Origin of the sequence: Pseudomonas sp. MWU12-3088, assembly GCF_023242405.1 — a bacterium.
Classification (GTDB): Bacteria; Pseudomonadota; Gammaproteobacteria; order Pseudomonadales; family Pseudomonadaceae; genus Aquipseudomonas; species Aquipseudomonas kribbensis.
Genome location: NZ_JALJEA010000004.1, coordinates 1 through 112,921, shown reverse-complemented (window position 1 = coordinate 112,921; position 112,921 = coordinate 1). Strand labels below are relative to the sequence as shown.

At 61.5% G+C, this 112,921-nt stretch carries 112 protein-coding genes (1 of these 112 cut by a window edge); 58 read left to right on the top strand and 54 right to left on the bottom strand.

Annotated features, from left to right (window positions below):
• The 7 genes from M5B98_RS12055 to M5B98_RS12025 all read right to left on the bottom strand — a co-directional run.
• Positions 1-74: the 5' end (the start) of a KGG domain-containing protein gene (locus M5B98_RS12055; protein ID WP_082302357.1), read on the bottom strand. The gene continues 82 nt to the left of window position 1, outside the view; the window shows 74 of its 156 coding nt (coding positions 1-74); the start codon lies at positions 72-74; its stop codon lies beyond the left edge, outside the window.
• 117 nt (positions 75-191) lie between these two features.
• Positions 192-1,541 (bottom strand): bifunctional diguanylate cyclase/phosphodiesterase, encoded by a 1,350-nt coding sequence (locus tag M5B98_RS12050; RefSeq protein ID WP_248742817.1) that lies wholly within the window; start codon positions 1,539-1,541, stop codon positions 192-194.
• A 77-nt stretch (positions 1,542-1,618) separates the two neighbouring features.
• Positions 1,619-2,257, bottom strand: coding sequence for a LysE family translocator (locus M5B98_RS12045; RefSeq protein ID WP_248742816.1), 639 nt, complete (start codon positions 2,255-2,257; stop codon positions 1,619-1,621).
• Positions 2,258-2,317: 60 nt separating this feature from the next.
• The gene (gene fos, locus M5B98_RS12040) at positions 2,318-2,734 is read right to left on the bottom strand and encodes a fosfomycin resistance glutathione transferase (protein ID WP_192553032.1); all 417 of its coding nucleotides are present in this window, start codon (positions 2,732-2,734) and stop codon (positions 2,318-2,320) included.
• A gap of 3 nt (positions 2,735-2,737) precedes the next feature.
• Positions 2,738-3,460, bottom strand: coding sequence for a hypothetical protein (locus M5B98_RS12035; protein WP_248742815.1), 723 nt, complete (start codon positions 3,458-3,460; stop codon positions 2,738-2,740).
• 35 nt (positions 3,461-3,495) lie between these two features.
• On the bottom strand, positions 3,496-4,233 hold the full coding sequence (locus M5B98_RS12030) for a hypothetical protein (protein WP_248742814.1): 738 nt from the start codon (positions 4,231-4,233) through the stop codon (positions 3,496-3,498).
• Between the two features lie 18 nt (positions 4,234-4,251).
• Complete coding sequence (locus M5B98_RS12025; protein WP_248742813.1) at positions 4,252-5,163, bottom strand: LysR family transcriptional regulator; 912 nt, start codon at positions 5,161-5,163, stop codon at positions 4,252-4,254.
• A 79-nt stretch (positions 5,164-5,242) separates the two neighbouring features.
• On the opposite strand from M5B98_RS12025, the gene M5B98_RS12020 reads away from it, so the two are divergent.
• The 3 genes from M5B98_RS12020 (at position 5,243) to M5B98_RS12010 (ending at position 8,362) form a co-directional block, all read left to right on the top strand.
• Positions 5,243-5,731: a DMT family transporter gene (locus tag M5B98_RS12020; protein WP_248742812.1), complete on the top strand. Its 489-nt coding sequence runs from the start codon at positions 5,243-5,245 to the stop codon at positions 5,729-5,731.
• 217 nt (positions 5,732-5,948) lie between these two features.
• Positions 5,949-7,178 carry an aminotransferase class I/II-fold pyridoxal phosphate-dependent enzyme gene (locus tag M5B98_RS12015; RefSeq protein ID WP_412548539.1) on the top strand — a complete coding sequence of 410 codons (1,230 nt, stop codon included), beginning with the start codon at positions 5,949-5,951 and terminating at the stop codon, positions 7,176-7,178.
• Between the two features lie 17 nt (positions 7,179-7,195).
• Positions 7,196-8,362 (top strand): multidrug effflux MFS transporter, encoded by a 1,167-nt coding sequence (locus tag M5B98_RS12010; protein ID WP_248742810.1) that lies wholly within the window; start codon positions 7,196-7,198, stop codon positions 8,360-8,362.
• Here M5B98_RS12010 and yiaY read toward each other — a convergent pair.
• Positions 8,359-9,507, bottom strand: a complete 1,149-nt coding sequence (gene yiaY / locus M5B98_RS12005) for an L-threonine dehydrogenase (RefSeq protein ID WP_248742809.1) — start codon at positions 9,505-9,507, stop codon at positions 8,359-8,361. The two genes, M5B98_RS12010 and yiaY, sit on opposite strands and share 4 nt — an antisense overlap.
• 154 nt (positions 9,508-9,661) lie before the next feature.
• On the opposite strand from yiaY, the gene M5B98_RS12000 reads away from it, so the two are divergent.
• A complete protein-coding gene (locus M5B98_RS12000) occupies positions 9,662-10,681 on the top strand; it encodes a DUF4917 family protein (protein WP_248742808.1) in 1,020 nt (339 codons plus the stop codon).
• A 102-nt stretch (positions 10,682-10,783) separates the two neighbouring features.
• Here the strand turns inward: M5B98_RS12000 and M5B98_RS11995 are convergent, their stop codons facing one another.
• Positions 10,784-11,326 (bottom strand): helix-turn-helix domain-containing protein, encoded by a 543-nt coding sequence (locus M5B98_RS11995; RefSeq protein WP_085729963.1) that lies wholly within the window; start codon positions 11,324-11,326, stop codon positions 10,784-10,786.
• 108 nt (positions 11,327-11,434) lie between these two features.
• Between M5B98_RS11995 and M5B98_RS11990 the strand changes: the two genes are divergently transcribed.
• Positions 11,435-12,217: an aldolase gene (locus tag M5B98_RS11990; protein WP_134825758.1), complete on the top strand. Its 783-nt coding sequence runs from the start codon at positions 11,435-11,437 to the stop codon at positions 12,215-12,217.
• Between the two features lie 26 nt (positions 12,218-12,243).
• Positions 12,244-13,125: a dihydrodipicolinate synthase family protein gene (locus M5B98_RS11985; protein WP_248742807.1), complete on the top strand. Its 882-nt coding sequence runs from the start codon at positions 12,244-12,246 to the stop codon at positions 13,123-13,125.
• A gap of 61 nt (positions 13,126-13,186) precedes the next feature.
• Here M5B98_RS11985 and M5B98_RS11980 read toward each other — a convergent pair whose 3' ends face one another.
• Together M5B98_RS11980 and M5B98_RS11975 are read right to left on the bottom strand one after the other, a co-directional pair.
• Positions 13,187-13,531 (bottom strand): YegP family protein, encoded by a 345-nt coding sequence (locus M5B98_RS11980; protein WP_248742806.1) that lies wholly within the window; start codon positions 13,529-13,531, stop codon positions 13,187-13,189.
• Positions 13,532-13,553: 22 nt separating this feature from the next.
• Entirely contained in the window at positions 13,554-14,135 is a 582-nt protein-coding gene (locus M5B98_RS11975) for a DJ-1/PfpI family protein (RefSeq protein ID WP_007957909.1), read from the bottom strand.
• 169 nt (positions 14,136-14,304) lie between these two features.
• On the opposite strand from M5B98_RS11975, the gene M5B98_RS11970 reads away from it, so the two are divergent.
• The gene (locus tag M5B98_RS11970; RefSeq protein ID WP_248742805.1) at positions 14,305-15,219 is read left to right on the top strand and encodes a DMT family transporter; all 915 of its coding nucleotides are present in this window, start codon (positions 14,305-14,307) and stop codon (positions 15,217-15,219) included.
• On the opposite strand, the gene M5B98_RS11965 is transcribed toward M5B98_RS11970, so the two are convergent.
• The 4 genes from M5B98_RS11965 to M5B98_RS11950 all read right to left on the bottom strand — a co-directional run bounded on the left by M5B98_RS11965 (position 15,209) and on the right by M5B98_RS11950 (position 18,533).
• Positions 15,209-16,426, bottom strand: a complete 1,218-nt coding sequence (locus M5B98_RS11965) for a class I SAM-dependent methyltransferase (RefSeq protein WP_248742804.1) — start codon at positions 16,424-16,426, stop codon at positions 15,209-15,211. The genes M5B98_RS11970 and M5B98_RS11965 overlap by 11 nt on opposite strands.
• A gap of 89 nt (positions 16,427-16,515) precedes the next feature.
• Entirely contained in the window at positions 16,516-17,133 is a 618-nt protein-coding gene (locus M5B98_RS11960; RefSeq protein ID WP_248742803.1) for a TPM domain-containing protein, read from the bottom strand.
• A gap of 28 nt (positions 17,134-17,161) precedes the next feature.
• Positions 17,162-17,911 (bottom strand): TPM domain-containing protein, encoded by a 750-nt coding sequence (locus M5B98_RS11955; RefSeq protein WP_248742802.1) that lies wholly within the window; start codon positions 17,909-17,911, stop codon positions 17,162-17,164.
• Between the two features lie 13 nt (positions 17,912-17,924).
• Positions 17,925-18,533, bottom strand: a complete 609-nt coding sequence (locus M5B98_RS11950) for a LemA family protein (protein WP_085712991.1) — start codon at positions 18,531-18,533, stop codon at positions 17,925-17,927.
• 260 nt (positions 18,534-18,793) lie between these two features.
• On the opposite strand from M5B98_RS11950, the gene bglX reads away from it, so the two are divergent.
• Positions 18,794-21,085, top strand: a complete 2,292-nt coding sequence (gene bglX, locus M5B98_RS11945; protein WP_248738071.1) for a beta-glucosidase BglX — start codon at positions 18,794-18,796, stop codon at positions 21,083-21,085.
• A gap of 53 nt (positions 21,086-21,138) precedes the next feature.
• On the opposite strand, the gene M5B98_RS11940 is transcribed toward bglX, so the two are convergent.
• The 5 genes from M5B98_RS11940 to M5B98_RS11920 form a co-directional block, all read right to left on the bottom strand.
• The gene (locus M5B98_RS11940; RefSeq protein WP_248742801.1) at positions 21,139-22,296 is read right to left on the bottom strand and encodes a phospholipase D-like domain-containing protein; all 1,158 of its coding nucleotides are present in this window, start codon (positions 22,294-22,296) and stop codon (positions 21,139-21,141) included.
• A gap of 1 nt (position 22,297) precedes the next feature.
• The gene (locus tag M5B98_RS11935) at positions 22,298-22,888 is read right to left on the bottom strand and encodes a YceI family protein (protein ID WP_134825748.1); all 591 of its coding nucleotides are present in this window, start codon (positions 22,886-22,888) and stop codon (positions 22,298-22,300) included.
• An 81-nt stretch (positions 22,889-22,969) separates the two neighbouring features.
• Positions 22,970-23,272 (bottom strand): amidase, encoded by a 303-nt coding sequence (locus M5B98_RS11930; RefSeq protein ID WP_248742800.1) that lies wholly within the window; start codon positions 23,270-23,272, stop codon positions 22,970-22,972.
• Positions 23,269-24,348 carry a serine hydrolase domain-containing protein gene (locus M5B98_RS11925; RefSeq protein WP_248742799.1) on the bottom strand — a complete coding sequence of 360 codons (1,080 nt, stop codon included), beginning with the start codon at positions 24,346-24,348 and terminating at the stop codon, positions 23,269-23,271. The genes M5B98_RS11930 and M5B98_RS11925 overlap by 4 nt, the downstream gene beginning before the upstream one ends.
• A gap of 31 nt (positions 24,349-24,379) precedes the next feature.
• Positions 24,380-25,285 carry an acyl-CoA dehydrogenase family protein gene (locus tag M5B98_RS11920; protein ID WP_248742798.1) on the bottom strand — a complete coding sequence of 302 codons (906 nt, stop codon included), beginning with the start codon at positions 25,283-25,285 and terminating at the stop codon, positions 24,380-24,382.
• Between the two features lie 153 nt (positions 25,286-25,438).
• Between M5B98_RS11920 and olsB the strand changes: the two genes are divergently transcribed.
• A complete protein-coding gene (gene olsB / locus M5B98_RS11915) occupies positions 25,439-26,194 on the top strand; it encodes an L-ornithine N(alpha)-acyltransferase (RefSeq protein WP_085712985.1) in 756 nt (251 codons plus the stop codon).
• A complete protein-coding gene (locus tag M5B98_RS11910) occupies positions 26,194-26,988 on the top strand; it encodes a lysophospholipid acyltransferase family protein (RefSeq protein WP_248742797.1) in 795 nt (264 codons plus the stop codon). The genes olsB and M5B98_RS11910 overlap by 1 nt, the downstream gene beginning before the upstream one ends.
• Before the next feature lie 14 nt (positions 26,989-27,002).
• Here M5B98_RS11910 and M5B98_RS11905 read toward each other — a convergent pair whose 3' ends face one another.
• Positions 27,003-27,575, bottom strand: a complete 573-nt coding sequence (locus M5B98_RS11905; protein ID WP_248742796.1) for an ACP phosphodiesterase — start codon at positions 27,573-27,575, stop codon at positions 27,003-27,005.
• A 171-nt stretch (positions 27,576-27,746) separates the two neighbouring features.
• Here M5B98_RS11905 and M5B98_RS11900 point away from each other — a divergent pair, with 171 nt between their 5' ends.
• The 3 genes from M5B98_RS11900 to M5B98_RS11890 are packed head-to-tail and all read left to right on the top strand — an operon-like array spanning position 27,747 to position 30,329.
• A complete protein-coding gene (locus M5B98_RS11900; RefSeq protein WP_007957866.1) occupies positions 27,747-28,049 on the top strand; it encodes an ArsR/SmtB family transcription factor in 303 nt (100 codons plus the stop codon).
• Positions 28,050-28,083: 34 nt separating this feature from the next.
• Positions 28,084-29,247 (top strand): MFS transporter, encoded by a 1,164-nt coding sequence (locus M5B98_RS11895; RefSeq protein ID WP_085712982.1) that lies wholly within the window; start codon positions 28,084-28,086, stop codon positions 29,245-29,247.
• 32 nt (positions 29,248-29,279) lie between these two features.
• Positions 29,280-30,329 carry an alkene reductase gene (locus M5B98_RS11890; protein ID WP_248742795.1) on the top strand — a complete coding sequence of 350 codons (1,050 nt, stop codon included), beginning with the start codon at positions 29,280-29,282 and terminating at the stop codon, positions 30,327-30,329.
• A 240-nt stretch (positions 30,330-30,569) separates the two neighbouring features.
• Here the strand turns inward: M5B98_RS11890 and emhR are convergent, their stop codons facing one another.
• The gene (gene emhR, locus M5B98_RS11885; RefSeq protein ID WP_248742794.1) at positions 30,570-31,202 is read right to left on the bottom strand and encodes an efflux system transcriptional repressor EmhR; all 633 of its coding nucleotides are present in this window, start codon (positions 31,200-31,202) and stop codon (positions 30,570-30,572) included.
• A gap of 267 nt (positions 31,203-31,469) precedes the next feature.
• Here emhR and emhA point away from each other — a divergent pair, with 267 nt between their 5' ends.
• From emhA to M5B98_RS11860, 5 genes are all read left to right on the top strand, one after another.
• Positions 31,470-32,627, top strand: a complete 1,158-nt coding sequence (emhA, locus tag M5B98_RS11880) for an efflux RND transporter periplasmic adaptor subunit EmhA (protein ID WP_248742793.1) — start codon at positions 31,470-31,472, stop codon at positions 32,625-32,627.
• A 3-nt stretch (positions 32,628-32,630) separates the two neighbouring features.
• Positions 32,631-35,795: an efflux RND transporter permease subunit EmhB gene (gene emhB / locus M5B98_RS11875; RefSeq protein WP_134825741.1), complete on the top strand. Its 3,165-nt coding sequence runs from the start codon at positions 32,631-32,633 to the stop codon at positions 35,793-35,795.
• Entirely contained in the window at positions 35,792-37,252 is a 1,461-nt protein-coding gene (gene emhC / locus M5B98_RS11870) for an efflux RND transporter outer membrane subunit EmhC (protein ID WP_085712977.1), read from the top strand. The genes emhB and emhC overlap by 4 nt, the downstream gene beginning before the upstream one ends.
• A 291-nt stretch (positions 37,253-37,543) precedes the next feature.
• Entirely contained in the window at positions 37,544-38,803 is a 1,260-nt protein-coding gene (locus M5B98_RS11865; RefSeq protein WP_248742792.1) for an OprD family porin, read from the top strand.
• A gap of 177 nt (positions 38,804-38,980) precedes the next feature.
• Positions 38,981-39,787, top strand: coding sequence for a methyltransferase domain-containing protein (locus M5B98_RS11860; RefSeq protein ID WP_248742791.1), 807 nt, complete (start codon positions 38,981-38,983; stop codon positions 39,785-39,787).
• Positions 39,788-39,838: 51 nt separating this feature from the next.
• Here M5B98_RS11860 and pcaC read toward each other — a convergent pair whose 3' ends face one another.
• The 11 genes from pcaC to pcaR all read right to left on the bottom strand — a co-directional run bounded on the left by pcaC (position 39,839) and on the right by pcaR (position 50,763).
• Positions 39,839-40,231 carry a 4-carboxymuconolactone decarboxylase gene (gene pcaC, locus M5B98_RS11855; protein ID WP_011332825.1) on the bottom strand — a complete coding sequence of 131 codons (393 nt, stop codon included), beginning with the start codon at positions 40,229-40,231 and terminating at the stop codon, positions 39,839-39,841.
• Positions 40,232-40,241: 10 nt separating this feature from the next.
• Positions 40,242-41,033, bottom strand: coding sequence for a 3-oxoadipate enol-lactonase (gene pcaD, locus M5B98_RS11850; RefSeq protein WP_248742790.1), 792 nt, complete (start codon positions 41,031-41,033; stop codon positions 40,242-40,244).
• A gap of 12 nt (positions 41,034-41,045) precedes the next feature.
• Positions 41,046-42,410: a 3-carboxy-cis,cis-muconate cycloisomerase gene (locus M5B98_RS11845; RefSeq protein ID WP_248742789.1), complete on the bottom strand. Its 1,365-nt coding sequence runs from the start codon at positions 42,408-42,410 to the stop codon at positions 41,046-41,048.
• Between the two features lie 46 nt (positions 42,411-42,456).
• Positions 42,457-43,752, bottom strand: a complete 1,296-nt coding sequence (locus M5B98_RS11840; RefSeq protein WP_114881728.1) for an MFS family transporter — start codon at positions 43,750-43,752, stop codon at positions 42,457-42,459.
• 192 nt (positions 43,753-43,944) lie between these two features.
• Positions 43,945-44,511: a protocatechuate 3,4-dioxygenase subunit alpha gene (gene pcaG, locus M5B98_RS11835; RefSeq protein WP_248742788.1), complete on the bottom strand. Its 567-nt coding sequence runs from the start codon at positions 44,509-44,511 to the stop codon at positions 43,945-43,947.
• 1 nt (position 44,512) lies between these two features.
• Positions 44,513-45,217: a protocatechuate 3,4-dioxygenase subunit beta gene (pcaH, locus tag M5B98_RS11830; protein WP_007957831.1), complete on the bottom strand. Its 705-nt coding sequence runs from the start codon at positions 45,215-45,217 to the stop codon at positions 44,513-44,515.
• 36 nt (positions 45,218-45,253) lie between these two features.
• Positions 45,254-46,459, bottom strand: a complete 1,206-nt coding sequence (gene pcaF / locus M5B98_RS11825; protein WP_248742787.1) for a 3-oxoadipyl-CoA thiolase — start codon at positions 46,457-46,459, stop codon at positions 45,254-45,256.
• Complete coding sequence (locus M5B98_RS11820; RefSeq protein ID WP_248742786.1) at positions 46,456-47,235, bottom strand: CoA-transferase subunit beta; 780 nt, start codon at positions 47,233-47,235, stop codon at positions 46,456-46,458. The genes pcaF and M5B98_RS11820 overlap by 4 nt, the downstream gene beginning before the upstream one ends.
• On the bottom strand, positions 47,235-48,092 hold the full coding sequence (locus M5B98_RS11815) for a CoA transferase subunit A (protein ID WP_003222404.1): 858 nt from the start codon (positions 48,090-48,092) through the stop codon (positions 47,235-47,237). Before M5B98_RS11815 ends, M5B98_RS11820 begins: the two co-directional genes overlap by 1 nt.
• Before the next feature lie 187 nt (positions 48,093-48,279).
• Complete coding sequence (locus tag M5B98_RS11810; protein ID WP_085712968.1) at positions 48,280-49,626, bottom strand: MFS transporter; 1,347 nt, start codon at positions 49,624-49,626, stop codon at positions 48,280-48,282.
• Positions 49,627-49,920: 294 nt separating this feature from the next.
• Positions 49,921-50,763 (bottom strand): pca regulon transcriptional regulator PcaR, encoded by an 843-nt coding sequence (pcaR, locus tag M5B98_RS11805; RefSeq protein ID WP_007963153.1) that lies wholly within the window; start codon positions 50,761-50,763, stop codon positions 49,921-49,923.
• A 644-nt stretch (positions 50,764-51,407) separates the two neighbouring features.
• Here pcaR and M5B98_RS11800 point away from each other — a divergent pair.
• Together M5B98_RS11800 and M5B98_RS11795 are read left to right on the top strand one after the other, a co-directional pair.
• A complete protein-coding gene (locus M5B98_RS11800; RefSeq protein WP_007957826.1) occupies positions 51,408-51,608 on the top strand; it encodes a hypothetical protein in 201 nt (66 codons plus the stop codon).
• A gap of 375 nt (positions 51,609-51,983) precedes the next feature.
• A complete protein-coding gene (locus tag M5B98_RS11795) occupies positions 51,984-53,459 on the top strand; it encodes an inorganic phosphate transporter (RefSeq protein ID WP_085712967.1) in 1,476 nt (491 codons plus the stop codon).
• A 554-nt stretch (positions 53,460-54,013) separates the two neighbouring features.
• Here the strand turns inward: M5B98_RS11795 and ccoM are convergent.
• The 3 genes from ccoM to M5B98_RS11785 form a co-directional block, all read right to left on the bottom strand.
• Positions 54,014-54,130 (bottom strand): cytochrome c oxidase subunit CcoM, encoded by a 117-nt coding sequence (ccoM, locus tag M5B98_RS28740; protein ID WP_007959205.1) that lies wholly within the window; start codon positions 54,128-54,130, stop codon positions 54,014-54,016.
• A 146-nt stretch (positions 54,131-54,276) separates the two neighbouring features.
• Positions 54,277-54,438 carry a hypothetical protein gene (locus M5B98_RS11790; RefSeq protein WP_167443762.1) on the bottom strand — a complete coding sequence of 54 codons (162 nt, stop codon included), beginning with the start codon at positions 54,436-54,438 and terminating at the stop codon, positions 54,277-54,279.
• A gap of 141 nt (positions 54,439-54,579) precedes the next feature.
• Positions 54,580-54,921 carry an aspartate-semialdehyde dehydrogenase gene (locus M5B98_RS11785; RefSeq protein ID WP_085712966.1) on the bottom strand — a complete coding sequence of 114 codons (342 nt, stop codon included), beginning with the start codon at positions 54,919-54,921 and terminating at the stop codon, positions 54,580-54,582.
• Positions 54,922-55,162: 241 nt separating this feature from the next.
• Here M5B98_RS11785 and rapA point away from each other — a divergent pair, with 241 nt between their 5' ends.
• Positions 55,163-58,009 carry an RNA polymerase-associated protein RapA gene (rapA, locus tag M5B98_RS11780; protein ID WP_114881723.1) on the top strand — a complete coding sequence of 949 codons (2,847 nt, stop codon included), beginning with the start codon at positions 55,163-55,165 and terminating at the stop codon, positions 58,007-58,009.
• 67 nt (positions 58,010-58,076) lie between these two features.
• Here the strand turns inward: rapA and M5B98_RS11775 are convergent, their stop codons facing one another.
• On the bottom strand, positions 58,077-59,426 hold the full coding sequence (locus tag M5B98_RS11775; RefSeq protein ID WP_119427253.1) for a spinster family MFS transporter: 1,350 nt from the start codon (positions 59,424-59,426) through the stop codon (positions 58,077-58,079).
• Positions 59,427-59,728: 302 nt separating this feature from the next.
• Between M5B98_RS11775 and M5B98_RS11770 the strand changes: the two genes are divergently transcribed.
• Positions 59,729-60,082 (top strand): YkgJ family cysteine cluster protein, encoded by a 354-nt coding sequence (locus M5B98_RS11770; protein ID WP_119427285.1) that lies wholly within the window; start codon positions 59,729-59,731, stop codon positions 60,080-60,082.
• Positions 60,083-60,230: 148 nt separating this feature from the next.
• A complete protein-coding gene (locus M5B98_RS11765; RefSeq protein ID WP_248742785.1) occupies positions 60,231-62,513 on the top strand; it encodes a putative bifunctional diguanylate cyclase/phosphodiesterase in 2,283 nt (760 codons plus the stop codon).
• On the opposite strand, the gene M5B98_RS11760 is transcribed toward M5B98_RS11765, so the two are convergent.
• Positions 62,404-63,300 (bottom strand): NAD(P)-dependent oxidoreductase, encoded by an 897-nt coding sequence (locus M5B98_RS11760; protein ID WP_248742784.1) that lies wholly within the window; start codon positions 63,298-63,300, stop codon positions 62,404-62,406. The two genes, M5B98_RS11765 and M5B98_RS11760, sit on opposite strands and share 110 nt — an antisense overlap.
• Before the next feature lie 197 nt (positions 63,301-63,497).
• On the opposite strand from M5B98_RS11760, the gene M5B98_RS11755 reads away from it, so the two are divergent.
• Positions 63,498-65,699 carry a hypothetical protein gene (locus M5B98_RS11755; RefSeq protein ID WP_248742783.1) on the top strand — a complete coding sequence of 734 codons (2,202 nt, stop codon included), beginning with the start codon at positions 63,498-63,500 and terminating at the stop codon, positions 65,697-65,699.
• A 302-nt stretch (positions 65,700-66,001) separates the two neighbouring features.
• Here the strand turns inward: M5B98_RS11755 and M5B98_RS11750 are convergent, their stop codons facing one another.
• Positions 66,002-66,307, bottom strand: a complete 306-nt coding sequence (locus M5B98_RS11750; RefSeq protein ID WP_096819503.1) for a DUF2288 domain-containing protein — start codon at positions 66,305-66,307, stop codon at positions 66,002-66,004.
• Positions 66,308-66,659: 352 nt separating this feature from the next.
• Here M5B98_RS11750 and M5B98_RS11745 point away from each other — a divergent pair, with 352 nt between their 5' ends.
• The 9 genes from M5B98_RS11745 (at position 66,660) to M5B98_RS11705 (ending at position 74,262) form a co-directional block, all read left to right on the top strand.
• The gene (locus M5B98_RS11745) at positions 66,660-67,787 is read left to right on the top strand and encodes a branched-chain amino acid ABC transporter substrate-binding protein (protein ID WP_085712959.1); all 1,128 of its coding nucleotides are present in this window, start codon (positions 66,660-66,662) and stop codon (positions 67,785-67,787) included.
• Between the two features lie 231 nt (positions 67,788-68,018).
• Positions 68,019-68,942 carry a high-affinity branched-chain amino acid ABC transporter permease LivH gene (gene livH, locus M5B98_RS11740; protein ID WP_085712958.1) on the top strand — a complete coding sequence of 308 codons (924 nt, stop codon included), beginning with the start codon at positions 68,019-68,021 and terminating at the stop codon, positions 68,940-68,942.
• Entirely contained in the window at positions 68,939-70,195 is a 1,257-nt protein-coding gene (locus M5B98_RS11735) for a high-affinity branched-chain amino acid ABC transporter permease LivM (protein ID WP_114881719.1), read from the top strand. Before livH ends, M5B98_RS11735 begins: the two co-directional genes overlap by 4 nt.
• Positions 70,192-70,959: a high-affinity branched-chain amino acid ABC transporter ATP-binding protein LivG gene (gene livG / locus M5B98_RS11730; protein ID WP_085712956.1), complete on the top strand. Its 768-nt coding sequence runs from the start codon at positions 70,192-70,194 to the stop codon at positions 70,957-70,959. The genes M5B98_RS11735 and livG overlap by 4 nt, the downstream gene beginning before the upstream one ends.
• Complete coding sequence (locus tag M5B98_RS11725) at positions 70,960-71,661, top strand: ABC transporter ATP-binding protein (RefSeq protein ID WP_003222380.1); 702 nt, start codon at positions 70,960-70,962, stop codon at positions 71,659-71,661. It abuts the gene before it with no gap.
• Positions 71,662-71,818: 157 nt separating this feature from the next.
• On the top strand, positions 71,819-72,127 hold the full coding sequence (locus tag M5B98_RS11720; RefSeq protein ID WP_085729915.1) for a DUF2282 domain-containing protein: 309 nt from the start codon (positions 71,819-71,821) through the stop codon (positions 72,125-72,127).
• Between the two features lie 25 nt (positions 72,128-72,152).
• A complete protein-coding gene (locus M5B98_RS11715; protein WP_248742782.1) occupies positions 72,153-73,040 on the top strand; it encodes a DUF692 domain-containing protein in 888 nt (295 codons plus the stop codon).
• Positions 73,037-73,792, top strand: coding sequence for a DUF2063 domain-containing protein (locus M5B98_RS11710; protein WP_248742781.1), 756 nt, complete (start codon positions 73,037-73,039; stop codon positions 73,790-73,792). The genes M5B98_RS11715 and M5B98_RS11710 overlap by 4 nt, the downstream gene beginning before the upstream one ends.
• Positions 73,789-74,262: a DoxX family protein gene (locus M5B98_RS11705; protein WP_248742780.1), complete on the top strand. Its 474-nt coding sequence runs from the start codon at positions 73,789-73,791 to the stop codon at positions 74,260-74,262. Before M5B98_RS11710 ends, M5B98_RS11705 begins: the two co-directional genes overlap by 4 nt.
• Here M5B98_RS11705 and M5B98_RS11700 read toward each other — a convergent pair.
• A complete protein-coding gene (locus tag M5B98_RS11700) occupies positions 74,253-75,167 on the bottom strand; it encodes a LysR family transcriptional regulator (protein ID WP_119427244.1) in 915 nt (304 codons plus the stop codon). The two genes, M5B98_RS11705 and M5B98_RS11700, sit on opposite strands and share 10 nt — an antisense overlap.
• A 103-nt stretch (positions 75,168-75,270) precedes the next feature.
• Here M5B98_RS11700 and M5B98_RS11695 point away from each other — a divergent pair, with 103 nt between their 5' ends.
• The 3 genes from M5B98_RS11695 (at position 75,271) to M5B98_RS11685 (ending at position 78,292) form a co-directional block, all read left to right on the top strand.
• Positions 75,271-75,870, top strand: a complete 600-nt coding sequence (locus M5B98_RS11695; RefSeq protein ID WP_085712951.1) for a short chain dehydrogenase — start codon at positions 75,271-75,273, stop codon at positions 75,868-75,870.
• A 59-nt stretch (positions 75,871-75,929) separates the two neighbouring features.
• Positions 75,930-76,583, top strand: a complete 654-nt coding sequence (locus M5B98_RS11690; RefSeq protein WP_119427242.1) for a COG3650 family protein — start codon at positions 75,930-75,932, stop codon at positions 76,581-76,583.
• A gap of 95 nt (positions 76,584-76,678) precedes the next feature.
• Positions 76,679-78,292 carry an NAD(P)/FAD-dependent oxidoreductase gene (locus M5B98_RS11685; protein ID WP_085729908.1) on the top strand — a complete coding sequence of 538 codons (1,614 nt, stop codon included), beginning with the start codon at positions 76,679-76,681 and terminating at the stop codon, positions 78,290-78,292.
• 138 nt (positions 78,293-78,430) lie between these two features.
• On the opposite strand, the gene M5B98_RS11680 is transcribed toward M5B98_RS11685, so the two are convergent.
• Positions 78,431-79,525, bottom strand: coding sequence for a PLP-dependent cysteine synthase family protein (locus M5B98_RS11680; RefSeq protein ID WP_248742779.1), 1,095 nt, complete (start codon positions 79,523-79,525; stop codon positions 78,431-78,433).
• A gap of 246 nt (positions 79,526-79,771) precedes the next feature.
• Between M5B98_RS11680 and nhaA the strand changes: the two genes are divergently transcribed.
• The 4 genes from nhaA to M5B98_RS11660 all read left to right on the top strand — a co-directional run bounded on the left by nhaA (position 79,772) and on the right by M5B98_RS11660 (position 82,839).
• Positions 79,772-80,959 carry a Na+/H+ antiporter NhaA gene (gene nhaA, locus M5B98_RS11675; RefSeq protein ID WP_085729906.1) on the top strand — a complete coding sequence of 396 codons (1,188 nt, stop codon included), beginning with the start codon at positions 79,772-79,774 and terminating at the stop codon, positions 80,957-80,959.
• Between the two features lie 121 nt (positions 80,960-81,080).
• Entirely contained in the window at positions 81,081-82,307 is a 1,227-nt protein-coding gene (locus M5B98_RS11670; protein WP_248742778.1) for an S-type pyocin domain-containing protein, read from the top strand.
• Positions 82,308-82,314: 7 nt separating this feature from the next.
• Positions 82,315-82,560 carry a colicin E3-like toxin immunity protein gene (locus M5B98_RS11665; protein ID WP_248738102.1) on the top strand — a complete coding sequence of 82 codons (246 nt, stop codon included), beginning with the start codon at positions 82,315-82,317 and terminating at the stop codon, positions 82,558-82,560.
• 27 nt (positions 82,561-82,587) lie between these two features.
• Complete coding sequence (locus M5B98_RS11660) at positions 82,588-82,839, top strand: pyocin S6 family toxin immunity protein (RefSeq protein ID WP_248742777.1); 252 nt, start codon at positions 82,588-82,590, stop codon at positions 82,837-82,839.
• Positions 82,840-82,913: 74 nt separating this feature from the next.
• Here the strand turns inward: M5B98_RS11660 and M5B98_RS11655 are convergent, their stop codons facing one another.
• Positions 82,914-83,378 carry a glycine zipper 2TM domain-containing protein gene (locus M5B98_RS11655; protein WP_065261914.1) on the bottom strand — a complete coding sequence of 155 codons (465 nt, stop codon included), beginning with the start codon at positions 83,376-83,378 and terminating at the stop codon, positions 82,914-82,916.
• A 168-nt stretch (positions 83,379-83,546) separates the two neighbouring features.
• Between M5B98_RS11655 and M5B98_RS11650 the strand changes: the two genes are divergently transcribed.
• The gene (locus M5B98_RS11650; protein ID WP_085712943.1) at positions 83,547-83,783 is read left to right on the top strand and encodes a hypothetical protein; all 237 of its coding nucleotides are present in this window, start codon (positions 83,547-83,549) and stop codon (positions 83,781-83,783) included.
• A 5-nt stretch (positions 83,784-83,788) separates the two neighbouring features.
• Here the strand turns inward: M5B98_RS11650 and pdxH are convergent, their stop codons facing one another.
• The 5 genes from pdxH to dinG all read right to left on the bottom strand — a co-directional run bounded on the left by pdxH (position 83,789) and on the right by dinG (position 91,509).
• A complete protein-coding gene (pdxH, locus tag M5B98_RS11645; RefSeq protein ID WP_114881709.1) occupies positions 83,789-84,436 on the bottom strand; it encodes a pyridoxamine 5'-phosphate oxidase in 648 nt (215 codons plus the stop codon).
• 24 nt (positions 84,437-84,460) lie between these two features.
• A complete protein-coding gene (locus M5B98_RS11640; protein ID WP_248742776.1) occupies positions 84,461-85,558 on the bottom strand; it encodes an OmpA family protein in 1,098 nt (365 codons plus the stop codon).
• Between the two features lie 113 nt (positions 85,559-85,671).
• Entirely contained in the window at positions 85,672-86,817 is a 1,146-nt protein-coding gene (locus M5B98_RS11635) for a serine hydrolase domain-containing protein (protein ID WP_085712940.1), read from the bottom strand.
• Between the two features lie 94 nt (positions 86,818-86,911).
• Positions 86,912-89,269: a beta-galactosidase gene (locus M5B98_RS11630; RefSeq protein WP_248742775.1), complete on the bottom strand. Its 2,358-nt coding sequence runs from the start codon at positions 89,267-89,269 to the stop codon at positions 86,912-86,914.
• A gap of 95 nt (positions 89,270-89,364) precedes the next feature.
• The gene (gene dinG / locus M5B98_RS11625) at positions 89,365-91,509 is read right to left on the bottom strand and encodes an ATP-dependent DNA helicase DinG (RefSeq protein WP_085712938.1); all 2,145 of its coding nucleotides are present in this window, start codon (positions 91,507-91,509) and stop codon (positions 89,365-89,367) included.
• Positions 91,510-91,607: 98 nt separating this feature from the next.
• Here dinG and M5B98_RS11620 point away from each other — a divergent pair, with 98 nt between their 5' ends.
• A complete protein-coding gene (locus M5B98_RS11620) occupies positions 91,608-92,072 on the top strand; it encodes a CopD family protein (RefSeq protein ID WP_114881705.1) in 465 nt (154 codons plus the stop codon).
• Positions 92,073-92,122: 50 nt separating this feature from the next.
• Here M5B98_RS11620 and M5B98_RS11615 read toward each other — a convergent pair whose 3' ends face one another.
• From M5B98_RS11615 to M5B98_RS11600, 4 genes are all read right to left on the bottom strand, one after another.
• Positions 92,123-92,881 carry a collagen-like protein gene (locus M5B98_RS11615; protein ID WP_248742774.1) on the bottom strand — a complete coding sequence of 253 codons (759 nt, stop codon included), beginning with the start codon at positions 92,879-92,881 and terminating at the stop codon, positions 92,123-92,125.
• Positions 92,874-93,152, bottom strand: coding sequence for a DUF1145 domain-containing protein (locus M5B98_RS11610; RefSeq protein WP_248742773.1), 279 nt, complete (start codon positions 93,150-93,152; stop codon positions 92,874-92,876). Before M5B98_RS11610 ends, M5B98_RS11615 begins: the two co-directional genes overlap by 8 nt.
• Positions 93,153-93,315: 163 nt before the next feature.
• Positions 93,316-94,038, bottom strand: coding sequence for an OmpA family protein (locus tag M5B98_RS11605; protein WP_248738110.1), 723 nt, complete (start codon positions 94,036-94,038; stop codon positions 93,316-93,318).
• An 88-nt stretch (positions 94,039-94,126) separates the two neighbouring features.
• Positions 94,127-94,822, bottom strand: coding sequence for an OmpA family protein (locus M5B98_RS11600; RefSeq protein ID WP_085712933.1), 696 nt, complete (start codon positions 94,820-94,822; stop codon positions 94,127-94,129).
• A gap of 199 nt (positions 94,823-95,021) precedes the next feature.
• On the opposite strand from M5B98_RS11600, the gene M5B98_RS11595 reads away from it, so the two are divergent.
• The 4 genes from M5B98_RS11595 to M5B98_RS11580 are packed head-to-tail and all read left to right on the top strand — an operon-like array spanning position 95,022 to position 96,736.
• Positions 95,022-95,519 carry a DUF6231 family protein gene (locus tag M5B98_RS11595; RefSeq protein ID WP_065261926.1) on the top strand — a complete coding sequence of 166 codons (498 nt, stop codon included), beginning with the start codon at positions 95,022-95,024 and terminating at the stop codon, positions 95,517-95,519.
• 4 nt (positions 95,520-95,523) lie between these two features.
• Positions 95,524-96,000, top strand: a complete 477-nt coding sequence (locus tag M5B98_RS11590; protein ID WP_085712932.1) for a YchJ family protein — start codon at positions 95,524-95,526, stop codon at positions 95,998-96,000.
• A 41-nt stretch (positions 96,001-96,041) separates the two neighbouring features.
• Positions 96,042-96,527 (top strand): LEA type 2 family protein, encoded by a 486-nt coding sequence (locus tag M5B98_RS11585; protein ID WP_085712931.1) that lies wholly within the window; start codon positions 96,042-96,044, stop codon positions 96,525-96,527.
• Positions 96,528-96,532: 5 nt separating this feature from the next.
• Complete coding sequence (locus M5B98_RS11580) at positions 96,533-96,736, top strand: SEC-C metal-binding domain-containing protein (RefSeq protein ID WP_003198420.1); 204 nt, start codon at positions 96,533-96,535, stop codon at positions 96,734-96,736.
• A 78-nt stretch (positions 96,737-96,814) separates the two neighbouring features.
• Here M5B98_RS11580 and M5B98_RS11575 read toward each other — a convergent pair whose 3' ends face one another.
• Positions 96,815-97,372: a cysteine hydrolase family protein gene (locus M5B98_RS11575; RefSeq protein WP_248742973.1), complete on the bottom strand. Its 558-nt coding sequence runs from the start codon at positions 97,370-97,372 to the stop codon at positions 96,815-96,817.
• A 139-nt stretch (positions 97,373-97,511) separates the two neighbouring features.
• Here M5B98_RS11575 and M5B98_RS11570 point away from each other — a divergent pair, with 139 nt between their 5' ends.
• From M5B98_RS11570 to pdeM, 11 genes are all read left to right on the top strand, one after another.
• The gene (locus M5B98_RS11570) at positions 97,512-98,156 is read left to right on the top strand and encodes a glutathione binding-like protein (protein WP_248742772.1); all 645 of its coding nucleotides are present in this window, start codon (positions 97,512-97,514) and stop codon (positions 98,154-98,156) included.
• 144 nt (positions 98,157-98,300) lie between these two features.
• Positions 98,301-100,751 carry a penicillin acylase family protein gene (locus M5B98_RS11565; protein WP_248742771.1) on the top strand — a complete coding sequence of 817 codons (2,451 nt, stop codon included), beginning with the start codon at positions 98,301-98,303 and terminating at the stop codon, positions 100,749-100,751.
• 303 nt (positions 100,752-101,054) lie between these two features.
• On the top strand, positions 101,055-102,089 hold the full coding sequence (locus M5B98_RS11560) for a ligase-associated DNA damage response exonuclease (RefSeq protein ID WP_248742770.1): 1,035 nt from the start codon (positions 101,055-101,057) through the stop codon (positions 102,087-102,089).
• Complete coding sequence (locus M5B98_RS11555; RefSeq protein ID WP_248742769.1) at positions 102,086-103,771, top strand: ATP-dependent DNA ligase; 1,686 nt, start codon at positions 102,086-102,088, stop codon at positions 103,769-103,771. Before M5B98_RS11560 ends, M5B98_RS11555 begins: the two co-directional genes overlap by 4 nt.
• 219 nt (positions 103,772-103,990) lie before the next feature.
• A complete protein-coding gene (locus tag M5B98_RS11550) occupies positions 103,991-104,773 on the top strand; it encodes a transporter substrate-binding domain-containing protein (RefSeq protein ID WP_065259277.1) in 783 nt (260 codons plus the stop codon).
• Between the two features lie 57 nt (positions 104,774-104,830).
• Entirely contained in the window at positions 104,831-105,559 is a 729-nt protein-coding gene (locus tag M5B98_RS11545; protein WP_065259276.1) for an ABC transporter permease, read from the top strand.
• Complete coding sequence (locus M5B98_RS11540) at positions 105,556-106,266, top strand: ABC transporter permease (protein ID WP_085712925.1); 711 nt, start codon at positions 105,556-105,558, stop codon at positions 106,264-106,266. Before M5B98_RS11545 ends, M5B98_RS11540 begins: the two co-directional genes overlap by 4 nt.
• A 12-nt stretch (positions 106,267-106,278) precedes the next feature.
• The gene (locus M5B98_RS11535; RefSeq protein ID WP_248742768.1) at positions 106,279-107,397 is read left to right on the top strand and encodes a succinylglutamate desuccinylase/aspartoacylase family protein; all 1,119 of its coding nucleotides are present in this window, start codon (positions 106,279-106,281) and stop codon (positions 107,395-107,397) included.
• Positions 107,398-107,410: 13 nt separating this feature from the next.
• Positions 107,411-108,175, top strand: a complete 765-nt coding sequence (locus M5B98_RS11530; RefSeq protein ID WP_085712923.1) for an ABC transporter ATP-binding protein — start codon at positions 107,411-107,413, stop codon at positions 108,173-108,175.
• Positions 108,176-108,234: 59 nt separating this feature from the next.
• Positions 108,235-110,721: a ligase-associated DNA damage response DEXH box helicase gene (locus M5B98_RS11525; RefSeq protein ID WP_248742767.1), complete on the top strand. Its 2,487-nt coding sequence runs from the start codon at positions 108,235-108,237 to the stop codon at positions 110,719-110,721.
• Positions 110,721-111,377 (top strand): ligase-associated DNA damage response endonuclease PdeM, encoded by a 657-nt coding sequence (pdeM, locus tag M5B98_RS11520; RefSeq protein WP_248742766.1) that lies wholly within the window; start codon positions 110,721-110,723, stop codon positions 111,375-111,377. Before M5B98_RS11525 ends, pdeM begins: the two co-directional genes overlap by 1 nt.
• Before the next feature lie 39 nt (positions 111,378-111,416).
• On the opposite strand, the gene M5B98_RS11515 is transcribed toward pdeM, so the two are convergent.
• Together M5B98_RS11515 and dcd are read right to left on the bottom strand one after the other, a co-directional pair.
• A complete protein-coding gene (locus M5B98_RS11515) occupies positions 111,417-111,626 on the bottom strand; it encodes a hypothetical protein (protein WP_065259270.1) in 210 nt (69 codons plus the stop codon).
• A gap of 106 nt (positions 111,627-111,732) precedes the next feature.
• The gene (dcd, locus tag M5B98_RS11510; RefSeq protein WP_007954988.1) at positions 111,733-112,299 is read right to left on the bottom strand and encodes a dCTP deaminase; all 567 of its coding nucleotides are present in this window, start codon (positions 112,297-112,299) and stop codon (positions 111,733-111,735) included.
• Positions 112,300-112,653: 354 nt separating this feature from the next.
• Between dcd and M5B98_RS11505 the strand changes: the two genes are divergently transcribed.
• Positions 112,654-112,863 carry a cold-shock protein gene (locus M5B98_RS11505; RefSeq protein WP_002554837.1) on the top strand — a complete coding sequence of 70 codons (210 nt, stop codon included), beginning with the start codon at positions 112,654-112,656 and terminating at the stop codon, positions 112,861-112,863.
• The last annotated feature ends 58 nt before the right edge of the window (positions 112,864-112,921 follow it).

Below are 112,921 nucleotides of genomic sequence, written 5' to 3'. Positions count from 1 at the left end.
TTGCGACCGGCTTCAGAGGCCTTCGTTCGATCGTTGGCAAAGTTTCCCGAGTTCGAGTTTCTTGAGTTAGGCATGATTCTCTTCCTCTTGGTATTGATCGTCAGCGAGCAGATGCCCGCCTGGATTGAGAATTCGCCAGCCCCCAAAGGTTTAGAAAAGTTGCCGTTGCCGCGACGAACGGCGGCCGCCAGTCAGATATCCCGCGCCCGATGATTTTCCCGTTTGGCGGCGTACATGGCCTGATCGGCGTGGCGAAACAGTTGCTGCTCGTGATGACCATGTTCGGGAAAGCGTGCGACGCCGATGCTCGGCTCAATGTGCAGGTTGTGCCCGTCCAGGCGCATGGGTTGCACCAGCACCTGTCGGATTTTCTCCGCCACGCTGTCGGCATCGTCGGGGGCGTGGACGCTGTGCAGCAGCACCACGAACTCGTCGCCGCCGATCCGCGCCACGGTGTCGGTCTCGCGCACGCAGCCCTTGAGGCGGTTGGCCACGGTCTGCAGGAGCATGTCGCCGACGCCGTGGCCGAAGGTGTCGTTGACCTGCTTGAAGCGATCCAGATCGACATACAGCAGCGCCATGTGCCCCGAGGTTTCCCGAGCGCTGGCCAGCGCAGCCTTCAGTCGATCACGCAACAATTCGCGATTGGGCAATTGGGTCAGTTGATCGTATTGCGCCATGCGCCGCAGGCGGGCGTGCAATTGCTGGCGTTCAATGGCGGTGGCGACCTGGGCGCAGACGTATTGCAGCAGTTCCTTGTCGCGCTCGGTGTAGCGCTCGCCGCCGGGCAGGCTTTTGACGATCAGGGCGCCGATGGTGCCGTTTTTTGAATTCAGCGGCACACCGAGCCAGCACGGTGATTGCTGCCCCGCCACCAAGGCTTCGAAGCCTGCCGGGGCCTGCGGGCAATCCGGGGTCAGCAGGATCGGCTGGCCGCTGCGGATGACCTCGGCGCACAGCCGACCGGTCACGGTGCCGGGTTGCTCCGGTTGCAACTCGTCATCGTCGACGTGGTAGGGGAAATTCAGTTTTGCGCAGTGTTCGTCGTACAGCGCCACGGAGAAATTCAGCGCCGGCAGCCACTCGCCGATGATCAGGTGGATGCGTTTGAACAGCGCCAGCAGATCCTCCGCCGCATGGGCCGCTTCGGAAATCGCATACAACGCGGCCTGACGGGACTCGGCGAGTTTGCGCTCGGTGATGTCCCGGGCCACGGCGATGCGCAGTTGATCGACTTCCGACCAGCGTGCGGACCAGAGGATGTGCACAAGACTGCCGTCCTTGCGCACGTAGCGGTTTTCGAAGTTGTGCTTGGGCTCGCCGCCCATGATGTCGCTGGCGGCGGCCAGGGTGCGTTCACGGTCGGCGGGATAGACGTAGTCGATCATCGACTGGCCGATCAGCTCGTCAGGGGTGTAGCCGAGAATCCGCTCGCAGGCTGCGCTGACAAAAACGAAGCGACCTTGTTTGTCGACCGCGCAAACGGCGTCCAGCAACAGATCGATGTAACTCGCCAAGGGCGCAGAATTTCGGCTTTCCATGGTTCAGCGTGGGTGTCCGGGCAATGCAGCACTGATCAACCGTCCCTGACCTCGACCTCGCATCCCAGCGATTTTTTTCAAGTCTTACTCGGCATCAGCCCCGGCAACGCGTGCACCAGAGCATTGATGGCGAAACCGATGAACATTACCCCGCACAACCGGGTGATGGCCAGTTCATGGCGCTGATACAGCGTACGCACCTGACGGGCGCCGACAACGCCAATGAGAATAGCGTAGGCGAGCAATCCGCCCAGGAAGCTCAAGGCGATCAGCATCGGCAGCATCGACCAGTTGAGCAGTTCGGCGCGGCTCGACAGCAGCGCGGTGAACGTCGCCACCGCCACCGGGTAGGCCTTGGGGTTGGTCAGGCCGAACAGGATGCCGTGCCAGAACGGCTGACGCGCCGCACCCTCGGGCTGATCACCGTTGCTGCGCTTGGCCCGCACCGCGCGCCAGCCGAGCCAGAACAGGTACAGGCCGCTGAGTACGCCGAGCACATCGAACGCGGTGCTGCCGATTTCCCGGGCGCCGACAATCGCGATCAGCGCGGTGCTGCACCAGATCACATCGCCCAGCAGATGCCCGCACAGGAAACCCGCCCCGGCCCGACGACCGCGCGCGGCACCGATGCCGAACACCGCCAGCACACCCGGCCCCGGCGTGATGCCGTAGATAAAACCCGAGGCCAGCACGGCCATAAGCAACGATGGAGTCATGGAATACCTGCAAGCGCCGGAAAACGTGGCCGCCAGTCTATCCCAGCGGTTTGTGAATATTCACGACTCGTTGAAAAAACGCATCCCCGCGTAGGGCTTTTGCCGACACGCGGCCAGTCGCGAGGCCAGATCGCCGACATGGGCTTCGAGCTTGTGACCGTCCGGGTCGAGAAAGTAGAACGACGCACCTTCGCTGCGGTTGTCGCGCCACTCCTGCACGTTCGCGGCACGAAGCTGCTGCACGAACAGCGGGAAATCCGCAGCGCCGAGGCTGAAGGCGTAGTGGGTGTAGTCGGCGGCGGGCTCGGGTTGGCGTTGCGCATCGAGGGACAGACACAACCACAGGCCCGGGAGCGACAGGTAGGCACCGGCGTCCCACGTGGCCTCGACTCGCAGCTTGAGGACGTCGCGGTAGAACGCGAGGCTGCGATCCAGGTCGCTGACGGCGAGGGTCAGGTGGTTGAGGCCGGTGAGCATCGGTCAGTAACCTCGGAGGTCTTCGGGGATGGTGTATTGCTTGCCGTCGTAGGTCAGGGTGATTTGGGTTTTCTTCAGCGGGGAATCCTGGGAAACGCATTCCTTGCCGGATTTGAAGGTTTTCATTGCTGTGCCGCTTGAGGTGATGATCAGGTCGGAATAACCGTTGTGGCTGGTCGGGCCGATTTCCACGGTGCGGCGAATTTGCTGACCTTCACCCACACAGTTTTCCAGCCACTCACCGTTATTCTTGTAGACCACCAGGCCATCCAGTACCGGGCGCAGTTTATTACCCTCGCGTACATAAAGTGTGAGGTCGGTTTTTTCGTAGGGGATGGCACTTGAACTGTGCGAGAACTTTGACCGCAGCCCGAACGCGCGAACATCCGGGGCCAGTCGATAGCGAGCGGTATCGACCAACAAATCGGTGAAACGAATGGCATCGGAGTTGTAGGCACCGGGCTTCGCGTACGTCGCCAGCGTCTTCCAGTTGCTGGTATCGATGATCGCCAAATCCAGATCAAACAAACCGGCATCGTCACTACCAGTATCCGGCACGTAGGTGGATTTGAGGGCAATCGCCTGATTCTTGAACGCTGGCCATGTTTTGCAGCGCGCCATTGACTGGTCGTCGAAATCCTTGGTGACGCAGGAAACCTGAGCCTGAGCTGAAGCGGTGACGGCCAGAAAGCCGAGGGCGATGAAAAGTCGGGTTGGGGTGAGCATTGTTCTTCCTTGATAAAAGTCGCGTTGGATCTGTATCACTCGATGGCCTGGAAACCTTTAGGCAATACGTAGGATTTTCCGTCGTAGCGAAGGGTTGTCAGTTCAGGGCTGCTGACACTGGTTTTATCTTCGCAGGCATCCCCTTCTCCCACACTGGTCGTATTTGTTTGCTGGGTTCTGACGATCAAATCCGCATAACCATGGGAGCTGGTTTTAGCGATTTCGACTGTCCTCGAAATTTCAAAGCGCTGGCTGTCGCAATTGCCATCCCATTCGCCGCCATATTCAGAAACAACCAACTGGCGCAGGACCGGGCGTAGTTTTTCGCCTTCTCTCACGTAGAGCGAAAGCTGAGTTTCATCCACCGGAGTAAGGCGAGATCCGTTTGAAAGCCGCACTCGGACACCAAACGCTCGAAGGTCGGAAGTGAGCTTGTAACGGGCAGTATCAAGAGTCAGCTCATACACCGCCACACCATTCTGCTCAAACGCAGCGGCTTGGTGATAGGTAGCAAGTGGCTCTGTTTTGCTGTCCTGAAAAACTGACAAGTCGAAGTCATAGATGCCGTTCGAGTCGACATCACCCGGCGTAGGTTTGCGCTTAAACAGAGCCTTGGCGCCAATAGTCAGCCCCGGATACGCCGGCCACTCCTTGCACACGGAATAGTCCAGTTCCCCCGTCACAGGCTCAGGCACACAATCAGCCAAAACCTGCCCCGCCATCAACGCCCCACACAGCGCCAGACACCCCATCACTCCAGACTTCACTGTCACGCCCCGCTCCTTAAAGTTTCAGCCGCGCACTATCCCCTCCCCGATCCGCCGATTCAACCAGTTCAACGCCTGATCCCCACCCCGCCGCTTGTGCCACGCCGAGACAAAGGTAAATGGTGCGATCTCGAACGGCGGCGGCACGACGATCAGCGAGTCGTCATCCACATCCTTCAACGCCCGCGAAGCCACCGTAAGGATCAGATCCGTGCCACTGATGAACTGCGGCGCGACGCTCCAGTGCGGCAGGCTGACGGCGACTCGGCGGCGTTCGCGCAGGGCGGTCAGGGTACGTTCGATTTCCGGGGTGCCGCTGCCGCGCATTTCCAGCAGGACGTGGGGACGGGAAAGGTAAGTTTGCAGGTCAAGAACACCATCGGCGGGCAGACCCTGGCGATCCAGCAGGCAGACGTAGCGCTCTTCGAACAGCGGCGTGCTGCACAACTCGCCGGGCAATTCCGGGAGCACACCGGCAGCAAGATCAATGTCGCCGTTGAGCAGCCCTTCGACCATGCCCTCGCGGCTGGCGTGGCTGATTTGCAGATCAATGCCCGGAGCTTCCGCGCGCAACGTACGAATCAAACCAGGCAGGATGATCGCCGCCCCGTAATCCGACATCGCAAGCCGAAAGGTCCGGCGGGCGCTGGCCGGGTCGAAGGTGTTCGGCGCCAGCAGCGATTGCACCTGAGCCAGGGCCTCGGCCAGAGGTGCAACCAGTTCCAACGCTCGGGCGGTAGGCACCAGCCCCGAACCGGCCCGCACCAGCAGCGGATCACCGAGCAAGTCGCGCAATCGGGCCAACGCATGACTGACTGCCGGTTGACTCAAGTGCAGACGCTCGGCCGCACGGGTGACGTGCTGCTCGCTGAGCAGGGCGTCGAGGATCACCAGCAGGTTGAGATCGATGCGCCGAAGATCATTCATCTGATGCATGTTCCGCATGACAAAACAGAATTTAAATCTGCGCGACGAATACCCTAGAGTCCAGCAAAACCTTTGCTGGAGAACAATCATGAGTACGTTGCAGTGGGCCGGCCTGTTGTTGCTGGCTGCAGTGGCCGGGGCCGTCGTACCGTTTCAAAGTGCGATCAACACCAACCTGGCCCGGGGGCTGGGCCATCCGTTGTGGGCGACATTGGCGTCATTGCTGGTCAGCGTGCTGGTGTTGTTGCCGGTGATTGCCGCACTGCGCTTGCCGCTGCCGTCACTCGCGTTCATCGGCAAGGCGCCGCTGTGGATGTGGGCCGGTGGCGCGTTCGGGGTGTGTTTTGTGGCACTGGCGGTGGTGCTGGTGCCGAAACTCGGGGCATCGGGTTTTGTCGCGCTGGCACTGGCCGGACAGGTGCTGGCTTCAATGGTGCTGGATCACTTCGGGATGTTCGGGCTGCTGGAGAAGCAACTCACGTTGCCCCGGGTATTCGGCGCGGTGTTGCTGATGGCGGGCGTGGTGTTGATCCAGTTCTCCCCGGCGCTGGAAAAGAGCGCCACCGCCGCTGGATAACAGGGCAAAGGTAAGCCCTTCACTGTCAGGGTTGTCGGGCATTTCACCGCCTTACAACCCGGCGAGGTTTCGCCCTACAAGCAAATCTCCAACAGCCCTCAGCGCTATCGGATATGGCCGATTCTGACCCCGCATCGCTCTCTGTAAAGTCTGGCAACACACACAAATTGCAACACCCCATGGATTGCCATGCTCAAGGAGAGCTGCTTTGAACCATCTGCCCGATACCACCGCCCACACCTTCTCCAACTACCGCAAAGTCATCGCGCTGGCCGACCACGATTGGGAGGCTGCCGAAGCCGGAAAAATCGCCGCCCTCAACGTTGAAGTCAAAGGCTGCAACCACTTGCTCGATCAGCACGGGCGCCAGTTCCATCACTTCTGCACCACGTCCTATCTGGGCCTCGACCATCACCCGGCCCTGCTTGAAGGTGCCATATCGGCCCTGCGGGAAACCGGCACACTGCGCGTTGCCAACTCGAAAAACCGCTGCAAGCTGGCGCTGCTCGATCAATACGAAAGCGAGCTGTCGCAATTGTTTGGCGCGGTGTGTCTGAGCACTCTGTCCTGCAGCGCCGCGAGCGCCGGGATCCTGCCGCTGTTGGCCAGTGGTGTGTTTACCCAGGGCCGTCCACCGGTGATGGTGTTCGATCGTCTGGCTCACTATTCGATGAATCACCTGAAGGCCAGTTGCGCCGACGAAACCCAGGTATTGACCTGCCCCCACAACGACATGGATTTTCTCGAATCGGTGTGCCAGCGCCACACAACGGTCGCCTATATCGCCGACGGTGCCTACAGCATGGGCGGCGTGGCCAATCTGGACGGTCTGCTGTACCTGAAAGAACGTTACGGCCTGTTTCTTTATCTCGATGACTCCCACGCGCTGTCGGCGGTTGGCAGCAACGGCGCGGGTCTTGTACGGCCAAGAATGCCGGCGCTGGAAGAGGATTGTCTGATCGTCGCGTCACTGGCCAAATCGTTCGGGGCCAGCGGTGGTCTGGTGATGCTCGGCAATGAGCGGCAGCGGAAATTGATCCAGCGTTACGGCGGGCCGAGCAACTGGTCGCAAAGCCTCAATTGCGCGGCCATCGGTGCAGGCCTTGCCTCGATCCAGCTGCATCGCAGTGCAGAGCTGCGCGCGTTGCAGATTCAGCTCCAGGCCAATATTCGCCTGTTCGACAGTCTGGTGAGCACCGAACAGCACGGCAGTCCCATGGCCATCCGTTTGATCAACTGCGGCGAGGCCGCCCTGGCCACTCGAATCGCCATTGAACTGGCCGAACACGGTTTTTTCACCAGCGCCGTGTTTTTCCCGGTGGTGGCTCAAGGTAAAGCCGCGATCCGCGTGACCCTGCGCGCCGACATGGAATCGACACTGATCCACCATTTCTGTGATTTGATCACCGGACTGTTACTGACTCACGGCGGCCATCGCGACCGCTGAACCTTCACGGACGACTCATGAATCCCGGACTCATCCTGCTCATCACCTGCTCCACCGTGTTCCTCGCCCAACTGGGCATGAGCATTTACCTGCCGGCGCTGCCGCAGATCGCCGGGCATTTGCAAGTCGATGCAACGCAGGTGGCCTGGGGCTTGTCGCTGTACCTGATCGGCATGGCATTGCCGATGTTGCTCTGGGGCAGCCTTGCACAACGCATCGGGCGCAAACCGGTGTTGCTGGCGGCGCTGGGGATTTATGGGCTGGCGAACCTGGCGTTGCCGCTCGGTTCGACACTGGAGTCGTTCCTGCTGATGCGACTGCTTCAGGGGATTGGCGCCAGCGGCATTTCGGTGATGGCGCGGGTGCTGATCCGTGACAGTTTCCAGGGCGATTTGCTGGCGAAGGCGTTGTCGTGGATTTCGATTTCGTTCGTCGTCGCGCTCGGGATCGGGCAATACGCCGGCTCGCTGATTCAGGTGACGCTGGGCTGGCAGGCGATCTTCTATCTGCTGGGTGCGGTCAGCCTGTTGATGGCCGCGATTGTTTCGCGCCTGAATTTTCCGAAACTCGTCGAAGCACCCGCAACCGCGTCGCCCTGGGCGGTCTACGGAAAGATCCTGACCCACCGGGCGTTTATTCTGCCGGCGCTCGCGGGTGGTCTGGGTTATGGCGTGATCATCGCGTTCAACAGCGCTGCGCCGTTGATTCTGCAAGGCCCGTTCGGTTGGTCGACGACCGAATACGGGCTGCTGGGCTGGCCGATCAGTGCGGCGTATTTTCTGGGGGCGCTGGCGGTCAATCGCTTTGTGCTGCGTACCGGTCAGCATCGGTTGATGGCGTTGGGTGTGGGCCTGGTGATGGCCGGCAGCGGGGTGATGCTGGCTGGCAGCCTGTTGGCCAGCTCCGTTGCCTGGCTGCTTTGGTTGCCTTACTGCTTCGCCGTGTTCGGTCAGTCGCTGAACTATCCGATCAGCCTGTCACGGGCCAACGATGGAGCGCCGATTGCGGGCGCTTACGCGATGGCCCTGAGCGGTTTCATCCACCAATTGATGGCCGCGTTGATCGGCGCGGTGGCCAGCCTGCTGGCCGGTCCACACGCGTGGCCGCTGTCGCTGTTGTGTTGCGTTCTGGCGGCGGGCGCGGTGCTCTGCACGAGGTTCACGCCCGATCGTCAGTCCGCTTAAAACGCGCTGCGGAAAATTTCCTCGATCTGCCGCTGATCCGCCGCCCGTGGATTGGTGAAACCGCAGGCATCTTTCAGGGCATTGGCGGCAAGAATAGGGATGTCGGTGCATTTGGCGCCGAGGTCACGCAAGCCGCCGGGGATGTCGACGTCTTTGGCCAGGCAACGGATTGCGTCAATTGCGGCTTTTGCGCCCTCCTCCGGGCTGAAACCACGGATGTCGGCGCCCATGGCGTGAGCCACATCGGTGAGGCGATCGGCGCAGACCAGCGCGTTGAACGTCTGCACATGGGGCAGCAACACCGCGTTGCACACTCCGTGAGGCAGGTCGTAGAAGCCGCCCAACTGGTGCGCCATCGCATGCACGTAGCCAAGGGACGCATTGTTGAACGCCATGCCGGCGAGAAACTGCGCGTACGCCATGTTTTCCCGCGCCGCCAGATCGCAGCCATCACGAACCGCCAGACGCAGGTTGTTGCTGATCAGGGTCATCGCTTTCAGCGCGCAGGCGTCGGTGATCGGGTTGGCGGCGGTGGACACGTAGGCTTCGATGGCATGGGTCAGCGCGTCCATGCCGGTGGCGGCGGTCAGGCTTTTCGGCATGGCGACCATCAGCGCCGGGTCGTTGACCGACAGCAGCGGCGTGACGTTGCGGTCGACGATGGCCATTTTCACGTGGCGGGTTTCGTCGGTGATGATGCAGAACCGGGTCATCTCACTGGCGGTGCCGGCCGTGGTGTTGATGGCGATCAGCGGCAGTTGCGGCCTGGCCGATTGATCGACGCCTTCGTAGTCACGGATCTGCCCGCCGTTGGTCGCGCACAGGGCGATGCCCTTGGCGCAGTCGTGGGGCGAGCCGCCGCCGAGTGACACGACGAAATCACAGCGGCTGTCCTTGAGCAGCGCCAGCCCGGCCTCGACATTGGCGATGCTCGGGTTGGGTTTGGCGCCGTCGAAGATCACCGAATCGATGTCCTGCATCGCCAGTTTCTCGGCGATCATGGTCGCCACGCCAGCCTTGGCCAACCCGGCGTCGGTAACGATCAGCGCCTTGCGAAAACCGTAGTTGCGGATGGCATTCATGGCTTCGTCAAGGCAGCCGCTGCCCATGATGTTTACGGCGGGAATGAAAAAGGTGCTGCTCATGGCGCGTCTCCTGACAGGGGCCGGATCGACTCCTGCGATCCGGCGGATGCATACAGGATCGACCGATCGGTCACGGCGGATGTTGATCTGGCTCAATGCCCGCTCGTGATAAAGTCGCCGCCCATCTGCCCCTTGTTTTGAGACGTGCCTTGCAATGACCGATTTTCTGGATGTCGACGCCACCCTCGAAGACTGGAACGCGTTACGCGCCACCACCGACTTTCGCGGTTTGCTGGTGGGCAACGGCGCCAGCCGCGCGGTGTGGGACGATTTCGGCTACGACTCGCTGTTCGAAAACGCCCGCACGGTGGAAGAAAAGCCGCTGAGCCCGTCGGAACTGAGCGTGTTCGACGCGATGCAGACGCGCAGTTTCGAGCAGGTGCTCGGCGCGCTGAAAACCACCAGTCGGGTCAACAAGGCTTTGGCCGTCAGCTCCGCCGCGCCGCGCAATCGCTACTACGCGATCAAGGAGGCGCTGATCAACGCCGTCCACGATTTGCACATTCCGTGGCGACTGGTCGAAGCGTCGACCCTGACGATCCTGAACCGCGAACTGGCCAGTTATCGCACGGTGTTCACCACCAATTACGACCTGCTCAACTACTGGGCCCTGCAACACCAGGGCGAGGCCATCGACGACCTGTTCAACGGCCCGGACGCCAGCTTCGAACTGTGCGAAAGCCACACTGAAAAACCGCGTCTGCTGTACCTGCACGGCGGCCTGCATCTGGTCCGCAACCAGGACGGCAGCGCCCGCAAACTGACCGCCACCGAAGGCACGCTGCTCGGCAGTTTCGCGATCAACAACACGCTCAAGACCCTCGACGACGTGCCGCTGTTCGTCAACGAAGGGCCAAGCGCGGACAAGCTCAAGACCATCCGCAGCTCCGATTATCTGTCGTTCTGCTACGACCAGTTACTGGAGCATGGCGACAGCCTGTGCATCTTCGGCCACGCCCTGGGCGAGCAGGACAGCCACATCGTGCGTGCCCTGCGGCTGGCGAAACCGAAGACCGTGGCGATCTCGATCTACCCGCGCAGCGCGGCGTTCATCCAGCACCAGAAGCGGCATTACGCGAAGGTGTTCGAGGGCACGGGCGCCGAATTGCAGTTCTTTGATTCCAAGAGCCATGCGCTGGGGAATCCGAAGCTTTCGGTCCCCGTCGAAGTCTAGTGGTTACGCTTATGGCGTCATCGCTAGCAGGCTAGCTCCCACAGCTGGAATGCACTTCCCGGTGGGAGCTAGCCTGCTAGCGATGGCGTCCGTCCAATCAACTCAGTCTTCGCTGCTGTGCACCACCACCAACAGTTGCGCCTGCTCCTCGCCCACCGAGCGGATCCGGTGCGGTTTCTGCGCATTGAAGTGCAGCGCGTCACCCCGCTCCAGCAGTACCCGTTCGTTCATGAAGTCCACTTCGACCCGGCCTTCATGGACGAACAGGAATTCCTCGCCCAGATGTTCCTTGAAGGTCTTGTCGGTGAATTCAGTCGGCGGATAGATGATGAACGGCAGCAGGCTGCGCTCGCTGACCTGATGGGCCAGCACCGCATAACCCGGGCTGTGATCGTTGGCCGCCAGTGACTGGCGTTCGTGGCTGCGCACCAGGCTGTAGCTGTCGAGGCTGACGTTGTCTTCGGAGAACAGCTCCTCGACCTTCACATTCAGCGCTTTGGCCAGTTTCAACGCAGCGGCAATCGAAGGCGTGTTCAACCCGCGCTCGACTTTCGACAGATAACTCTTGGTCATGCCGGATTTCTCGGCCAGCGCCTCAAGGGTTACGCCAAGTTTTTTTCTCAATAATTTCAAACGGATAGACATGCGAAGCGATTATTCCAGCAAAGGAAAGACGATTTGTCCTTGCCAATGACACAAAGTGTCATATAGCCTCTTAAGTGTCATCCATGGCAACCACCACAGGACACGGATATGGCGAAGACATTAGCACTACCCAAAGACCAACTGGTCAAGCAAGCACTGACCCAGATGCAAAAAAGCCTGGCGGATAATACGTGGACGGACCGGCAAAAGCTGGCCCTGACCTGCCGGATTCTCTTCGAGAACGGCCACGATTCGGGCCTTGCCGGGCAGATTACCGCCCGTGGCCCGCAGCCGGGCACTTACTACACCCAGCAACTGGGGCTGGGGTTCGATGAAATCACCGCGAGCAATCTGCTGCTGGTCAACGAAGACCTGGAAGTGCTCGAAGGTCACGGCATGGCCAACCCGGCCAACCGTTTCCACAGTTGGGTGTACCGCGCCCGGCCGGATGTGAACTGCATCATCCACACCCACCCGACGCACATTGCCGCGCTGTCGATGCTGGAAGTACCGTTGCAGATTTCCCACATGGACTTGTGCCCGCTGTACGACGACTGCGCGTTCCTTGAAGGCTGGCCGGGTGTACCGGTGGGTAACGAAGAAGGCGAGTTGATTGCCGGGGCACTGGGCGACAAACGGGCGATCCTGCTTTCCCACCACGGTCAGCTGTCGACCGGGACTACCATCGAGGAAGCCTGTGTCATCGCGCAATTGATCGAGCGCGCCGCGAAACTGCAGTTGCTGGCCATGGCCGCCGGGACGATCAAACCGATCATTCCCGAACTGGGTCGCGAGGCCCATGACTGGGTGTCGAAGCCCAAACGCCACGCCGCAGCCTTCAACTACTACGCCCGGCAGAACCTGCGCCAGCACGCCGATTGCCTGAACTGAATATCTCATCCTTGCGGAGCACTCTCATGACCAACATTCACGGCATCATCGGCTACACCATCACCCCGTTTGGCGCCAACGGCGAAGGTCTTGACCTGCCGGCCCTCGGCCGTTCGATCGACCGGCTGATCGCCGGCGGCGTCCACGCCATCGCGCCACTGGGCAGCACCGGAGAAGGCGCCTACCTGAGCGACGCGGAGTGGGATCAGGTCGCCGAATTCAGCATCAAGCACGTGGCCAAACGGGTGCCGACCGTGGTCAGCGTCTCCGACCTGACCACCGCCAACGCAGTGCGTCGCGCACGCTTCGCCGAAGCTCACGGCGCCGACGTGGTGATGGTGCTGCCGGCGTCCTACTGGAAGCTGACCGAAGCAGAAATCCTCGCCCATTACCGCGCCATCGGCGACAGCATCGGCGTGCCGATCATGCTCTACAACAACCCGGCCACCAGCGGCACCGACATGTCGGTGGAGCTGATCCTGCGCATCGTCAACGGCGTGGAAAACGTGACCATGGTCAAGGAGAGCACCGGCGACATCCAGCGCATGCACAAGCTGCAACTGCTCGGCGAAGGCCGGGTGCCGTTCTACAACGGCTGCAACCCGCTGGCGCTGGAAGCCTTCGCGGCCGGCGCCAAGGGCTGGTGCACGGCGGCGCCGAACCTGATTCCGCAGCTCAACCTGGATCTTTACGAAGCCTCGCTGGCGGGGGACCTGGGCAAGGCGCGGGAACTGTTCTACCGCCAGTTGCCGCTGCTGGACTTCATCCTCAAGGGTGGTTTGCCGGCGACGATCAAGGCCGGGCTGCGTGACACCGGGCTGGAAGTCGGCGATCCACGCTTGCCGGTGTTCCCGTTGAGCGAGGCGGGGCGCAATCAGTTGCAGGCCATTCTCAAAACCCTGCGCTGATTTCACGCAACACAAAAAAACCTGTGGGACCCAGCTCGCTCCCACAGGTTTTGTGCTGGATTCAAAGTACCGGCAGGGTTTTGTCCTTGACCACCTTCGTCGGCCCGTTGCTCTTCACGGCAGCAATGCCTTTGGCGCACGCCGCCTCCGACGAATAGGACTCGCTGCTACCGATGATCTGGTGATTGGCCGCTTTCAGGTTGAAGTAAGGATGGCCGTCCTTCGTCGTTTTCTTCTCGTAGCGCTCATCCAGCGGACTGTTGCTCTGCACCGCAGCGATACCGTTTTCGGCGGCACTGTGAGAGGTGTACAACTCGCTGGTCAGAATGGTTTCGGCATTCGCCGCTTTCAGCACAAACCTGAACTGGCCGTTGCTGCTTTTGCTCAACTCATACCATCCGGACATGCTGCGTCTCCTTATCGATGGGTCACAGGGTGATTTTAGTCCCGAGCAACCCCAGGAACCCGGCCAGCCATTTCGGATGCGCCGGCCAGGCAGGCGCGGTGGCCAGATTGCCCTGGACATGACCGTCCGTGACCGGGATATCGATGTAAGTGCCGCCGGCCAGCCGTACTTCCGGGGCACAGGCCGGATAGGCGCTGCATTCGCGTCCTTCGAGAATCCCCGCCGCCGCCAGCAGTTGCGCGCCGTGACAGACGGCAGCAATCGGCTTGCCGGCCTTGTCGAAAGCCCTCACCAGTTCCAGGACTTTTTCATTCAGCCGCAGGTATTCCGGCGCACGACCACCGGGCACCAGTAGCGCGTCGTAGTCCTTGGCGTCGACCTTGGCAAAGTCGAAGTTCAGGGCGAACTGGTGACCGGGCTTCTCGCTGTAGGTCTGGTCGCCTTCGAAATCATGGATCGCGGTGCGCACGGTCTTGCCGGCGGCTTTGTCGGGGCACACGGCGTGCACGGTGTGCCCGACCATTTGCAGGGCCTGGAACGGAACCATCACTTCGTAGTCTTCGACGTAATCGCCAACCAGCATCAGAATCTTTTTCGCGGCCATGGACAGGACTCCTCTGGTAAATGCACAGGAGTATTCAAAGTAGTCCAAGGACCGCGATGGCGTTCGCAAACTGTATGGATAACTCTGCGCCCAGCTGTAACAGCCCGGTTGCCGTGGTTTGTGGCTAGATGAATGCACCTCCCTGCCACTTTCGAATCTGGTTGCCATCATGTCTTCGCGCGAAAACACCGGCATGGCCCTCGGCCTGCTCGGCGTGGTGATTTTCAGCCTTACCCTGCCCTTCACCCGCATCGTGGTGCAGGAACTGCACCCGCTGCTCAATGGCCTGGGCCGTGCGTTGTTCGCGGCGATTCCAGCGGCATTACTGCTGTTGTGGCGACGGGAAAAGTGGCCGACCTGGCAGCAGGTCAAAGGCCTGAGCCTGGTGATCGCCGGGGTGATTCTCGGTTTCCCGGTGCTGTCGGCGTGGGCCATGCAGACCTTGCCGGCATCCCACGGCGCGCTGGTCAACGGTTTGCAGCCACTGTGCGTGGCGCTGTACGCCGCGTGGCTATCCCATGAACGGCCGTCGAAAGCCTTCTGGGCCTGCGCCGCGTTGGGCAGTGCGCTGGTGCTGGGTTATGCGTTGTACACCGGCGCCGGCAGCATTCAGGCCGGTGATTTGCTGATGCTCGGGGCGATTGCGGTAGGCGGTCTGGGTTATGCCGAGGGCGGACGCCTGGCACGGGAAATGGGCGGTTGGCAGGTGATCTGCTGGGCGCTGGTGCTGTCGACGCCGTTGCTGATCGGCCCGGTGCTGTACCTGGCGTTGCAGCATCAAGGCGCCGTGTCGACGAAAACCTGGTGGGCCTTCGGTTACGTCGCGCTGTTTTCGCAGTTCCTGGGGTTCTTCGCGTGGTATGCCGGGCTGGCCATGGGCGGCATTGCCCGGGTCAGTCAGATCCAGCTGTTGCAGATCTTCTTCACCATCGCGTTTTCCGCGCTGTTCTTTGGCGAACACGTGGAACCGATCACCTGGCTGTTCGCCTGCGGGGTGATCGCGACGGTGATGCTCGGGCGCAAGACCGCAGTGCGCCCGGCTCAACCGGGCACGTTACCGGCCGGGGTTCAGCTCAAGCCCTGAGCGGCAGCAGGCCATCGGCGAGCAGCAGCGTTTCCAGGCAGTGCTCGCTGATGTGGTAGAACGCCTTGAGTTCCTGAATCTTCACCAGCAGCTGAGTCGGGTCCACCGGCTCGGCGCGCTTCACGGCGAGGATCATCTTGTTTTTGTTGGTGTGTTCCAGCGAGATGAACTCGAACACTTTGGTCTCGTAACCGCAGGCTTCGAGGAACAGAGCACGAAGACTGTCGGTGACCATTTCCGCCTGCTGGCCCAGATGCAAACCGTATTGCAGCATCGGCTTGAGCAGCGCCGGGCTCTGGATCTGCAGGCGAATCTGTTTGTGGCAGCACGGTGAGCACATGATGATCGCTGCGCCAGAGCGGATGCCGGTGTGGATCGCGTAGTCGGTGGCGATATCGCAGGCATGCAGGGCAATCATCACTTCCAGCTCGCTAGGCGCCACGCTGCGCACATCACCGCATTTGAACACCAGTCCCGGGTGTTCGAGTTTCTGCGCGGCGGTGTTGCACAGGTTGACCATCTCTTCGCGCAACTCGACGCCGGTGACTTCACCCTCGGCCTTCAACGTGTTGCGCAAATAGTCATGGATGGCGAACGTCAGGTAACCCTTGCCCGAACCGAAATCCGCCACCCGCACCGGTTTGTCCAGGGCCAGCGGCGACGACGTCAGCGCGTGGCTGAAGACTTCGATGAACTTGTTGATCTGCTTCCACTTGCGCGACATCGCCGGGATCAGCTCGTGTTGCGCATTGGTCACGCCCAGATCCTTGAGGAACGGTCGGTTCAAATCGAGGAAACGGTTTTTCTCGCGGTTATGCTCGGCGGACGGCACTTCACGCAATTGCTGGGGTTTGCTCATGAACAGCGAGCTCTTGCCCTTTTTGCTGTATTCGAGCTGGGCTTCGTCGGTCAACGTGAGCAAATGCGCATTCTTGAACGCCGTCGGCAGCAACTCGGCAATCATCGCCACCGCCTCGTCCAGCGGCAGGTTCTTGGTGATGTCACGGGTCTTGTAGCGATACACGAACGACAGATTCGGCTGCGCCTTGACCGTCACCGGTTTGATGATGATCCGCTGCAGGTCCGCTTCTTCGCCGACGTACTTGGCCAGCACCAGTTTGATGAAGCCGTTCTGTTCGAGGCTGGTTTGCAGCAGCTCGATGAACCGGGCGTGGTGATCGGGGGTGGAAACGGCGGTGGCAGACATGCAGAAAACGGCCTCGGACGGGCAAATCGGGAATGGCCGCTAGTTTAGGGGGGAAGGCGTTCGAGGGCACGGCTAATTTCCCGAACGGCTTATCCCAACACCACCAACCGATTCGGCAACTCATTCCTCACCTGCGTCACCGGCACATGCACCTTGAGCAACTCGCCGCACGCCTCGATGCAGGTCACGAACCCCTGCAACGTCTGGCCCTGGCGCACCTGCTCGGTAAACGCCGCGACAATCGCGTCCCAGCTCTTGTCGTCCAGCCGTCTGGAAATCCCTTCGTCCACCAGAATCTCCACGTACCGCTCTGCCTCGCAGACAAAAATCAACATGCCGGTGCTGCCCACCGTGTGATGCAGGTTCTGTTCGAGAAACTGCCGCCGCGCCAGGTTCGAAGCGCGCCAGTGCCGGACATGACGCGGGATCAAATGAGTGGTGACTTTGGGCAGACGAAACACCAGGCACAGCACGACAAAACTGACCCATTGCACCAGCAACAGACTGTGCATCGTCAGCCAGCCGGTCAGGTAGTGCAGGACTCCCGGCACCACCAGCGCCAGCAGGCTGGCCCACAGCAACGGAATGTACGCGTAGTCATCGGCGCGGGCCGCGAGCACCGTCACCAGTTCGGCGTCGGTGTCGCGCTCGACCCGGGCGATGGCCTCGGCGACCTTGCGTTGTTCGTGTTCAGTCAGTAATGCCATGTCGTGAAGTGCCTGCTCATTATTGTTATCACCAGCCGCCGGAGGAACCGCCCCCGCCGAAACTGCCACCGCCGCCGCTGAAGCCCCCGCCACCGCCGCCGCCAAAACCACCGCCACCGAAGCCGCCCCCTCCTCCGGAACCACCACGGCCGGCGGGAAGGATACCGAGCATCTGGCAGACAAAAACAGTCAGGATGAACAACATCACCAGAAATACGAAAATTCCCGGATGCCGCGAGACAAAGTCGTCCGAAGGATCGCCGGACGATTCGTACACCGTGGAAGGTTCGTCCAGCGGATTGCCGCCCAGCACCACCAGCATCGCCGCCACGCCATCGCTGATGCCCTTGCTGTAATTGCCGGCTTTGAAAGCAGGTGTGATGACCTGATGGATGATCACCGAACTCTGGGCATCGGTCAGGCGATCCTCCAGCCCATAGCCGACTTCGATGCGCAACTTGCGCTCGTCCCGGGCGACGATCAGCAAGGCGCCGTTGTCCTTGTCCTTCTGGCCGATGCCCCAGTGCCGGCCGAGTTCGACGCCGTAGTCCTCGATGGTGGCGCCTTGAAGGTTCGGCAGCGTCACGACCACAAGCTGCTCGCCGGTCGCCTGCTCGTGGGCCTGCAACTGCTGGCTCAACTGCGCGCGCACCGCCGGCTCAATCATCTGCGCATCGTCCACCACCCGCCCGGTCAGCGCCGGAAAGGTCAACTCGGCCCGGGCGCTGACGGCGAACAGCCACAGCATCAGCACCAGGCCCATCTTCAACACACGCATGGGCATCACCGGCTCAGAACTTCACTTCCGGGGCCTTGTCCGCGCCGGGGCTGGTGGCTTCGAAGGTTTCGCGGATCGGCAGGTCGCTGTACATCACGCTGTGCCACAGGCGACCAGGGAAGGTGCGGATCTCGGTGTTGTACTTCTGCACCGCCAGAATGAAATCCCGGCGAGCCACAGCGATGCGGTTTTCCGTGCCTTCAAGTTGCGACTGCAGGGCGAGGAAGTTCTGGTTGGCCTTGAGGTCCGGATATCGTTCGGACACCACCATCAACCGGCTCAAGGCACCGGTCAGCTGATCCTGGGCCTGCTGGAACTGTTTGAGTTTTTCCGGGTTGTCGAGGGTGCTGGCATCGACCTGGATCGACGTTGCCTTGGCCCGGGCCTCGACCACCGCCGTCAGCGTGGCCTCCTCATGTTTGGCATAACCCTTCACGGTTTCCACCAGGTTGGGGATCAGGTCGGCACGCCGCTGGTACTGGTTCTGCACCTGGCCCCAGGCGGCCTTGGCCTGTTCGTCGAGAGTGGGAATGTTGTTGATGCCGCAGGCGGTCAGCAACGCGGCCAGCACCAGCAAGGTGGCGACCTGCAAACGCGAGCGGTAGACAGGACTGACATTCATCGTTCGGGAGCTCCCTTGCACATTTCATGAATGATCGAGCGTGAAACCTTCTGGACCGGCTCTTGGGGCATAATCGCCCGCGCCACTGGATTGCAGCGGGCCGATGGGCTAAAAAGAGGCCCTGCGCGATCACGTCGCCGAAACTGTCGACGTACATTCGGCTGTCGTTTTTTGAATCAGCACCCGAACAACAATAGTCGCTCCCTAAATTTTGGCTGGCCGGCGTTGTAACGCCGTTTAGGCCCTTGAGAAAACTATTCATGAAGAAGCTGTGTTTGCTGGGCCTGTTCGTCAGCCTGGCCAGTCATCAAGTACTGGCCGCCACGACCCCGGTACCCCTGGAAAACAAGGACGCGTTCATCAGTAACCTGATGAAACAAATGACCCTCGACGAGAAGATCGGCCAGTTGCGCCTGATCAGCATCGGCCCGGAAATGCCCCGCGAGCTGATCCGCAAAGAGATCGCCGCCGGCAACATCGGTGGCACGTTCAACTCGATCACCCGCCCGGAAAACCGTCCGATGCAGGACGCTGCCATGCGCAGCCGCCTGAAGATCCCGATGTTTTTCGCGTACGACGTGATCCACGGTCACCGTACGATTTTCCCGATTCCGCTGGCTTTGGCGTCGAGCTGGGACATGGACGCCATCGGCCAGTCCGGGCGCATCGCCGCCAAAGAGGCGGCCTCCGACAGCCTCGACATCACCTTCGCACCGATGGTCGACATCTCCCGCGACCCGCGCTGGGGCCGCAGCTCCGAAGGTTTCGGTGAAGACACCTACCTGACTTCGCGTATCGCCAAAGTCATGGTCAAGGCCTATCAGGGCGACACGCCGAGCGCGGCCGACAGCATCATGGCCAGCGTCAAGCACTTCGCCCTGTACGGCGCGGTCGAGGGTGGTCGCGACTACAACACCGTGGACATGAGCCCGGTGAAGATGTACCAGGACTACCTGCCGCCGTACCGCGCCGCGATCGATGCCGGCGCCGGTGGCGTGATGGTCGCACTGAACTCGATCAACGGCATCCCGGCCACCGCCAACACCTGGCTGATGAACGACCTGTTGCGCAAGGAATGGGGCTTCAAGGGCCTGGCGGTCAGCGACCACGGCGCGATCTTCGAACTGATCAAGCACGGCGTCGCCGCCGACGGTCGCGAAGCGGCGAAGCTGGCGATCAAGGCCGGCATCGACATGAGCATGAACGACACCCTGTACGGCAAAGAGCTGCCGGGGCTGCTCAAGTCCGGCGAGATCGAACAGAAAGACATCGACAACGCCGTGCGTGAAGTCCTCGCCGCCAAGTACGACATGGGCCTGTTCAAGGATCCGTACCTGCGCATCGGCAAGGCTGAAGACGATCCGGCCGACACCTACGCCGACAGCCGACTGCACCGTGCCGACGCCCGCGAAGTGGCGCGTCGCAGCCTGGTGCTGCTGAAGAATCAGAACGAAACCCTGCCGCTGAAGAAAACCGCGAAAGTCGCCCTGGTCGGCCCGCTGGCTAAGGCCCCGATCGACATGATGGGCAGTTGGGCCGCCGCCGGTCGTCCGGCGCAATCGGTGACACTGTTTGACGGCATGAGCAACGTGATCGGCGACAAGGCGAACCTGATCTACGCCCGTGGCGCCAACATCACCAGCGACAAGAAGGTCCTCGACTACCTGAACTTCCTCAACTTCGACGCACCGGAAGTGGTCGATGACCCGCGTCCGGCCAACGTGCTGATCGACGAGGCGGTGAAAGCCGCGAAGGACGCTGACGTGGTGGTTGCGGCCGTGGGCGAGTCCCGTGGCATGTCCCACGAATCGTCGAGCCGTACCGACCTGAACATCCCGGAAAACCAGCGTGAGCTGATCCGCGCCCTGAAAGCCACAGGCAAGCCGTTGGTGCTGGTGCTGATGAACGGCCGTCCGCTGACGATCCTTCAGGAAAAAGAACAGGCTGACGCGATCCTGGAAACCTGGTTCAGCGGCACCGAGGGCGGCAACGCCATCGCCGACGTGCTGTTCGGCGACTACAACCCGTCGGGCAAACTGCCGGTGACCTTCCCGCGTTCCGTGGGCCAGATCCCGACCTACTACAACCACCTGAGCATTGGCCGGCCGTTCACGCCGGGCAAGCCGGGCAACTACACCTCGCAGTATTTCGATGACACCACCGGGCCGTTGTTCCCGTTCGGTTTCGGCCTGAGCTACACCGATTTCGCCTTGAGCGACATGGCGCTGTCGTCGACCACCCTGAACGCCACCGGCAAGCTCGACGCCAGTGTCACGGTGAAAAACACCGGCAAGCGTGACGGCGAAACCGTGGTGCAGCTGTACATTCAGGACGTCACCGGTTCGATGATCCGTCCGGTCAAGGAGCTGAAGAACTTCCAGAAGATCATGCTCAAGGCCGGCGAACAGAAGGTCGTGCACTTCACCATCAGCGAAGATGACCTGAAGTTCTACAACGCCCAGCTCAAGTACGCGGCCGAGCCTGGCAAGTTCAACGTGCAGATCGGCCTGGATTCCCAGGACGTGACGCAGCAGAGTTTTGAATTGCTGTAATCCCTCGCCCTGATCGTTCCCACGCTCTGCGTGGGAACGATCAAAAGCTGCGACTAGCCCCGGCGATCGAGCAGGTTGACTACCACCCGATCCACCCACCCCCAGATCCGCTGCTTCACCCGCCGCCACAACGGCCGGCGCTGCCACTCTTCCAGACTCACCTGCTGACTCAGGCCGAAGTCCTTCTCGAAACTTGCCACCACCGCTGCCGTCAGTGACGGATCCAGCGCCTCCAGATTCGCCTCAAGATTGAAGCGCAGATTCCAGTGGTCGAAGTTGCACGACCCGATGCTCACCCAATCGTCCACCAGCACCATTTTCAGGTGCAGGAAACACGGCTGGTATTCGAAGATCTTCACTCCGGCCTTGAGCAGGCGCGGGTAGTAGCGATGTCCGGCGTATCGCACCGACGGGTGATCGGTGCGTGGCCCGGTCAGCAGCAGGCGCACATCGAGGCCACGGGCGGCGGCCTTGCGCAGGGAACGGCGAATTTTCCAGGTCGGCAGGAAGTACGGCGTGGCCAGCCAGACGCGTTTCTGACCGCTGTTCAGGGCACGGAACAGTGATTGCAGAATGTCGCGATGCTGGCGGGCATCGGCATAGGCCACGCGGCCCATGCCCTCGCCCGTGTCGGGTACGCGCGGCAATCGCGGCAGGCCGAAATTCGCGTGAGGCTTCCAGGCGCGACGATGGCGGTTGGCGATCCATTGACGGTCGAACAGCAATTGCCAGTCGAGCACCAGGGGGCCGGTGATGTGCACCATCACTTCGTGCCATTCGCTGGTGTCGTGGCCCGGCCGCCAGAACTCGTCGGTGAGCCCGGTGCCGCCGACCACCGCCAGACGCTGGTCGACCAGCAGCAGTTTGCGGTGATCGCGATAGAAATTGCCGACCCAGCGCCGCCAGCTCAAGCGATTGTAGAAACGCAGCTCGACCCCGGCAAGGGTCAGGCGCTGACGCAGGGTCAGAGTGAGCGCGAGGCTGCCGTAATCATCGAACAGGCAACGCACCCGCACGCCCCGCTCGGCCGCCAGCACCAGCGCCTGAATCACGGTTTCGGCACAGGCGCCGGCCTCCACCAGATACAGCTCCAGTTCGATCTGCTCACGGGCGCTGGCGATTTCCTCCAGCATGCGCGGGAAGAATTGCGGACCGTCGATCAACAGTTCGAAGCGATTGCCGTCCCGCCACGGGAACACTGCGCCGCGCACGTCAGCGCGCCGTGAAGATCAGCACCGCACCCACCGGCACCGACAGACTGATGGCCGACAGGCCGGCCATTTTGCGCAGGTTTTCCAGGCCCGGCAGCAGATCGAAATCCTCGGCGCTGATCACCAGCGGCTCCAGGGTCACCACTTGAAAGCGTCGGTCATCGAGGCGCGTGGCGAGCAGTTCGGCAGGATACTCATGCTGTTTGCCGTGCAGGTTGACGGTCAGCGGCAAGCGCAATTCAAGCTGCGCGCCGGGGGCCAGATCGTTGATCGGGCGCAGGTCGATCTGCGTGGTGATGGTCGCTTCGGGGAATTGCTCGATCTGGAACAGTTCCTTGCGCATGCGCTCGTCGCGCAGCGGGATGCCGCTGTTGATCGAGTCCAGCTCGACTTCGACTTCGGCGCGGCCATCGGGATCGACCTTGCCGTGCAACACCAGAAAGCGCTGCACCTCGGAAATATTGGCGTTTTTCGTGCTGACGAACGACAGCCGCGACGACTCGCCGTCCAGATACCAGTTGGCCTGGGCCGGCAGCGCAGCGGCGCCCAGCAGCAGGCCGGCGAAGGCGTTGCACAGAGAACGGTTGAACATTGAAGACTCGTGGGGCCGATAAACCTGCACGAACCTTAACTGCCTGAAGCCGGGATGCAAACCGGTAGTTGATTTTGCCGATCAGGGCTTGAGGCGACAGCCCTGACGTTCGCCCTGCCATTGGGCGCTGTTGCTACGGCCCATGCCACTGGCGCTGACGAGTTTTTGTGCGCTGTCATCGCTCAATTCGCTGGGCAACCACTGTTTGACGTAGCCCCGACAGTATTCGGCGTCATTGTTCATCACGTAGCGGCACGAGCAGTATTCCTTCGCGGTATAGGCACTGATGATGTCGGGGAACGCCCACAGGTTTTCCCGTTCATGCCAGCCCCAGCCCAGCAGCACTACAAGCAACACCAGCAGGATGCGTCTGAACAGTTTCATGGCCGCACCGCCCCGAGCACGCGCTTGAGCAATTCGTTGTGGCGATAGCTGCCGTCGCGGTCATCGCCGTAGCGCACGATCACCAGTTTTTCGCTCGGGATCACGTACAGCGCCTGGCCCCAGTGGCCGAGGGCGGCGAAGGTGTCGGGCGGTGCATCGGGCCACGGCGAGGCAGCGCCGTCCGCCGGGCGATTGAGCCACCACTGGCCGCCGGGAACAGCTTCGTCCTGATGAGCCTTGTAGCCGGTGAAGGGCTGGCGGTTGAACGCGACCCAATCCTTGGGCAGCAATTGCCGGTCGTTCCAGCGCCCGTCCCGTTCCATCAGCAGGCCGATTCGCGCCAGATCCCGGGCCGTCAGGTAGGCATAGGAAGACGCGACGAAGGTGCCTGTGGCATCGGTTTCCCAGGTGGCGTGATGAATGCCCAACGGATCGAAAAGCGCTGTCCATGGATAATCCGGATAGCGCTGCGGGCCGACGATGGTTTTCAGCGCGGCGGCCAACAGATTGCTGTCGCCGCTGGAATAGCGGAACGCCTGACCCGCTGGCGCGTAGCTGTCGTGATCGGCAGTGAAGGCGGCCATGTCGCGATGACCACGGGTGTAGAGCATCGCCACCACCGAGGATTTCAGCGGGGCATATTCGTAGTCTTCCTGCCAGTCGATGCCCGAGGCCCAATGCAGCAGATCCTGGATTTTGATGGCCGGGTGTTTTTCCAGCACCGGATAATATTTTGCGGCCGGGTCATCGAGTTTGAACAAACCTTCACCGTAGGCCACGCCGAGTACCGTAGCCATCAGGCTTTTGCTGATCGACCAGGTCAGGTGCGGCGTGTCGGCGGTGGTCGCGGCGGCGTAGCGTTCGTAGATGAGCTGGCCGTCGCGGATCACCAGCAAGGCATCGGTGCGGATGCCTTTGCGGGTGTTGTCGTCGCGGGCCGGGAAGGCATAGGCCTCCAGTGCTTCGACGGCCGGACCGGCGATTTTCGGACCGGTCGGCCACTGCTCCCCCGGCCATTGCTCGGCCTGAACCGTGAAGCTGATCAACAGCAGAAACAGCGACAGGCCTTTGAACATGGTGTGGGCTCTGGGGATGAACCTGCCAAGCCTAGCCGGCGTTCATGACAGATGTGTTTTGGCTTGCTGCCAGCGCCTTGGCCAGTCGTTTGGCCCGTGCGCCTGCTGCCAGTTGCATCAGTGCCTGGTCGCGCTGCCACATCGCCGCCCACTCCGGATGACTGTCGCGCAAGGCCTGATCGACCTCCGGTTTAAGCCCGTCGAACTGGGCAAACAAGCCACCGAGCAACACATGCCCGGCGGGATTGTTCGGCGGCTGGCGACTGACTTCCGCACAACCGGCCAATAGCGCCAGCAAGCGCAATTGCAGCGGCTGCGGCCAACCGCTGTCCTGACCGACGCCGTACAGCCATGCAGTCATTGCGCTCAACACGTAAACGTCTTCAAGGGTGCGGAACGGTTTGACGTAAGCGTCCCAACCATCCCCGGCGAGCAGTTCGCACAGGGCGTCGTCGAGGTGCAAGCGACCATGGCTGATGTCCGGCATCAACGGCAGCGCAGGGAGTTTTTCCACACGCACACCGGATTCGCCGGGATACACCACCGCCAGGCTCAGGCGCGGTGATTCACCGGGTTGCTCACTGCGGGCCGCGATCAACAGCCAGTCCGCCGCATCGCCGGCCGTGACGAAATCCTTCTGCCCGTTCAGGCGCAAATCCGTGAGCCGGGTCTGCATGTCCGCCGGGCGCAGGCTGCGCTGTTCGGTCGCACACAACGCACCGAGGCTCGGCGGCGCGCTCGGCCAGAGCATGCGCAACGCCGCCTGATAGCCCACCAGAAATGCCAGCCCCGGCGTCGCCATCCGCCGCCCTCCCGCCACCGCCAGTTCGAACGGCGTGACGCTGCCCAGTTGATGCAGCAGCGTGGCGAAACCCTCCGCCAGATCGGCAACGGCGGGCAGGCGTTCGCGACATTCAAGCAGGGTCGACCAGGTCATCAGAGGCTCCTTGTGGGCTGTCATATAAGCATCACCAAACATTCATGGCGATGACACCGGGGCTACATAGCCTGACTTTGCACAACACAGCTGCATAAAGAAAGTCGATCGGCTGTAACCCACGACGGGTTAAAGGCCCGTACGGAGATTCAAATGACTCAGATCGCCCGCATCAGCGACACCGGCAATGAACGCCGCCTGCAAGCCGAACGCCTGATCGGCGCCGAGGCCTTGCAGCAAGCCCAGGCCTTGCGTTTCAACGTGTTCAGCGGCGAGTTCAACGCCAAGCTGAAAGGCGCGGAACTGGGTCTGGACATGGATGACTATGATGTTCACTGCAGCCACATCGGCGTGCGTGACCTGAACACCGGCCGCCTGGTGGCGACCACCCGCTTGCTCGATCACACCGCCGCCAGCAGCCTGGGCAAGTTCTACAGCGAAGAAGAATTCAGCCTGCACGGCCTCGCCGGTCTGCAAGGCCCTATTCTGGAAATCGGCCGCACCTGCGTCGACCCGGCCTACCGCAACGGCGGCACCATCGCCGTACTCTGGGGCGAACTGGCCGAAGTCCTCAATCAGGGTGGCTACAGCTACCTGATGGGTTGCGCGAGCATCCCGATGCAGGACGGCGGCGTACAGGCCCACGCGATCATGCAGCGCCTGCGCGAACGTTATCTGTGCACCGAACACCTGCGCGCCGAACCGAAGAATCCGCTGCCAACGCTGGATCTTCCTTCGAACGTGATCGCTGAAATGCCACCGCTGCTCAAGGCCTACATGCGCCTGGGCGCGAAGATCTGCGGCGAGCCGTGCTGGGACGAAGACTTCCAGGTCGCCGACGTGTTCATCCTGCTCAAGCGCGACGAACTCTGCCCGCGCTATGCCAAGCACTTCAAGGCGGCCGTGTGATGAGCCGGCTGCGGGTGTACGCGCGGATCGCGCGGGTGCTGCTGGTGGTGACACTGGGTTTGAGCATGGCCAGTGTCTTCGGGGTTTTCGAGCGATTGGGGCTGGCTCATTCGATGCAACGCCGGCAGCGCTGGTCGCGTTTTTTCATGGCGCGCCTGAGCAATGCCCTGCCCTTTCGCGTAACCGTCCATGGCGAGTTGCCGAAGCAGCCGATGCTGTGGGTCAGCAACCATGTGTCGTGGACTGACATTCCATTGCTCGGGATGCTCACGCCGCTGTCGTTTCTGTCCAAGGCTGAAGTGCGCACCTGGCCGGTGGCCGGCTGGCTGGCGGCGAAGGCCGGCAGCCTGTTCATCCGTCGCGGCTCGGGCGACAGTCAGTTGATCCGCAAGCAGATGACCCGTCACCTGCAAACCGATCATCCGCTGCTGATGTTCCCGGAAGGCACCACCACCGACGGCCGCTCGCTGCGTACCTTCCATGGTCGCCTGCTGTCGGCGGCGATTGATTCGGAAGTGATGCTGCAACCGGTGGCGATCCGTTATCTGCGCGACGGCGAGATCGATTCGCTGGCACCGTTCATTGGTGACGATGATCTGCTGTCGCACCTGATGCGTCTGTTCAGCAACGACTGCGGCAATGTGGAAGTTCACTTGCTCAAGCCGATTGCCTGTCAGGGTCGGGAACGCGCGGCGCTGGCGTACGAAGCCCAGCAGGCGGTGCAGAAAGCGTTGTTCGGCGAGGTGGCCAAACCGGCCGAGCCGCGTCGTACAGGCGAGCTGATCGCTGCCTGATCGTCATCCTCTGCCTACAACTGCCGGCCTGCGAAGTCCTGCAGTTGTGGGTAGAACAAGCGAAAGTCATCACTGAGCGGTTCATACAACCGCCGCAATTCCTGCATCGCCCCCGCCAGTTCTTCAGGCTTGCTCAGGCGCCGGGAAATCCCGCGCAGCACCTGTTCCAGCACTTCGAATTCCTGATACGAACCCAACCAGTCATTGGCCACCATGTGCGGGGCGATCTTCGCCAGGCGCTCGGGCAATTGCCGCTCGCTGGACAGCACGCGATAAACGTCCGTGGTGAACTGCCCCAGCGGCCGGTCGGCGTACAACGCCCAATCGCGGGCCAGGCAATGGTCGAAAAACACATCGAGAACGATGCCGGCGTAACGGCGGCGGGTCGTGGAGAACCGCGCCAGTGAAGCGTCCACCAACGGATGGCGATCGGTGAACACATCAATTTGCCGATGCAGGGCAATCGCCGCTTCGATCTCCGGATCGAACTGCCCTTGCAGCCGCCCTTTGACGAAATCGCCATACAGACTGCCGAGCAGTTGACCGGGGCGCTGGCCACCGAGGTGCAAATGTGCGAGATAGTTCATGGGCGCAGCTTAGCACCGCGCCCGAGTTTGTTTACACCTCACATATCGTTATAACCCGATATACCGATTTATGCGGTCGTCAGATCGAATTCATATTGGTATATCGCGAAATACCGATTTAAAGTTCGCTTCATCGCGATATAGCGCTACACACATCACGAGCAACCAGCCATGAACATTGACCTCGACGAAATAATAAAAGCCCTGGCACACCCAGTACGGCGAGACATCCTCAACTGGCTGAAAGACCCGAAAGCCCAGTTTCCGGAACAGATCCACAACCACGAGTACGGCATCTGCGCCGGACAGATCGACCAACGCTGCGGCCTGTCGCAATCGACCGTCTCCGCCCACCTGGCCACCCTGCAACGGGCCGGGCTGATCAGCAGCCAGAAGGCCGGTCAGTGGCACTTTTTCAAACGCAACGAGGACGTGATCCAGGCGTTCCTCAGCACCCTCAGTAAAGAGCTCTGACCCTTAACGTCAGCCAGCCGAAAAGGACTAAATGATGCCCCTCTCGCTCCTCATACTCGCCCTGAGCGCCTTCGCCATCGGCACCACGGAATTCGTCATCATGGGCCTGTTGCCCGATGTGGCGGCGGATCTCGGCGTGTCGATCCCCGGCGCCGGCTGGCTGGTGACCGGTTACGCTCTGGGCGTGGCCATCGGTGCACCGTTCATGGCGATGGCCACCGCCAAACTGCCGCGCAAGGCTGCACTGGTGGCGTTGATGGGCATCTTCATTATCGGCAACCTGCTCTGCGCTATCGCCACTGACTACGAGGTGCTGATGTTCGCCCGAGTGGTCACCGCCCTGTGCCACGGTGCGTTCTTCGGCATCGGCTCGGTGGTGGCGGCCAATCTGGTGGCGCCGAACAAACGTGCTTCGGCCGTGGCCCTGATGTTCACCGGCCTGACCCTGGCCAACGTGCTGGGCGTACCGCTGGGCACCGCCCTCGGTCAGGAAGCCGGCTGGCGCTCGACCTTCTGGGCAGTGACGGTGATCGGTGTGATAGCGCTGATCGGCCTGATCCGCTTCCTGCCGGCCAAGCGTGACGAAGAAAAACTCGACATGCGCGCCGAACTCGCCGCGCTCAAGGGCGCCGGGATCTGGCTGTCGCTGAGCATGACTGCACTGTTCGCTGCGTCGGTATTCACCCTGTTCACCTATGTCGCGCCGCTGCTGGGTGATGTCACCGGAGTTTCGCCTCGTGGCGTGACCTGGACCCTGATGTTGATCGGCCTGGGCCTGACCGTCGGCAACATCATCGGCGGCAAGATGGCCGACAAAGGCCTGGCCGCGACGCTGATCGGCGTATTCATCGCCATGGCCGTGACCTCCACCGTCCTGACCTGGACCAGTGTCGCGCTGATCCCCACCGAAATCACCCTGTTCCTCTGGGCCACCGCGTGTTTCGCCGCCGTGCCCGCCCTGCAAGTGAACGTCGTGACCTACGGCCAGGCCGCACCGAACCTGGTGTCGACGCTGAACATCGGCGCCTTCAACGTCGGCAACGCCCTGGGTGCCTGGGTCGGCGGCAGCGTCATCGCCCACGGCTACGGCCTGACCAGCGTGCCCCTTGCCGCTGCCGCGCTGGCGATCCTGGCCCTGCTGGTAACCCTGATCACATTCCGCCGGAACGGTAATCCCGAGCTGGCCACCGCTAACTGATTCACTCACTTACTTCACGAGGGTTGTATCTCATGGCAACAATTTTCGATCCGATCAAACTGGGCGACCTCGAGCTGTCCAACCGCATCATCATGGCGCCGCTGACCCGCTGCCGCGCCGACGAAGGCCGCGTACCGAACGCGCTGATGGCCGAGTACTACGTACAACGCGCCTCCGCCGGCCTGATCCTCAGCGAAGCCACTTCGGTGACCCCGATGGGCGTCGGTTACCCGGACACCCCGGGCATCTGGTCCAACGATCAGGTGCGTGGCTGGACCAACGTGACAAAGGCCGTACACGCCGCCGGCGGCAAGATCGTCCTGCAACTGTGGCACGTGGGCCGGATTTCCCACCCGTCGTACCTGAACGGCGAAACCCCGGTCGCCCCAAGCGCCATCCAGCCTGAAGGCCACGTCAGCCTGGTTCGCCCACTGGCCGACTTCCCGACGCCACGCGCCCTGGAAACCGCTGAAATCGCCGACATCGTCGACGCCTACCGTGTCGGTGCGGAAAACGCCAAGGCCGCCGGTTTTGACGGCGTGGAAATCCACGGCGCCAACGGCTACCTGCTCGACCAGTTCCTGCAAAGCAGCACCAACCAGCGCACCGACAACTACGGCGGTTCCCTGGAAAACCGTGCCCGCCTGCTGCTGGAAGTGACCGACGCCGCCATCGAAGTCTGGGGCGCCGGCCGTGTCGGCGTACACCTGGCACCACGCGCCGACTCCCATGACATGGGCGACGACAACCTGGCCGAAACCTTCACCTACGTTGCCCGCGAACTGGGCAAGCGTGGCATCGCCTTCATCTGCTCCCGCGAAAAAGAAGGCGCCGACAGCCTCGGCCCTCAACTGAAAGAAGCCTTCGGCGGCGCCTACATCGCCAACGAACGCTTCACCAAGGACAGCGCCAACGCCTGGCTGGCCGAAGGCAAGGCTGACGCCGTAGCGTTCGGCATCCCGTTCATTGCCAACCCGGACCTGCCGGCCCGTTTGAAGGCCGACGCGCCGCTGAACCAACCGCACCCGGAAACCTTCTACGGCAAAGGCGCGGTCGGTTACCTCGACTACCCGACGCTGTAAGTCGCACCGCAGAAACGCAAAAAGCCCCCGACTCGTGAGAGCCGGGGGCTTTTTACTGGGCGCGGGGTTCGCGATTCGCTCACAGGTTTGACACAAAATCCCTACAAAATACGTAGTTCGCTACGTATCAACTCGATGGGTTGAGGTATATAAAAGCAATCCACTGCGGCGAGGCGAACGAACAGGGATCTTCATCCGCCTCCTTCATTGACATAACCTGATCCAATTACGCATTTTGTTTCATTTGCGCAGGCTGGGGCTCCAGCGCAGCATGTCCAGCCCTGTATCGACCCAGCGCTCGGCTTCGGCGTACAGCTCGAAGCTGTCCGGGGCCAGCAGCCACTGATACAGGATGCCATCGATAAAGGCGTGAATGCTGATGGCAGCGCGGGCGGTGTCGAGGTCCGCCGGCAGTTGCCCACGATTGACCGCATTACTCAATGTCAGCGCGATATGCACATTGCAATCGAGGCTGGCGGTCCGGCGCTGCTGGCGCAGATCGCACATTTCATCGGTGAATTCGCACTTATGAAACAGAATTTCGTTGATACGCCGGGTTTTAGGGTCCAGCGCAATCTGATGAAACAAATGAATCAACAGCTTGCGCATGCAGCCCAGCGGATCGGGTTCGTCCTCGCTTTCGCTGGCCTTGGCCAGTTCATCCAGCGGTTCCTTCAGCGTATCGAGCATCGCCTGCAACAGATCGGCCTTGTTGCTGAAGTGCCAGTAGATGGCTCCGCGCGTTACACCCGCAAGGCTCGCAATGTCGGACAGCGTCGTACGGGCCACACCCCTTTCATAGAAAGCTTTCTCGGCGGCTTCCAGAATCTGGCTTCGCGTTTCCTGAGCTTCCTCTTTGGTACGACGAACCATGGCAGTAAAACCTCAAACAGGATGTTTCAGGGATGGCTGAATATCCGCTGAATAAAAAGGGGTGGATCTCTCGCGGATCGACTCCCCCGGCCTACAATTTCAGACCTTGCCACGACCTTTGTAACCGGTTGGGTACGCAGCCAAGGTGTTTACAAACAACCATGAACGTAAGTATATTCCTTAGCAAGCTACTTATCCACCCGGCACCCATTTTTTACCCTTCCACACTTCTTGTGCGCTTTTCGCGCGCCTGACCCGAGGATCTTCATGCAATTCAAGCCAGCTGTTACCGCTCTGGTCACTGCCGTCGCCCTGGCATCGCTGCTCAGCGGATGTAAAAAGGAAGAGGCGGCTCCCGCCGCACCACCTCCTCAGGTCGGCGTCGTCACCCTGCAACCACAAGCCTTTACCCTGACGTCGGAACTTCCGGGCCGCACCAGTGCGTTCCGCATCGCTGAAGTCCGTCCGCAGGTCAACGGCATCATTCTCAAACGTCTGTTCAAGGAAGGCGGCGATGTCAAAGCCGGCCAGCAGCTGTATCAGATCGATCCGTCGGTCTATGAAGCGACCCTGAAAAGCGCCGAAGCCAACCTGCGTTCGACCAAGTCGATCTCCGACCGCTACAAGCAACTGGTCGACGAGCAGGCCGTGAGCCGTCAGGAATACGACACCGCCGTGGCCAACCGCCTGCAATCGGAAGCATCGTTGCAGACCGCTCAGATCAACGTGCGCTATACCAAGGTCTACGCGCCGATCTCCGGGCGTATCGGTCGTTCTTCGGTCACCGAAGGCGCGCTGGTCAGCAACGGCCAGACCGATGCGATGGCGACCATCCAGCAACTGGACCCGATCTACGTCGACGTGACGCAGTCCTCGGTCGAACTGCTGGAACTGCGCCGTGAACTGGAAAGCGGCCGTCTGCAGAAGGCCGGTGACAACGCCGCTGCGGTCAAGCTGACCCTGGAAGACGGCAGCCAGTACAAGCTCGACGGTAAGCTGGAATTCTCCGAAGTGTCGGTCGATCAGACCACCGGTTCCGTGACCCTGCGCGCCGTGTTCCCGAACCCGGATCACACCCTGTTGCCGGGCATGTTCGTCCACGCGCAGTTGCAGGCCGGTGTGAACAGTGCCGCGATCCTCGCACCGCAGCAAGGCGTGACCCGCGACCTCAAAGGCACCCCGACCGCGCTGGTCGTCGGCCCGGACAACAAGGTCGAACTGCGTCAGCTCAAGGCCAGCCGCACCGTCGGCAGCCAGTGGCTGATCGAAGACGGTCTGAAAGCCGGCGATCGTCTGATCACCGAAGGGCTGCAATTCGTCAAACCGGGTGTTGAGGTCAAACCGACCGAAGCGACCAATGTCGGCAAGAAGAACCCGGCCCCCGCTCAGGCAGCTGACAAAGCCGCCGGCGGCAAAGGGGAGTAATCCATGTCAAAATTTTTCATCGACCGTCCGATTTTCGCCTGGGTAATTGCCCTGGTGATCATGCTGGTCGGGGCACTTTCGATCCTGAAACTGCCGATCAACCAGTACCCGAGCATTGCGCCACCGGCCATTGCGATCTCCGTGACCTATCCGGGTGCTTCGGCACAGACGGTCCAGGACACCGTGGTGCAGGTGATCGAGCAACAGCTCAACGGTATCGACAACCTGCGTTATGTGTCCTCGGAAAGTAACTCCGACGGCAGCATGACCATCACCGCGACCTTCGAGCAAGGCACCAACTCCGACACCGCGCAGGTCCAGGTCCAGAACAAGCTGAACCTGGCCACCCCGCTGTTGCCGCAGGAAGTGCAGCAACAGGGTATCCGCGTGACCAAGGCAGTGAAGAACTTCCTGCTGGTGATCGGCGTGGTATCGCGTGACGGCAGCATGAGCAAGGACGACCTGTCCAACTACATCGTGTCGAACATGCAGGACCCGATTTCGCGGACCGCCGGTGTCGGTGACTTCCAGGTCTTCGGTGCCCAGTACGCGATGCGCATCTGGCTCGACCCGGCCAAGTTGAACAACTTCAACCTGACCCCGGTCGACGTGAAAACCGCGATCGCTGCGCAGAACGTCCAGGTTTCGTCCGGTCAGCTCGGCGGCCTGCCAGCCGTACAGGGCCAGCAACTGAACGCCACGATCATCGGCAAGACCCGCCTGCAGACCGCCGAGCAGTTCAAAGAGATTCTGCTCAAGGTCAACAAGGACGGCTCGCAGGTTCGCTTGAAAGACGTCGCCGACGTCGGCCTCGGTGGCGAAAACTACGCCATCAGTGCCCAGTTCAACGGCAGCCCGGCTTCCGGTCTGGCGGTGAAACTGGCCAACGGCGCCAACGCCCTCGACACTGCAAAAGCGCTGCGCAACACCATCGACAGCCTCAAGCCATTCTTCCCGCAAGGGATGGAAGTGGTGTTCCCGTACGACACCACCCCGGTGGTGACCGAGTCGATCAAGGGTGTGGTTGAAACCCTGGTCGAAGCGATCGTGCTGGTGTTCCTGGTGATGTTCCTGTTCCTGCAGAACTTCCGCGCCACTGTCATCACCACGATGACCGTGCCGGTGGTATTGCTCGGTACGTTCGGCATCCTCGCGGCCGCCGGTTTCAGCATCAACACCCTGACCATGTTCGGCATGGTGCTGGCCATCGGCTTGCTGGTGGACGACGCCATCGTCGTGGTGGAAAACGTCGAGCGGGTAATGAGCGAAGAAGGCTTGTCACCCAAGGAAGCTACCAAGAAGTCCATGGGGCAAATCCAGGGCGCCCTGGTCGGTATCGCCCTGGTGCTGTCGGCGGTGCTGCTGCCTATGGCGTTTTTCGGCGGCTCCACCGGTGTGATCTACAAGCAGTTCTCGATCACCATCGTGTCGGCCATGGCGCTGTCGGTACTGGTTGCGCTGATTTTCACCCCGGCGCTGTGCGCCACCATGCTCAAGGCGATTCCGCACGGCGAACACGGCACCCCGAAAAAAGGTTTCTTTGGCTGGTTCAACCGTGGTTTCGACCGCAGCGTCAAAAGCTATGAGCGTGGCGTTGGCAACATCCTGCGTCACAAGGCCCCGTACCTGTTGGCTTACCTGATCATCGTCGTCGGCATGATCTGGCTGTTCCTGCGTATTCCATCTTCCTTCCTGCCGGAAGAAGACCAGGGCGTACTGTTCGCCCAGGTGCAGACCCCGGCCGGTTCCAGTGCCCAGCGCACTCAGGTGGTCGTGGATGAAATGCGCGAGTTCCTGCTGCGTCCGACCAAGGATGGCGGTGAAGGTGATGCCGTAGCGTCGGTGTTCACCGTAACCGGCTTCAACTTTGCCGGCCGTGGCCAGAGCTCGGGTATGGCGTTCATCATGCTCAAGCCGTGGCACGAACGGAACGCCGACAACAGCGTGTTCAAACTCGCCGCCCGCGCCCAGCAGCACTTCTTTACCTTCCGCGATGCGATGGTGTTTGCCTTCGCTCCGCCAGCGGTACTGGAGCTGGGCAACGCCACCGGTTTCGACGTGTTCCTGCAAGACCGTGCCGGTATCGGTCACGATCAGCTGATGGCCGCGCGCAACCAGTTCCTTGGCATGGCGGCGCAGAGCAAGGTGCTGTCGCAGGTGCGTCCGAACGGTCTGAACGACGAGCCGCAGTTCCAGCTGGAAATCGATGACGAGAAGGCCAGTGCCCTGGGCATTACCATCGCCGACATCAACAACACCCTGTCGATTGCGTTGGGCAGTAGCTACGTCAACGACTTCATCGACCGCGGTCGGGTGAAGAAGGTGTACGTGCAGGGCCAGCCGGACTCGCGTATGAGCCCGGAGGACCTGAAGAAGTGGTACGTACGCAATGCCGCCGGCACCATGGTTCCGTTCTCCGCGTTTGCCAAGGGCGAGTGGATCTACGGTTCGCCGAAGCTGTCGCGTTACAACGGTGTGGAAGCAATCGAGATCCTCGGCGCCCCTGCGCCTGGCTACTCCACCGGTGAAGCCATGGCCGAGGTCGAGGCGATTGCCGCCAAGCTGCCGAAGGGTGTCGGTATTTCCTGGACCGGTCTGTCGTATGAAGAACGTCTGGCAGGCTCGCAAGCGCCAGCACTGTTCGCGCTGTCGCTGTTGATGGTGTTCCTGTGCCTGGCGGCTCTCTACGAGAGCTGGTCGATTCCGATCGCCGTCGTGCTCGTCGTACCGCTGGGGATCATCGGGGCATTGCTGGCGACCAGCCTGCGCGGTCTGTCCAACGACGTGTACTTCCTGGTAGGTCTGTTGACGACCATCGGTCTGGCGGCGAAAAACGCCATTCTGATCGTCGAATTCGCCAAGGAACTGCACGAACAGGGCAGCAGCCTGCGCGATGCCGCCATCGAAGCTTGCCGCATGCGTCTGCGTCCGATCATCATGACGTCCCTGGCGTTCATCCTCGGCGTGGTGCCTCTGGCGATTTCCACCGGGGCAGGCTCGGGTAGCCAGCACGCAATCGGCACCGTGGTGATTGGCGGTATGATCACGGCCACGATCCTGGCGATCTTCTGGGTCCCACTGTTCTTCGTCACTGTGTCGTCCATGGGTCAGCGCAAAATCGCTGGCGAGGATGACACCAAAGAAACTCCTAAAGAGGCTGGCCAATGAGCAAGTCGCTACTCTCCATCGCAGTCGCCGCCTTCGTGCTGAGCGGTTGCTCGCTGATACCGGATTATCAGCAGCCTGAAGCACCGGTGGCCGCGCAATTCCCGCAAGGGCCTGCGTACTCGCCGGCCCAGGCACCGGCGCAGGCCGCTGCCGAGCAGGGCTGGAAGCAGTTTTTCCATGACCCTGCCCTGCAACAGCTGATCCAGGTTGCCCTGGAAAACAACCGCGACCTGCGTGTCGCGGCGCTGAACATCGACGCCTACGCGGCTCAATACCGCATCCAGCGTGCCGACCTGTTCCCGGCGGTTTCCGCCAATGCCAGCGGCAGCCGTCAGCGGGTTCCGGCCCGTGCGTCGCAGACCGGTGAAGCGAACATCACCAGTTCCTACACCGCCACCGTCGGCATCAGCGCCTACGAGCTCGACCTGTTCGGTCGGGTTCGCAGCCTGAGCGAACAAGCGCTGCAACAATACTTCGCCACCGAAGAAGCGCGCCGCAGCACCCAGATCAGCCTGGTGGCCAGCGTGGCCAACGCCTACCTGACCTGGCAGGCCGACAAGGAACTGCTGAAGCTGACTCAAGACACCCTCGGTGCCTTCGAGGAAAGCTACAAGCTGACCAGCCGCAGCAACGAAGTCGGTGTGGCCTCGGCGCTGGACCTGGCGCAGTCGCGTACCTCGGTCGAGAACGCCCGTGCCCAACTGGCGCGTTACACCCGCCAGGTGGCCCAGGACGAAAACAGCCTGACCCTGCTGCTCGGCACCGGCGTGCCGGCCAACCTGCAAGCGGCCAAACCGCTGTCGGATGACCTGCTCAGCGATGTGCCGGCCGGTCTGCCGTCGGATCTGCTGCAACGTCGTCCGGACATCCTTCAGGCCGAATACAACCTGAAGGCCGCCAACGCCAACATCGGCGCGGCCCGTGCAGCGTTCTTCCCGAGCATCAGCCTGACCGCCAATGCGGGCAGCCTGAGCCCGGACCTGTCCGGCCTGTTCAAGGGCGGTTCGGGCACGTGGCTGTTCCAGCCGCAGATCAACCTGCCGATCTTCAACGCCGGCAGCCTGCGCGCCAGCCTCGACTACGCCAAGATCCAGAAGGACATCGGCGTGGCGAATTACGAGAAGTCCATTCAAACGGCCTTCCAGGAAGTCGCCGACGGCCTGGCCGCCCGCCAGACCTACACCGAGCAGTTGCAGGCGCAGCGTGATTTCGTCGCCGCGAACCAGGACTACTACCGTCTGGCCGAGCGTCGCTATCGCATCGGCGTCGACAGCAACCTGACCTTCCTCGATGCCCAGCGTCAGCTGTTCAGCGCCCAGCAGGCCCTGATCACCGACCGCCTCGCGCAGCTGACCAGTGCGGTCAACCTGTACAAGGCACTGGGTGGCGGCTGGAATGCGCAAACCGCGCAGAACGAGCCGCTGAAAGAAGAAGCGCCGAAGATGAAGTTGTTCTGATCATCCGGTGAACACAAGAAGCCCGCCCCACTGGCGGGCTTTTTGTTGCCCGCTCATCTTGCGTTCGATAATCGCCCGGAACCCGCTTTCAGCGATTGAACCGCGCCACTCACGCCCCGCACCATTCGAGCCACAAAACCAATAACAACAGGTTCGACACCATGTACCCGCGCCCTGCCCCGTCCGGCTGACACCAGCCGAAATCTCCCGATGTTGCAACCTCGTGTCAGCCCCTGAAGCGGCTGCAACGGATCCCGTTCGTCTTCAAAAAAATAAAAAAGAGACCCTGCGATGACCCACCCCTCTGCGCCATACGCCTTCCCCGGCCTGATTGCCCTGGCTCTGCTCGGCACCGCCCTGCCCGCGACCGCTGAAGAAGCAGGCTTCATCGACGGTGCCAAGGCTGACCTGAACCTGCGCAACTTCTACATCAACCGCAACTTCACCAACCCGACCAAGGCCCAGGGCATGGCGCAGGAATGGACGCAGAGCTTCATCCTCGACGCCAAATCCGGTTTCACTCAGGGAACGGTCGGTTTCGGCATGGACGTATTGGGGTTGTACTCGGTGAAACTCGATGGCGGCAAAGGCACGGGGGGCACGCAACTGTTGCCGCTGGATCATGACGGTCGCCCGGCGGACAATTTCGGCCGCACCAACGTGGCGTTCAAGGCCAGACTGTCGCAGACCGAAATCAAGGTCGGCGAGTGGATGCCGGTGCTGCCGATCCTGCGCTCGGACGACGGTCGCTCGCTGCCGCAGACCTTTCGTGGCGGGCAGATCACCTCGAAGGACATCGACGGCCTGACCCTGTATGGCGGCCAGTTCCGCGCCAACAGCCCGCGCGACGACAGCAGCATGAGCGACATGTCGATGTTCGGCAAAGCGGCGTTCACTTCGGATCGCTTCAACTTTCAGGGCGGTGAATACGCGTTCAACGGCAAGCGCACGCAGATCGGCCTGTGGAACGCCGAGCTCAAGGACATCTACAGCCAGCAATACGTCAACCTGATCCACAGCCAGCCACTCGGCGACTGGACCCTGGGCGCCAACCTCGGCTTCTTCTACGGCAAGGACGACGGCAGCGCCCGGGCCGGCAAGCTCGACAACAAGACCTGGTCGGGGCTGTTCTCCGCGCGCTACGGCGGCAACACCTTCTACGTCGGCCTGCAAAAACTCACCGGTGACAGCAACTGGATGCGGGTCAACGGTACCAGCGGCGGGACCTTGGCCAACGACAGCTACAACTCAAGCTATGACAACGCTCAGGAACGCTCCTGGCAAATCCGCCACGACTACAATTTCGCCGCCCTCGGTATCCCCGGCCTGACCCTGATGAACCGCTACCTCAGCGGCGACAACGTGCACACCGGCACCATCACCGACGGCAAGGAATGGGGCCGCGAATCGGAACTGGGTTACACCGTGCAGAGCGGCACGCTGAAGAACCTGAATGTGCGGTGGCGCAACTCGACCATGCGCCGTGACTACAGCAATAACGAGTTCGACGAGAACCGGGTGATCGTCAGCTACCCGATCAACCTGCTCTAGCGGGCTGCGCCATCCGTCCGGATTCATGGATCGTCACCCATCGTTGAGTACAGTGGATGCACCTGAAGGACTCAGGCGCTCCACCCTTCCCGCTTCCGTTATCTGTTGATGTTGGTCCCCCGGGACTTGAGCCAGGCTGTCACCGGAAGACACTGCCGATCATCGGAGGACCACCTCATGATCACTCGAGTCAAACCGGCTCCCGATTGGGATGCCCGGGCGTATCAGCAGTTTTCCCGTCTCAGGCAACAACCGGTCGATGAACTGCTCGGCCGCGTCGATCTGCACAATCCTCAACGCATCTACGACCTTGGTTGCGGCACCGGCATTGCCACGAAGGTTCTGGCAGATCGCTGGCCCCGGGCAGATCTCAAGGGCATCGACAGTTCGCAAGACATGCTTCAGGTCGCCCGCTGTCTGCCGATCAAGGCGCGCTGGCAACACGCCGAGCTGCAACACTGGAAACCCCGCAAGCCGGCCGACCTGCTGTTCGCCGCTGCCGTGCTGCATTTCATCGATGACCATCAAACGCTGTTGCCAGGATTGCTCCGCCACCTCAACCCCGGCGGATGCCTGGCCGCCCATATGCCCGACTGGCGCGATGCGCTGTGGTATCGCCTGATGCTCGATACCCTCGAGGATGCCGGCCCCGGTGGCCAACCGCTGGGCAGCCCGCAACTGCGCCAGCGCATGGCCGCGCGGCCGTTGTTGTCGCTGGAGGATTACTACCGTTTGCTCGCACCGCTGACCCGGTCGCTGGATATCTGGGAAACCGAGCAATTGCAGGTGGTCGACGGCAAGTCGCCGGTTTATGACTGGGTGAAAGTGTCGGCGCTGCGGCCGGTGATGCAGGGACTGACGCCGGAGGAACAGGCGCGCTTCATCTATCACTACCTGATGCGGGTGCATGCGCATTATCCGCAGGAGGACGACGGGCATACGTTGTTTCCGTTCAAGCGGATTTTCATTGTGGCCAGGATATGAAACTCAAAGGATCGCAGCCTTCCACAGGCTGCGATCCCTCGAATTCGGCGATCACTCGCGTGATTCGGTACCCAACTCATCCCACACCGATTCGGCCAGATGAAACGTCGCATTCGCCGCGGGAATCCCGCAGTAGATCGCGCTCTGCATGATCACTTCCTTGATCTCGCCACGGCTCACGCCATTGTTGGCCGCCGCCCGCAGGTGCAACTTGAGTTCACCCTCGCGGTTCATGCCGATCAGCATGGCGATGGTGATCAGGCTGCGGGTGTGGCGCGGCAGGCCCGGACGGGTCCAGATGTCGCCCCAGGCGTGCCGGGTGATCATCTCCTGGAACTCCGAATTGAACTCGGTCAGCGTGGTCAGGCTGCGGTCGACATGGGCATCGCCGAGCACCGCGCGGCGCACTTGCATGCCGTCGTCGTAACGTTGTTTCTCGTCCACAAAAATCCCCTCAAGCGGCCAGCAGGAATGTCAGCACGCGGTCGCTGAACGCGTCACCGGCCTGAACGTTGGAAAGGTGTGCGGCATGGAACTCGGCGTATTCGGCGCCGCGCACATGTTCCTGAATGAAATGCCCGCCGGACGGTGGCGTCACCGCATCTTCGGTACCGGCGATCACCAGCAACGGAGCCGTGATCGACGCCAGTTGATCGCGGAAATCCGCATCGCGCACCGCCGCGCAGTTGGCGGCGTAACCTTCAGGATTAGTGGCCGCGAGCATGTCGGTGATCTGCTTGGCCGCTGCCGGATTGGCCGCCGAAAAATCGGGCGTAAACCAGCGGGCAATCGACGCATCGCGCAACGCGACCATCGCCGCCGGGCCGTCGCGCAGAACGGTTTCGATGCGCGGATTCCACACCGAAGGGTCGCCGATTTTCGCGGCGGTATTGCAGACGATCAGCTTGTTCAGACGCTGGCTGGCATTGATCCCCAGCCACTGCCCGATCAAGCCGCCCATGGACAGACCGCAGAAATGCGCACGCTCGATGTGCAGCGCATCCAGCAGCGCCAGCACGTCGCGGCCCAGTTGCTCGATGCTGTAAGGGCCCGGCGTCACCAGCGACTGGCCATGACCACGGGTGTCGAAACGCAGCACGCGAAAGTGCTCGGTGAACGCCGGCATCTGGGCGTCCCACATGTGCAGGTCGGTGCCCAGCGAGTTGGACAGCACCAGCACCGGCGCATCGACCGGGCCTTCCAATGAGTAATGCAGTTCGCCATCGGCGAGTTGAACGAAAGCCACAGCCCTCTCCTTTCAATCAGACAATGCGTTGTGTTCGGCCAGCGCCCGCTCGACCCAGACCCGCGCCTGACCGAGGTAACGGGCGGGATCGAGCAGGTGATCCAGTTCGGTTGCGCTGAGCTCGGCGGTCACTTGCGGCTCGTCACCGAGCACCGCACGCAGATGACGTTGTTCGGCGACCGCCCGTTTGCAGCATTGTTCGAGCAGATGATGTGCGGCGTCGCGGCCGACCCGTTGCGCGAGCACGATGCTCACTGCTTCGGCCAGCACCAGACCTTGAGTCAGTTCCAGGTTGCGGGCCATGCGCGCGGCATCGACTTCCAGACCATCAGCCAGCAATCGCGCCTGTTGCAGCGCGCCCGACACCAGGCAGCAGATGTCCGGCAGGGTTTCCCATTCGGCGTGCCACAAACCGAGGCTGCGTTCGTGTTCCTGAGGCATGGCGCTGAACAGCGTCGAGACCAGACCCGGTACACGGGTCGCCGCGCCGATCAGCACCGCTGCACCTACCGGGTTGCGCTTGTGCGGCATAGTCGAGGAGCCGCCCTTGCCCGGCGCCGACGGTTCGAACACTTCCGCCGCTTCGGTCTGCATCAACAGGCTGATGTCGCGGCCGAGTTTGCCGAGGCTGCCGGCGATCAGACCGAGCACCGCGCCGAATTCGACGATGCGATCACGCTGGGTGTGCCAGGGTTGTTCCGGCAGGGTCAGTTGCAGTTCTTCGGCCAGTGCACGGGCAATCGGCAACGCCTGTTCGCCCAGCGCCGCCAGGGTGCCGGACGCACCGCCGAATTGCAGCACCAGCAGCCGTGGCTTGAGTTCGCGCAGACGTTGGCGGCTGCGGGTCACGGCGCCGAGCCAGCCGGCGATCTTCATACCGAGAGTGACCGGCGTTGCGTGTTGCAGCCAGGTACGTCCGGCCAGCGGCGTCGCGGCGTGGCGCTGAGCCTGAGTGGCGAGGGCGTCGGCCAGTTGCGCCAGTTCCCCTTCGATCAGCACCAACGCCTGACGCAATTGCAGTACCAGCCCGGAATCCATCACGTCCTGACTGGTGGCGCCCAGATGCACATAGCGTTCGGCTTCAGCATCGGATGCCGCGATCCGCTTGCCCAATGCCTTGACCAGCGGAATCGCCGAATTGCCCGCCGTGGCGATGACTTCACCCAACGCTGCGAAATCAAACAACTCGGCGCGGCAGGCGTTTTCGATGGATGCCACAGCGCTCGCCGGAATTACCCCGACCCGCGCTTCGGCCCGAGCCAGCGCGGCTTCGAAGTCGAGCATCGCCTGCACCCGGCCCTGATCGCAGAACACCTCGCGCATTTCGCGGGCAGTGAAGTAGGCATCGAACAATTGATTGCCCGGTCGCTGAGTCATAAACAGTCCTTGCCGGCGCGGGCCATCGCGGCCCGCGCACTTCGGTTTAGAGATCGTGGTGCAAATACGCGGCCTGTTTCGGCAGGCGCAGGCTGAACAGGAACGCCACCGCCATCATCACCGTGACGTACCAATAGAAGGCGTTTTCCATGCCCCCGGCCTTGAGGCTCAGAGCCACATATTCCGCCGAACCGCCGAAGATCGCGTTGGCCACCGCATAGGCCAGGCCGACGCCAAGGGCGCGCACTTCCGGCGGGAACATTTCGGCTTTCACCAGGCCGCTGATCGAGGTGTAGAAACTGACGATCGCCAGCGCCACGGTGATCAGCACAAAGGCCAGGAACGGGCTGCTGACGCTTTTCAGGCTCAGCAGGATCGGCACGGTGAACAGCGTACCGAGGGCGCCGAACCAGAGCATCGAATTACGCCGGCCGATCTTGTCGGCGAGCATGCCGAACAGTGGCTGCATGCACATATATAAGAAGAGCGCGCCGGTCATGATGAAGCTGGCGGTCTTGGCGTGCATGCCGGCGGTGTTCACCAGGTACTTCTGCATGTACGTGGTGAAGGTGTAGAAAATCAGCGAGCCGCCGGCGGTGTAACCCAGCACGGTGATAAACGCGGCTTTGTGATCGCGGAACAGCGCAGCGATGCTGCCGGCGTCCTTGTGTTCACGGGTTTCCTTGTTGGTGGTTTCTTTCAGGGTGCGACGCAGGAACAACGAAATCAGCGCCGCCACCGCCCCGACCACGAACGGAATCCGCCAGCCGTAGGCCCGCAGTTCGTCTTCAGAAAGAAACTGCTGCAGGATCACCACCACCAGCACCGCCAGCAGTTGCCCGCCGATCAGGGTCACGTACTGGAACGAGGCGAAGAATCCGCGCTGGCCCTTGAGCGCGACTTCGCTCATGTAGGTCGCCGTGGCGCCGTACTCACCGCCCACCGACAAGCCTTGCAGCAGACGCGCGAACAGCAACAGCACCGGTGCCCAGACGCCGATGCTGTTGTAGGTCGGCAGACAGGCGATGAGCAACGAGCCGAAACACATCATCAGAATCGAGATCAGCATCGAATTCTTGCGCCCGTGCTTGTCCGCCACCCGGCCGAAGATCCAGCCGCCGATCGGTCGCATCAGGAACCCGGCGGCGAACACGCCTGCCGTGTTTACAAGCTGCACCGTGGGGTTATCGGAAGGGAAAAACGCCGGGGCGAAATAGATCGCGCAAAAGGCGTAGACATAGAAGTCGAACCATTCGACGAGGTTGCCGGACGAGGCGCCGACAATCGCGAAGATACGCTTGCTGCGCTCTTCGCCGGTGTAATGAGAGGTGGTGGTTGTCATTGTTTTTCACTCGATAAGGACAGTGAGAGTCTAGACACACTTCGCAACAGTCCCGTTCCACAGATACTCAAGCGCTGCAAATCCCTGTGGGAGCGGGCTTGCCCGCGAAAGCGGTGGGTCAACCAACTCAATGGCGACTGACACACCCTCTTCGCGAGCAAGCCCGCTCCCACAAGGGATGTGTGGTGATCTTCAGTAATCGAAGAACACGGTTTCCGCGTCAGTGCCCTGCAGGATCACATTCCACTGATAGACACCCTCTGCATCCGGCTTCGCCAGCAATGTGCTGCGGCGCTCGGCCGGTACACATTCGAGCAGCGGATCATTGACGTTCGCCGGATCGCCCTCGAAATAAATCCGCGTCAGCAAGTGCTTCACCAGACCGCGCGCGAACACCAGCACCACCAGATGCGGCGCCTGGGTCGTGCCTTTCAGGCCTTCGACCGTGCCCGGTTTGATCGTGGTGAAACGGAAACGCCCTTCGGCATCCACCGGCACCCGGCCGAAACCTTCGAAATTCGGGTCCAGCGGTTTGGCCTGCTCGTCTTCCGGGTGATCGTATTTGCCGGCGGCGTTGGCCTGCCAGACTTCGAGCATGGCGTCGTTGACGACATCGCCGTTGCCGTCCACCACTTGCCCGATGATCGCCACGCGCTGGCCGAGGGTCAACTCGTTGGCGAGGTTCTCGCGATTCAGCCAGGTCAGGCCAATGTGGTAATACGGCCCGACGGTGTGGGATGTGGTCGCAGTCAGGGTCATCTCATTTCTCCATCGGCGTGGCTTCGCGGCCGCGCAGCACGATGTCCCAGCGATAAGCGAGGGCGTAGGACGGAATGGTTTTTTCCAGATCGAAAGCGGCGATCAGGCGTTCCTTGGCCGAAGTGTCCGGCACGCAGTTATAGATCGGGTCGTAGGGCAACAGCGGGTCGCCCGGAAAATACATCTGCGTGACCAGACGCGTCAGGATGCTCGGCCCGAACAGCGAGAAATGCACGTGGGCCGGGCGCCAGGCGTTGTGGTGGTTGCCCCATGGGTAGGCGCCGGGCTTGATGGTCTGGAACTGATACCAGCCGTCGGCGTCGGTCACGGTGCGGCCGGTGCCGGTGAAATTCGGGTCCAGCGGCGCATCGTGCAGGTCGCGGGCGTGGTTGTAGCGGCCGGCGGCGTTGGCCTGCCAGATCTCCACCAGAATCCCCGGCACCGGCAGACCGTCTTCGTCGAGCACACGCCCGTGGATGATGATCCGCTCGCCGAGGGGTTCACCCTGATGTTGGGCGGTCAGATCGTTGTCGGTGTCGGCCACTCGCTCGGCACCGATGGTCGGGCCGGTGATTTCCGACAGCGAGTGAGGCAGAAACACCAACGGCTTGGACGGTGAGCGCAGATTGGTGGATTGATAATTCGGGTGCAGGTACGGCGGCTGGGTGCCTTCCTGTGGGCGGCGGTAACCAGGCTTGTCAGTCATTTCGCTTTCCTCTGTTCTTGTTCGTCACGGCTTGCGTCAGACGCGTTCGATGGCCAATGCCAGACCCTGGCCGACACCGACGCACATGGTCGCCAGACCTTTCTTGCCACCGGTCTTTTCCAGTTGATGCAGGGCAGTCAGCACCAGACGGGCGCCGCTCATGCCCAACGGATGGCCGAGGGCAATCGCCCCGCCGTTCGGGTTGACCTGGGCCGCGTCATCCGCCAGCCCCAGCTCGCGCAGCACCGCCAGACCCTGGCTGGCAAACGCTTCGTTGAGTTCGATCACATCGAAATCGCTGACCGCCACGCCGAGGCGTTCGGTGAGTTTGCGCACCGCCGGCACCGGGCCGATGCCCATCACCCGTGGCGCAACCCCGGCGCTGGCCATGCCCAGCACTTTGGCGCGGGCAGTCAGACCGTGTTTTTTTACAGCTTCGGCCGAGGCCAGAATCAGCGCGGCGGCACCGTCATTCACACCCGACGCGTTGCCGGCGGTGACGGTCTTGTCCGGACCATTGACCGGTTTCAGTCTTGTCAGGGCTTCAAGGGTGGTGTCGGCCCGAGGATGTTCGTCCTGGCTGACCACGGTTTCGCCTTTCTTGTGGGCGATCCGCACTTCGACGATTTCCTCGGCGAAGTAGCCGGCAGCCTGGGCGGCGGCCGTCCGTTGCTGACTGCGCAGGGCGAAAGCGTCCTGATCTTCGCGGGAAATTTCGTAATCGTCGGCGACGTTGTCAGCGGTCTGCGGCATTGCGTCGACGCCGTACTGCGCCTTCATCAACGGATTGATGAAACGCCAGCCGATGGTGGTGTCTTCCAGCTTCATGTTGCGCGAAAACGCCGCATCAGCCTTGCCCATCACGAACGGCGCGCGGGACATCGACTCGACGCCGCCGGCAATCGCCAGCTCCATTTCACCGCTGGCGATGGCGCGGAACGCCGTGCCGATGGCGTCCATGCCCGATGCGCAGAGGCGATTGAGGGTGACGCCGGGCACGCTATCCGGCAGACCGGCCAGCAACAGCGCCATGCGCGCCACGTTGCGGTTGTCTTCGCCGGCCTGGTTGGCGCAGCCGAGGAACACTTCGTCGATCGCGCTCCAGTCCACCGAAGGGTTGCGCTCCATCAGGGCCTTGATCGGCACGGCGGCCAGGTCGTCGGCGCGAACAGCCGCCAGACCGCCACCGAAACGACCGATGGGGGTACGAATCGCATCGCAGATATAAACGTCGCGCATCATGCTTCTCCCGGTGCCTGGCCGTGGGCCGCTGCGGTACGGGCTTCGAGATCGCGCAAAGCGCTCAGCTCGACCTCGGTCGGTTCGGCGGTGGTGGCCACGCTGTCGGCAAAACGGATGGCCCAGCCGGTGGCGGCGACCACCTGCTCGCGGGTCACGCCCGGGTGCAGTGCGGTGACCACGAATTCGTGAGTGCCCTCTTCCGGTTCCATGATGCACAGGTCAGTGATGATGCCGACGGGACCTGCACCTGGCAGACCCAGACGTTTGCGCGAATCACCGCCCTCGCCATGACCGACCGAGGTGATGAAATCGAGCTTGTCGACAAACGAACGCGCCGACTGCTTGAGGATGATCAGCACACTTTTCGCGGAACCGGCGATCTCCGGCGCGCCACCGGCACCAGGCAGTCGAACTTTCGGCTGATGGTAATCGCCGACCACCGTGGTGTTGATGTTGCCGAAACGGTCGACCTGCGCCGCACCGAGGAAACCGACGTCGATGCGCCCGCCCTGCAGCCAGTAGCGAAAAATCTCACCGGTCGGGACGACGGTGTCGGCGGTTTCCGCCAGTTCGCCGTCACCGATCGACAATGGCAATACGCTGGGCTTCGCGCCAATCGGGCCCGACTCGTAGATCAGCACGACGTCCGGCGAAGAGGTCAGCCGCGCCAGGTTGGCGGCTTTTGACGGCAGGCCGATGCCGACGAAGCACACCGAACCGTTCTTCAGGCGACGGGCCGCTGCAACGGTCATCATTTCATTGGTGGTGTAAGTCATTACTTGGCCTCCGAAGCAGCGGCCAACTTGGCCTGGAACTCGCTGAAGTCAGCGCAGCCATGGATGTATTCGTTGATCCACGCGGTAAACGTCTCACGGTCGCGGGCGATCGGGTCCCACGCCTGGTAGAAACGATTGTCACGCTCGGTGTAACCGTGGGCATAGGACGGATGCGCGCCACCGGGCACATGGCACACCGCGCTCAAGGCCCAGGTCGGCAGCACGCAGGCGTTCATCGGCGCATTGAGGTTGTCGACAATTTCTTCGACGGTGACGATGCAGCGCTTGGCGGCCAGTGCGGCTTCTTTCTGCACACCGAGGATGCCCCACAGCAGCACGTTGCCCTGACGGTCGGCTTTCTGGGCGTGGATCACGGTCACGTCCGGGCGCACCGACGGCACCGCCGCCAGCACTTCACCAGTGAACGGGCAAGTCACGGATTTGATCAGCGGGTTGACCTTCGGCAGGTCGGAACCGGCGTAGGCCCGCAGTACAGCGAATGGCAGGCCGGAGGCGCCGGCGACGTAGGCATTGGCCAGGTCGGCGTGGCTGTGTTCTTCGATTTCCAGGGCGTGTGGCCATTGTTTCTCGACCGCGTCGCGCAGACGGTGCAGCGAACCCACACCCGGGTTGCCACCCCAGGAGAAGATCAGCTTGCGTGCACAGCCGGCGCCGATCAGTTGGTCGTAGATCAGGTCAGGCGTCATCCGCACCAGAGTCAGATCTTTCTTGCCCTGACGAATGATTTCATGACCCGCCGCCGTAGGGATCAGGTGAGTGAAGCCTTCGAGCGCGACGGTGTCGCCGTCATTGACGAATTGCTTCACCGCGTCGTGCAGCGAAAGGATCTCAGCCATGGAGCGGGCTCCCGTTTTTGTAGTGGATCGTCAGTGATAAAAAGGCGCGAGGTTGTGCGCCGGAGTCACTGAAGATTAAGCCGCTGATTTTCGCCAAACAATCCGATAATCGACTGAGTGTTCGTTTATCGAACAGATTGTTATCAACCTAATGATCGCCCCGAGTTCGGGGCGATCATTCCCGATATCAGGTCGCGTCCGCGTGACTGACCAGGCCCTTGATCACCACCGCTGCGGTGGCCAGCCCCGCCGGGATCACCAGCGCTGTCAGCACCTGTTCGAAATTCCAGCCCAGGCCCAGCAGGGTCGCGCCCATCCATGCGCCGAGAATCGCGCCGAAGCGGCCGATCCCGAGCATCCACGACACCCCCGTCGCCCGGCCCTGAGTCGGATAAAACCGCGCTGCCAGTGACGGCATCGCCGATTGCGCGCCGTTGACGCACATGCCCGCCACCAGCACCAGCGTCGCCAGCAACGTGATGTTGCCCAGGCTCTGCCCGACCGCGTAGGCAAATACCCCGGCCAGCAGGTAGAAAATGCCGATGACCTTGTGCGGATTGAACCGGTCCATCGCCCAGCCTACGCCGACCGCGCTCAACACCCCGCCGAACTGGAACAACGCGCCGATGAAGGCCGCCTGCTCCATGCTCGCGCCGCTGTCGCGCATCAGGGTCGGCAGCCAGCTGGTCAGCAGGTACACGATTACCAGGCCCATGAAGTAGGTCAGCCACAGCAGCAACGTGCCGACGCTGTAGGTGCCCGAGAAAATCACCGCGAACACATTGCGGGCTTTTACGGTTTTCTGCTCCGGCACGCTGAAACTTGCTGCCTGGGCGACGGTGGCAGGATCTATGGGGGCAAGAGTCTTGCGTACCTTGTCAGTGCCGCGATTACGCACCACCAGATAACGCGCCGATTCCGGCAGCCAGAGCAGTAACACCACGGCGAGGATCAGCGGCAGAATCCCGCCGATCAGCAACAGGCTGTGCCAGCCGAAGGCCGGAATCAGCTTGGCCGAGATGAATCCGCCACCGGCCATGCCAAGGTTGAAGCCGCAGAACATGCTGGTCACCAGCAGCGACTTCTTGCGCTCAGGGGTGTATTCCGACAGCAGCGTGGTGGCGTTCGGCATGCCGGCGCCCAGCCCCAAACCAGTGAGGAAGCGCAGCACCAGCAATTGCTCGACGTTGGTGGCGTAGGCCGACGCCAGGCTGAAAGCGCCGAACAGAAATACCGCGCCGACCAGTACGACTTTTCGCCCGAAGCGGTCAGCCAGCGGCCCGGAACCCAGGGCGCCGAAGACCATGCCGATCAGTGCGGCGCTCATCACCGGGCCGAGGCTGGCGCGGTCGATGCCCCAGTCCTGTGACAAGGCCGGCGCGATGAAACCCATGGCCGCCGTGTCGAGGCCATCGAGGAACACAATCAGGAAACACAGAATCACCACCCGCCACTGATAGCGCGAGATCGGTTGGGCGTTGATGAAGGACTGCACGTCGAGGCAGTGACCCACAGCGGACTGAGGCTGGTTCATTATTTTTATTCCACGTAAAAAACGCAGTCGAACGGCGACCGGCCAAAGACTGGCACGGACACAAGCATATAAGGAGGGAATCGGGCGTTGCGCTAAAACCGGCAACAGGAACGGGAGCGGCGACAGTCGGGGAACGTGCGCATGGGAAGTTGCCTCTTGTCATTATTATGGGAGTCGACGATCCGGCGGGCTCATTCACAACAGCGCCGGATGACGCTGCCGCGACATTAATGATCCGGGGGTTTTAGCGTCAATTCGATAAACGCAACTCTGTGCGTTTATCGAACAGCTTCATCAGGCGAACAACTGCGCGCTGAGGTCGCGACTGGCGCTCAGCAGGCCCGGCAGAAAGCGCTGTTCCAGTTCGGTACGGCTGACGCGACCGGCGTGTGTGCTGACGTTGAGCGCGGCCACCACCTGGCCGGAAGCGTCATACACCGGCACCGCAATCGAACGCAGGCCTTGTTCCAGTTCCTGATCGACGATGCACCAGCCCTGCTGCCGCACTTCCTGCAGACATTCGAGCAAGGACTCGGGGGTGTGCAGTGTGCGACTGGTCTTGGCCACCAGTTCAGCGTGATCGAGGTACTCGCGCAACGACGTGTCGTCCAGCGCCGCCAGCAGAATCCGGCCCATGGATGTGCAATACGCCGGCAGCCGCCCGCCCACCGACAGGTCCACCGAAATCAGGCGCTGGGTGGTGGCCGAACGAGCGATGTAAAGAATGTCGTCGCCTTCCAGGGTGGCCATGTTGCAGGCTTCGTGCAGTTGTTCGCTCATGCGGTCGAGGTACGGCTGGGCGGAGACTGCCAGCGGCGTCGAAGACAGATAGGCGTGACCGAGGGTCAGCACTTTGGGCAGCAACGAATAAGTACGGCCGTCGGTAGTGGCGTAGCCGAGTTTGATCAGCGTATGCAGGCAACGTCGCACGGCGGCGCGGGGGATTTCCGTACGGTGGCTGATCTGGGCGATGGTCAGGTGGCGCTTGCGCTCCTGAAACGCCTGGACCACGGCCAGGCCTCGGGCCAGGGACGTCATGAAGTCCGGATCGCCGGTCAGGGCCTGGATGCGTTTGGCCGGCGAGGCGACGATCGGCGGCGCTACCGAGGTGAAGGAGTTGCGCATTTGATCGTTCATGTCAGGTCCTTTTTTTCTTGTTCGGATCAACGGCTATACAAGCGGCTCGCAGACAGATGCACAAGCGCCAGATCGCCAACACCGGGCGATTATCGAGCCGTCGACCGATAATCGCAAACGCGCCCTCCGACCCGGATGAAACGACTCTGTAAAGTTTCCAACGCGATATCACTCATGCGCCCGACCCCTTAGTTGATCGACTAAATGACGCCAGAAACACAACACTCGGCAACAACGACGCAACTACAGGTAAAAGTTGTGAGTCACAAAACAATCACACATCCGGAACCGTTTTTAACTTGGCAAAGATAGTCAATCCCGAATCGGCCGCTATAATGCACCTCAATGGCGTCGCACTTTTATTGGCCGTCGACGTCATTCGCTGAGGTAATGTCCATTGCCTTCAGCCCCGGCCAGCGCCTGATGATCATCACCCATGCACCGCCAGCGCGCTCGCTGAAACAGGAAACTGATGCTGCGTCAGTTTTAATCTGGTGCCGTAGCCGCCTGTAACATGGAAGTCTTGACCGCCCTGCCGACAACACCGCTGCCTGTTCAGGCCGCGTCTTGTTGGCGAACCGGTTCAATTGATTCGTTGCAGTGCGTTTCACCAGACATTTATCTCAACTCATACAGGTAGCACTGTGACGAAAGACGAACTGCGCGCGGAACTTGAGCGCCAGGAACAACGTTACAAGGAAGTTTACGGCGGGGAAGTCACCACCTACGCCGCTCAGCCGGAACCGGAACGCAAAGCCTGGCGTAAACGCCCCACCGTTCAGGATCAGGTCTTCCAGCAAGAACTGAAAAAAATGGAAGAGGAACTCAAAGCCGAAGAGCCTTGATGCCTTCCTTTGAGACTTTCGAGGGTAAGCGTACTCACCGGGTTACAAGCACGGTGGACTGACGATGCCTTGCGCGCCCGCTACCCGCGGGCAGCGGCCAACTCCCCTGTATTGCACAGGTCTGGAGCATGTCAGACACGTTTCTCAGATATTTCATACAAGCCGCTGTACCCTCCCGCACACCGGCCAACAAGCCGTCTTATTGTATTTTTATCAACCTAATCAATAGCTTGCAAAACCCTGCAAAAAGCTCGGGCAATGCACCTTGATACAAATTAATTTGGCGAAGAAGGTTACCGATGAGCAGGTAGGGGATCGATTTCCAGTCTTTTCTGGCATAATCGCGCCCCCTTATGACCGGGTCAGAAAACCTTCATGATCGATTTATTCAGCGGACTGGATGCCTGGGTGCTTGTGAGCCTCCTGCTCGCCCTGACATTTGTCCTCGCCTTCGAGTTCATCAATGGATTTCATGACACCGCTAACGCGGTAGCCACTGTTATCTACACCAAAGCGATGCCGCCTCACCTGGCGGTGTTCTTCTCGGGCGTGTTCAACTTCCTCGGCGTATTGCTGGGCGGCGTCGGCGTGGCGTATGCCATCGTCCACCTGCTGCCGGTAGAACTGTTGATCAACGTGAACACCGGCCATGGTCTGGCAATGGTGTTCTCGCTGCTCGCCGCCGCCATCGCCTGGAACCTGGGCACCTGGTACTTCGGTATCCCGGCCTCCAGTTCCCACACCCTGATCGGTTCGATCCTCGGTGTCGGCCTGGCCAACGCCCTGATCAACGACATTCCTCTGGGTGATGGCGTGAACTGGCAGAAAGCGATCGATATCGGTGCTTCGCTGGTGTTCTCGCCGATGGCTGGCTTCCTCGTGGCCGCACTGGTGCTGATCGGCCTGAAGTGGTGGCGCCCGCTGTCGAAAATGCACAAGACCCCGGAACAGCGCCGCAAGATCGACGACAAGAAGCATCCACCGTTCTGGAATCGCCTGGTCCTGGTGATGTCGGCCATGGCCATGAGCTTCGTGCACGGCTCCAACGATGGTCAGAAAGGCATCGGCCTGATCATGCTGGTCCTGATCGGTATCGTGCCTGCGCAGTTCGTGCTCGACCTGAACAGCACCACCTATCAGATCGAACGCACTCGCGACGCAACCCTGCACCTGAGCCAGTTCTACCAGCGCAACGCCGCCACCCTTGGCGAATTCCTGGCCCTGGGCAAAAGCGTAGAAGGCGACCTGCCGGAGAAATTCCGCTGCAACCCGCAGCAGACCGAACCGACCATTTCCGCCCTGCTCCACACCCTCAAAGGTGTATCGGACTACCACTCGCTGCCGGCGGAAAGCCGCATCGAAGTGCGCCGCTACCTGCTCTGCCTGGACGATACCGCGAAGAAAGTCGCCAAACTCCCGGGCCTCGAAGCTCGTGAAAAAGCCGACCTGGACAAACTGCGCAAAGACCTGACCACCACCACCGAATACGCCCCGTTCTGGGTAATTCTGGCGGTCGCCCTGGCCCTGGGCCTCGGCACCATGATCGGCTGGAAACGCGTGGTCCTGACCATCGGCGAGAAAATCGGCAAACAAGGCATGACCTATGCCCAGGGCATGTCGGCACAGATCACCGCAGCGAGCATGATCGGCCTGGCCAACATCTTCAGCCTTCCGGTGTCCACCACCCACGTCCTGTCCTCGGGCGTGGCCGGCACCATGGTCGCCAACAAAAGCGGCCTGCAAGGCGGCACGGTGAAAACCATCCTGCTGGCCTGGGTCCTGACCCTGCCGGCCACCGTGGCCCTGTCGGCCGGCTTGTTCTGGCTGGCGTCGAAGGCGCTGGGCAGCTGATAGATCGTGGTAATGAAAGAGGCGTGATTCGAGAGGATCACGCCTTTTTTGTTGGCCGCAGAAATGGAACGCGGAGCGTCCCGGGCTGCGTTCCCACGCGGAGCGTGGGAACGATCAAAGCGCACTTTCACTTCTCACCACTCAACACAATGAGCGTTAGCTCGAGTACCGCTTTTGACGTGCCGGCCCCATCGGAAGGCTGAGTGGAGGGATTTATCCGGGGGTGGGCGCGCAGCGCCGTTCGACGAAGTCGAACACATCGAGAGGAGGTGCAGCGAAGCAAACCGGAGGCGATGCCCCCGGATGAATCCCGGAACGAAGGAACGCCGAGCCTCAGCGAGGCGCCGAACGCAGGGGCCCAGCCTTTTGGTTCCTTTGGGGCGTTTGCCAAAGGGACTCGCCGTAAGGGCGAAACCGCCATCCGCAACACCCGAAGCAACGGATATTCACCCAAAACACCCAGAGCATGGTCGGCCCAAAGGCCGCCAAGACACAAAAAAAAGGGCAACCGAAGTTGCCCAAAATGCCTTGCGTGCTCATCAAACCCGGAAGAACTAAGGCTTCTTGCGCTTATTCGCATCCTTCCAGATAAAAAATCCAAACCCTGCAAAAAACAGAACCATGAGCCCCACCGTCAGAACCCCGGCAAACACCACGTTATCGAAAAACATGACTGGCCTCCTGGCCCCTGCTTTGCTGCGATGGAGCTAAGTTAACCAATCAGGCAGGCGCAGGAATTGACCGGGATCAATACCGGTCAAGGTGCGGAGCAAAGGAAGGGAAATAACTGACCTGCATCAACGGATACAGGGGGAGATCAACGCTTTTTCGGTTTGTTTTTCGACTTTTTCTTCGGTTTTCCCAACGGCATGGCCTGTTCGAAGGCCTTGCGCACTTCATTCAGGCGTTTTTCGTTGAGGTCGTGAACCCGCTTGGCGCGTTCGGTGCTGAGGTCGATCAGTTTGTCGTCTTGGCTCATGGCGTTCGATGCATCGCTTGGACTGAATCACAACTGCCGGATCGCCGACAGGACTGCGCCAATAATGCGGCCTCACGCCGGCGCTGACCAGCCATCGACGTACAACAAATCGTGTATTCAAGACGCGGTGGTCGGGCAGCCTCAGATCTCGATGTCGACCCACAGGCCCTGACGTGGCTGGTCTTCCATCAGCGGCACCACCGGCACGGTGTTGTCGGCATTGAGTTCGGTGCCCGGTACGGCGAGGTGTTCTTCCGGATCTTCGTCGGCTTCGCGCTTGCGACGCTCACGCTCCTGCTGGCGGCGCTGCTCTTCGCGCAGCAGATAACCATCCTCTTCCGGATCGCGCTTTTGCAGGTCGATGGTGCTTTCGTTGGAGCTTTCCTGCACCGGCACCACCGGGGGAATGTCCGGCCGCTGGCGGATCGGGTCCTGCTGGGAAGTGATCGGCACGGCGCTCAAGGGGAGCATCGGTGGCAGCATATGAAGGGTCTCCTGTCAGCAGGCTATCGGCTGCGGCATCGGGGCCTTGAGCCATCGGTCGAAAACTTGTGACCGGGTTGGCACTCAATCGTGCCGCCAGCGCTCCTGAAACCGACGCATGACCTAATCTTCCCTCAGTCGGCCGTCGGCATTTAATAGCCGTACGCGACGCCTAATCCTTTGGCCTCAGGGCCTCATTCCGTTAAGATAGCCCGCTTTTTCAAGGTGGGAGTCAGGCAGCATGGCGCAGCAGTATCAACCGGGGCAACGCTGGATCAGTGACAGCGAAGCAGAGCTTGGTTTAGGCACCGTTCTGGCACAGGACGGCCGCTTGTTGACCGTGCTTTACCCGGCCACTGGCGAAACCCGCCAGTACGCGCTAAGGAATGCGCCTTTGACCCGCGTGCGATTCTCGCCGGGCGACTCCATCACTCACTTCGAAGGCTGGAAAATGACCGTGCGCGAAGTCGAGGATGCCGATGGCCTGCTCGTCTATCACGGTCTGAACGCCGAGAACGAAGCCGTCACCCTGCCGGAAACCCAGCTGTCGAACTTCATCCAGTTCCGTCTGGCCAGCGACCGCCTGTTCGCCGGGCAGATCGACCCGCTGTCGTGGTTCTCCCTGCGCTACCACACCCTGGAACACACCAGCCGCCAGTTGCAGTCCTCCCTGTGGGGCCTGGGCGGCGTACGTGCGCAGCCGATCGCGCACCAGTTGCACATTGCCCGTGAAGTCGCCGACCGCATCGCGCCACGGGTATTGCTGGCGGACGAAGTGGGTCTGGGCAAGACCATCGAAGCCGGTCTGGTGATTCATCGCCAGTTGCTCTCCGGCCGCGCCAATCGCGTGCTGATCCTGGTGCCGGAAAACCTCCAGCACCAATGGCTGGTGGAAATGCGCCGCCGCTTCAACCTGCAGGTCGCGCTGTTCGACGAAGAACGCTTCATCGAAAGCGATGCCTCCAACCCGTTCGAAGACACCCAGCTGGCCCTGGTGGCCCTGGAGTGGCTGGTGGAAGACGAAAAGGCCCAGGATGCGCTGTTCGCCGCCGGCTGGGACCTGATGGTGGTCGACGAAGCGCACCACCTGGTGTGGCACGAAGACAAGGTCAGCCCGGAATACTCCTTGGTCGAGCAGCTTGCCGAGACGATCCCGGGCGTGCTGCTGCTCACCGCCACCCCGGAACAACTCGGCCAGGACAGCCACTTCGCCCGTCTGCGCCTGCTCGACCCGAACCGCTTCCATGACCTGGCCGCCTTCCGCGCCGAAAGCGAGAACTATCGCCCGGTGGCCGAAGCCGTTCAGGAGTTGCTGGACAAGGGCCGCCTCTCGGCCGAAGCGCACAAGACCATTCACGGTTTCCTCGGCAACGAAGGCGAAGCCCTGCTGACCGCCGTCAACGATGGCGACAGCGAAGCCAGCGCCCGCCTCGTGCGCGAACTGCTCGACCGCCACGGCACCGGCCGCGTGCTGTTCCGTAACACCCGCGCCGCCGTGCAGGGTTTCCCGGAGCGCAAACTGCATCCGTACCCGCTGCCGTGCCCGGACGAATACCTCGAACTGCCGCTGGGCGATCACGCCGAACTGTATCCGGAAGTCAGCTTCCAGGCCCAGCCGGATGCCAGCGAAGAAGAACGCTGGTGGAAATTCGACCCGCGCGTCGAGTGGCTGATCGATCAGCTGAAAATGCTCAAGCGCACCAAAGTGCTGGTGATCTGCGCCCACGCCGAAACCGCGATGGACCTGGAAGACGCCCTGCGCGTGCGTTCCGGCATCCCGGCCACGGTGTTCCATGAAGGCATGAACATCCTCGAGCGCGACCGCGCCGCCGCCTACTTCGCCGACGAAGAGTTCGGCGCACAGGTGCTGATCTGCTCGGAAATCGGCAGTGAAGGTCGCAACTTCCAGTTCGCCCACCACCTGGTGCTGTTCGATCTGCCGTCGCACCCGGACCTGCTGGAGCAGCGGATCGGTCGTCTGGACCGGATCGGCCAGAAACACATCATCGAACTGCATGTGCCGTACCTGGAAACCAGCCCGCAAGAGCGCCTGTTCCAGTGGTATCACGAAGCGTTGAACGCGTTCCTCAACACCTGCCCGACCGGCAACGCCTTGCAGCACCAGTTCGGCCCGCGCCTGCTGCCGCTGCTGGAAGAGGCCGACGACGGCGAGTGGCAGACGCTGATCGACGAAGCGCGCACCGAACGCGAGCGCCTGGAAGCCGAGCTGCACACCGGTCGCGACCGCCTGCTGGAACTGAACTCCGGCGGCGCTGGCGAAGGTGACGCGCTGGTCGAGGACATCCTCGAGCAAGACGATCAGTTCGCCCTGCCGATCTACATGGAAACCCTGTTCGACGCGTTCGGCATCGACAGCGAAGACCATTCGGAAAACGCCCTGATCCTCAAGCCGAGCGAGAAGATGCTTGACGCCAGCTTCCCGCTGGGCGACGACGAAGGCGTGACCATCACTTACGACCGCAATCAGGCGCTGTCGCGCGAAGACATGCAGTTCATCACCTGGGAACACCCGATGGTGCAGGGCGGCATGGATCTGGTGCTGTCCGGTTCGATGGGCAACACCGCCGTCGCGCTGATCAAGAACAAGGCGTTGAAGCCGGGCACCGTACTGCTGGAACTGCTCTACGTCAGCGAAGTGGTGGCGCCGCGCTCGCTGCAACTGGGCCGTTACCTGCCGCCGGCCGCCCTGCGCTGCCTGCTCGATGCCAACGGCAACGACCTGTCCGCCCGTGTGGCGTTCGAAACCCTGAACGATCAGCTGGAAAGCGTGCCGCGCGCCAGCGCCAACAAGTTCATCCAGGCCCAGCGCGATCAGCTGACGCCACGGATCAACGCCGGTGAAGACAAAGTCACCCCGCGTCACGCCGAGCGCGTAGCCGAGGCCCGCCGCCGTCTGGCGGCCGATACCGATGAAGAACTGGCGCGCCTGACCGCGTTGCAGGCGGTCAACCCGACCGTGCGCGACAGCGAGCTGGTGGCCCTGCGCAAACAGCGCGAGCAAGGCCTGGCCATGCTCGACAAGGCTGCGCTGCGACTGGAAGCAATCCGGGTGCTGGTCGCAGGCTAAACCGCCCTGCTCCATCGCCAGAAACGAAAAGGCCCGCAGCGATGCGGGCCTTTTTGTTTGTCTGAGGTTACGCAGTCACCGCTGCGCCATCCGGCTCCACCACTGCCGACAACCCCTCCTTCATCCGCTTCGCATCCCGCACAAAACACCGCGATGCCAGAAACAGAAACACCATCGTAAAGAACAGCGCCACCGGGATCAGGTACATCGCGTCATGCAGGCCGACAGCCTTGAACGCCTCGGTCATCTGTTCGGCACCCGCCGAAATCATGGCCGACTTGGCGAAGTGATCGGACAAGCCACCGACCACCACCGGCCCCAAGCCTCCGCCCAGCAAGTACAACCCGGCAAAGAACAGCGCCATCGCCGTGGCCCGCAGGCGCGGTTCGACCACGTCCTGAATCGCCGTGTAGACGCAGGTGTAGAAGTTATAGGCAAACAGCCAGCCGACGCTGAACAGCGCGACAAACACACCGATCTCGATCCGTCCGGCATGCAGCGCCCAGGCGGTGCACACCGTCGAGATGATCAGACTGAACGCCGCAAACAACAGCCGGCCGCTGGCCACGCGCTGGTGAATCTTGTCGGCGATCCAGCCGCCCAGGGTCAGGCCGATCAATCCGGTCACCCCGACAATCATCCCGGTGGCCACCGCCGCCTCCTGCAACGGCATCAGGAAATAGCGCTGCAGCATCGGCACCAGAAACGAGTTGCAGGCATACGTCGCAAAGTTGAAGCACAGCCCGGCCAGCACCAGCCACAGGAACGTCGGCACCGCCAGCACCCGACGGATCGGCTTGTCGACTTTCTCTTGCGACACCTGCACGGTTTCTGCTGCGCCGCGCTTGGGCTCCTTGATGAAGAACATGAACACCGCCAGCAGCAACCCCGGCACGGCAGCGATGAAGAACGGCGCACGCCAGCTGTCGAACGCCTTGACCATCGCACCGATGGTGAAGAACGCCAGCAGCAGCCCCAACGGCAGGCCCAACATGAAGATGCCCATGGCCCGCGCCCGACGGTGGGCGGGGAACAGGTCACCGATCAGCGAGTTGGCGGCGGGCGCGTAACTGGCCTCGCCGATGCCGATGCCCATGCGTACCAGCAGAAAGCTCCAGAAACTGCCGACCAGGCCGTTGACTGCGGTCAGCGCGCTCCAGGTCGCCAGGCCCCAGCCCATCAGTTTGCTGCGCGAGCCGGTGTCGGCCATGCGCCCCAATGGCAGACCGGCAATGGCGTAGACGATGGTGAACGCGGTGCCGACGATCCCCAGCTGAAAGTCGCTAAGGTGCCATTCCATGCGGATCGGCTCGATGATGATCGCCGGGATGGTGCGATCGAAGAAATTGAACAGGTTGGCGAGGAACAACAGGAACAGAATGCGCCAGGCATTCGCCGCTTGGGTCGAGTTCTGCATGGGTCCGTCTCTTTTATTGTTATAGGGCTTCACTGCCGACGCATCCGAGCCCGGAACCTGCAATCTAGTCAGGCAGGTAGGACCTGTCTGTCATCATTCGTCAGGCTGATGTTGACCCATGGCACTGTAACGAAACGTAAGCCCTTGAAAAGGCTCGTATCCCCCGAAAACCGGGGGTTTTGCGGAAAAATCCGGCAATGAAAAAATACTTTCGCGCCCCCCTTCCCAACGCCGTGGCAAAGCCTAGAATGGCCGCCGGATCCGTCCGGATCCAGCCGATCAATCCCTTTGATGCCCCTCCCATGTCCGATGTCAGTCCGTGTCTGAATTGCGGTGCCTGCTGTTCCCATTTTCGTGTGTCATTTTTCTGGGGTGAATGCGCATCCTCCGGCGGAACCGTGCCTGATGAACTGGTCACTCAGATCACGCCCAGCCGGGTCGCCATGATCGGTACCGACCGCAAGGCGCCGCGCTGCACCGCGCTGGAAGGCGAGGTCGGAAAGGCCGTGAGTTGCACGATCTACGACAAGCGCTCCAGCCCCTGCCGAGAATTCGAGGCATCGTGGGAAAACGGTGAACAGAATATTGACTGTGACAAGGCCCGTGCCCGCTTCGGCCTGCCGCCGCTGCAACCACACTGGAACGAGGTCGCCTGAGCCTTAGCGCCAATCGCTATGGCGCTCATGCCAAAATCATTAGAACCAATGTGCCACCACGGCTTGCGCCCCGAAATCGGCCTCTATACTGCATTCATTCGCCTGCGTTGATGACGCAGTAAGGAAGCACTCAGAGACGGGGCATGCTATGGAGTGGCTTGGTTTGCAGTTTGTTGCCGAGCTGCCGGAGAGCGGGCAGGTCATCCTCAATTGCACACACAACCCCTTGCTGGTGCTGGTCGCCTATCTGGTGGCGTGTGCCGCGAGTTTCGCCACCCTCGACATGGCGGAACGCGTCGGCCATGCCGAAGACCCCGGATCGCGCAGGCTCTGGCGCTGGATCGGCGCCACTTGCCTGGCCGGCGGCATCTGGGCCATGCATTTCATCAGCATGCTGGCGTTCCAGACACCGATCGACATCCAGTACGACCTGGCCATTACCCTGTTTTCCCTGGTGATCGCCGTGCTGGCCTCCTGGCTGGCGATGCACACCCTCAGCGAACCGCAGCCCAGTCTGCTGCAATACTTCAAGACCGCCATCGTCATCGGCCTGGGCATTGCCGGCATGCATTACGTCGGCATGGCCGCCATGCAGTCCGCCGCCACCGCCTACTACGAGCCGACCCTGTTCGCACTGTCGATCCTGATTGCCATCGGTGCCAGTTTCGCCGCGCTGTGGGTGGCCGGGAACTTGCGTGAAGGCAGCGGCCTGCACAACCAGATGCTCAAATACGTGGCCACCCTGATTCTCGGGGCCGGCATCATCAGCATGCACTTCACCGGCATGGCGGCGTTGCATCTGGTCCTGCCGGAGGGAAGCATTCCCACACTGAGGGCCGACACCAGTCATCTGCAGCTGGGGCTCACCGTCGCCTTCATCACCCTGCTGATCCTCGGCAGCGCCATCAGCGCCGCACTCGCCGACAAGAAACTGCAGAACAAGGAGCAAGACCTGCGCCGGGTCAACATGCTGCTCAGCCAGCTCGATCAGGCGCGGATGTCGCTGCAACAGGCCGCCAATTACGACGCCCTGACCAACCTGATCAACCGTCGCGGCTTCAACCAGCTCTTTGCCGAAAAGCTCAGCCAGAAATCCACCGAGGGCGGCATGCTCGCGGTGATGTTTCTCGACATCGACCACTTCAAGCGCATCAACGACAGCCTCGGCCATGATGCCGGCGACGAGTTGCTCAAGGTCATCGCCCAGCACATCAAGGGTTCGGTACGTGGCCATGAAGACGTGGTCGCGCGTTTCGGCGGTGATGAATTCTGCATCCTCATCGGTCTGCGCGACCGCGAGGAGGCCCGCAACCTGGCCCAGCGCATCATGCTCAAAATGAAGGAGCCGATCGAACTGGCCGGGCGGCGCATGGTGATGACCACCAGCATCGGCATCAGCCTGTTTCCCGAAGACGGCACCACCTGCGATGAACTGCTCAAGCACGCGGACCTGGCGCTGTATCAATCCAAGGGCGCCGGGCGCAACGGCGTGCATTTTTTCGATTCCAACCTGAAAAACCGCGCCAGCCTGGAACTGCAACTGGAGGAGGAACTGCGCCATGCCCTGCGCGAAGAGAACGGGTTGATGCTGTATTACCAGCCGATCTTCGAACTGAAGACCGGCAAGGTCACCAAGCTCGAAGCGCTGATTCGCTGGCAGCATCCGGTGCATGGCCTGCTGACCCCGGATCGTTTTATCGCCATCGCCGAAAACAATGGCCTGATCGCCGAGCTCGACAACTGGGTGCTGCGCAAGGCCTGCGAAGACCTGGGTGAATTGTCGCGCCACGGCTGCGATGACCTGAAGATCGCCTGGAACTGCTCACCCCTGAATCTGGCGCGGGAAGAACTGGCCAATGAAATCGAACGCGCCTTGCGCAGCGCCGGCGTCGCCCCTGAACGCCTTGAGCTGGAGGTGACCGAAAACGCCCTGATGGGCAACATCGCCAATACGCTGGTGCTGCTGCGGCAGATCCGTGCCCTGGGCGTATCGCTGTCAATCGATGACTTCGGCACCGGTTATTCGTCCCTGGCCTACCTCAAGCGTCTGCCGCTCAACACCTTGAAGGTCGACCGCTCCTTCATCCTCGACATTCCCAAGGCCACCGCCGACATGGAAATCGTCCAGGCGATCATCGTCATGGCCCACACCCTGCACTTGCAGGTCGTCACCGAAGGCGTGGAAAGCCTGGAGCAATACGAATTCCTCGAGCGTTCCGGCTGCGACTTCATTCAGGGTTACCTGCTCAGCCGTCCGGTGCCGCTGCACGAACTGCGCCCGGTCCTCGAAGAGATCAATCAGCGCAAACACGCCCACTCGGTCAATCCGCTGACGCTGGCTCGCGGTACATTTTCACCAGTGTCGATGGATCTCTCTCCAAAAAGCCCTGCGCCCCATGCAGGCGCATCAGTTGTGCGGCCAATCCGCTGATCGGCGTGGCCGAGCCGACTTCACGGGAAAACTTCACCGCCGTATCGAGATCCTTGAGCAGCGTGCGCACATGCCATTTCACCGGTTCGAAACAGCTTTCGGCCATTTGCGGGGCGAGGATCTGCAGCGGCTTCGAATCGGCAAAACCACCGGCCAGCGCCTCGGTAATCAGGCTGGCGTCGACCCCGGACTGCTCGGCCAGCGCGACCACTTCGGCGATCACCAGCGCATTGCAGGCAACGATCATCTGGTTGCAGGCCTTGGTCACCTGGCCAGCACCGATACCGCCCATGTGCGTGACGCGCTGACCAAGGGCGAGCAGCACCGGGCGAACACGATCAAGATCTGCGGCATCACCACCGACCATGATCGCCAGGCTGCCGGCCTCCGCGCCAACGACACCGCCGGACACCGGTGAGTCGAGCCAGGCCATGCCGGTCTTTTGCACCAGTTCTGCTGCCATCTCGCGAGTCGCCGTCGGTTCAAGGCTGGAAAAGTCCACCAGCAACTGACCGTTCTTTGCGCCTTCAGCAACACCGGCCGAGCCAAACACCACCTCGCGGACCACCGCGGTATCGGCCAGGCAGAGCATCACCACGTCGGCCTGCCCGCACAGTTCGGCCGGGGTCGCGACTTGCCGGGCACCCGCCTCGACCAGTGGTGCGCACTTGTCCGGGTTGCGGTTCCACACGGTCAGCGGATAACCCGCCGCCAGCAGACGCCGGCACATCGGCAGCCCCATCAGGCCGATTCCGGCAAACCCCAACGAAGGTAGCGTTGACATCATTTAGCCTCCTTTTGATTAAAGATCGCCGAATAATGGCCGATCCATCATCAATCAGGAAAGGATTCCCCCGTGCGACACACAGGCAAAGACCCTGACGCACGGGCCAAATACGCGCAGCAAAAAGACGCGAGATTCCCATTCCGTGAGGCTTGACGACAGTGGTCGCCGAGCCAACCAGTCCAGGTAAATGGCGCACAATGACTTCTAAAAACAATCCGGCCACTGCGGTATCCGATCTGACCCTGAGCCCTGCGGCGAACAGCCCTGCCCCGATGAAGCCATTGCCTCCTTCGCGCCCTCTGGGCACCCAGCAATACCTGTACTTCACCGAAACCAACACTGACCGCATCCTCGATAACCTCGACGGCCTGCGTGACCTGGTGTTCCCGCGCCCGCCGCATCTGGAAGGCGACAACGAGCAGCACAACGACCAGGAATTCCCGTCGGTGTGCCTGATCGGCCTCGGTCGCTGCGGCTCCAACATCGCCCTCGACGTGGCGGAGCTGGTGTACAACGCGCGCAAGTTCTACCTCAACGAATTCAACAACGAAGACCGCGTGGCTGACCGTCGCCTGGCCTCCGACAAAGGCTACAGCCCGGCCCAGTGGATCAAGCAGAACCTGCGGATCGGCCCGAACAAGTCGACCAAACCGGTGTTTCTGGTCGAGCCGCTGGTAATGCTCGGCGACCTGGATAAAGACATTGCCGGGCGTATCCGTTTCTCGCGCAAGGGCGAGAAAAGCGGCTTCCTGCGCGACTACAGCAAAATGAAGATCATGGACTTGTCCGAAGTCCACGCCGGTGGCGCCGGTAACGCGCCGATCCTCGGCCAGTACCTGGCGAAGATCATCCTGAACAAGGACACCCAGCGTTTCTCCAGCCCCGACTGGAAAATGATCCACTCGTACCTGATCGACAGCTGCGGCATCAAGGCCAACCAGTCGCGCCTGTACTTCTCGATCTTCAGTGCCGGCGGCGGTACCGGTTCGGGCATGGCCTCGGAATTCGGCCTGGCCCAGCAGCACTCGTACATGAACAAGACGTTCGACACCAAGCCGATGGACGAACATGACGGCAAGAGCGGTCATTCGTTCGTGTTCGAGCCGATCTTCACCAGCGGCATCTGCGTGCTGCCGAACATTTCCGACCACCGCAGCGAAATGTCCGAGGCGCTGCACATCAACGCCGGTCGCCTGCTGTGCAAATACCTCTCGGAAGAATGGGATTTCTCGTACAACTTCGCCAACGAAGACAGCAGCGAAGCCAGCGTCATGGGCCGTATCCGCCCATGGAACGCGATGATGCTGATCTCCAACGACATCATGCGTTACGCCGAAGAGAGCGACGACGGCAACATCCAGAACATTGATGTCAATGCGATGGAGAAGCACGCCAACCAGTACATCTCGCAGCAGATCTTCAACATTCTGACGGCCCAGGCCGTCACCACCGACTACGACCAGAACTATTTCCGTCGCGCCGGCATCGACATCGGCGAGACCATTCGCCTGGACGCCAACGATCTGTTCATGAGTCTGGCCGGCCCGGTGGCGATTGCCTACGCCGAATCGGTGGTGCCGGAAACGCCGCCGCCGAGCAGCGACAAGTTCAAGGTGTTCGACAAAGAGCCGCAGCGCCTGAACATCGACGACCTGTTCTTCCGCTCGATCGACCTGCCGCACTTCAATAAGGTGACCCAGGCCATCGAAGGTATCAGCCTGCTGCCGATCGAATCCAAACGCTACCGCGCGTCGCTTGAGCAGTACAAGAATTCCGGCTACGACGCCGCGGCGCTACACGACCTGCACTTCTTCAAGAACTGCTCGTCGGTGGTCTCGATCGTTTCGCTGCCGAAAGACTACAAGCTGTCGTACATGGACCTGAACCGGTTGAAGACCCACCTCAACAGCCTGTTCCCCAACACCACGCTCAAGCGCTACGCGCTGGTGATCGGTGCTTCGGCCAACCTGTCGCTGACCACCCTGATCGCCAAGAGCCCGTGCCTGTCGGACGACTTCCTGACCCTGATCGTGGCGTTCATCAAGCGTTGCTTCGCGAAGACCCCGTACCGTTTCGACGAGACCCTCGACAACTCGATCCTCGACTTCATCATCAATGAAGAATTCGACGAAGAACGTATCGATGACCTGCTCAACGAATTCGAGAACCCGGCGAAGATCCTCGATACCAACTGGTACGCGATCAAGCCGATGTACGAGAAGAAGTACCGCGAGCTGATCAACGACAAGGAGAAGTTTGTCTCGATCAACGACATTCGCCTGTCGCGTGATTGTGTGAAGAAGTCGATCAAGTACCTGCGCGAGATTTATCGCCACCGGATCGGCAAGACCAAGGTTATTTCGCTGAATAACCATACCGGCAAGACTTACTCGGTCTGATCGAAGACCGCGTCGCAGCTATTCGCGAGCAAGCTCGCTCCCACAGGTTTTGTGCTCGACACGAACACTGTGGGAGCGAGCTTGCTCGCGATGGGGCCCGTGAAAACGCCACGCAACTCAGCCTTTCCAACATCCAGAAACAATTAAGCAGCCCGAAGGCTGCTCAATAAACTGTGCCCGTTACGTTTACGTCACCGTTATGCCACCCGCGCTTGTGGCATTTCTCTACGGCAACGTGCCATCACGCTACTCGGCTACACACTTTTCCTCGGCCATCATGCGCACCAACGAGGTGCAACCCCTCAGGCCGACGCCCTTTCCTGGACCAGAATCCACGGCCGCACCACCACCGCCCACATTTGCGGATCACGTTCGAAAATATCCAGCGCCCGCGTTTCAGACAGCTTGGCGACCTTGTCTTCGGCCAGCCAGGCAGCGACTTTCTCGCCCTGATCCGATGCCACGGCCTCGGCCACGGCGATCAAATCCAGGTCAGCGTCGACCCACAATAGGGCACCCTGGGCGTAGAAGCGCTCCAGCTCTTTCCAGGTAATAGATGCGGTTTCACCAAGCAGCTTGGCATAGAGGGTGCTAGGTTCTTGATTCATGGGACTGTCCGGAAAAGAAATCGGCGCGAATGATAACGTCGGTGGTCCGGCAGAAAAACCCGGTAGCAAAAGGCTGTACCGAACGAAAAGCGCAGGAAAGCCAAGGAATGCTGATGATTGGGGCATAAGCCCTCTGAAAGCCCCGCCGCAATTCTGTCTTTTTCTTTCATTAAAGCGACATCTCCAGAATTTGCCCCTGGGCGCCAGCTTCCCAGGCCAACAACCGGCGCTCTACACTGTACCGGTACAGTTGCCGGGGGCATTTCCGGACGGTATCGCGAAGATACCCAGCCCGGTTCTGCTGCTACGGCGTCAGGACTCTAAAAAAATACAACAGTAAGAGTGGAGCACTATGACTAAGGCTACTAAGCAGATTTCCAAACTGTTTGCCGCTATGGTACTGGCCGGGGTTGCCAGCCATTCGTTCGCAGCTGACACCATCAAGATCGGTATCGCCGGCCCTAAAACCGGCCCGGTAGCCCAGTACGGCGACATGCAGTTCAGTGGCGCCAAAATGGCCATCGAACAGATCAACGCCAAGGGCGGCGTCGACGGCAAGAAGCTCGAAGCCGTTGAATACGATGACGCTTGCGACCCGAAACAAGCGGTAGCCGTTGCGAACAAGGTCGTCAACGACGGCGTCAAGTTCGTGGTCGGTCACCTGTGCTCCAGCTCCACCCAGCCTGCTTCGGACGTTTACGAAGACGAAGGCGTGATCATGATCACCCCGGCTGCCACCAGCCCGGACATCACCAGCCGTGGTTACAAAATGGTGTTCCGCACCATCGGTCTGGACAGCGCCCAGGGCCCTGCCGCCGGTAACTACATTGCCGATCATGTGAAACCGAAAATCGTTGCTGTCCTGCACGACAAACAGCAATACGGCGAAGGCATCGCCACCGCCGTGAAGAAAACCCTGGAAGGCAAAGGCGTCAAGGTTGCTGTGTTCGAAGGCGTGAACGCCGGCGACAAAGACTTCTCCTCGATGATCTCCAAGCTCAAGCAAGCCAACGTCGACTTCGTCTACTACGGCGGCTACCACCCGGAGCTGGGCCTGATCCTGCGTCAGTCCCAGGAAAAAGGCCTGAAAGCCAAGTTCATGGGTCCGGAAGGCGTGGGTAACGACTCCATCTCGCAGATCGCCAAGGACGCATCCGAAGGCCTGCTGGTGACCCTGCCGAAGTCCTTCGACCAGGATCCGGCCAACCAGAAGCTGGCTGAAGACTTCAAGGCGAAGAAAGAAGACCCGAGCGGCCCGTTCGTGTTCCCGTCCTACTCGGCGGTTGAAGTGATTGCCCAGGGTATCACCGCTGCCAAATCCGAAGACCCTGCCAAAGTGGCCGCCGCCATTCACGCAGGCACCTTCAAGACCCCTACCGGCGACCTGAGCTTCGACGCCAAGGGCGACCTGAAGGACTTCAAATTCGTGGTCTACGAGTGGCACTTCGGCAAACCTAAAACCGAAGTTTCGCCTCAGTAAGGCGCTGCCTGACTGACTGCCAATAAAGCCCACGGCGTGCCGTGGGCTTTGTTTTACGAATGTATTGGGCCGCGCTGGCGTGATCCGCCAGTCTCCCCACCTGAAAATCTCAAAACCGTCATCAGCGGTTCGCTGGCAAAACCCGGATTCGAAGTGGATAAAGATCCACGGGGCCGGGCGGGAAAATGACTCCACCAGTGAAATGCGTATCAGGTTTTTAGGAGCGCTGTAATGCCTGACATCTATCACTTCTTCCAACAGCTGGTTAATGGCATGACCATTGGCAGCACGTATGCCCTGATCGCCATCGGCTATACGATGGTCTACGGCATCATTGGAATGATCAACTTCGCCCATGGCGAGGTGTACATGATCGGCTCCTACGTGGCATTCATCGCCATCGCCGGGCTGTCCATGATGGGACTCGACAGCGTTCCGCTGTTGATGACCGCCGCTTTTCTCGCAACCATCGTCGTGACCAGTGCCTACGGTTACAGCATCGAACGGGTCGCCTACCGCCCCTTGCGCGGCAGCAACCGTCTGATCCCGCTGATCTCCGCCATCGGTATGTCGATCTTCCTGCAGAACACGGTTCTGCTGGCGCAAGACTCCAAGGACAAATCCATCCCCAACCTGATCCCCGGCAACTTCTCCATCGGGCCAGGTGGCGCACATGAAGTGCTGATTTCCTACATGCAAATCGTGGTGTTCGTGGTGACCCTGGTCGCCATGCTCGGCCTGACGCTGTTCATCTCCCGCTCTCGCCTGGGCCGCGCCTGCCGCGCCTGTGCCGAAGACATCAAGATGGCCAACCTGCTGGGCATCAACACCAACAACATCATCGCCCTGACCTTCGTCATCGGTGCTGCGCTGGCGGCCGTCGCGGCCGTGCTGCTGAGCATGCAATACGGCGTGATCAATCCGAACGCCGGTTTCCTCGTCGGCCTCAAGGCCTTCACCGCCGCGGTACTGGGCGGCATCGGCAGCATCCCCGGCGCCATGCTCGGCGGACTGGTGCTCGGTGTGGCGGAAGCCTTTGGTGCCGATATCTTCGGCGACCAGTACAAGGACGTCGTGGCGTTCGGCCTGCTGGTTCTGGTGCTGTTGTTCCGGCCAACCGGCCTGTTGGGTCGTCCGGAGGTTGAGAAAGTATGACTAGGAATCTTAAACAGGCGCTGTTCAGCGCCCTGCTGGTGTGGGCGGTGGCCTACCCGGTACTCGGTCTGAAGCTGACCATCGTCGGCATCAACCTCGAAGTGCATGGCACCAGTACCTCGACACTGATCACCATCGCCGTCTGCTCGGTGTTGATGTTCCTGCGCGTGTTGTTCGACCAGCAGATCGGTGCGGCGTGGAAGTCCTCGCCGAGCCTGCCGAAGATGCCGGCCAAGGCCAGCAGCTTCCTGACCCTGCCGACCACCCAACGCTGGATCATCATTGCGTTGATCATCGGTGCACTGGTCTGGCCGTTCTTCGGTTCTCGCGGCGCGGTGGATATCGCGACGCTGGTGCTGATCTACGTGATGCTCGGCCTGGGCCTGAACATCGTGGTCGGCCTGGCAGGCCTGCTCGACCTCGGTTACGTCGGCTTCTATGCCGTCGGTGCCTACAGTTATGCGCTGCTGTCGCACTACTACGGCCTGAGCTTCTGGATCTGCCTGCCGATCGCCGGACTGATGGCGGCCACCTTCGGCTTCCTGCTCGGTTTCCCGGTACTGCGCCTGCGCGGTGACTATCTGGCGATCGTGACGCTGGGCTTCGGTGAAATCATCCGTCTGTTCCTGCGTAACCTCACCGACATCACCGGCGGCCCGAACGGCATCAGCAACATTCCCAAGCCGTCGCTTTTCGGATTGACCTTCGACAAGACGGCCGCAGAGGGGATGCAGACCTTCCACGAGTACTTCGGCCTGACCTACAACCCGGTGAACAAGGTGATCTTCCTTTACCTGATCGCGGTGTTGCTGTCGCTGTTCGCGCTGTTCGTCATCAACCGCTTGCTGCGCATGCCCCTGGGCCGTGCCTGGGAAGCGTTGCGCGAGGACGAGATCGCCTGCCGCGCGCTGGGTCTGAACCCGACGATCATCAAGCTCTCGGCGTTCACCCTGGGCGCCTGCTTCGCCGGTTTCGCCGGCAGCTTCTTCGCCGCCCGTCAGGGTCTGGTGACGCCGGAGTCCTTCACCTTCATCGAGTCGGCGACCATTCTCGCCATCGTGGTGCTGGGCGGCATGGGCTCGCAGCTGGGCGTGGTACTGGCGGCGGTCGTGATGATCCTGTTGCCGGAAATGATGCGTGAGTTCAGTGAGTACCGCATGCTGATGTTCGGCGCCCTGATGGTGCTGATGATGATTTGGCGACCTCAAGGTCTGCTGCCCATGCAACGTCCTCACATGGAGCTGCGCAAATGAGCCGCGAGATCCTGAAAGTCGAAAATCTGAGCATGCGCTTCGGCGGCCTGCTGGCGGTCAACGGCGTGGCCCTGACCGTGAAAGAGAAACAAGTGGTGGCGCTGATCGGGCCTAACGGCGCGGGCAAGACCACCGTGTTCAACTGCCTGACCGGTTTCTACAAGCCGAGCGGCGGCAGCATCAAGCTCGATGGCGAGCCGATCGAAGGCCTGCCAGGCCACAAGATCGCCCTCAAGGGCGTGGTGCGTACCTTCCAGAACGTGCGGTTGTTCAAGGACATGACGGCGGTCGAGAACCTGTTGATCGCCCAGCACCGTCACCTGAACACCAACTTCCTGGCCGGCCTGTTCAAGACCCCGGCGTTTCGCAAAAGCGAGCGCGAGGCCATGGAGTACGCCGAGTACTGGCTGGACAAGGTCAACCTCAAGGAGTTCGCCAACCGTCCGGCCGGCACCCTGGCCTACGGTCAGCAGCGTCGTCTGGAAATCGCCCGCTGCATGATGACCCGTCCACGGATCCTCATGCTCGACGAACCGGCCGCCGGTCTGAACCCGAAGGAAACCGAAGACCTGAAGGCGCTGATCAGCGTGCTGCGTGAAGAGCACAACGTGACCGTGCTGCTGATCGAACACGACATGAAACTGGTCATGAGCATTTCCGACCACATCGTCGTGATCAACCAGGGCACGCCTCTGGCCGACGGCACACCGGAACAGATTCGCGACAATCCTGAAGTGATCAAAGCCTACCTGGGGGAAGCGTAAATGCTGCAGTTCGAAAACGTTTCCACCTTCTACGGCAAGATCCAGGCCCTGCACAGCGTCAACGTCGAAGTCCGCCAGGGCGAGATCGTGACGCTGATCGGTGCCAACGGTGCCGGCAAGTCCACGCTGCTGATGACGCTCTGCGGTTCACCGCAGGCCCACAGCGGCAGCATCCGCTACATGGGTGAGGAACTGGTCGGCCAGGACTCATCGCAGATCATGCGCAAGAGCATTGCCGTGGTGCCGGAAGGCCGTCGGGTGTTTGCCCGACTGACCGTCGAAGAGAACCTGTCCATGGGCGGCTTCTTCACCGACAAGGGCGACTATCAGGAACAGATGGACAAGGTTCTCGGACTTTTCCCGCGCCTGAAAGAACGCTTCAACCAGCGTGGCGGCACCATGTCCGGCGGCGAACAGCAAATGCTCGCCATCGGCCGGGCGCTGATGAGCAAGCCGAAGCTGCTGCTGCTCGACGAGCCGTCGCTGGGCCTGGCACCGATCATCATCCAGCAGATCTTCGACATCATCGAACAACTGCGCAAGGACGGTGTTACGGTGTTCCTGGTCGAGCAGAACGCCAACCAGGCGCTGAAAATCGCCGACCGTGCGTACGTTCTGGAGAACGGCCGGGTGGTGATGCAAGGCACCGGTGAAGCGCTGCTGACCGACCCGAAAGTGCGCGAGGCGTACCTCGGCGGTTGATCAATTGCGTTAAACAGAAAACGGCCTTCGGGCCGTTTTTTTTTACGCTTTGAAAATTATTTTGCGATCGCTGTAACGCATCGTCAGGTCGTTTCTCTAGAGGGGTAAGCAAGCGCACATCGCTTGTTCCAACCCAAGTTGAAACCGGAGAAACATCATGACTGCTACCACCCGCACCCTGTCCGCCACCGCCCTGGTTCTGGCCCTTGGTTCTGCTCTGAGCATGGCCGCCGTTTCGACCGCCCAGGCTGCCGACAACAGCAACATGGAAAAATGCTTCGGCGTGGCCATGAAAGGTCATAACGACTGCGCCGCCGGCGCCGGCACCACCTGCGCAGGCACGGCGAAAATGGATTACCAGGCCAATTCCTGGAAGTTCGTTCCGAAAGGCACCTGCACCACCACCGAAAGCAAGACTTCGCCGACCGGTTTCGGTCAGATGGAAGCCTTCAAGGCCAAGTCCTGATCCACGGCCTGCCCGAGTGACGATCATGATCACTTCCTGCGACCATGCCTCCCCCCGCACTCGGGCAGCCCTCACCGGGCTCCCGCCCCGTGCCGGGCTGGGGCTCAAGACCGGGCACTTTCGTGAAGTGCTCGGCTCTCTACCGGACATCGGTTTCTTCGAAGTCCACGCCGAAAACTACATGGTGGCCGGCGGCCCGTTTCATCACTTTCTGGGTTTGATCCGCGAGGCGTATCCGTTGTCGTTGCATGGTGTCGGCCTGTCCATCGGTGCCGAAGGCCCGCTGGATGTGCAACACCTCAAACGCCTGAGCGCGCTGATCGAGCGTTATCAACCCCACTCCTTTTCCGAACACCTGGCCTGGTCGACTCACGGCCCGGTGTTTCTCAATGACCTGTTGCCCCTGGCCTACGACACGCCGACGCTGAATCGCGTTTGCGATCACATCGACCAGGTGCAGAACACCCTCAAGCGTCCGATGCTGCTGGAAAACCCGGCGACCTATCTGGCGTTCGAGCGCTCGACGATCGACGAAGCGGATTTCATCCGTGAAGTCATCCGGCGCAGCGGCTGCGGTCTGTTGCTGGACGTGAACAATGTCTACGTCTCGTGCATCAACCATCAACGCGACCCTCTGGCTTACCTCGACGCACTGCCCTTGCACGCGGTGGGCGAGATCCATCTGGCGGGGTTTGCCGAAGATTCCGACAGCCTCGGTGATCGCTTGCTGATCGACGATCACGGTGCACCGATCGATCAGGACGTCTGGTCGTTATATCGCCAGGCGCTGGAGCGCGTCGGCCCGGTGGCGACGCTGATCGAACGGGACAATCAGGTGCCGGCCTTCGACGTACTGATGGCCGAGGCGCAACAGGCCGACGCGCTTCTGCTTTGCGCAGGAGGTCGGCCATGAGCAACCAAGCCGTGTTCAGCGCCGCACTGCTCGATGTCGGCCTGCCCTGCCCCGACGGATTGTGCAGCGCCAACGGGGCCGATCCGGCCAGTCGATTCGCGGTGTACCGCAACAACGTGCAAGGCTCGTTGAGCAATGCACTGGCCGACAGTTATCCCGTGGTGAGGCAGTTGGTGGGAGAGGAGTTCTTCCGCGCCATGGTCGGCGTTTTCATTCAAAACCACCCACCACGAAGCCCGTTGATGAGCGACTACGGCAGTGATCTGGCGGACTTCATCAGCGGATTCGAGCCAGCGTCGAGCGTGCCTTATCTGGCCGATGTCGCGCGGCTGGAGCGCTTGCGCACGCTGGCCTATCACGCCGCCGATGCATTGCCGTTGAGCCAGGAACAGATTGCTGCCTTCGCCGATCAAGAGGCTCTGAGCAATCTGCGAATCGGTCTGCATCCTTCGCTGCATGTGCTCGATTCAGCCTTTGCCGTGGTGGATATCTGGGCCGCGCACCAGCAAGACGCCACTTTGGCCGGCATCGAACTGAATCAGGCCCAGCACGCGCTGATCCTGCGCAACGGCCTGGAGGTCGAGGTGTTCGCCGTGGATCCCGGCGTCAACCCGTTCATTCGCCAGCTCAAGGCCGGCCTGTCACTGACCGAGGCGCTGGAATCCGCAGAAGCCTTCGATCTCAGCCAGACCCTCGCCCTGTTGATCAGTCGCCACGCCATCACTCACTTACATCACAAGGTTTCGCCATGAACAACCTCATTGCCCGCGCCATCGCGCTGCTGGAAAAAATCCCGCACAGCCTGATCGCCTTCATCGCGCGTTTCTCCATTGCGGCGGTGTTCTGGAAATCCGGGCAGACCAAGGTCGAGGGACTGGCCATCGACCTGATCGACGGCACATTCCAGATTGGCTGGCCACATCTGGCGGACTCGACGATTCCGCTGTTCCAGAGCGAATACCACGTGCCGCTGCTGTCACCGGAAATCGCCGCGCACATGGCGGCGTTCGCCGAGCACTTTTTCCCGATCCTGATCCTCGTCGGCTTCGCTACGCGATTCTCGGCGCTGGCGCTGCTCGGCATGACGCTGGTCATCGAGCTGTTCGTGTATCCCGATGCCTACCCGACCCACGGCACCTGGGCTGCAGTGTTGCTGTACCTGATGGCCACTGGCCCGGGCAAACTGTCGATCGATCATCTGATCGCCCGACGTTACCGCTGAAGCCGATCCAGGGCCTCACCGCTGCGCTTGAACCAGTCGATCAGATAATCCGCCAGCACTTGAGTGCGCTTCGGCAGCCCGCCCTGATACGGATGCACCAGGTACATCGGCATGCGCCGGGTCTGAAAATCCCGCAGGAGCCAGCGCAATCGGCCGTCAGCCAATTCCGTCTGCAGCAGATAGGACGGCAGGCGGGCGATGCCGGCGCCAGCGAGTGCAGCCTTTTTCAGCAAACTGTAGTGATTACTGGCGAACGGCCCCGATACCCGCACCCGCAATAACTCATGCTGTTGGTGATAGAGCCACTCCTCGCGACCGCCGTAGTGACTGTTGAGCAGGCAACGATGTTCGGCCAGCGCCTGGGGTGTCAGCGGTTCGCCGAAACGCTCAAGGTAGGCCGGACTGGCGCAGGTCATTTCCTGCCAGGCCAGCAAAGGCTTGGCCACCAGACGCTCGTCGTTGGCGACGTCGGTACGGATCGCCAGATCAAAGCCATCGCGGGAGAGATCGCGGTAGCTGTTGTTCAGCTCCAGCTCGATCTGCACTTCAGGGTATTTCTGCGAAAACTCCAGCACCAGTCCGTCGAAGAAGGTTTCCCCCAGCGACACCGGCACCGTCATACGCACCGGGCCTGCCATGTCGTCCTTCAAACGCGCCAATGCCTGACGCGCTCGCTCCACCTGGACGACAAGCGCCTGGGCCTGTGGCAACAGCGCCGCACCGGCCGCCGTCAGGCTGAGCCGACGGGTGGTGCGTTGCAGCAGCACCACGGAAAACTGTGCTTCCAGCTGACTGATGCGCTTGGACAGTTGCCCCTTGCTGCACCCCAGTTGCTGCGCCGCCAGGGTAAAACTGCCGGCCTCGATCAACACCGCGAACGCCGCCAGATCATCCATCTCGCTCATGGATTGTTTCCATTTGAAAACCAAAGGTTGCCCATTAGCGCGCTTATCAGTGGAAAAAACCACTCTAGACTGAAAGCTCGTTCAATCACTTGAGGCAAGCACGATGAAAATTCTGTTGATCGGTGCCGGCGGCACCATCGGTTCGGCCGTGGATAAAGAACTGTCGCAGCGTCACGAAGTCATTCGCATCGGTCGCAGCAGCGGCGATTTCCAGGTGGATATCAGCGACAGCGCGTCGATTCGCAAGCTGTTCGAAAAGACCGGCAAGTTCGACGCCCTGGTCTGCGCCGCCGGCAACGTGACCTTCGCCCCGCTGGGTGACATGAATGAAGACAGCTTCGCCCTCGGCCTCAAAGACAAACTGATGGGCCAGGTCAATCTGCTGCTGATCGGCCGTGAATTCGCCAACGACGGCGCATCGTTCACCTTCACCACCGGCGTCCTCAGTCACGACCCGATCCGCAGCGGTGCTTCGGCGGCACTGGTCAACGGCGCACTGGACAGCTTCGTCCGAGCCGCCGCCATCGAACTGCCACGTGGCCTGCGCGTGAACTCGATCAGCCCGACCGTGCTGGTGGAAGCCATGGGCAGCTACGCCCCGTACTTCCGCGGCTACAAGCCGGTTCCTGCGGCGGATGTGGCATTGGCCTACGCCAAAAGTGTCGAAGGCCTGCAGACAGGTCAGACATTTCACGTGGGCTAAACCCTTGTGATGAACGGTCAGCCTGCGTAACGTGGCGGCACTTGTCTGGAGAGCCGAAGATGCGTGTTGCCCGTTCCTTGATCGTTGTTGCCCTGCTCCCTCTGTTTGCCGCGTGCCAGTTGTTCGACGGTGCGCGGACCAGCGCCTCCCACGTCGGCCAGACGCGGATGCAGGGGCAACTGACCGCTGCCGACGGCAAACTGGTGTTTCAGTCGTGCGGCGAGCAGCGCCAGTACGTGGTCAACGACATCGGCGGCACCAGCATTCTGCAAGAGGCCGCCACCCTGGCCGATCAGCAGGGCAAGCTGTTCGCCGACGTGCGCGGGAAGATCGCCGGTGACCGTCTCGACCTGACCCAGTTGTACCGCGTCGAACGTTCCGGCACTGCCTGTGACGACCCCAACTTCAAGCAGCTGATCCTGCGCGCCGCCGGCCATGGCCCGGAATGGAACGTCAAGGTCAGCGGCAAAGGCATGGTCATCGATCGCGAAGGCCAGCCACCGCTCGCCGTGCCTTACGTCGAAGAGCAATTGGGCGACGGTCGTTTCAACCTCAGCAGCGAAGCCAACAACCAGCGCATCGAGCTGTGGGTGGCGCCGCAACGCTGCGTCGACAGCAACACCGGCAGCGTGCAGCACATGAGTGCCGAGCTGCGCATCGACGGCAAGGTGCAGCGCGGTTGCGGGTATTTCGGCGGTTCGCGCAACGACTGATCGTTTTACCCTCACGGGATCCGGCCGTTGCGGCTTATAATCGCCGCCTTCAAACGCCCTGGCGCAGTTGTGCGCCCCGCGAACCGGATCCTGTCATGTTACGAATCACTGAACTCAAGCTGCCGATCGACCATCCCGACGAAGACCTGCGCGCCGCCATCGTGCAACGCCTGGGCATCGCCAGCGATGACCTGCTCGATTTCACCTTGTTCAAGCGCAGCTACGATGCGCGCAAAAAGTCTTCCGAACTGTGCTTCATCTACACCATCGACCTCGAGGTGCGCGACGAAGCCAAGGTGCTGGGCAAGTTCGCCGATGACCGCAACGTCAACGTGGCGCCGGATGTCAGCTACAAATTCGTCGGCCAGGCGCCAAGCGACCTGAGCCAGCGCCCGATCGTGGTCGGTTTCGGCCCGTGCGGGATCTTCGCCGGCCTGCTGCTGGCGCAGATGGGCTTCAAGCCGATCATCCTCGAACGCGGCACCGAAGTGCGCCAGCGCACCAAGGACACCTGGGGCCTGTGGCGCAAAAGCGTGCTCAACCCCGAGTCCAACGTGCAGTTCGGCGAAGGCGGCGCGGGCACGTTCTCCGACGGCAAGCTGTACAGCCAGATCAAGGATCCGAAATTCCTCGGCCGTAAAGTCCTGCACGAGTTCGTCAAGGCCGGCGCGCCGGAAGAAATCCTCTACGTCAGCAAGCCGCACATCGGTACGTTCCGTCTGACCGGCATGGTCGAAACCATGCGTGAAGAGATTCGTGCGCTGGGTGGCGAAGTTCGCTTCCAGGAGCGCGTCACCGACGTGCTGATCGAAGACGGCCAACTGGTCGGCGTCGAGCTGGCCAGCGGCGAAACCCTGCATTCGAAACACGTGATTCTGGCGCTGGGCCACAGTGCCCGCGACACCTTCCGCATGCTCCACAGCCGTGGCGTGTTCATGGAAGCCAAGCCGTTCTCGGTGGGTTTCCGCATCGAGCACCCGCAATCGCTGATCGACCGCGCGCGACTGGGCAAATACGCCGGTCACCCGAAACTCGGCGCTGCCGACTACAAACTGGTGCACCACGCCAAGAACGGCCGTTCGGTCTACAGCTTCTGCATGTGCCCGGGCGGCACGGTGGTGGCGGCGACTTCCGAGCCGAACCGCGTGGTCACCAACGGCATGAGCCAGTACTCGCGTAACGAGCGCAACGCCAACTCCGGCATCGTCGTCGGCATCACCCCGGAAGTCGATTATCCGGGCGGCCCGCTGGCCGGGATCGAGTTGCAGGAGCGTCTGGAATCCCACGCTTTCATCCTCGGCGGCAGCGATTACAAGGCGCCGGCGCAACTGGTCGGCGACTTCATCAACGGCACGCCGTCTACCGAGCTGGGCGAGGTTGAGCCTTCGTACAAGCCGGGCGTGGCGCTAGGGGATCTGGCCCTGGCCTTGCCGGACTTCGCCATTGAAGCGATCCGTGAGGCGTTGCCGGCGTTCGAGAAGCAGATTCGCGGTTATTCGCTGCACGATGCGGTGCTGACCGGGATCGAGACGCGGACTTCGTCGCCGCTGCGGATCACGCGCAACGAGTCGCTGCAGAGCATGAACGTCAAAGGTCTGTTCCCGGCCGGTGAAGGCGCGGGTTATGCGGGCGGGATTCTGTCGGCGGGCGTTGACGGGATCCGGATTGCCGAAGCGGTGGCGCGTGACATCCTGGGCCTCGAGGCCTGATACGCCATACCTGAAGCAATGCAAAAACCTGTGGGAGCTAGCCTGCTCGCGATAGCGGTTTGACCTTCAACAGAAATGTTGACTGGTCTACCGCCATCGCGAGCAGGCTCGCTCCCACATTGATTTCAGCGTTTTGCTTTAGATATTGGCGCGCAGCACCGAGGCCGGCAACGCCTCTCCCTTCTCGGCACTCGCCGCCACGGCCGCCATCAATCCCTCCAGTTCGTAGCCCTGCGCCTTGAGCCACGCCTGATCGTAATAGGTGTCTGCGTAGCGTTCGCCGCCATCGCACAGGATCGCCACGATCGACCCCGACTCCCCCGCCGCTTTCATCTGCTGCGCCGCCATCAGCGCGCCGATCAGGTTGGTGCCGCTCGACCCGCCAACATGCCGCCCCAGACGCTGCGCCAGGTAATGCATGGCCGCCAGCGACAAGGCATCCGGCACCTTGACCATCGCATCGATTACCTTCGGCAGGAACGAAGCTTCCACCCGTGGCCGGCCGATGCCTTCGATCCGCGAACCGTGGTCCAGACGCAGGCTGGCATCACCGGTCTGGTAAAAGTCGAAGAACACCGAACGCTCGGCATCGGCGCACAGCACGCGGGTGCAGTGCTGGCGATAACGCACGTAACGACCGAGGGTCGCGGTGGTGCCGCCGGTGCCGGGGCTGGAAATCAGCCACGCCGGGCACGGGTGCTGCTCGTAACGCATCTGCTGGAAGATCGACTCGGCGATGTTGTTGTTCGCCCGCCAGTCGGTGGCGCGTTCGGCGTAGGTGAACTGGTCGATGAAGTGGCCGTCGTGTTCCCGGGCCAGGCGTTCGGATTCGGCGTAGATCTGCGTCGGATCGTCCACCAGATGACTTTTGCCGCCATAGAAGGCGATCTGGGCGATCTTTTCCTTGGAGGTGGTCGCCGGCATTACCGCAATGAACGGCAACCCGAGCATCCGCGCGAAGTACGCTTCGGAAATCGCCGTCGAACCGCTGGAGGCCTCGATCACCGGCGCGCCGGGCTTGAGCCAGCCGTTACACAAGGCATAGAGAAACAGCGAACGGGCCAGACGATGCTTGAGGCTGCCGGTGGGATGGCTGGATTCGTCCTTGAAGTACAACTCGATGCCCGGAAACCCCGGCAGCGGCAAGGGGATCAGGTGGGTGTCGGCGCTGCGCTGGAAGTCCGCTTCGATGATCCGGATGGCTTCGCGGGCCCACTGTCGGTTGTCGCTCATGGCTGTTGTTCTCGTTGAATCGGGCAGAAGTGCCTTCACAGGCTTAGCCCCCAAGCTTAGGAAAAATCCCACCGCACTGACAGATACAGCTGAACTTCAATACCGTCGGCAACTGCTAGGCTCTGCTGCAGGTCTGGCATGCGCCTTGTAACCATATATAACAAAAAAGAATATAACTTTTGTTTTAACAACTAACAGTACGGGTTAGGGTGTCCCACCTTTTGACTTTATCGATGGAGAGCGACCTTGCCTCTGCGTAGCACTTTCACGCGTTTCTTTCAGTTGGAAGCTGCCAGCGGTCTGTTACTGATCGCCGCGGCCATCCTGGCTCTAATCATCAACAACTCGCCACTGTCGTGGCTGTACACCGGCCTGCTCGACACCCCGGTGGTCGCGCAGATCGGCGCATTGAAAATCGCCAAACCCCTGCTGTTGTGGATCAACGACGGCCTGATGGCGCTGTTCTTCCTGCTCATCGGCCTGGAAGTGAAGCGCGAAGTGCTCGACGGCCAGCTGTCGAAACCGTCGCAGATCGTCCTGCCCGGCGCAGCGGCCATCGGCGGCATGCTGGTGCCGGCGCTGATCTACTGGTTCCTCAACCGCGACAACCCGGCCGCCCTCGACGGCTGGGCGATTCCCACCGCCACCGACATCGCCTTCGCCCTCGGCGTGCTGGCCTTGCTCGGCAAGCGAGTGCCAGTGTCGCTGAAGCTGTTCCTGATGACCCTGGCGATCATCGACGACCTTGGCGCCATCGTGATCATCGCGATCTTCTATTCCGGCGAACTCTCGACCCTGTCGCTGGGTCTGGCGGCGGCGTGCATTGCGGCGCTGGTGGCGATGAACCGGCTCGGGGTAGTCAAGCTCGGGCCGTACATGATCATCGGGTTGATCCTGTGGGTCTGCGTGCTCAAGAGCGGTGTCCACGCGACGCTGGCCGGCGTGACCCTGGCGTTCTGCATTCCGCTGCGCACGAAAAACGCCGAACCTTCGCCGCTGCTGACCCTGGAACATGCGCTGCACCCATGGGTGGCCTACGGCATCCTGCCGCTGTTCGCCTTCGCCAACGCCGGTTTGTCGCTGACCGGTGTGACCGCCGAAAGCTTCACCCACCACGTACCGATGGGCATCGCCGTCGGCCTGTTGCTGGGCAAGACCATCGGCGTGTTCGGCCTGACCTGGCTCGCCGTGAAAACCGGCATCGCCGCCCTGCCCCAGAACGCCAATTGGGGTCAGGTGCTGGGCGTGGCGATACTCTGCGGGATCGGCTTCACCATGAGCCTGTTTGTCGGCTCGCTGGCCTTCGTGCCGGGTGCCAGCGAATACGCCGGAATGGACCGGATGGGCATTCTCACCGGCTCGGTGTTCGCCGCATTGATCGGTTATGCGGTGACCCTGGCGGCGAGCAGAAAGAACACCGCGCTACCTTCCTGATGCCGTAGCGAACAATCCCCACGTCTTTAGAGACGCGTCCTACAGCCACGCTTTTCCTGCTTCGTTAACGTCGTGCAGCCCCTTTCGAGGGGCTGCCGATGCATGAACGAAAGGACAATCAGTGGCTGGTCAAAAGGACATTCCCCGGGTTCCCAACCCACCGGCAGGCGACGGGCATCACGTCACCTACCGCTACCTGACAGCCACCGAGCTGGCCGATCAGGACGAGCGACAACACAAGTACGACGCCATGCTGGCGAGACAGGATGCTTTCGAACGCAGCCGAGAGGTCGCGGCGAACAAGCCTGAACCGGTACGCGCCGGCTGCACATTCGCCAAGTCCTGCAAGTTGCCGGACGCGATCATCGATTACGCGAATCCTTCGGGGATGGTGCCGACGGACAGCCTGAAGGATTACGGCGAGGTCGTCTGGCTCGGTGCTCGTGAAGTTGACGATGCAGGCCTGCTGAATCTTGAAACCATCAGCGGCAGCACGGTTTCACTCGAAATCGGCAGACTTGCACTCAGGGCACCGGCACTCGCGCTTCCAACGATCACGGCACTCGGGGCGGGCGGAGCTGCCTTACTCTCGGGCCTGGTCGCTGCGCTCTGGACGCCAACCCTCGGCGACAGCGCCCTCTACACCGAAGACCAGTTGCGCGCCCTCAAACAGGCTCGAACCCGCGTGCGCTTGCACGTCGAACAGCAGGCCGACGGCAGCCTCAAGGGTTACGGCTTCTACACCGGCAAGAACCGCGACTGGGAAATGGTCGATGTCGTGCAGTTCACTGCACGCGATAACCGGTTTGTCGCAGACCTTGGCGAAGGCATCGAACTGATCTGGACACCCGCCGTGGACGGCTCCGACATCCTCGGCATCCCTGCGCTGGAAGCCGCTCCGCAGGCACCGCATATCTGGGTGTACCCACCGACGAAAGCGGCGGACGGGATTCTGGTGAACCCGGTTTATCCGCCGGAGTATCGGGATTTCATATTGGTGTTTCCGGCAGGCTCGGGAGTAAAACCTTTATACGTTGTACTGAACACATCACGCAAAGGCTTGGCACCTGCAGGCCATAGCTACCATAAACCGCCGAAGACAGACCAAATCACCGCATTTCCAGACCTGAAAAAAGTTAAAGACATGAATCCGGTTCAGGGTGGAGGAGGACTTCGCAAGCGCTGGACTGATGCTAAGGGAAAGAAAATTTACGAATGGGACTCAAGACATGGAGAGTTAGAAATGTACCGAAGCGATGGAACTCACCTGGGAGCCTTCGATCCCTACACAGGTGAGCAACGCGAAGGGCCTATAAAAGAAAGAAGCATCAAAAAAAGATATCTGTGAGGAAGAAATGGGACTGGAACTAAGACTGGAGTGGTACAACACAGCAACCCAGCAATTCCAAGGCGAGGAGTCGTCGAAAGATCTGGGGGATGATGAATCAGTACTGAATGCCTTAGGCATTCCTGTGGAGGGCAACATCAATAATGGCAGCTTCAACGTCGTCGAAAAGTGGGTTGCGACCATTCAGCCGTACTTTCAACATCAAATCGCTCTGAGTATCAACGACTATCAAATTTCGTTTGACTACAGTTAATACCGACAGACAGGCTGATTGACCTTAATGCGCTACCTTTCGATCACCGGCTTCTTCCCTGATGAAGTTCAAGACGACTCTTTGCAATTCGAGCTGGATATCACGGGTAGTGAGATGAATGAAAAAGTTGCCCAGCTCTCAGAATCCAAACCTCTTAGCGAGGTTGAGCCAGGCGAGTTGTTGTTGAATCAAGATCAGATAACCGCTCTAGAGAACCTTTTAAACGTCAGGCTCCCAAAGGATTTGGAATACTTTGTGGGCACCCGTGCCGAATATTGATCGTCAATTCGAAGGCAAATAAAAAACCCCGACCAGTCACCTGATCGGGGTTTTCCTTTACCGCTCGTTCCCGCTTAGTGCGAAACGCGGCTGGTCCCGCCGACAGTCGAAATCCGCACGCGCTCACCGACGCGGAACACTTCATTCTCCTGCACTTGCTGCACGTAGGCGCGCATGCTGCCGTCGTCTTCGCGCACGGTGATTTCAACACCCTGGGTACGGGTCAGGCCTTCTTCGGTGGCAGAACCGATCAGGCCGCCGGCCACTGCACCGATAACGGCTGCAACGATGCTGCCTTTACCGCCGCCGATGGCGCTGCCGCCGACACCGCCGACCACTGCACCGGCTGCGCCGCCGATCGGGGTCTTGGTGCCTTCGATTTTCACCGGACGCAGGGATTCGATGGTGCCCATGCGAATCGTCTGCACGCGACGCGCTTCGTCACGGGAGTAGGAGTCACCGGTCAGGCTCGATTGGCAGCCGGCAAGCAACATCGCCATCGTGGAAAAGGAAGCAACCAGCAGAACAGACTTACGCATAGGATCAACTCCAAAGGACAGGTATTCATTAAACTCCGCAGCTTGACGCCTGTCACGGCGCCGCCCGGATAAATTTGGTTTCATTCAGGCCCGGTACAGGGCCTCCACGAACTCACCCAACAGTAGCGCCAAAATACAAAGCTTGCGCCGCCGACCCCAAGGATTTTCATGGATTACTTCATCATTGTCGTCACAACCGTCGCCGGTTTGTACTTCCACTGGTGGTTGTACGTGCGGATCAAACGCTGGATGGACCGCGATCTGGCATTGTCGCTGGCCGGCAAGGATGAAGGCAAACGCGCCTACATGCTCGAACGGCTGGCGCAAGCCCGATCACAGAAGATCAGGCGTCGGGACCTGCCGAAGTGGCTTGAGGCCGCTGCGGCAGGCTATCCCGCTCGGTAGACTGCTTAAGGTGCCAGACGTTCAAGAATCCAGTCGGCGCCCTGCAAACGGTAGTTGAGGCGATCGTGCAGACGGCTGGCGCGCCCCTGCCAGAACTCGATGCGCTCCGGCAGCAAACGGTAACCGCCCCAGTGTTCCGGGCAGTCAGGCTGGGTGTCGGTGAAACGCTGCTCGGTGGCCTTGAGCAAATCTTCCAGTTCACCCCGGCCGTTGATCACCCGGCTCTGCGGTGAAGCCCAGGCGCCCAGACGACTACCCAGCGGACGCACCTGATAATAGGCGTTGGACTCCTGCGGCGTGACCTTCACCACTCGCCCTTCGATGCGCACCTGACGCTCCAGGGTCGGCCAGAAGAACGTCATGGCCGCGAACGGATTCGCGGCCAGATGCTGGCCCTTGGCGCTTTCGTAGTTGGTGAAGAAGGTGAAGCCCTGCTCGTCCAGGCCCTTGAGCAGCAGAATGCGGCAGTGCGGACGCCCGTCCGCATCGACCGTGGCCAAGGTCATGGCGTTGGCCTCCACGGGCGCCTGCTCGGTTTTCACCGCGTCGGCGAACCACTGGTGGAACAGCGCAAAAGGCTCGGCCGGGGCTTGCGCCTCGGTCAGGCCGTCCCGGGTGTAATCACGACGCATATCTGCCAGAGCCTGGGTCATGGCGCATTCCTTTTCGTTAGCGGATCACTGTTTTGCCGCGTCGGTCGCCGCGACTTTCTTGTCGCTGGCGGCGGCTTTGGCTGGAGCGGTTTTCTTCGCCGGGGCCTTCTTCACTGGAGCCTTGGCTGCGGCCTTCTTGGCCGGTGCCTTTTTGCTGGCCGGAACAGCGGCTTTCTTCGCCGCAGGTGCCGGAGTCACAGGCTTGGCGACTGGCTTGACGTCTTGGGCCGCGACCATGGTCACCGGCTTCGGTGCCGGCATGTTGTACTTGCTCAGAAGCGCGACCATGGTGTTTTGCGGGGTCACCAGCAGTTCGACGCGACGGTTCAGGGCACGACCTTCAACGCTGTCGTTGGCCGCACGCGGGGCATCGGCGCCCATGCCGCGCAACATCAGGCGATCACGCTGCAAGCCGCTGAGGCGGAAGATTGCCGCCACCGACTGGGCACGTTCCTGGCTCAGTTTGGTGTTGTCTGCCGCGACACCGGCGTTGTCGCTGTGGCCCAGCACCAGGACCGCGGTTTTCGGGTCGGCTTCGAGGATCTTGGCGATATTGGTGAACGGGCTCAGGGTTACCGGCAACAGCATGGCCGGGCGTTTCGGGTTGAACGAACCTTCAACCGGCGCGGTTACCACGAGGACGTTTTCACGGCGCTCGAATTGCAGGTTGCTGCCCTTGATCGCCTCACGCAGGCGCGGCTCGTAGTCGTCGAGCCAGGCCTGGGTCACTTTCGGGTCGGGCATTGGCACGGCTTTGGCGGTGTCCTGGGACTTGCCGCCGAACGGCCACCACCACTTGCTGCCGGTATCGGCATCAGCCTTGGCGACAACGGCAGGCGCGGCTTGCGGTTTGACTTCGGGCTTCACGTCGGCCTTGGCCTTGTCTGCCGAATCGTCGGAGCCGAACGGCCAGTACCAGTGGCTGCTGCTCTCGGTCTTGGCGACAGGGGCGGTAGCGGCGGGTTTCACCGGTGCTGGCGCTGGAGCCGGCTCCTTGGCCGCAACCTTGTCGGAGGAACCGAACGGCCACCAACTGCCGCCATCGGCGTCATTCTTGGGAGTCTGAGCGCAACCGGTGATCGCGAAACACAGGGCCAGAGCGAGAGTTTGTTTGGACGACATTGGAAACCCACAAAAATTAGTAATGGACTATCAGAGGACTTTCGCCCGGATAAACAGACGCTTTGAATCGAAAAGCCGAATGAGGTTCCGGCCCTGGAACCTCCAGTAACGTTTTACAGACAAGTGGCAAGTACCCGCGCCAGCTTCTGCGCGCGCGGATCCATCAAGACGTACGGCCCCAGGGTATTTGTCACAAATCCGAAGGCCACATCGTGCTCCGGATCAGCAAAACCGATGGAACCGCCCGCCCCCGGATGCCCGAACGCCCTTGGGCCCAGGCCATAGGTGGCGTTCGGCACGTCAGGCTGATCGAGCATGCAACCGAGACCGAAACGGGTTCGCGTCAGCAAGGTCTTGTCCTCGCCGAGGCTGTGTTCCCGGGTCAGTTCGTCGAGCATTTCGCTTTCCAGCAGGCTGCCGTCGAGCAGACCGGCGTAGAACCCGGCGAGGCTGCGCGCATTGCCGTGGCCGTTGGCCGCCGGTTGCTGCATGCGCCGCCATTCCGGTTTGTTGGTGCTGGTGAGCACCGACGGCGGATTGGTGAAGGCACGGGTGGTCATGGCGGTCGGCTCACGCATGGTCACTTGCAGCAGGCGCTGGGCGGCGGCATCGCCGACATTGCCTTTGCCACGGGCGATATGCGCGACGCGGTAAAACTCTTCGTCGGCCAGGCCGACATGGAAATCCAGCCCTAGAGGTTTGGCGACTCGGGCCACGATGGATTCACCCGGGCCGCGACCGTCGGCCCGCCGCAGCAACTCGCCGATCAGCCAGCCGTAGGTGATCGCGGCATAACCGTGACCGGTGCCCGGCGTCCACCACGGGGCTTCCGCCGCGAGGGCGTCGACCATGGTCTGCCAGTCATACAGGGCTTCGGGGGCCAGCAATTCGCGCAGGGCCGGCAGCCCGGCCTGATGGCAAAGCAGTTGGCGCAGGGTCACGGATTCCTTGCCGGCAGCGGCGAATTCCGGCCAGTAACGGGCGACCGGCGCATCGAGTTGCAACTTGCCTTCTGCCACCAGTTGCAGCGCGGTGACGGCGGTGAAGGTCTTGGTGCAGGAGAACAGGTTGGCGATGGTGTCGCTGTGCCAGGCTTCGCTGCCGTCCTTGTCGGCGGTGCCGGCCCAGAGGTCGAGGACGGTTTCCCCGCCGACCCGGATGCACAACGCGGCGCCACGTTCCTGGGGATCGTCGAACAGTGCCGCGAAGGCTTCGCGCACCGCTTCGAATTGAAGCTCGTAATGTCCCTGAATCTGCACCCGCAACTCCCCCGCGAAAACGCTCTACAAAGTGGCCCGCATTGTTCCAGCCCTTGAGGGTTTTGGGAACAGCGGCGGGCCGGGCGGTCCTGCCTTAATGGCCGTTGCCGGAATGCCCGCCGGTATGGCCGGCGCCCTGCCCCGGGCCTTTGCCGGCCTCGCCCTTGCGGCCGCCTTCGGTCTCGTGACCGGCCTTGTCCGCCGCCGCAGCGGCTTTCCCGGCTTCTTTGCCGAGCTGATCAAGGGTCGCCAGATTGCTCTTGCGCACCGTTTCGACGAAACCCTGATACGGCAAGTCAGTCACGCCAACCAGACCGAAGTGACCGTTTTCGCCATCGAGCAGACGTCCGGTCACCGGTTGATCGAGGTACTGGAACCAGTGCACGCCGACAATCGACGGTTCACTCAGCGCCTGCTTGAGGAAATTGGCATAAGCCGGGCCACGATCCTCTTCCTTGTTCAACGGCGTCACGCCGCCCCAGAACGGGCCACGATCGGTCGAACCGAAGTTGAACTCGGTGATCAGCACCGGTTTGTCGAGGCTGCGCAGCGCGGCGAAGTCATAACCGTCCTGCGGTTTCAGGGTGTACATGTTGAAGCTCAGCACGTCGCAATACTGCGCGCAGGAGGCCACGGCTTCCGGGGTGCTGATGGCGAAGCGACCGCCCAGCAGCAACTGGTTCGGCGCATGCCATTTCAGCGAATCGGAAATGGTCTTGAAGTAGGTGTCGGCGAAGACCTTCTGGAAGTATTTGAAGTCAGCCTCGATTTCCGGGTGCTCCGGATTCGGCAGCGGCGCCTCGAAACCCGGGTCTTCCATCAACTCCCACGCCGGCAGATCGATACCCCAGGCCTTCGACAGCCCCGCCTGATTGCGATACTTGTCGCGCAACTGCTTGAGGAACGCACGCTTGGCCGGGACGTCGGTGGTCATTTTCAACGTGCCGTAGGCCAGCGCGTAACGCGACTTCGGATCATCACCGGGACCGGCCCAGGCCAGTTCGTTGTCGGCGAAGTAGCCGATCAGCCACGGATCGTCACGGTGATCCCGGGCGGCAATCGCCACGGCGCGCTCGGTGGCCATGGCGAAACGCGGATCGAACGGGTCAGGCATGCCGCCCCACCAGTCGTTGCCGGTGCTGATGCTGGTGTAATCGCCGACGATCGACAGCGGCAAGGTGTACGGCACGCGCTCGGCGTCGCCCAATTGCGGTGCGCTCCAGTTGCCGACGGTGTTGAAGCCCCACGCCTGCAGGCGGTCGAGGGTGTGGCTGGCCCACTTCTGTTCGTCAATGGCGGCCTTGCACGGCGCAGTGGGCGCTTTCTCGGAGGCCGCCGGAGTCGCGCAAGGTTCGCCGTACAGGCGCTGCAGATTGGCACCATAGAAGTCATACCAGCGTCCGTTGCCGTAGCCACGGCCCTGATCGGCCCCGTTGCCACCACGGTTGTCGCCTTCACCGAAGTGAATGGCCAGTGGCTCGTCGGGTTTCGGCAGGGACTCGAACATGTATTCGCGACCAGCCACGTAGGTCTGGTTGACCTCGGGGCTGACGGTGTTCACGCCCAGGGAATAGAACGGATGCCCCTCCGGCGTCACCAGATACCAGCGACCGTCGAGTTTTTCGGTGCGGAAGAAGCCGCTGGCCTTGAACGTCGGGCCTTTGTTCAAGCCGCCGAACTTGTCCAGCGACGACTTCTCGCGCTCGGCCAGCCAGGTTTTCAGCTGTTGCTGTTCCCTGGCGGCGGCGGATTTCAGTTGTTCGTCATTGGCGACTTTCTCCGGCCATTTGCTGCGGGTCGACTGACCGTAGGCATCCACCAGATTGCCGTAGGCGGCTTTGATCACCTCGCCCTCGTCTTGCACGCCAAAGCGCTCCAGCAACAGACTTTGCGCGGCTTTCGGTTGATCCATCGACAGGCTGACGGATACCACCTGGCTGCGATCCAGCTCGCCGGAACTGCTGGCCAGCAGGATGCGCTGCCCGTCGATGGTCATCGGCATCAACGGCCCGGCCTTCATGCCCTGGCTCAGCGGCGAAGTGGCGGTCAACGGCACGAGCAAGGTCTGCGCCGGTCCGGCCGGCAGATCGACGCGGCTGACCAGGGTCTTGCCGTCGTTGCTCTGGATCTGTACGTAAACGGTCACCGCCCAGTTCATCGCGCTCTGGATGCGCAGGCTCATCATCCCGGACTGCGACCAGTCCCAGGCACCGGTCTGCGGCGTCAGGCGCAGGGTCGGACGCGCCACCGGGTTGAAAGTCACCCGGCGCAGCACTTCGCCCTCGGGCGTCTGTTCGGCGTTGGCTTGTGGCAGGTCGGCGTTTTCGGTCGCCACTTTCACCACGTCGGCGGGTCGGACAAAGTTGAACAAGGTCTGCTGCCCGGCAGGTGCCGCCAGCAAAGGCGCAGCGAAAACCAGGGCAAAAAGGGCAGGCAACGAACGACGAATCATGAGAACGGATTTCTCCCTAACGACCAGCAATGGCCAATGGAAAAGCGATGGCGTAGAGATAGACAACGCGGCGGGCAAAACTGCCCACCGATGTCTCAGGATATTTCACGACGGAAAGGAGGCAACGCATTGAGGATCGCCTTGCCGTAGCGCTGGGTGACCAGTCGCCGATCCAGCAAGGTGATGGTGCCGCGGTCTTCTTCGGTACGCAGCAGGCGGCCGCAGGCCTGAACCAGCTTCAGCGAGGCGTCGGGCACCGAGATTTCCATGAACGGATTGCCGCCCCGGGCTTCGATCCATTCCGACAGCGCAGCCTCGACCGGATCGTCCGGCACCGAGAACGGAATCTTGGCAATCACCACGTGCTCACAATAGGCCCCCGGCAAGTCCACCCCTTCAGCGAAACTGGCCAGACCGAACAACACGCTGGAATCACCGCCATCGACCCGCGCCTTGTGCTTGTTCAGGGTTTCCTGTTTCGACAGGTTGCCTTGAATGAACACTTGTTTGCGCCAGTCGCGGTCGAGACCGTCGAACACGTCCTGCATCTGTTTGCGCGAAGAGAACAGCACCAGACTGCCGCGCGAGCCTTCGACCAGCTCCGGCAGATCGCGGATGATCGCGGCGGTGTGGGCGGCGGCATCACGCGGGTCGGCTTTCAGGTCCGGCACCCGCAACACACCGGCATCGGCGTGATGGAACGGGCTCGGCACCACGGCGGTGACGGCTTTTTTCGGCAGGCCGGCGCGCATGCGGAAACGGTCGAACGTGCCGAGGGCGGTCAATGTCGCCGAGGTCACCAGACAGCCATAGGCCACGTTCCACAGACTGCGGCGCAAGGTTTCGGCGGCCAGGATCGGGCTGGCGTTGACCTCGATGTCGAACAGCGAACCGCTTTCGGCCAGGGTCAGCCAGCGGGCCATCGGCGGGCTCTCTTCCGGGTCTTCGGCGGTGAACGCGGTCCACAGCTCCCAGTTGCCGGAGGCACGGGACAACAGGCTGCCGAACAGTGGATACCATTCTTCGGCCTGGTTGCTGGCGATGCCGATGTTGACCTCGCCGTCCATGCCTTCCTTGAGCAGGTCGGTCAGGCGGGTGAACAGGTCATTGAGACGTGAGTAGCCTTTTTTCAGCTCGATGCCCATCTCGCGCATGTGCTCGGGAATCACCCCGCCGATGAAACGATGACGCGGGCGTTCGCGGCCTTCGACATCTTCACCGGGTTTGAAATCGGCGATCTGTTCACACGCAGTGAACATGAATTGCTGCTGGGTCTTGATCTCCCGCGCCAGCTCCGGCACCTGCTCGATCAGTTTGCCGAGGTCCCCCGGCAACGGATGCTGGGCCAGCAGTTTGGTGAGGTTCTTGGCGGTGGTTTCCAGCCAGTCGGCGGTGGAGCGCAGGCGCGTGTAATGGGCGAAGTGGCCGATGGCCTTGTCCGGCAGGTGATGGCCTTCGTCGAACACATAAATGGTGTCGCGCGGATCGGGCAACACTGCCCCGCCGCCCAGCGCCAGGTCGGCCAGCACCATGTCGTGGTTGGTGACGATCACGTCGACCTTGCCCATGCCTTCGCGGGCCTTGTAGAAGGCGCACTGGCCGAAGTTCGGGCAATGACGATTGGTGCACTGGCTGTGATCGGTGGTCAGGCGCGCCCAGTCGGCGTCTTCCAGCGCGTTGGGCCAACTGTCGCGGTCGCCGTCCCATTTATTGCCGGCGAGCTTCTCGATCATGCTGGTGAACAGTTTCTGACTGGCCTCGTCGACCTCGATCTTGAAGCCTTCTTCTTCGAACAGCTGGGCCGTGGCGGTTTGCGCGTGGCCTTCCTGCAGCAGCATATCGAGCTTGGACAGGCACATGTAGCGGCCACGGCCCTTGGCCAGGGCGAAGCTGAAGTTCAGCCCGCTGTTGCGCATCAGGTCGGGCAAGTCCTTGTAGACGATCTGCTCCTGCAGGGCGACGGTGGCGGTGGCGATCACCAGGCGCTTGCCGGCGAGTTTCGCCGTCGGGATCGCCGCCAGGCTGTAGGCCACAGTCTTGCCGGTACCGGTGCCGGCTTCCACCGCGACAATCGCGGGGTCGCCACTGCGCCGGCCTTCGTCGTCGGTGTCGATATCCCCGAGGACTTTGGCGACTTCAGCGATCATCAGGCGCTGGCCGTAACGCGGCTTGAGGCTCTTGGCCTCTAGAAAACGCGAGTAGGCGCCCTGGATCGTGGTTTTGAGTTCAGTGCTGATCATTGAGTGTCGGGCGCAAAAACGCTGGATAAATTTTCAGTGGTTCGGTTCGGCGGCTATCATACCCCGCTAATCAGTCCCGCGCAGAACGGAGTACCCCAATGACACCTTTTAGCCTCGTTTACCCCCTGCATGTCCTCGCCGCCCTGGTGTGGGTCGGCGGCATGTTTTTCGCCTGGATGGTGCTGCGCCCCGCGGCTGTGAAGGCTCTGGACGGTCCCGGACGGCTGACCCTGTGGGTGGAAGTGTTTCAAGGTTTTTTCCGCTGGGTGTGGGGTGCGGTGATTCTGCTGCCGGTGACCGGGGTCGGCATGTTGCATCTGCAGCACATCGGCTTCGAGACTGCGCCGAAGTACGTGCAGGTGATGATGGGGTTGTACGTGGTGATGACCGCGCTGTTCATCCGGGTTCAGGGGCTGATGCTGCCGGAATTGCGCACGGCGGTTGAAGCGAAGGACTGGCCGGCGGGTGCGGCGGTGCTGGGGCGGATTCGCAAAGTGGTGGGGTTCAATCTGTTGGTCGGGGTATTGCTGGTAGCGATTGCCGCGGCGCGGCCGTCGTTCTGAAGTCATGCTGATCGTTCCCACTCAGTGGGAACGATCAGACAGGGAATGGCTTACAGGCGCTGAACCGTAACCGAACCCGCCGCACCTGCCGGCCCCGGCTGACCGTCAGCCCCCGGCTTGCCGCTCTTGCCGCCATCGGCGCGATACACCAGGCAGCCCTTGGACTTGCCACCGGCGCCCGGTTTGCCACCCGGCCCTGCCGCCCCGCCGGCACCACCGGCCACATCGACCTTGATCAGCTCCGCCGGAAACTCCCGTGGCACTTCCAGCCGCACCAGCGCGCCCGGCGCACCAGGCTGGCCGTTGCTGCCATCACTGCCGTCGAAGCCGTGCCCGGCCTGGCCCCAGGTGCAGCCCGGTTCCTGACCGTTGGCCCCGTCGAGGCCGACGAAACCCGGCGCACCGGTGCCGCCACGGGCATCGACGATCAGCCGTGGAGCCTCCAGCGTCTTGAATTGCAGGTTCAGGTTACGCCCGGCGCGAGCCGCTTTTTCATAAGTGCCCGGCGCGCCGTGGGCCGTGATGCGGCTCCCGTCGGCAAACCGGGCGCGGATGACTTTCATGTCCAGCGCCTGTTCGCCCGGCACGATGGCAATGCGCGCCTCGTGGCCCAACTGCAATTCGCCGACGCTCAGCTCGGTCACGTTCGAGGGCACCAGCAAAGTGCCGTAATCGGCGACCACCAGTTTTTCCAGCTGCAACGTGCTGGCCGTGTTGGGCAGACGCATCAGGGAGTTGGCTTCGACACTGACCACCTGGGCGCAGGCCAGGGGACTGATGAATGCAGCGAGCAGGCAGAGTTTACGCATGGGAAGCCTCCGGAGCGGCCGGGGCCGGGATGGTTTGCAGGTGGAAAACGCCGAACAGCAGGACACGGCCACGATCACGCCATGGGTGCGGCCGCCCCTTGAGGCTGGTGTTGCACAACAGCACTTCAAGAAGATGGATGGCCAGCAGCAGGATGCCAGCCAGATTGACCAGCAGATGCAACGGATGAACAAACGGCACCAGCTGATTGGCCAGTACCACGCAGCAGAACACCAGGGTCAACAATCGCCCCAGCCCACAGAACACCTTCATACGCTCCCCCGTGTTGCGAATTATTCTTTGGGCGCACAGTAACGGCTTCCGTACGGGATAAGCCAGAGGGGCAAATAAAAAAGTTCCGGGCACTCGTCGGATGGCTGCCGGTTCGACGATGATCGTCGACCGACAGCTCTAGCCTGCGGACTACAGAAGATTCCTAGCGATTGATGTGCAGTTCCACGCGACGATTTTGCGCGCGCCCTTCTTCGGTCTCGTTGTCGGCGACCGGTTCACGCTCGCCACGCCCTTCACTGGTGAGTTTTTCCGGCGCCAGCCCCTGGCTCAGCAGATAGGCCGCCACACTGCTCGCGCGACGTTCCGACAAAGCCTGGTTGTAGGCATCGGTGCCCTTGCTGTCGGTGTGGCCGATCACCTTGATGCTCACCACGTCGGCATTGCGCAACTTGTCCATCAGCGCATCGAGCTGGCTCTTCGCGGCCGGGGTCAGGTCGGACTTGTCGAACGCGAACAGCACGTTGCCGGCATCGCTCAGGGTGATGACTTCGGATTGCGGGGCCGGCTCGGCCGGTTTCTCGGTGACCGGGTATTGCGGCAGCGGACAGCCGCGATGATCGACCGGTGTGTTCGGTGGAGTGTCAGGGCAACGGTCGCGGCGGTCGAACACGCCATCGCCGTCTTCGTCGCCATCCTGGGCATAACAGATCAGCCCGCCGGTGAGGATCCCCAGTGCCGCACCGCCTGCGGCCCAGCCACCGTTTTCAATGGCGCCGAGACCGCCGCCGACCAGTCCGCCAATGACGCTGCAGATCGGCCAGGTACGTTGATTGAGGGGGGCAGTGCCATCGCTGTGGGTAGCGCAGCCGGTTAACAGGCTGCCTGCCAGCAGCACCGGTAAGACGGACCGTGAGAGAACACTCATATGAAAGCTCCTGTGTCACCGGCCCATACCGGTTACACAGGAGTAAAGACCTGCATCCGCGACTGCACAAGCCGCGGATGCGAGGGCATCAACGCTCGATTTTGATTTCCGTGCGACGGTTCAGCGCGCGGCCATCGGCGGTTTTGTTGTCCGCCACTGGCTGGCTTTCACCGGCACCGGTCACCGAAACGAAGCTTGAACGTGGCACACCATCATGGATCAGATATTCCACCACCGAGTGCGCCCGACGATCCGACAGTTTCTTGTTGTAGGCATCACTGCCCACGCTGTCGGTATGACCGGTCACGGTCAGCCGCGCCGTGCTCGATTCCTGTTTCAGGCGCGTGGCGACCTTGTCGAGCACCAGCTTGTCGGAAGGCGTCAGGGTGGCCTTGTCGAACTGGAAGTGCACATCGCGGATGACGATGGTTTCTTCCTTGACCACTACAGCTTCTTCAACCACGGGTGCAGGGGCCGGGAATGGGCAGCCGTCTGCGTCGACCTTGGTGCCGCGAGGCGTGTGCGGGCACTTGTCGCGACTGTCCGGCACACCGTCGCCGTCTTCATCGCCGTCACCGTGCACCCAGCAATAGGCTGCCGCCGTACCGCCAACGAGTAATGCGCCATAGCCTGCCCATGCAGAGCTTTCCGTCGCGCCAAGACCCGCACCGACGACACCGCCGACTGCCGCACAGGTCGGCCAGTCGGTTTTCTGCAAACCTGCGCAACCAGTCAACACACTGGTTAGCAGAACCAAGGGTAATGCTGTCCGAACTATGCTCATCTAGTTTTCTCCTGAGGGATCGGCTTAGAACCGATTCAGGGAGTAAAGACCGGAGTTTTAATCTCCGCCAGCAATAGGCCACTGCTGTTTGCGAGCGTGTTCACAGGACTTCGAGGCATTTGCCGCAAACCCGCAGAACAGAGATCTAGGCCTCGACGCTCGGGCAGGCTAGTCTTGGCGATCTGATTGAGGAGCTTCGATGAACGTCGCGATTTCTTCCCGCACGCCACAGCAGGCACTGGCCGCTCTGCTCGACCGCTACGCCCCGGCACGTCTGCTGCTGATCGGCGCCAGCGAATTTCCGGCGCTGGCCGCTTTCAAGGACGCACATCCGGACACTTGCGTTGCTCACGCCGCGCCCGGCGCCTTGCCCGCAGACCTCGCTGCACAGCGCTTCGACCTGGCGCTGGTGGTCGATTGCCTGGAGCATTTGCCCAAGCGCGATGGCCTGAATCTGCTCGGCGGGATTCGCAACCTTAACGCCAGCCGCATCGCCGTGCTGGCCGACCTGCCGGCCAGTGGCTGGCAGGAAACCGATTTCTATTCTCTGGCTCTGCAGGCCAGCGAACGCTTCGCCCGGGATGAGCAGGTGCTGACCCTGTTCACCTATGATCTGCTTGACTACAAACAAGTCCCCGACTGGCTCAATTCGCGGTTCTGGGCCAATCCGGAAAACTTCGGGAAATACTGGTGGTAATGCAATGAGTACAGCCATTTGCCCCTGCGGCAGCGGCAACCTGCTGGATGCCTGCTGCGGCCATTATCACGCCGGCCATCCGGCACCGTGCGCCGAAGCCCTGATGCGTTCGCGCTACAGCGCCTACGTGCTGGGCCTGATCGATTATCTGGTGGCGACCACCCTGCCCGCCCAGCAGGCCGGGCTGGATCGGCAGTCGATCAGCAACTGGAGTGCATCGAGCACCTGGCTTGGCCTCAACGTGGAAAGTTCGGAAGTCTTCGGCGGCCAGCCGGAACACGCCTTCGTCACCTTCACTGCGCGCTGGCATGACAGTCAGGGTGAGCACAGTCACCGCGAGCGCTCCTCGTTCGTACAGAACGGCGGGCGCTGGTACTTCATCGACCCGACCGTGCAGCTCAAGCTCGGGCGCAACGACAGCTGCCCTTGCGCCAGCGGGCAGAAGTTCAAGAAGTGTTGCGCGGGCTATTTCGGCGCGTGAGGTGAGTGACGACTAGACTGGGCGCAAAAGGGAGTTCTGCGATGGTCGGTCAATGGCACACATTCAAAGCCTTCACGCTGCTGCTGTTTCTCGGGCTCGGCGGCTGTGCCTCATGGTTCGCCGACGACACCCTCGACCCCGCCGTGCACCTGGTAAAAGTCGAAGTGGTGCGCGCCAAGTTGCTCGAACAGAAATTCATCCTGCACTTTCGCATCGACAACCCCAACGACAGCGAGCTGACCGTGCGCGGCCTGGAATACCGCGTACATCTGGCGGACATGCTGCTGGCCGAGGGCGAGCATGAGCACTGGATCACCGTCGGTGCCAAAAGCAGTGCTTTCTATAAGGTGCCGATCCGCACCAACCTGTGGCCGAAGGTCAAGGACGTGGTGAAAATGCTGAAGAATCCGCACCAGCAGGTTCCCTACCGGCTGCAAGGCGAGATGGAAACCGGTTTATTCATCGCCCACTACGTGCACCTGGAGCGCAATGGCGTGATAATCCCCGCCGATTTGATTACGGAGTGACCCCGATGACCCAGCAACCTCATGTCCATGGCCCTGACTGCAACCACGACCATGACCATCACCATGATCACGACCATGGCCATGTCCACGGCCCGAACTGCGGCCACGCCCACCAGGAACCGGTGCGCAACGCCCTGAAAGACGTCGGCCGCAACGACCCTTGCCCGTGCGGCAACGGCAAGAAATTCAAGAAGTGCCACGGCGCTTGATGTTTCGGGCGGACTTTCGTTTCGCCCGATAGATCGCTATCGCGGGCCAGCTCGCGATAGCACCCTCCTCCGCAGCTTTCAGCCTGCTGCCAGAATCTGCTCAACCCCGACCACCGTCGCATACTCCCCATGCAGATTCCCCAGCGACATGGCATGCACCTCTTCAGCCGTACGCAACGTACCGAAATAATCGGCCTTGTCGAAGGTAAAGCACGCATCCTCCGCCACCCACGTCTCGAACCCCAGGTTGCCCGCCGTGCGCGCCGTGGACTCCACCGAATTGTTCGTTGCCACGCCGACAATGACCAATTGCCCGACCCCCGCCTCACGCAATTTCACTTCAAGCCCCGTCGCACAAAATGCGTCCGGCACCTGTTTCTGGATCAGCCATTCGCCGTCCTGCGGCAAAAACCTTTCCTGAAACGCCACACCTGACTGCTCGGGCCAGAACACCGAATCCGGTGAGCGCGACAGATGTTGTACGTGAATCACCGGCCGCCCGCTGCGCCGCCAAAAAGTCAGCAGTTCGAGGATCCGTTCTTCGGCCAACGGATTATTCCGTCGCCCCAGACGCGGCTCCAGAATGCCCTTTTGCTGGTCGACGATGATCAGTGCAGCGTTGGCCTGAAGCTCCATGGCGATTTTTCTCACGCGCGGTCATTGAATTTCCCGTACTTGAGCATCACCTCCTGTCACTAAGCAAGCTATCGAACGCACACAGGACAACCTGAAGCCGGCGTTTGCTGTCCGTACCTTTCCTGACTTGGAGCTTTCCATGATCGACCTGTATTACTGGACCACGCCCAACGGCCACAAGATTTCCCTGTTCCTCGAAGAGGCCGGCCTGCGCTACAACGTGCACCCGATCAACATCAGCCAGGGCGAGCAGTTCCAGCCGCACTTCCTGAAGATCGCGCCGAACAATCGCATTCCGGCCATCGTCGATCATGAGCCGGCCGATGGCGGCGAGCCGTTGTCGCTGTTCGAGTCCGGGGCGATTCTGTTGTACCTCGCGGAAAAGACCGGGAAGTTCCTGCCCAAGGATCTGCGTGGCCGTCAGGTGGCGCTGCAATGGCTGTTCTGGCAGATGGGCGGGCTCGGGCCGATGGCCGGGCAGAACCATCATTTCAGCCAGTTCGCCCCGGAAAAAATCCCCTACGCGATCAAGCGCTATATCGAGGAAACCGCACGTTTGTACGGCGTTCTGGACAAGCAGCTGGCCAACCATGAGTTCGTCGCCGGCAGCGAATACAGCATCGCCGACATGGCGATCTACCCGTGGATCGTCTCGCACAAATGGCAGAGCCAGAACCTCGAAGACTTCCCGAATGTGCTGCGCTGGTTCAACCACATCAAGGATCGCCCGGCGACCGTGAAGGCCTACGCGCTGGTGCAGAAGATCAATCCGCCGAAAGCTTGAGTCACTTGGCCCGATCGTTCCCGTGCGCGGGAACGATCAACGGGAAGAAATAACCGCTTGCCCCGCTTGCGCGGCCCCCTCCTGCTCACTAACGTAGCGGCTTTATTGCGCCCCCAGCCTCTACACCCCCGCAGGAGCTTTGCCATGGCCTCGCCAGCCCTTTCACATTTTCTTCCCCGGTTCGGCGTTGCCGCAGCAGTGACCGGTGTCTTGAGCCTCTCCGGTTGCCAGACCTGGAACGCTCAGGACTCCCTCCCGCCGACCTCCGGTGTACAGCCGCTCAAGGGCCTGGCGCAGAACGTTTCGGTACGCCGTAATGCCATGGGCATGCCGCTGATCGAAAGCAACAGCTTCCACGACGCCTTGTTCGCCCTCGGTTATGTGCACGCCAGCGACCGCATCAATCAGATGGTCACCCTGCGCCTGCTGGCCCAGGGCCGTCTGGCGGAAATGTCCGGCGCGTCGATGCTCGACGCCGACCGCTACATGCGCGCCGTCAATCTGAAGAAAAGCGCCGGCGAGCTGTACAAGGCCTCGTCGCCACGGCTCAAGCGCTTCTTCGAAGTCTATGCGCGGGGCGTCAACGCCTACCTGTTCCGCTACGCCGACAAGTTGCCGGGGGATCTGGCCTCCAGCGGCTACAAGCCTGAATACTGGAAGCCGGAAGATTCGGCGCTGATTTTCTGCCTGCTGAATTTCAGCCAGTCGGCCAACCTGCCGGAAGAAATCGCTTCGCTGGTACTGGCGCAGACCGTCACCACCGACAAACTCGCCTGGCTGACCCCGTCCGCCCCCGACGAAAACCTGCCGGTGGCCGAAGCCGACAAGCTGCAAGGCATCAAGCTCAACGGGCAGATTCCCGGCTTGAGCGAACTGAGCAACGCCAGCGAACAACTGGCAGCGATGAACCTGCTCGGCGCCAGCACTTCGAACAACTGGGCGATTGCCCCGCAACGCAGCCGCAGCGGCAAGAGCCTGCTGGCCAGCGACAGCCATGGCCCGCTGGCCGCGCCGTCGCTGTGGAGTTTCGTGCAGATTCACGCGCCGAAATACCAGGCCGCCGGGGTGACCGTGGCCGGTCTGCCGATGGTCCTCGGTGGTTTCAACGGCAAAGTGGCGTGGAGCGCGACTAGCGTCTTCGGCGACAACCAGGACCTGTTCCTGGAAAAAATCCGACGCCAGGGCAGCAGCCTGACCTATGAGGTCAACGGCAAATGGCAACCACTGGGCGTGCGCAACGAAACCTATTTCGTCAAAGGCCAGCGGCCGATTCGTGAAGCGGTGTACGAAACCCGCCACGGCGCGCTGCTCAACAGTGCTCAGGCTGGCGCCCAGGGCGTAGGTTTCGGCCTGGCCTTGCAGACGCCGAGCTTCACCGACGACAAATCCCTCGATGCGTTTTTCGATCTGAGCCGCGCGCAAACCGCTGAACGCGCTTCGGACGCCAGCCGGGAAATCCGTGCCATCGCGCTGAACCTGGTGTTTGCCGACGCCAGTAACATCGGCTGGCAGGTCACCGGACGTTTCCCGAACCGCCGCGAAGGCGAAGGCCTGCTGCCGTCGCCGGGCTGGGACGGTCGCTACGACTGGGACGGTTACGCCGACCCGATGCTGCACCCGTACGATCAGGATCCGGCGCAAGGCTGGCTCGGCACCGCCAACCAGCGCGTCATCCCTCACGGTTACGGTATGCAGTTGTCCAATTCCTGGGCCGCGCCGGAGCGTGGCGAGCGCCTGGCGGAACTGGCCGGCAGCGGTAAACAGGACGGCCGCAGCATGATCGCCATGCAGTACGACCAGACCACCACCTTCGCCGCCAAGCTGAAGAAGATGTTCGAAGCCCCGGGCATGGCGCAGCCGCTGAAACAGGCGATCGAGGCCCTGCCGGAAGCCGACCGCAGCAAGGCCCGCGAGGCCTACACCCGCTTGATGGCGTTCGACGGCAAACTCAGTCCGACCTCCGCTGACGCGGCGATCTACGAGTTGTTCCTGCAGGAAAGCATGAAGCAGATCTTCCTCGACGAACTCGGCCCGCAAAGCAGCCCGGCGTGGAAAGCGTTTATCACCAACGGTGACTTGTCCTACTCGGCGCAGGCCGATCACTTGCTGGGCCGCGAGGACAGCCCGTTCTGGGACGACGCCCGCACGCCGCAGAAAGAAGACAAACCGACCATCCTCGCCCGCAGCCTGGCAGCGGCGATCAGCGCCGGCGACAGTCAACTGGGTGGCGATCACAAAGCCTGGCAGTGGGGCAAACTGCACCGCTACGAATGGAAAAATGCCAACGGCCAGACCGTTCGCGGTCCAGTCGCAGCAGGCGGTGACCACACCACCCTGAACACCGCGGCATTTGCCTGGGGCCAGGACTTCAACACCACCCGGGCGCCGTCGATGCGTTTCATCGTCGACTTCAGCCAGAGCGAACCGCTGATGGGCCAGAACGGCACGGGGCAATCGGGTAACCCGGCCAGCCCGAACTACCTCAACGGCATCGATCCCTGGCTCAAGGGCCAGTACATCGGCTTGCCGATGCAGCCGCAGAACTTTGAGCGGGTGTATGGGAAGACGCGGTTGACGCTGACTCCCGGGAAATAGGATTAAAGATCAAGAGCCCCTCACCCTAACCCTCTCCCGGAGGGAGAGGGGACCGATTGGGGGATATTTGAGAAGTACACCGACGTGAAAGATCTCAGCGAATCCATAGTCGATTAGATCTTACAGGTCGATGTACCTTCGCCAGACACCTCGGTCGGCCCCCTCTCCCCCCGGGAGAGGGCTGGGGTGAGGGCTGGATCTCCCCGCCAACAAATTTCTTCCGTCCTACTCCCGCAAAATCAATCGAACTTCTGACTTCGCGCAAACCTCATAGCTAACAAGTCCCTCCATTCCGGTAACGCCATGGACCTTGTTATCGCCCGCCCCGAAGGCCTGTACTGCCCCGCCGGGGACTTCTACATCGATCCTTGGCGCCCTGTCGAGCGCGCGGTGATCACCCACGCCCACGGCGATCACGCCCGCACCGGCAACGCACACTATCTGGCGGCCAGCGCCGGCGAAGGCATTCTGCGTGCGCGTCTGGGTCAGGACATCAACCTGCAATCACTTGAGTACGGCCGGCGCCTGACCCACCACGGTGTCACCTTGAGTTTTCACCCTGCCGGACACGTTCTGGGCTCGGCTCAGGTGCGGCTGGAATACGGCGGTGAGGTCTGGGTCGCCTCCGGCGACTACAAGATTGAACCCGACGGCACCTGCGCGCCGTTCGAACCGGTGCGCTGCCACACCTTCATCACCGAATCGACCTTCGGCCTGCCGATCTACCGCTGGCAGCCGCAGGCGCAGGTGTTTGGCGAGATCAATCAGTGGTGGCAGGCCAATATCGAGGCCGGCAAAACCAGCGTGCTGTTCTGCTATTCCTTCGGCAAGGCCCAGCGCATCCTCCACGGCATCGACGAAACCCTCGGCCCGATCCTCAGCCACGGCGCGGTGGAACCGCTGAACCGGGTCTATCGCGAGGCCGGCGTGTATCTACCACCGACGATCTACGCCGGCGACGTGAAGAAAAACGATCCGCTGATGCGTCAGGCGCTGGTCATCGCCCCGCCTTCGGCCGGTGGCAGCAGCTGGATGCGGCGTTTCGGCGACTACAGCGACAGCTTCGCCAGCGGCTGGATGCGCTTGCGCGGCACCCGTCGGCGGCGCGGCGTGGATCGCGGTTTCGTGCTCTCCGATCACGCCGACTGGCCCGGCCTGTTGTGGGCCATCGAGCAGACCGGCGCCGAACGGGTGATGGTTACCCACGGCTCGATCGGTGTACTGGTCCGCCACCTGCGCGAACAAGGCCTGGATGCCCAAGGCTTCAACACCGAATACGGCGATGATGAACAGGACAACCTCGCCGCCGAGCCCGTCGTCGCCGAGGTGCAACCATGAAGGACTTCGCCGGGTTGTACGCCGAACTCGACGCCACCACCTCCAGCAACGCCAAACTTGCAGCCATGCAGGCCTACTTCGCCCAGGCGGAACCGCAAGATGCGGCGTGGGCGGTGTACTTTCTGTCCGGTGGACGACCACGACAACTGGTGCCGGTACGGATCCTGCGCGAACTCGCCGTCGAAGTGTCCGGACTCACACCATGGCTGTTCGAGGAAAGCTATCAAGCGGTCGGTGATCTGGCGGAAACCATTTCGCTGGTGCTCCCGGAAAACCCGCACACCTCCGAAGCCGGCCTCGCCGAATGGATCGAGCACAAACTGCTGCCGCTGCGCGGTGAAACCCCGGAATACCTTGCTCGTCAGCTGCCTGCGCTGTGGGCGCAACTGGATCGTCCGAGCCTGATGCTGTGCATCAAGCTGATCACCGGCAGTTTCCGCGTCGGTGTCTCCAAACTGCTGGTGACCCGGGCCCTGGCCTCCATGGCCGAGCTGGACAGCAAACGCGTGGCGCAACGGCTGGTGGGTTACACCGACTTGTCCAACCGGCCGGACGCCGCCAGTTACCTGAAACTGATAGCCCCCGAGTCCAGTGACGAACACGCCCAGCGTGGCGGCCAGCCGTATCCGTTCTTTCTCGCCCACGGCCTGTCGCAACCGGTCGAGCAGTTCGAAGACTTGCTCGGCCCGGCCAGCAACTGGCAGGTGGAGTGGAAGTGGGACGGCATCCGCGCGCAGGTGGTCAAGCGTGACGGGCGGCTATGGATCTGGTCCCGGGGCGAGGAACTGGTGACCGAACGCTTTCCCGAACTCGACTCGCTGGTTGAGGGCTTGCCTGACGGCACGGTGATCGACGGCGAAATCGTGGTCTGGAAAAACACCCGGCCTGACGCCGAAGCCTTTGATCCGGATTCGACGGCGCCACCGGCGGTGCAACCTTTCGCCCTGCTCCAGCAACGGATCGGTCGCAAGACCCTGGACAGGAAGATCCTTGAAGACGTACCGGTGGTGGTCCTCGCCTATGACCTGCTGGAATGGCAGGGCGAAGACTGGCGCAACCAGCCGCAGATCAAACGGCGCGAACAACTGGAACAGGTCATCTCCCGGTGCAACAACCCGGTGCTGTTGCCCTCCCCGGTGCTGACCGGCAGCGACTGGTTCGACCTCGCCCGTCAGCGCGAAGCCTCCCGGCGACTTGGGGTCGAAGGCATGATGCTCAAGGCCCGCGACGCGATGTACGGCGTCGGCCGCACCAAGGACATGGGCGTGTGGTGGAAATGGAAGGTCGATCCGTTCAGTGTCGACGCCGTGCTGATTTACGCCCAGCGCGGCCATGGCCGGCGCGCCAGTCTATACAGCGATTACACCTTCGCGGTGTGGGACGGGCCGCCCGGTTCCAGCGCCCGCGCCCTCGTGCCATTTGCCAAGGCCTATTCCGGCCTGACCGACGAGGAAATGCGCGAGGTGGACAGCATCGTGCGCAAGACCACAGTGGAAAAATTTGGCCCGGTCAGCAGCGTGACACCGAGCCTGGTGTTCGAACTGGGTTTCGAAGGCATCGCCCTGTCGCGCCGGCACAAGAGCGGCATCGCCGTGCGCTTCCCGCGCATGCTGCGCTGGCGCCAGGACAAGACCGTGGAAGAAGCCGACAACCTGGCGACGTTGCAGAATCTGCTGGTCTGATCCCTGCCCCGGAAAAGCCCTTCCTGCGCTGAAAGAGTGCACCAGATTTTCCGTGCCCGTTTTCGGGCATTCCTCCCGCTGCACCCTCCCTTCCTGCACCTTTTAAAACACTTGTTCGGGACTCTGGTTCGGAAATTGCTACTTTCTATAAGTCGTAAGCGTTCCAGTAACAATAATTCTGCGCCACAAGCGCTCATATTGGTTCTTAGGGATTGAATAATGAAAAAAGCATTGCTGACCCTTTCTGCACTGGCGTTGTGCATGGCCGCCGGCTCCGCGCTGGCCAAGGAATACAAAGAGCTGCGTTTTGGCGTCGATCCTTCCTACGCACCGTTCGAGTCGAAAGCGGCCGACGGCAGCCTGGTGGGCTTTGACATCGATCTGGGCAACGCGATCTGCGCCGAGCTGAAGGTCAAGTGCAAGTGGGTCGAAAGCGACTTCGACGGCATGATTCCGGGCCTCAACGCCAATAAATTCGACGGTGTGATCTCGTCGATGACGGTAACACCGGCCCGTGAAAAGGCCATCGACTTCTCCAGCGAGCTGTTCTCCGGCCCAACGGCCTACGTATTCAAGAAGGGTTCCGGCCTGACCGATGACGTTGCTTCGCTGAAGGGCAAATCCGTCGGTTACGAGCAAGGCACCATCCAGGAAGCCTACGCCAAGGCCGTGCTGGAGAAGGCCGGGGTGAAAATCCAGGCCTACGCCAACCAGGACCAGGTCTACGCCGACCTGAAAAACGGCCGCCTCGACGCCTCGATCCAGGACATGCTGCAAGCCGAACTGGGCTTTTTGAAGTCGCCGGACGGTGCCGCGTACGAAGTCAGCAAGCCGGTTGACAGCGAATTGCTGCCAGCCAAAACCGCTGTCGGTATTAAGAAAGGTAACAAAGAGCTGAAGGCGCTTTTAGATAAAGGTATCAAAGCGTTACACGACGATGGCAAATACGCCGAGATTCAAAAGAAACACTTTGGCGATCTGAATCTGTACAGCGGCAAATAATGCACCGGCGCCCATCCTTCGATGGGCGCCTTTTTCATCCGCTCAGGTTGCTGATTTATGTTCGAAAACCTCTTACAAAATCTGGGGCTCTCCGCCTTCAGCCTCAAGGGCTTCGGTCCGTTGCTGTTGGAAGGCACCTGGATGACCATCAAATTGTCGGCGTTGTCGCTGCTGGTGGCCGTATTGCTCGGCCTGCTGGGCGCCAGTGCCAAACTGTCCAAATCAAAACTGCTGCGCCTGCCCGCCCAGCTCTACACCACGCTGATTCGCGGGGTGCCGGACCTGGTGCTGATGCTGTTGATCTTCTACAGCCTGCAAACCTGGCTGACCGCGCTGACCGACGTCATGGAGTGGGATTACATTGAAATCGACTCCTTCACCGCCGGCGTGATCACTCTGGGCTTCATTTATGGCGCGTATTTCACCGAAACCTTCCGCGGCGCGATCCTCGCGGTGCCAAGGGGTCAGGTTGAAGCCGCCACGGCCTACGGCCTCAAACGCGGCCAGCGCTTTCGCTTCGTGGTGTTTCCGCAAATGATGCGCTTCGCCCTGCCGGGCATCGGCAACAACTGGATGGTGATGCTCAAGGCCACCGCGCTGGTGTCGATCATCGGCCTGGCGGATCTGGTCAAGGCCGCCCAGGACGCCGGCAAAAGCTCCTATCAACTGTTCTACTTCCTGGTACTCGCCGCCTTGATCTATCTGCTGATCACCAGTGCCTCGAACGTCATCCTGCGCTGGCTCGAACGTCGCTACGCCGCCGGTGCCCGGGAGGCCGTACGATGATCGAACTCCTGCAGGAATACTGGAAACCCTTCCTTTATACCGACGGCAACAACATCACCGGGCTGGCCATGACCCTGTGGTTGCTCAGTGCCTCGATCTTCATCGGTTTCATCGTGTCGATCCCGCTGTCGATTGCCCGGGTTTCCCCGCACTTCTACATTCGCTGGCCGGTGCAGTTCTACACCTACCTGTTCCGGGGCACGCCGCTCTATATCCAGCTGCTGATCTGCTACACCGGGATCTACAGCCTGGCCGCCGTGCGCGCCCAGCCGATGCTCGATGCATTCTTTCGCGATGCGATGAACTGCACGATCCTCGCCTTTGCCCTCAACACCTGCGCCTACACCACGGAGATCTTCGCCGGGGCGATCCGCAGCATGAACCACGGCGAAGTCGAAGCGGCCAAGGCCTACGGCCTGACCGGCTGGAAGCTGTATGCCTACGTGATCATGCCGTCGGCGCTGCGTCGTTCGCTGCCGTATTACAGCAACGAAGTGATCCTGATGCTGCACTCGACCACCGTGGCCTTCACCGCGACCATCCCCGACATCCTGAAAGTCGCGCGGGACGCCAACTCGGCGACCTACCTGACCTTCCAGTCGTTCGGCATTGCCGCGCTGATCTACCTGACCATCACCTTTGCGCTGGTCGGCCTGTTCCGTCTTGCCGAACGCCGATGGCTGGCCTTCCTCGGGCCGACTCACTAGGACCTCTCTGCAATGCGCCACCAGATACATGACCTGCTGGCCCCGCTGCCGGGGACCGCACGACAGATCCACAGCTTTCACTTCGGCCCGGAAAAGGCCAAAGGCAAAATCTATATCCAGTCCTCGCTGCATGCCGACGAACTGCCCGGCATGCTGGTGGCCTGGCACCTCAAGCAGCGCCTGGCGGAGCTGGAAGCCGCCGGGCGCCTGATCAGCGAAATCGTGCTGGTGCCGGTGGCCAACCCGGTCGGCCTCGAACAAGTGCTGATGGACGTGCCGCTGGGCCGCTACGAGCTGGAGAGCGGGCAGAATTTCAACCGCTGGTTCGTCGACCTCAGCGAAGAGATCGGCAACGAAATCGAATCGCAACTGTGCGACGACCCGCAGCGCAACCTCGAACTGATTCGCACCAGCCTGCGCAGCGCCCTCGCCCGCCATACCGCCACGACTCAGCTGCAATCCCAGCGCCTGACCCTGCAACGGCTGGCCTGCGATGCGGACATGGTGCTGGACCTGCACTGCGATTTCGAATCCGTGGTCCATCTCTACACCACGCCCGAGGCCTGGCCCCAGGTCGAGCCGCTGGCGCGCTACATCGAATCGAAGGCGAGCCTGCTGGCCACCGACTCCGGCGGCCAGTCGTTCGACGAATGCTTCACCCTGTTGTGGTGGCAATTGAAGGAGCGCTTCGGCGAGCGCTTCGAGATCCCCCTCGGCAGTTTCTCGGTGACGGTCGAGCTGCGCGGCCAGGGCGACGTCAGCCATCCGTTGGCCAGTCGTGACTGCCAGGCGCTGCTCGATTACCTGACTCACTTCGGCGCCATCGCAGGCGCCTCGAAACCGCTGCCGGAGTTGCCATTCCCGGCCACTCCGCTGGCAGGCGTCGAACCTGTCACCACGCCGGTCGGCGGCCTGCTGGTGTACACCGCCACGCCCGGGCAGCATCTGGAAGCCGGGCAGCAAATCGCCGAAATCATCGACCCGATCAACGATCGGGTCACGCCAGTCCATTGCACCGCTTCCGGTCTGCTCTATGCCCGCTCGCTGCGGCGCATGGCCACGGCCGGCATGGTGATCGCCCACGTCGCGGGCGCCGAAGCCTATCGCAGCGGCTACTTACTTTCGCCTTGAGGATGCCTGTCCCATGTACAAACTGACCGTAGAAGGCCTGCACAAAAGCTATGGCGACCATCAGGTGCTCAAAGGCGTTTCGCTCAAAGCCAAAACCGGTGACGTGATCAGCCTGATCGGCGCCAGCGGCTCGGGCAAAAGCACCTTTTTGCGCTGCATCAACTTCCTCGAACAACCCAACGACGGCGCGATGAGCCTCGACGGCCAGGCGATCCGCATGGTCACCGACCGCCACGGCATGCACGTCGCCGACGCCGAGGAACTGCAACGCCTGCGCACCCGCCTCGCCATGGTGTTCCAGCATTTCAACCTGTGGAGCCACATGACCGTGCTGGAAAACATCACCATGGCCCCGCGCCGGGTGCTGGGTTGCAGCAAGGCCGAAGCCGATGATCGCGCCCGGCGTTATCTGGACAAGGTCGGCCTGCCGGCCCGGGTCGCCGATCAGTACCCGGCGTTCCTTTCCGGTGGCCAGCAACAACGGGTGGCCATCGCCCGGGCCCTGGCCATGGAGCCGGAAGTCATGCTGTTCGACGAACCGACTTCGGCACTGGACCCGGAACTGGTCGGCGAAGTGCTCAAGGTGATCCAGGGCCTGGCCGAGGAAGGCCGGACCATGATCATGGTCACCCACGAAATGAGTTTTGCGCGCAAGGTGTCGAGCCAGGTGCTGTTTCTGCACCAAGGGCTGGTGGAAGAAGAAGGCGCGCCGGAAGACGTGCTGGGCAATCCGAAAAGCGAACGCCTGAAGCAATTCCTCAGCGGCAATCTCAAGTAAAACTATTGCCCGGCCGGCGCGGTCACTGAAGGAACACCTTCAGAGCACACGTCGCCGGCATGGGCACTTCCACCGACTTCGCCAGACACTGGTTCAGCGCCCGAGGCTGGAAGCCGTTCGCCTTTCAGAAGCAGGTGTGGGCGGCGGTCAAGCGAGGCGAGTCGGGGCTGCTGCACGCCAGCACCGGTGCAGGTAAAACCTACGCGGTGTGGTTTGCCGCGCTTAATCGATTTGCCCGCTCCAGGCCTGCTGGTGAGACCACCCGCAAACGCCCACCGCCCGCCGAACCGCTGACCGTCCTGTGGATCACGCCGATGCGGGCGCTGGCCACCGACACCGCGCGTGCCCTGCAAACGCCGCTGGACGATCTGCAAATCCCCTGGAGCGTCGGCCTGCGCACCGGTGACACCGGCAGCAGCGAACGCGCCCGGCAGAACCGGCGCTTGCCGACCGCGCTGATCACCACCCCGGAAAGCCTGACCCTGATGCTCGCCCGCGCCGACGCACAAACGGCGCTGTCGACCTTGCGCATGGTCGTGGTCGATGAATGGCACGAATTGCTCGGCAACAAGCGTGGCGTGCAATTGCAACTGGCCCTCGCCCGCCTGCGGCGCTGGCATCCGGGACTGATTGTCTGGGGTGTTTCAGCAACGCTTGGCAATCAATCCCACGCCGAACAGGTGTTGATCCCACAGGGCGGCGGCGTAAGTGTTCAGGGTCAAAGCGATAAAACGCTGCGTGTCGATACCCTGCTCCCACCGCAGATCGAGCGTTTTCCCTGGGCCGGGCATATCGGTCTGAAGATGTTGCCGCAGGTGGTCGCCGAACTGGATGTCTGCGCCAGCAGTCTGGTGTTCACCAATACTCGGGCGCAGTCGGAAATCTGGTATCAGGCCTTGCTGGAAGCACGACCGGACTGGGCCGGGTTGATTGCCTTGCACCACAGTTCGCTGTCCCGCGAGACCCGGGACTGGGTCGAGCAGGCGTTGAAGAATGGCCAGCTCAAAGCGGTGGTCTGCACTTCGAGCCTGGATCTTGGAGTGGACTTCCTACCGGTGGAGCGGGTGCTGCAAATCGGTTCAGCCAAAGGCGTGGCGCGCCTGATGCAGCGTGCCGGACGCTCGGGCCATGCGCCCGGTCGAGCATCGCGGGTCACCCTGGTGCCAACCCACAGTCTGGAACTGATCGAAGCCGCTGCCGCCCGCGATGCGGTGGCGCAGCGACGGATCGAACCGCGACTGTCGCCGCACAAACCGCTGGATGTGCTGGTACAGCATCTGGTCAGCATTGCATTGGGGGGTGGCTTTATTCCTGAGGATTTGTACGAAGAAGTCCGCAGCGCCTGGGCCTATCGCGACCTGACGCTCGCGGACTGGGCTTGGGCGCTGGCTTTCGTACGCCACGGCGGGATGTCGCTGACGGCTTACCCGGATTACCGCCGGGTCGAGCCGGACGAACAGGGCGTGTGGCGGGTGCCGGACGTACGCCTGGCCCGGCGGCACCGGATGAGCATCGGCACCATCGTCAGCGACGCCAGCATTCAGCTGAAATTCTGGAGCAAGGGCGGAGGCGGCAAGCAACTGGGCAGCGTTGAAGAAGGCTTCATGGCCCGCCTGAATCCCGGCGACGGTTTCCTGTTCGCCGGACGCTTGCTGGAACTGGTGCGGGTGGAAAACATGACTGCCTACGTCAAACGCAGCACCGCGAAAAAAGCCGCCGTACCGCGCTGGAATGGCGGACGCATGCCGCTGTCCAGCGAACTGGCCGAAGCGGTGGTCACTCGATTCAGCGCTGCAGCACAAGGCGAGTTTGCCGGCCCGGAAATGCAGGCCTTGCGCCCGCTGCTGGAAACGCAGATGCGCTGGTCGGGCCTGCCGACAGCCAACAATCTGCTGGCCGAAGTACTGAAATCCCGCGAAGGCTGGCACCTTTTCCTTTACCCGTTTGCCGGACGTCAGGTGCATCTGGGGCTGGCCAGCCTGCTGGCGTGGCGGGTCAGCCAGCGCCTGCCTGTGACCTTCTCGATTGCGGTCAATGATTACGGACTGGAATTGCTCAGTGCCACGCCGGTTGACTGGTCTGTGCAACTGGATGGCGCTCTGCTCAGTCCTGAAAGTTTATTGAGAGACGTGCCGGCCAGTCTCAACGCGGGCGAACTGGCGTTGCGCAGGTTTCGGGAAATCGCGCGGATCGCGGGCCTCGTGTTCGCCGGTTACCCCGGCGCGCCAAAAAGCACCCGACAGGTACAGGCCTCCAGCGGACTGTTTTTCGAAGTATTCAAACAATACGACGCCGACAATCTGTTGCTGGCGCAGGCCGGGGAAGAAGTCTTACGGGAAGAGCTGGATATTCGTCGACTGGAACAGACGCTGGAGCGAATCAACCGGATGAAACTGGACATGCACCTGATCAAACGTCCTACACCGCTTGGCTTCCCGCTGCTGGTGGAACGCATGCGCGAAAGCATGAGTTCGGAAAAACTCGCCGACCGCATCCGGCGCATGGTCGGCGATCTGGAGAAAACCGCTGACAAGGGTCAATCCTGATGGGCGCGCCCTACCCTGTGCGTCTGGCGGGTGAAGAACTCTGGCTGTTGCCGGAGAAAGCCCTGTACTGGCCGGCGCAACAGGCCCTGCTGATTGCCGACGTGCATTTCGGCAAGGCGGCCGCCTACCGGCGCCTGGGGCAGCCGGTGCCGCAGGGCACCACGGCGAGCAACATTGCCGTGATCGAGCAGTTGCTGGCGAGGCTGCCGTGTCGGCAACTGATCTTCCTCGGTGATTTTCTGCACGGGCCCGGCTCCCACGCCCCCGGCACCTTGCAGTCACTGGCGCAGTGGCGGGCGCGTCATGCCGATCTGCCGATCACGCTGATTCGCGGCAATCACGATAAACGTGCCGGCGATCCGCCGCAGGCGCTGAATATTCGGGTGGTGCCGGAGCCCTTGCTGCTCGGGCCCTTCGCCTTGCAGCACGAACCCGATCCGCACCCTGAACGCCACGTTCTCGCAGGACATGTACATCCAGTTTATCGATTGAACGGCAAGGGGCGACAGCGTCTGCGGCTGGCGTGTTTCAGGCTGGGAGAACGCATCAGCCTGCTGCCGGCGTTCGGCGCCTTCACCGGCGGTTATCCGGTGGAGAAGGAAGACAGCTGTCGGATCTTTGTCATTGGCGACAACGAAATATGGCCCGTCGGCTGACGTCCTGTTCAGGAATCAGCCGACGGGCCATACATTCAATCACGCGACGGGCGCGGGTGGCGGTTTGTCCGGCAACGTAGGCTCGCCGGGCTCGGTCGGTTCTTCGTTGGGGGTGTCGGGATCAGGCTGGTGAGGAATTCCGCCAGCCAGGGTGACGGGCGGGTGTGCCAGCAACGACCAGGCCAATACGCCAACCTGATTGGGCTCGAGCCTTGCCAGTTCGGCAGTGATTTGCGGATCGATCTTCATGGAGCACTCCTCGGCGAAGGCCCGTCCCGCTGTTCGCGAAACGGGCAGTACACCCCATAGAGTGTCTACCCGCCGAAGAATTCCCGGTAACTGCCGGATGGACGGATCAGGTGCGCGGCAGGGTCACGCCACGCTGGCCCTGATACTTGCCCGCACGGTCCTTGTAGGAAACTTCACATTCCTCGTCGGACTCCAGGAACAGCATCTGCGCCACGCCTTCGTTGGCGTAGATCTTCGCCGGCAGGTTGGTGGTGTTGGAGAACTCCAGAGTTACCTGGCCTTCCCACTCTGGCTCGAGCGGCGTTACGTTGACGATGATGCCGCAACGGGCGTAGGTGCTTTTGCCCAGGCAGATGGTCAGGACATTGCGCGGAATACGGAAGTATTCAACGGTCGTGGCCAGGGCGAAGGAGTTCGGCGGGATGATGCAGACGTCGCTGTGGACATCGACGAAGCTGCCGGCGTCGAAGTTCTTCGGATCGACGATGGCCGAATTGATGTTGGTGAACACCTTGAAATGGTTGGTGCAACGCACATCGTAGCCGTAGCTCGACACACCGTAGGAGATCACCCGGCTGTCGTCGCTGCCGCGTACCTGGCGCTCGACGAACGGCTCGATCATGCCGTGTTCCTGCGCCATGCGGCGAATCCACTTGTCCGATTTGATGCTCATGGCGGGGTGTCCTGAATAGCGAGGTGGAAAAAATCTGTCCGGCATCTTACCGGGCGCGCCGCCGGGTTCAAAGTCCAGGGTGCAAATCTCGCCGAACATGCAGGAAATACGCGGCTTCGCGACGAACCGTCACACCGCCGATCCTTAAAACGGAGAAACCTTCGCAAGAAGCATTGGCACGTTCCGGAAAAAGGGTTAAGGTGGCGCCACTGTGCTGCTTGTGTCACTGAGAATCTCTACACGATATGTTGAATTTCGATCCAACCATCTACAAGAATTTTTCCTGCTCTTTGCACTCAGTCTCGGCCAGGGTTCTTCCTGAGTCGCAGTTATCTTTGTTCAAGGAGTTACACCATGTCTAATCGCCAAACCGGTACCGTTAAGTGGTTCAACGATGAAAAAGGCTTCGGCTTCATCACTCCACAATCCGGTGACGACCTGTTCGTTCACTTCAAAGCTATCCAGTCCGACGGTTTCAAAAGCCTGAAAGAAGGCCAACAGGTTTCTTTCATCGCTACCCGCGGTCAGAAAGGCATGCAAGCTGAAGAAGTACAAGTTATCTAACTTGTAGCTTCCTGGCTAAGAAGCCCCGCCCTTAAAAGCGGGGCTTTTTTGTGTCCGC

Coding starts and splice junctions, on each gene's coding strand:
- M5B98_RS12050 (WP_248742817.1), bottom strand. CDS start 1,541: ATGGAAAGCCGAAATTCTGCGCCCTTGGCGAGTTACATCGATCTGTTG.
- M5B98_RS12045 (WP_248742816.1), bottom strand. CDS start 2,257: ATGACTCCATCGTTGCTTATGGCCGTGCTGGCCTCGGGTTTTATCTAC.
- fos (WP_192553032.1), bottom strand. CDS start 2,734: ATGCTCACCGGCCTCAACCACCTGACCCTCGCCGTCAGCGACCTGGAT.
- M5B98_RS12035 (WP_248742815.1), bottom strand. CDS start 3,460: ATGCTCACCCCAACCCGACTTTTCATCGCCCTCGGCTTTCTGGCCGTC.
- M5B98_RS12025 (WP_248742813.1), bottom strand. CDS start 5,163: ATGCATCAGATGAATGATCTTCGGCGCATCGATCTCAACCTGCTGGTG.
- M5B98_RS12020 (WP_248742812.1), top strand. CDS start 5,243: ATGAGTACGTTGCAGTGGGCCGGCCTGTTGTTGCTGGCTGCAGTGGCC.
- M5B98_RS12010 (WP_248742810.1), top strand. CDS start 7,196: ATGAATCCCGGACTCATCCTGCTCATCACCTGCTCCACCGTGTTCCTC.
- yiaY (WP_248742809.1), bottom strand. CDS start 9,507: ATGAGCAGCACCTTTTTCATTCCCGCCGTAAACATCATGGGCAGCGGC.
- M5B98_RS12000 (WP_248742808.1), top strand. CDS start 9,662: ATGACCGATTTTCTGGATGTCGACGCCACCCTCGAAGACTGGAACGCG.
- M5B98_RS11995 (WP_085729963.1), bottom strand. CDS start 11,326: ATGTCTATCCGTTTGAAATTATTGAGAAAAAAACTTGGCGTAACCCTT.
- M5B98_RS11990 (WP_134825758.1), top strand. CDS start 11,435: ATGGCGAAGACATTAGCACTACCCAAAGACCAACTGGTCAAGCAAGCA.
- M5B98_RS11985 (WP_248742807.1), top strand. CDS start 12,244: ATGACCAACATTCACGGCATCATCGGCTACACCATCACCCCGTTTGGC.
- M5B98_RS11980 (WP_248742806.1), bottom strand. CDS start 13,531: ATGTCCGGATGGTATGAGTTGAGCAAAAGCAGCAACGGCCAGTTCAGG.
- M5B98_RS11975 (WP_007957909.1), bottom strand. CDS start 14,135: ATGGCCGCGAAAAAGATTCTGATGCTGGTTGGCGATTACGTCGAAGAC.
- M5B98_RS11970 (WP_248742805.1), top strand. CDS start 14,305: ATGTCTTCGCGCGAAAACACCGGCATGGCCCTCGGCCTGCTCGGCGTG.
- M5B98_RS11965 (WP_248742804.1), bottom strand. CDS start 16,426: ATGTCTGCCACCGCCGTTTCCACCCCCGATCACCACGCCCGGTTCATC.
- M5B98_RS11960 (WP_248742803.1), bottom strand. CDS start 17,133: ATGGCATTACTGACTGAACACGAACAACGCAAGGTCGCCGAGGCCATC.
- M5B98_RS11955 (WP_248742802.1), bottom strand. CDS start 17,911: ATGCGTGTGTTGAAGATGGGCCTGGTGCTGATGCTGTGGCTGTTCGCC.
- M5B98_RS11950 (WP_085712991.1), bottom strand. CDS start 18,533: ATGAATGTCAGTCCTGTCTACCGCTCGCGTTTGCAGGTCGCCACCTTG.
- bglX (WP_248738071.1), top strand. CDS start 18,794: ATGAAGAAGCTGTGTTTGCTGGGCCTGTTCGTCAGCCTGGCCAGTCAT.
- M5B98_RS11935 (WP_134825748.1), bottom strand. CDS start 22,888: ATGTTCAACCGTTCTCTGTGCAACGCCTTCGCCGGCCTGCTGCTGGGC.
- M5B98_RS11930 (WP_248742800.1), bottom strand. CDS start 23,272: ATGAAACTGTTCAGACGCATCCTGCTGGTGTTGCTTGTAGTGCTGCTG.
- M5B98_RS11925 (WP_248742799.1), bottom strand. CDS start 24,348: ATGTTCAAAGGCCTGTCGCTGTTTCTGCTGTTGATCAGCTTCACGGTT.
- M5B98_RS11920 (WP_248742798.1), bottom strand. CDS start 25,285: ATGACCTGGTCGACCCTGCTTGAATGTCGCGAACGCCTGCCCGCCGTT.
- olsB (WP_085712985.1), top strand. CDS start 25,439: ATGACTCAGATCGCCCGCATCAGCGACACCGGCAATGAACGCCGCCTG.
- M5B98_RS11910 (WP_248742797.1), top strand. CDS start 26,194: ATGAGCCGGCTGCGGGTGTACGCGCGGATCGCGCGGGTGCTGCTGGTG.
- M5B98_RS11905 (WP_248742796.1), bottom strand. CDS start 27,575: ATGAACTATCTCGCACATTTGCACCTCGGTGGCCAGCGCCCCGGTCAA.
- M5B98_RS11900 (WP_007957866.1), top strand. CDS start 27,747: ATGAACATTGACCTCGACGAAATAATAAAAGCCCTGGCACACCCAGTA.
- M5B98_RS11895 (WP_085712982.1), top strand. CDS start 28,084: ATGCCCCTCTCGCTCCTCATACTCGCCCTGAGCGCCTTCGCCATCGGC.
- M5B98_RS11890 (WP_248742795.1), top strand. CDS start 29,280: ATGGCAACAATTTTCGATCCGATCAAACTGGGCGACCTCGAGCTGTCC.
- emhR (WP_248742794.1), bottom strand. CDS start 31,202: ATGGTTCGTCGTACCAAAGAGGAAGCTCAGGAAACGCGAAGCCAGATT.
- emhA (WP_248742793.1), top strand. CDS start 31,470: ATGCAATTCAAGCCAGCTGTTACCGCTCTGGTCACTGCCGTCGCCCTG.
- emhB (WP_134825741.1), top strand. CDS start 32,631: ATGTCAAAATTTTTCATCGACCGTCCGATTTTCGCCTGGGTAATTGCC.
- emhC (WP_085712977.1), top strand. CDS start 35,792: ATGAGCAAGTCGCTACTCTCCATCGCAGTCGCCGCCTTCGTGCTGAGC.
- M5B98_RS11865 (WP_248742792.1), top strand. CDS start 37,544: ATGACCCACCCCTCTGCGCCATACGCCTTCCCCGGCCTGATTGCCCTG.
- M5B98_RS11860 (WP_248742791.1), top strand. CDS start 38,981: ATGATCACTCGAGTCAAACCGGCTCCCGATTGGGATGCCCGGGCGTAT.
- M5B98_RS11845 (WP_248742789.1), bottom strand. CDS start 42,410: ATGACTCAGCGACCGGGCAATCAATTGTTCGATGCCTACTTCACTGCC.
- M5B98_RS11840 (WP_114881728.1), bottom strand. CDS start 43,752: ATGACAACCACCACCTCTCATTACACCGGCGAAGAGCGCAGCAAGCGT.
- pcaG (WP_248742788.1), bottom strand. CDS start 44,511: ATGACCCTGACTGCGACCACATCCCACACCGTCGGGCCGTATTACCAC.
- pcaH (WP_007957831.1), bottom strand. CDS start 45,217: ATGACTGACAAGCCTGGTTACCGCCGCCCACAGGAAGGCACCCAGCCG.
- pcaF (WP_248742787.1), bottom strand. CDS start 46,459: ATGATGCGCGACGTTTATATCTGCGATGCGATTCGTACCCCCATCGGT.
- M5B98_RS11820 (WP_248742786.1), bottom strand. CDS start 47,235: ATGACTTACACCACCAATGAAATGATGACCGTTGCAGCGGCCCGTCGC.
- M5B98_RS11815 (WP_003222404.1), bottom strand. CDS start 48,092: ATGGCTGAGATCCTTTCGCTGCACGACGCGGTGAAGCAATTCGTCAAT.
- M5B98_RS11810 (WP_085712968.1), bottom strand. CDS start 49,626: ATGAACCAGCCTCAGTCCGCTGTGGGTCACTGCCTCGACGTGCAGTCC.
- pcaR (WP_007963153.1), bottom strand. CDS start 50,763: ATGAACGATCAAATGCGCAACTCCTTCACCTCGGTAGCGCCGCCGATC.
- M5B98_RS11795 (WP_085712967.1), top strand. CDS start 51,984: ATGATCGATTTATTCAGCGGACTGGATGCCTGGGTGCTTGTGAGCCTC.
- ccoM (WP_007959205.1), bottom strand. CDS start 54,130: ATGTTTTTCGATAACGTGGTGTTTGCCGGGGTTCTGACGGTGGGGCTC.
- M5B98_RS11790 (WP_167443762.1), bottom strand. CDS start 54,438: ATGAGCCAAGACGACAAACTGATCGACCTCAGCACCGAACGCGCCAAG.
- M5B98_RS11785 (WP_085712966.1), bottom strand. CDS start 54,921: ATGCTGCCACCGATGCTCCCCTTGAGCGCCGTGCCGATCACTTCCCAG.
- rapA (WP_114881723.1), top strand. CDS start 55,163: ATGGCGCAGCAGTATCAACCGGGGCAACGCTGGATCAGTGACAGCGAA.
- M5B98_RS11775 (WP_119427253.1), bottom strand. CDS start 59,426: ATGCAGAACTCGACCCAAGCGGCGAATGCCTGGCGCATTCTGTTCCTG.
- M5B98_RS11770 (WP_119427285.1), top strand. CDS start 59,729: ATGTCCGATGTCAGTCCGTGTCTGAATTGCGGTGCCTGCTGTTCCCAT.
- M5B98_RS11765 (WP_248742785.1), top strand. CDS start 60,231: ATGGAGTGGCTTGGTTTGCAGTTTGTTGCCGAGCTGCCGGAGAGCGGG.
- M5B98_RS11760 (WP_248742784.1), bottom strand. CDS start 63,300: ATGATGTCAACGCTACCTTCGTTGGGGTTTGCCGGAATCGGCCTGATG.
- M5B98_RS11755 (WP_248742783.1), top strand. CDS start 63,498: ATGACTTCTAAAAACAATCCGGCCACTGCGGTATCCGATCTGACCCTG.
- M5B98_RS11750 (WP_096819503.1), bottom strand. CDS start 66,307: ATGAATCAAGAACCTAGCACCCTCTATGCCAAGCTGCTTGGTGAAACC.
- M5B98_RS11745 (WP_085712959.1), top strand. CDS start 66,660: ATGACTAAGGCTACTAAGCAGATTTCCAAACTGTTTGCCGCTATGGTA.
- livH (WP_085712958.1), top strand. CDS start 68,019: ATGCCTGACATCTATCACTTCTTCCAACAGCTGGTTAATGGCATGACC.
- M5B98_RS11735 (WP_114881719.1), top strand. CDS start 68,939: ATGACTAGGAATCTTAAACAGGCGCTGTTCAGCGCCCTGCTGGTGTGG.
- livG (WP_085712956.1), top strand. CDS start 70,192: ATGAGCCGCGAGATCCTGAAAGTCGAAAATCTGAGCATGCGCTTCGGC.
- M5B98_RS11725 (WP_003222380.1), top strand. CDS start 70,960: ATGCTGCAGTTCGAAAACGTTTCCACCTTCTACGGCAAGATCCAGGCC.
- M5B98_RS11720 (WP_085729915.1), top strand. CDS start 71,819: ATGACTGCTACCACCCGCACCCTGTCCGCCACCGCCCTGGTTCTGGCC.
- M5B98_RS11715 (WP_248742782.1), top strand. CDS start 72,153: ATGATCACTTCCTGCGACCATGCCTCCCCCCGCACTCGGGCAGCCCTC.
- M5B98_RS11710 (WP_248742781.1), top strand. CDS start 73,037: ATGAGCAACCAAGCCGTGTTCAGCGCCGCACTGCTCGATGTCGGCCTG.
- M5B98_RS11705 (WP_248742780.1), top strand. CDS start 73,789: ATGAACAACCTCATTGCCCGCGCCATCGCGCTGCTGGAAAAAATCCCG.
- M5B98_RS11700 (WP_119427244.1), bottom strand. CDS start 75,167: ATGAGCGAGATGGATGATCTGGCGGCGTTCGCGGTGTTGATCGAGGCC.
- M5B98_RS11695 (WP_085712951.1), top strand. CDS start 75,271: ATGAAAATTCTGTTGATCGGTGCCGGCGGCACCATCGGTTCGGCCGTG.
- M5B98_RS11690 (WP_119427242.1), top strand. CDS start 75,930: ATGCGTGTTGCCCGTTCCTTGATCGTTGTTGCCCTGCTCCCTCTGTTT.
- M5B98_RS11685 (WP_085729908.1), top strand. CDS start 76,679: ATGTTACGAATCACTGAACTCAAGCTGCCGATCGACCATCCCGACGAA.
- M5B98_RS11680 (WP_248742779.1), bottom strand. CDS start 79,525: ATGAGCGACAACCGACAGTGGGCCCGCGAAGCCATCCGGATCATCGAA.
- M5B98_RS11665 (WP_248738102.1), top strand. CDS start 82,315: ATGGGACTGGAACTAAGACTGGAGTGGTACAACACAGCAACCCAGCAA.
- M5B98_RS11660 (WP_248742777.1), top strand. CDS start 82,588: ATGCGCTACCTTTCGATCACCGGCTTCTTCCCTGATGAAGTTCAAGAC.
- M5B98_RS11655 (WP_065261914.1), bottom strand. CDS start 83,378: ATGCGTAAGTCTGTTCTGCTGGTTGCTTCCTTTTCCACGATGGCGATG.
- M5B98_RS11650 (WP_085712943.1), top strand. CDS start 83,547: ATGGATTACTTCATCATTGTCGTCACAACCGTCGCCGGTTTGTACTTC.
- pdxH (WP_114881709.1), bottom strand. CDS start 84,436: ATGACCCAGGCTCTGGCAGATATGCGTCGTGATTACACCCGGGACGGC.
- M5B98_RS11640 (WP_248742776.1), bottom strand. CDS start 85,558: ATGTCGTCCAAACAAACTCTCGCTCTGGCCCTGTGTTTCGCGATCACC.
- M5B98_RS11630 (WP_248742775.1), bottom strand. CDS start 89,269: ATGATTCGTCGTTCGTTGCCTGCCCTTTTTGCCCTGGTTTTCGCTGCG.
- dinG (WP_085712938.1), bottom strand. CDS start 91,509: ATGATCAGCACTGAACTCAAAACCACGATCCAGGGCGCCTACTCGCGT.
- M5B98_RS11620 (WP_114881705.1), top strand. CDS start 91,608: ATGACACCTTTTAGCCTCGTTTACCCCCTGCATGTCCTCGCCGCCCTG.
- M5B98_RS11615 (WP_248742774.1), bottom strand. CDS start 92,881: ATGCGTAAACTCTGCCTGCTCGCTGCATTCATCAGTCCCCTGGCCTGC.
- M5B98_RS11610 (WP_248742773.1), bottom strand. CDS start 93,152: ATGAAGGTGTTCTGTGGGCTGGGGCGATTGTTGACCCTGGTGTTCTGC.
- M5B98_RS11605 (WP_248738110.1), bottom strand. CDS start 94,038: ATGAGTGTTCTCTCACGGTCCGTCTTACCGGTGCTGCTGGCAGGCAGC.
- M5B98_RS11600 (WP_085712933.1), bottom strand. CDS start 94,822: ATGAGCATAGTTCGGACAGCATTACCCTTGGTTCTGCTAACCAGTGTG.
- M5B98_RS11595 (WP_065261926.1), top strand. CDS start 95,022: ATGAACGTCGCGATTTCTTCCCGCACGCCACAGCAGGCACTGGCCGCT.
- M5B98_RS11590 (WP_085712932.1), top strand. CDS start 95,524: ATGAGTACAGCCATTTGCCCCTGCGGCAGCGGCAACCTGCTGGATGCC.
- M5B98_RS11585 (WP_085712931.1), top strand. CDS start 96,042: ATGGTCGGTCAATGGCACACATTCAAAGCCTTCACGCTGCTGCTGTTT.
- M5B98_RS11580 (WP_003198420.1), top strand. CDS start 96,533: ATGACCCAGCAACCTCATGTCCATGGCCCTGACTGCAACCACGACCAT.
- M5B98_RS11575 (WP_248742973.1), bottom strand. CDS start 97,372: ATGGAGCTTCAGGCCAACGCTGCACTGATCATCGTCGACCAGCAAAAG.
- M5B98_RS11570 (WP_248742772.1), top strand. CDS start 97,512: ATGATCGACCTGTATTACTGGACCACGCCCAACGGCCACAAGATTTCC.
- M5B98_RS11565 (WP_248742771.1), top strand. CDS start 98,301: ATGGCCTCGCCAGCCCTTTCACATTTTCTTCCCCGGTTCGGCGTTGCC.
- M5B98_RS11560 (WP_248742770.1), top strand. CDS start 101,055: ATGGACCTTGTTATCGCCCGCCCCGAAGGCCTGTACTGCCCCGCCGGG.
- M5B98_RS11555 (WP_248742769.1), top strand. CDS start 102,086: ATGAAGGACTTCGCCGGGTTGTACGCCGAACTCGACGCCACCACCTCC.
- M5B98_RS11550 (WP_065259277.1), top strand. CDS start 103,991: ATGAAAAAAGCATTGCTGACCCTTTCTGCACTGGCGTTGTGCATGGCC.
- M5B98_RS11545 (WP_065259276.1), top strand. CDS start 104,831: ATGTTCGAAAACCTCTTACAAAATCTGGGGCTCTCCGCCTTCAGCCTC.
- M5B98_RS11540 (WP_085712925.1), top strand. CDS start 105,556: ATGATCGAACTCCTGCAGGAATACTGGAAACCCTTCCTTTATACCGAC.
- M5B98_RS11535 (WP_248742768.1), top strand. CDS start 106,279: ATGCGCCACCAGATACATGACCTGCTGGCCCCGCTGCCGGGGACCGCA.
- M5B98_RS11530 (WP_085712923.1), top strand. CDS start 107,411: ATGTACAAACTGACCGTAGAAGGCCTGCACAAAAGCTATGGCGACCAT.
- M5B98_RS11525 (WP_248742767.1), top strand. CDS start 108,235: ATGGGCACTTCCACCGACTTCGCCAGACACTGGTTCAGCGCCCGAGGC.
- pdeM (WP_248742766.1), top strand. CDS start 110,721: ATGGGCGCGCCCTACCCTGTGCGTCTGGCGGGTGAAGAACTCTGGCTG.
- M5B98_RS11515 (WP_065259270.1), bottom strand. CDS start 111,626: ATGAAGATCGATCCGCAAATCACTGCCGAACTGGCAAGGCTCGAGCCC.
- dcd (WP_007954988.1), bottom strand. CDS start 112,299: ATGAGCATCAAATCGGACAAGTGGATTCGCCGCATGGCGCAGGAACAC.
- M5B98_RS11505 (WP_002554837.1), top strand. CDS start 112,654: ATGTCTAATCGCCAAACCGGTACCGTTAAGTGGTTCAACGATGAAAAA.